Genomic DNA, 115,343 nt, shown 5'->3' with positions numbered 1-115,343 from the left:
CCCGCGTCCTGCACGTCCACGGAATACCGGCCACGGTCTACGAGGCGGAGCCTTCCCCGGCTGCGCGCTCGCAGGGCGGGATGCTCGACATCCACGACTACAACGGACAACTCGCCCTCGAAACAGCCGACTTGATGGACGAGTTCCGCGGCCTCATCCTGGAGGGCCGCCAGGCGATGCGGGTCCTCGACCCGGACGGGACCGTCCTGTTCGAGAAGGACGACGACGGTACGGGAGGACGCCCCGAGGTGCAGCGCGGCGAGCTGCGCCAGATCCTGCTCGACTCACTCCCGGCCGGCACCGTCCGGTGGGGGCACAAGGTCAGGAGCACCCGCACGCTCGGCGAGGGGCGCCACGAGGTGTCGTTCGCCGACGGCACTACGGTCGCCACGAACCTGCTCGTCGGCGCGGACGGCGCGTGGTCACGGGTACGGCCGCTGCTCTCCGCCGCCGCACCCGAGTACACCGGCAAGTCGGTCGTCGAGACCTACCTCTTCGACGCCGACACCCGGCACCCAGCCGCCGCGAAAACTGTCGGCGGCGGGTCGATGATCGCGCTCACGCCCGGCAGGGAGATCTTCGCTCACCGGGAAAGGGGCGACACCCTGCACGCCTACGTGGGGCTGTCCGAGCCGCAGGACTGGTTCGCCGCCATCGATTTCGCCGACGCCGCCGCGGCCACCGCACGCATCGCGCAGGAATTCGACGGCTGGGCGCCGGAGCTCACCGCGCTGATCACCGACGGCGACACCGCGCCGGTCCTGCGCCCCCTCTACGCCCTGCCGACCGGGCACCGGTGGGACCGGGTGCCGGGGGTGACCCTGCTCGGCGACGCCGCCCACCTCTCGGCCCCGAACGGCGAAGGCGCCAACCTGGCCATGCTCGACGGCGCCGAACTCGGCAAGGCCCTCGCCACACACCGCCACGACATCGAGGCCGCGGTCACCGAATACGAACAAGCCATGTTCCCCCGCAGCAACGAGGCCGCCATCTTTGAAGGCGCCGAGGCCCACGGGACCGACTCCGACAACAACACAGCCCACGACCTGATCGCCGCATTCACCCGGCACGAACGGTCCCAATAGGCCCCATCGTCCCATCCGCCATCGGCGCCGCGCTCGCCGGCGCCCGCTGCCGGGCGACAGCCCACTGGCTGCGGCGGGCGGCTATATCAACCTGCCGCCACCCGCGCACGCATTATCCGGAAATCGCGTGGGGTTGGCCGCCGGGCTTCCTACGATGCATCGCATCAAGCCATTCAGGGCCGAGGCGTCACGTCGTTGGGCCGAGCGGCCCTTGTCGTCGCCGAGTCGGCCCACAGAAGGAGGCTCCATGACGCCATATGACTTGACCGGGCGAACGGCGCTGGTGACAGGCGGTGCGCAGGGGCTGGGAGCCGGTATGGCCGAGGCGCTCGCCCGCGCCGGCGCGGCCGTCGTGATCGGCGATGTGCAGAAGGAGGCCGGCGGGGAGACCGCAAGGTCACTGCGGGAGTCCGGTGCCACAGTGGAGTTCGTCCCCCTCGATGTGGCCGAGGACGCGAGCTGGGAGTCGGCCGTCGGGCAGATCGTCACCGAGCTGGGTGGCCTGGACATCGTCGTCAACAACGCGGGTGTGCTGGCCTCGGGGCTGATCGCCGACTTCGAGCCGCAGGCTGTCAGCGAGATGCTGGAAGTGAATGTCCTCGGGGTCGCGCTCGGCATCAAGCATGCCTTCCGGGCCATGCGCCCCGGCGGCCCGGCCGGGGATGGCGGTGCGGTCGTCAATGTCTCGTCGGTGGCCGCGACGGTCCCCTTCCCCGGCATCGCCGGATACGCGGCGACCAAGGCCGGAGTCGACCGGCTGACCCGCGTGGCCGCGCTGGAGTCCGGCAAGCTCGGCTACGGCGTGCGGGTCAACTGCGTCTATCCGGGCCTGGTGCCCACCGCGATGGGTATCCAACTCGCGCGGGACATGGAGGAGCTGGGACTTTGGCCCAGCGCGGAGGCGGCCGTCGGTGAGGTCATCGGGCTCACCCCGCTCGGCCGGCTCGGTGAGGTCAACGACATGGCCGATGCGGTGGTCTTCCTCGCCTCCGACGCGGCCCGCTTCGTCACCGGCGCGGGTCTGCCGGTCGACGGTGGCATGGGTATGTAAAAAAAGGAACTTGTGCACGGTAAAGCGGCGTATGAGCGGCCGGCGCGGAATGGCGTTCGGTCGAGGGTCCGGGTCATTCCTTAAGATCCGGGCGATACATCGGCTGATCGAGCTGGAACGGCGATGAAGTCTCCCCGGGACTACTCCTGGTACTTTCCCGCAGCGGCAGGTGCGGGTGCCGCAGCCATTCTCGGCACGCTCGCACGTGAACCTTCCGACACCGTGATGGCCGGTGCCTGCATGGCACTGGTAGCGGCGTCCTCCGGTGTTTCAGCGATGAGACTCCGTCGCCAGGGGCGGGGCCTCAAGGCGCTGCGGGCGGTGGCGGAGACGGTCCAGCGGGAGATGCTGCGACCGCTGCCGGACCGGCTCGGGGAGCTGCGTACCGCGGTCCGCTACGAGACCGCGCAATCCGGGGCGCTGGTCGGTGGAGATGTCTACGACGCCGTCCATACGCCGTTCGGCGTGCGGCTGTTCATCGGTGACGCGATGGGCAAGGGCCTGTCGGCGGTGGGGACCGCCATGGATGCCCTCGGCGCCTTCCGTAACCTGGCCCAGCACGAGCGGCGATTGCCCGCGCTGGCACAGCGCATGGACTCGGTCCTCGCCGGCCGGGACGGCAGCGTGGACTTTGTCACCGCCTTGTTGATCGAGGTCCCCGACGGGAGTGACATCGCCGAGCTGGTCTGCTGCGGCCACCCGCCACCGCTGCTGATCCGCGCCGGCCGGGCCACCTTCGTGGACGTTCTGCCGCCGTCGCCACCGCTCGGCCTCTTCGGCCTCCAGGACGACTGGTGCCGGGCGGGCACCGTACCGCTGGCCGGCAACGACCGGCTGCTGCTCTACACGGACGGCGTCACCGAAGCCCGCGACGCCAAGGGGGACTTCTATCCACTCGCGGAGCGGGCGGCGGTGCTGAACGACGACGATCCCGAAACCTTCCTCGACGTCCTCACCGCCGACCTCATTCAGTACTCGATGGGCAAACTGCACGACGATGCCGCGCTTTTGCTGATCGACTTCGGAGAAGTTCGTGCACGTGCGCGCCAAGCGTGGGCGGAAAGTTGCCAAGCGCCTCGGAAGAGTGCCAGGAGGCCCATACGGTAGGGCCCACCAGGGGGCATGTCGGTGGCCGTGCCCATCCCTGAACAATGCGTCCATATCGCTGAGGTGAGGCGGCTGTGGCTGGCGTTCTGCCTACGGAAAAGCCCGGCTTCATCGGCCGTAGCCGTGAACTCGCCGCCCTGCGGCAGGCGTGGCAGCATTCCCGGTTGGTGACACTGACCGGGATCGGCGGTGTCGGGAAGACCCGCACCGCGCTGCGCGCCGCCGCCGAGAGCGCGGGCAATTTCCGCGATGGAGCCTGGTTCGTCGAACTCTCCGGTCTCCAGGACAGTGAGTTGCTGATGCACGCGGTCGCCAGGGTGCTGTGCCCCACCGACCACACGACCCGGTCCGTGGAGGAGGCGCTGGCCGATCACCTCAGTACCAAGCATCTGCTGCTCATCCTCGACACCTGCGAACACCTCGTAGATGCCTGTGCGGACCTCGCGGACCTGCTGCTGCGCGCCGCCCCCGGGCTGCACCTTCTCGTCACCAGCCGGCAGCCCCTCGGCATCCCCGGCGAACATGCCCTCCTCCTGGAACCGTTGCCCGTCACGAAAGACGCGGTCGCCCTGTTCGCACAGCGCGCCCTCGCCGCTCGTCCCGGCTTCACACTGGCCGGCCGCAACAGGGCGACCGTGGAGCGGATCTGCACGCGGCTCGACGGCATTCCGCTCGCTATCGAACTGGCGGCCGGGCGGCTGCGGACCGAGACCCTCGAGGACCTCCTCGACCGCTTGGACGACCGCTTCCAGCTCCTCGTCGACGAGGAGGCCATCACCGAGAAGGCCGCCGGCGATCCGGGCGGGCCGCTCCACATCGCCTTCCGCCACGACACGCTGCGCACGGCGATCGGCTGGAGCCATGAGCTGTGCCGGCCGCACGAACGGCTGCTGTGGGCCCGGCTCTCCGTATTCGTCGGCGACTTCTCCCGCGCGGCCGTCGAGCACGTATGCAGTGACGACATCCTGGAGAGGGCGGAGATCGGCGAGCTGCTCACCGGGCTCGCCGAGAAATCGCTCCTGGTCCGGGAGAGAGGACCGGACGGCGAGCGGTTCCGTCAGCTCGACACCGTACGTGCGTACGGCGCCGAGTGGCTGCGGCTCCTCGGCGAGGAGCTGCCCCGGCGCGCCCGCCACCTCGACTGGTGTCAGGCGTTCGCCGAGCGGGGTGAACGCGACTGGTTCGGCCCGGGTCAGGCCGCCGTCTTCCGCGCCACCCGGCGCGAGCACGCACAGCTCTTCGCCGCCCTCGACTTCGCGCTGTCCACTCCGGGCCAGGAGCAGGCCGGGCTGCGGCTCGCCGGGACACTCTGGTTCTACTGGGTAGGCTGCGGGCTGCTCGGCGACGGCCGCTACTGGCTCGACCGTGCCCGCGCCCTCGGGCCCGATCCCACCCACGAGCGGCTCAAGGTGCTCTGGGTGGGCGGCTATGTGGCCATCCTCCAGGGCGACTCGGAGGCGGCCACGGCCATGCTCACCGAGTGCCGTTCGCAGGCGCTGCGGACCGGCCACGACGCCGCGTACGCGTACGCCACCCACCGGCTCGGCTGTGCCGCACTGATTCGGGATGAACACCGCACGGCGCAGGCGCTTTTCGAGTCCTCACTCAGCTGCTACGCCGAACTCGACGAGCTGAACAGCAATGTGATGATGGCTCAGGTCGAACTGGCCATGGCCCTCGCCTTCCAGGGTGACCTGGAGACCGCCGTCGGCCTCTGCGCGGAGGCCCGCTCCCTCTGCGAGTCGCACGGCGAGCGCTGGGCCAAGGCATACGCCCTCTACGTCCTTTCCTACGCGGCCTGGACCGCAGGACGGTATGACGAGGCCGCGAAGCTGGCACAGGAGTGCCTGGTCATCAATTACGAGTTCCGCGACCTGGTCGGCGTGGTCCTGCCCATCGAACTCATCTCCCTGTTCCGCGCCTCCAGCGGGCACAGCTTCCCGGCCGCTCTGCTGCACGGCGCGGCCCGGCGTATCTGGCGGAAGGTCGGGCTGCCGCTTTTTGGCTCCGCGTACTTCAACGCCCCGCACGAAGCGGCCGTTGCCCTCGCCCGTAAGGCCCTGGGTGACGATCAGTACGCAGCGGCCGTGGAGTACGGCACCCGGCTCCCGCTGGGCGAGGCGGTCGCTTCGGCGCTGGCCGAGGTGGACCAGCTGCTCCGGAGATCCGAGCCGGAGATGCGGCTCCCGTGAGGCGACTTCCGGGAACTCCGTCATCGCTGGAACCGGCAACCTTCCCAGGCAACCTCGACGCCCGCTGCGGCAACTACAGCATGCAGTAGCACCCAGCGTTCGAAGACGAATGGGGAAACGAGCATGAGACCAGTCACAGTGCGACTCCGTGCGGCGACGGCCATGGTGGCCCTTGCGGCCGGGGCCGGTGTGGTGCTGTCGGTACCGGAGGCGTCGGCAGCGGCCGGTAGCGCCACCGGCTACGCGACCCAGAACGGCGGGACCACCGGCGGCGCGGGCGGGCAGACGGTACGGGCCACCACAGGGACCGCGATCCACACGGCCCTGTGCAACCGGGCCAGCAGCAGCACCCCGATCACCATCGAGGTCGAGGGCACCATCAATCACGGCAACACCACCAAGGTGTCGGGCGACAGCTGCAACACCGCCGCCGGCGTGATCGAGCTCAAGCAGATCAGCAACGTCACGATCGTCGGAGTCGGCAGCGGAGCCGTCTTCGACCAACTGGGCATCCACATCCGGGAATCCAGCAACATCATCATCCAGAACGTGACGGTCAAGAACGTCAAGAAATCGGGCTCCCCCACCTCCAACGGCGGGGACGCCATCGGCATGGAGAGCGACGTCCGCAACGTCTGGGTCGATCACACCACGCTGGAAGCATCGGGCGGCGAGTCGGAGGGGTACGACGGCCTCTTCGACATGAAGGACAACACCCAGTACGTGACCCTCTCCTACAGCATCCTGCGCAACTCCGGCCGTGGTGGTCTCATCGGGTCCAGCGAGAGCGACGTCTCCAACGGCCACGTCACCTTCCACCACAATCTGTACGAGAACATCGACTCACGGGCTCCCCTGCTACGGGGTGGCACGGCCCACATGTACAACAACCACTACGTGAGCCTCAACGAGTCCGGCATCAACTCCCGGGCGGGAGCGCGCGCCAAGGTGGACAACAACTACTTCGAGGACTCCAAGGACGTCCTGGGCACCTTCTACACCGACGCTGCCGGTTACTGGCAGGTCAGCGGCAACACCTTCGACAACGTCACCTGGTCCGGCCCCGGCGAGGACTACCGCCCCGCCGGCCCGAACCCGCAGTCCAACACCTCGGTCAGCATCCCCTACTCCTACAGCCTCGACGAGGCCGCCTGCGTGCCGGACATCGTGAGCCGGACCGCGGGAGCCGGTAAGGGACTGCAGGAGTCGAACGGCGACTGCTCGGCGTAGTCGCCGATCACGGCACCGCCCGAGACCGCACCGGAGAGTTCGAGACGTACGTACGCCGGACAGCGGCATGGTGCCACCGTCCGTACGGGCCCGACAGCCATCGGCCCCGTACGGACGGCCGCACAGCCCTGACCAGCGATTCCGCGGACACCGCCGCCTCCACCATTACCGAGGGGTAGGCACGTGGCTGCTCTTGCTATAAAGTCCGTCAACAAGCTGGCGCCGTTACCGCCGGTAATAGCAGCAATGGATGAGGCACTTCCCGGACTCACTCGAGGAGCCCCCGCATGGCCATCAGCATCCCGCGGCCGGAGACCCAGAACCGCACCCCCGAGACCACCGAGGACGGCATCGCGCGGCGGCTGCTCGATTCGTCCGCGCAGCTCTCGTACGACCCGCTCACCGAGGTCGACTGGGAGACCCCGCTCGACGAGGGTTTCCACGGCGCCAGCCCGGAGTGGAGCACCCTTTACGGGACGGCGTACTGGAACGAGCTGACCGACGCGCAGCGCAAGGCGCTGACGCGGCAGGAGGCCGCGTCGGTGGCCAGTACCGGCATCTGGTTCGAGATGATCCTGCAGCAGATGGTGCTGCGGGACATCTACGCCAAGGACCCCACGGACGACACCTTCCAGTGGGCGCTCACCGAGATCGCCGACGAGTGCCGCCACTCGATCATGTTCGCGCGCGGTGCGAAGAAGCTGCGGGCCCCGGCCTACCGCCCGCACCGGGCCGCGGTCGAACTCGGCCGGGTCTTCAAGACCGTTGCGTTCGGCGAGGCCGCGTACGCGGCGATCCTGGTCGCCGAGGAGGTCCTCGACGTCATGCAGCGCGACTGGATGCGCGACGAGCGCGTCGTGCCGTTCGTCCGCACCATCAACAACATCCATGTCGTCGAGGAATCGCGGCACATGAAGTTCGCCCGCGACGAGACGCGCAAGCGCCTCGCGCGCGCCGGACGCGTGCGCCGCCAGATCCACTCCCTCCTGATAGCCGTGGCGTCCTACGTCATCGTCACCAGCATGGTGAACCGGAAGGTCTACGCGAACGCCGGGCTGGACGAGGAGCGCGCCCTCCGCGAGGCGAAGGCCAACGAGCACCACAAGTCGATGATGCGCTCGAGCTGTTCGGGTCTGATGGAGTTCCTGACCTCGGTGGGGCTGCTCACCAAGCCCGCGCTGTACTTCTACAAGCGCGCCAACCTGATCTGACGACCGAACCCGACGACCGAACCCTGACAGACCTTCAGCCGAGCGGACGACATGGCCTTCGCGATCACCCAGACCTGTTGCACCGACGCCACCTGCGTGGCTGTCTGCCCGGTCAACTGCATTCATCCCACGCCCGACGAGCGGGCCTTCGGCAGTACGGAGATGCTGTACGTCGACCCGAAGGCGTGCATCGACTGCGGCGCCTGCGCCGACGCCTGCCCGGTGGACGCCATCATCCCGGTCGACAGCCTGACCGGCGGACAGCGGGAGTACGCCGACATCAACGCGGCCTACTTCGAGCAGTCGGAGGCGGGGGCTCCGGCGGCGCCGGAGGCAGGCGACCTCGGCCCCAACTTCCACGCTTGGGGCAAGCCCACCTTCGAACGCATCCTGCCCCCGGACTTCCGGCCGCTGCGGGTGGCGATCGTCGGCACGGGGCCGGCCGGCATGTACGCCGCCGAGGACCTGCTGCTGCACACCCGGAGCGAGGTGACGCTCGTCGACCGGCTGCCGGTCGCCGGCGGACTCGTCCGGTACGGAGTGGCGCCGGACCACCCGGCAACCAAGAAGATGGGCGACGCCTTCGCCCGTTTCTACACTCATCCGCGCGTGCGCATGCACCTCGGCCTCGAGGTGGGCGCAAACGTCACGGCCGAGGAACTCGCCGCACACCACGACGCGGTGATCTACGCCGTGGGCGCCGCCACGGACCGGCGGCTCGGCATACCCGGCGAGGACCGGACGGGCAGCATCTCCGCAACGACCTTCGTGGCCTGGTACAACGCGCATCCGGAGGTCGCACCGGACGCCGTCGACCTCTCGGCCGAGCGTGTGGTCGTGGTCGGCAACGGCAATGTCGCCCTCGATGTCGCCCGCATCCTGGTCTCCGACCCGGAGACACTGGCCGACACGGAGATCGCCCGCCACGCGCTGGAGGCGCTGCGCCGCAGCAAGGTGCGCGAGGTGGTCCTGCTGGGACGCCGCGGTCCGGAACACGCGGCGTACACCAGGTCCGAGCTGCTCGCCCTGAAGCACCTCCCCGAGGTGGACCTGCTCGTGGACGACCACGATCCGCGGATCGGCGCGACGATCGACGCCGCCGGGCCGAGCCCGACGGAGAAGGCGGGGATACTGCGGGGCGTGGCGCGCGAGGCCGTCGACTGGTCCGTGCCCCCGGGGGCGGCAGGACAGCGGCGTCGCATTGTGTTCCGTTTCCACTCCGCGCCCGTGGAAGTGTGCGGGGACGAAGACATCCGCTCGGTGCGTGTCACCGGTGGTGCCGGGGAGCTGGAGATCCCGGCCGGCATGGCGCTGCGGGCGATCGGCTACCGCGGAGTGCCCCTGGCGGGGTTGCCGTTCGACGAGGACACCGGGACCGTGCCGCACGAGGGCGGCCGGGTGACCGGCAGGCCCGGGACGTACGTCGTGGGCTGGATCAAACGCGGACCCTCGGGAGGCATCGGCGCGAACCGTACGTGCGCGGCCGAGACGGTCGGCACGCTGCTGGCCGACGCGGTGGCGGACGCACTGCCCGCGCCGACCGGCGGCCCGAAGGCATTCCACCGCCTGGCACGGCGCCGACGCCGCTGATCGTGGCTGATGCCGCCGGGACGCCGAAGCGGCCCGGCGGCGGCCTGCCGGCGCCTCCCGGCAGGCTACCGCGAAGGCCGGACCAGTCATTCGGCCCCAAAGTTTTCGTGTTCAACTTATTGACCGACTTGGGTCACGGCCATAGCTTTCGACGCGTCAATGCGCTTAGTGCGTTCAGTAGTTGTATCCGCGTCGATGCACGCTGAAAGGGCCGCCCATGGTCACCACTCGTTTGCGCCGCGCGTGTACCGCCCTGCTGGCGGGCGCGCTGCTTGCTCTCACCGCGCCGCAGGCAGGCGCCGCCACAACGCCGGCACCGGACACCGATACCACCGTGCGCACCCAGCAAGGCTGGGTGCGCGGTGAAGCCACCGAGGCCGGGCGCCAGTTCCTCGGGATTCCGTATGCCGCGCCGCCCGTCGGTGCGTTGCGCTGGCGGGCCCCGAAGCCCGTGGCTCCCTGGTCCGGAGTACGGGACGCCACCGCCTTCGGCCACCGTTGCGTCCAGGCCGCCGGCTGGGACCCCGGCTATGAAAAGCCGACCCACACCGAGGACTGTCTCAACCTCAACGTGTACTCCCCCGCCGCCGCCCGTTCCGGCCGGAAGCTGCCGGTCATGGTGTGGCTGCACGGCGGTGGACTCACCGGTGGCGCGGGGGCCGACGTCGTCCCCGACTCCTTCGCCGCGAAGGGCTCGATCGTCGCCGTCACCCTCAACTACCGCCTGGGAGCGATGGGTTTCCTCGCCACGCCGGGCCTGGACGAGGAGGCCGGGGACCGCACCTCCGGCAACTTCGGCATGCAGGACCAGCAGGCGGCCCTGCGTTGGGTGCGGGCCAACATCGCGCGGTTCGGCGGCGACCCGGACCAGGTGACCATCGCGGGCGAATCGGCCGGCGGCCGCTCCGTCTGCACCCACCTCGCCTCGCCCCCCGCACGCGGCCTGTTCCACCGCGCGATCATCCAGAGCGGCGCTTACGGCGACTGCGGCGCGCGGACACGCCGTGCCGCCGACGCCGATGGCACGTCCTTCGCCGCTTCCGTCGGCTGCAAGGACCCCGCGACGGCCACGGCCTGCCTGCGCCGCACGCCCGCGAAGGACATTCTCGCCGCTCAGCAGGGACACGACTGGGGGCCGGTGGCAGGCGGTTCCTTCCTGCCGGAACAGCCCGCCACCGCCTTCGCGAGCGGCGACTACGCGAAAGTACCGGTGATCAACGGCGCCAACCGTGACGAAGGCACCCTCTTCGCCTTCGGCAGCTACGACGCCCAGGGCACACCGCTCACCGCCGAGCAGTACCCGGGAGCTCTGCGGACTGCGTACGGCCCTGAAACCGGCGAAAAGGCCCTCGCCCGCTACCCGCTCGCCGACTACCCGACGCCGACGCTCGCCTACGCCGCCACCGTCGGCGACCAGCTAATGGCCTGTCCGGCGCTGCGTCTGAACAGCCGCCTCGGCGCGCGCACCCCGGTGTACGCGTACGAGTTCGCCGACCGGACCTCACCGCCCTTCGAGTCGCTGCGCAACCTCGACACCGACTTCCCCTTCGGCGCGACCCATGTCAACGAAGTGCAGTACCTGTTCCGGCACTTCGGGCACGATGCTCCGCTCAATGCGGAACAGCGGGTACTGGCAGGGCAGATGACCGCCTACTGGACGGCCTTCATCCGTACCGGGAACCCGCATGTCACCGGCCTGCCGGACCTTCCCGACCAACGCACCGAGCCGGGACGCGCCCTCTCCCTGCGCACCGCGTCGGCGGGCGGCAATGCGGTGACCACCACCCTCCACACCGACCATCTGTGCGACCTCTGGGACGCGAGCTGAGGACTCAGGGGCCGCCGGCCGCCGGAGCGGCTGCCGCTCCGGCGGCCGGCGGACGCGGGTCAGCAGCGCTTCGAGCTCGCCGCTTGGACGGAAACGGGGTCCCCGGCCTTGCGCAGCGAGCCGACGGCCGCCGTGCACTCCTTCACGGTGGCGGTGCCGTCCGACCAGAATTCCTGAGCGTTGGTGTTCGTCCAGGCGCGGGTGCCGAGAATCTCGTCCTGTGAGTAGCTGTAGACGGCTGTACTGGCATCGTAGTCACCGGCCGTTTCCCGGAAGGAATCCCAGACCCACAGATAACCGTAGTTCTGCTGGCACTTCGGGGAGTAGAACTGCTTCACCGAGGCGATCTTCACACCTTGCCGGACGAGGTATCCCGTTTCTCCGATCGCATAGGCGTCGGTGCACACACCGGCCGCCCGTGCCCGCGTACTGAGCGGATTTCCGGCGGCCGAGGGGGCGGTGGACTTGGCCACGGCCCGTTCCGACGGGGCGGGCGCCGGGCCGCTCCCCGCCATCGCGGAACCGGCCGGCACGAGCGCGAACACGCAGGTCAGCCCGATGAGGGCACGCTTGGAATTTCTCACGACAGAATGTCTCCTTGGATTCACACATGGGCACAGGAATTTCCGCCGCGGAACAAGATGATCCCATTCGGCGAAATTCTCCGATTACCCAAGGAGACCAGCGATCTCCGGAAAGGGTTGTGCGCCTTCCCGCCAGCGCTCACGAAATGCGCATAAACAGGAGGGCGAATTCCGGAAACGGCCGAATCAATCGCCGCCCTTCCGCTTCGGGGACGGCGCGGACGCGCCGGGGTCCAGCGGCGGGGCGGACACCCCGCAGTGGTAGGCGCACGGGGCGCGCTCCGGGGTGCGGGAGCGCACCGTGAACCAGGCGAGGGCCGCGCCGGCGATCAGCACTGCCGCGCAGAGGAGGAGGGACCGCCGGTAGGCAGCAGTAAACGCGGTGGGCGAGAGGTACGTTTCCGGGCCCATGCCGGCCAGCAGAGGCAGGGCCGCCACGGCGAGCAGACCGGCCGCGCGTGCCGCGGCGTTGTTGACGCCGCTGGCCAGTCCGGCACGGGCGACGTCGACGGAGGCCAGCACGGTGGCGGTGAGCGGCGCGACCAGGAGCGCCATGCCGCAGCCCAGGACCGTCATGGCGGGCAGCACGTCGGCGCGGTACGAGGCATGGGTGCCGGCCCGTGTCATCAGCAGCATCCCCGCGGCGCACAGCAGTGGGCCGACGACCAGCGGGATGCGCGGGCCGATGCGCTGGGCCAGTTCGCCGGAGCGGGCCGAGAGCAGCAGCATCAGCACGGTGGTGGGGAGCAGTGCGGTTCCGGCGGCGAGCGCCGAATAGCCCGCGGCCACCTGGAGGTACAGCACGGTGAGGAAGAAGAAGCCGCCGAAGGCCGCGTAGACGCAGACGGTCACCGCGTTGACCGCGGTGAACTGCCGCAGTGTGAAGAGCCACGGCGGCAGCATGGGATCGGGGTGGTGCCGCTCGACCCGGAGGAAGGCGACCGCGAGCAGTACGCCGGCGGCCGCGGTGAGCAGCACGTCGGGTGCCGCGCCCCGGCCGGGCGCGGCGATCAGGGCGTAGGTCACCGCGCCGAGCGCCAGCGCGCCCAGGGCGGCGCCCAGCACGTCGAAGCGGCCGTGCTTGGCGGGGTCCCGGGTTTCGGGCACGTGGCGCGCTGCGATCGGTACACAAGCCACCGCCAGCGGCACGTTCAGGAAGAACACCCAACGCCAGCCGGGGCCGTCCACCAGCCAGCCGCCGAGGAACGGGCCGGCCGCGGTGGCGACACCGCCCAGCCCGGACCACGCGCCGACCGCCCGGGACCGGTCGTCCGGATGGAAGACGGCCTGGATGAGGGCGAGCGAACCGGGGGTGAGCAGGGCGCCGCCGATGCCCTGGAGGGCCCGGGCGGCGAGGAGTACCGCGGCGTTGGGTGCCAGTGCGCACAGTAGCGAGGCCGCGGCGAACCACACCATGCCGATGAGGAAGATCCTGCGCCGGCCGTAGCGGTCGCCGAGGGCGCCGCCGAGCAGGAGCAGGGCGGCCAGGGTGAGCAGATAGGCGTTGACGGTCCACTGCAGGACGGCCAGCGGAGTGTTCAGATCGGTGCCGATACGGGGGAGGGCGACATTGACGACCGTACTGTCGAGCATCGCCATGCCCGAGCCGAGGACGGCGGTGAACAGGACCCAACGGCCCTGGGCGGTGGACATCCGTACGGTGCCAGGTGCTGCGAGGTTGCTCATACGCCGAGCATGCACCCACTACGGAACAGAACCACCCGAACAGCCGTGAAACGCTGAACACGCAGCACAACCGTGCCTCAATACCCGTATGCCATCGTTCTTCAAGAGGCGGCCGACGGGCCGGCGGTGTCTTGTGGCCGCCGCGGCCCTGGCCGGCGTGCTGCCGGCCGCGGGATGCGGCGGACCGGCCGGGCATGAGGGCCATGACGGTCACGACCGCCACAGCTCCTCTCCCCAGGCACGTACCGCGGCGGACCGCGCGCTCCCCGGGATGCCACCGGTGCTGAACCCCCACGACCTGTACGCAGCGGACCGGCCGAACAAGCTGTCTCCGGTGGTCAGGGACTTCCCGTCGCGGGTGTACGTGCCCAACACCGAGTCGGACACCGTCAGTGTGATCGACCCCAGGACGTACAAGGTGACAAGGACGATCCGCGTGGGGCGGCAGCCGCAGCACGTGGTGCCCTCCTGGGACCTGAAGACTCTGTGGGTCAACAACGACCTCGGCAACACCCTGACCGCCATCGACCCCGCCACCGGGAAGAAGGGCCGCACGGTCGACACGCACGACCCGTACAACCTCTACTTCACGCCGAATGGCAAGTACGCGGTGGTCATGGCCTCCAAGGATCGCCAGCTGGTCTTCCGGGATCCGCGGACGCTGAAGGTCCGCAAGGCCCTCTCCGTCGACTGCGCCGGGGTCAATCACGCGGATTTCTCACCCGACGGCCGGTACTTCATCGTCTCCTGCGAGTTCTCCGGTGAACTCCTCAAGGTCGACACGGCACGGATGGCGGTCATCGCCAAGCAGCGCCTGCCCCGGAAGGGCTCGATGCCGCAGGACGTGAAGATCTCGCCGGACGGCAGGACCTGGTACGTGGCGGACATGATGTCCGACGGCGTGTGGGTGCTCGACGGCGACCGGTTCACCGAGCCCAGGCTGCTGCACACGGGCGAGGGCGCCCATGGCCTCTATGTGAGCCGGGACTCGCGGAAGATGTACATCTCGAACCGTGAAGAGGGCTCGATCTCCCTGCTGGACTTCGACAGCGGCCGGCTCGTCGGCAAGTGGCACCTCCGCGGCGGCGGCAGCCCGGACATGGGCGGGGTGTCGGCCGACGGCAAGGTGCTGTGGCTCTCGGGACGCTACGACGCCGAGGTGTACGCCATCGACACCCGGAACGGGCGCACGCTGGCCAAGATTCCCGTGGGCCGCGGCCCGCACGGCCTCGCCGTCTATCCGCAACCAGGCCGCTACTCCCTCGGACACACCGGCATCTTCCGATGATGGCCGACCACCGCCCCTCAAATTTGCATCCAAAAGTCGCATTTAATAGGCTCCCGGCATGCGGCTGACCAAGTCCACCGACCTCGCGCTGCGGACAGTGATGTTCCTGGCCGTACGCGATGCCGCGTCGACGGCCCGCGATGTCGCGCAGGCGATGCAGGTGCCGCATTCGCATCTGGCCAAGGTCGCCGCGCGAATGCAACACCTCGGGGTCGTCGAAGGCCGCCGGGGACGGGGCGGCGGGCTCGCGCTCACCGCCGCGGGGCGGACGGCGTCGGTCGGATGGCTGGTCCGGGAGCTGGAGGGGGTCGGCGATGTGGTCGACTGCGAAGGCGACCCACCCTGCCCGCTCGCCGGGGCCTGCCGGCTGCGCAAGGCGCTCCGCGAGGCCCAGGAGGCGTTCTACGCCTCGCTGGACCCGCTGACCGTGGACGACCTCACCGCCTCACCGACCGGTCCGGTACTCCTCACACTGTCGAGGCCCTGAGCCGAGGCCCCGAGGCCAGCCCCTGAGCCACAGCGCCACCGCGCCACCAACAGCCCTCTCCCGCTTTTAAATACGCATCTAAGATTCAGATTCGGAGCCCAGTCATGCTCTCCCCCGCTTCGGCCGCCACCATCCGCGCCACCCTGCCCGCCGTCGGCGCGGCCATCGGCGACATCACCGAGCGGTTCTACGACCGGCTCTTCACCGCCCACCCCGAGCTGCTGCGGGACCTGTTCAACCGCGGCAACCAGGCAGCCGGGACCCAGCGGCAGGCCCTCGCGGGCGCCATCGCCGCCTTCGCCACCGCCCTCGTGGACCACCCCGAACAGCGCCCGGACGCCATGCTGGAGCGCATCGCGCACAAGCACGCCTCCCTCGGCGTCACCCCCGGCCAGTACGAGGTCGTGCACACCCACCTCTTCGCCGCCATCGCCGAGGTGCTGGGTGACGCGGTCACCGACGAGGTCGCCGCCGCGTGGGACGAGGTCTACTGGCTCCTGGCGAACGGCCTCATCGCCATCGAGACCCGGCTGTACGCCCAGCACGGCGTGCTGATGGGCGACACCTGGCGGCCGTGGGTGGTCGCGGAGCGCACCCAGGAGACCGCTGACGTCGTCACCTTCCGCCTCCGCCCGGCCGACGGCGGCCCGCTGCCGACCGCACGCGCCGGCCAGTACGTCTCGGTGCGCGTCCCGCTCCAGGACGGCGCCCGCCAGATCCGCCAGTACAGCCTCTCCGGCGCCCCCGGCAAGGAGACCCGCACCATCACCGTCAAGCGCGACGGCGAGGTCTCGGCCCACCTCCACGACCACGTGCGCGAGGGGGACCGGATCGAGGTGTCCGCTCCCTACGGCGATCTCGTACTGCCGGGCACCCGGACGCCGCTGCTCCTCGCGTCCGCCGGGATCGGCGTCACTCCGATGCTGGCCATGCTCGACCACCTCGCGGAGACCGAATACAACGCCCCCGTGACCGTCGTACACGGCGACCGCTCCCCCGCCGACCACGCCCTGCGCATCGAACAGCGCGCACTGGCCGGCAAGCTGCCGGACAGCGCGGTGCACTTCTGGTACGAGAACACCGAGGACGCGGAACAGGGCGACCGCACCGGCCTGGTGGACCTCGGCGACGTGCCCCTGCCGGACGGGGTCCAGGCCTACCTGTGCGGCCCGCTCCCCTTCATGCGGGCCGTCCGCACCCAGCTCCTGGAGCGCGGCATACCGGCCGCGGCGATTCACTACGAGGTCTTCGGCCCGGATCTGTGGCTGGCTACCGCCTGAGCCCGGCCCAGAGTGGTCACTCGAAGGCGGCGGCCGCCTCCCGCAGGGTTTGCGCCACTGTCTCCGGTGCGTCCGGCCCGGGCGCGCCGGGACGGTAGGTCACGGACCGGAGGCGGCCGTTGTAGCGGAAGGAACGGTGGCGTTCGTACAGCGGCCAGGAGACCGGCGATTTACGGTCGATACCGACGCTGATGCCCTGGAAGGGCGCCATGCCGATGAGCTGGTGCACACTGCCCGGCACCGGCCGCTCCGCGCCGTCCACGGTGAGGGTGAAGTGCCATCGCAGGCCCTGCTCCGCGGTGGCGGTGAGCAGGATGTCGCGGGTGCCGGGCGGTAGTGGCCCGGCATCCGTCTCGTGCAGCCGGCCGTACTCGTTGTAGGCGAAGCGCAGCCGGCCGTCCTCGACGTAGAGGCTGTAGCCGCCGCCCTGGTCACCGTGCGAGACGAGAACGCCCTGGTCGCCGTCGGCGTACGACTCCAGGCGGACCGCGATCCCGAAGGAGCGGAAGGCGATCAGCCGGGAGGAGCGGTAGCGCTCCAGCTCGGGGGTGCCGGGCAGCAACCGCAGCTCGCGGGTGTAGCGCTCATCGGCGGGGTGGCGGTGGGCGAGCGCGCCGCTGCCGTCGGGGAGCGGGAAGACGCCGTTGCGCCAGGCGGCCTGCTCCCACGCGGCCGCCAACTCCTTGATCACCTCCGGGCGTTGGTCCGCCAGGTCATGGATCTCGGTGGGATCGGTGCGAAGGTCGTACAGGGCCCACTCGGCGTCGTCATAGGGCGTGCCGGGGCGGTGCAGGGTGACGAGTTTGTGGCCGTCGCGGTAGTAGCTGCGGTTCCCGGTCATCTCGCAGTACTGCTCGGGGTGGGTGGAACCGGCGGCCGGGTCGGCGAGGACCGGGGCGAAGCTCGCTCCGTCCACCTCCTGCAGGGGCGTCCCGCGGCGCTCGTCCGGGCGCGGGGTCCCGGCGAGTTCGAGGAGGGTGGGGGTGATGTCGGTGACGTACTGGTACTGGGTGCGCAGCCCCCGTGCGAGGCGGCCTTCGCGGACGCCGCGCGGCCAGGACAGCACGAACGGTACGCGCACCCCGCCCGCGTAGGTGTGCCCCTTGTACAGGCGGAAGGGTGTGTTGGAGGCCATCCCCCAGCCGCGCGGGTAGTGCACGAGGCTGCGCGGGCCGCCGATGAGGTCCGGGTCGCGGTCGACGTCGGGTTCCCAGTCGCCGGGCAGCCGCGGGTGGTGCACGAAGCGGCTGAAGTAGGAGCGGGTGCCCTCCGCGCCGCCCTCGCCGGTACCGCCGTTGTCGGAGGTGAAGACGATGACGGTGTTGTCGAGTTCGCCGAGGGCTTCGAGGGTGGCGGTGAGGCGGCCGAGGTTCTGGTCGATGTTGTCGACCATCGCCGCGTACACCTCCATGTAACGGGCGTAGCGGCGCTGCTGGTCCGCCGTGAGCGAGTCCCAGGCGGGTACGTCGAGCCCGGCTTCGCTGTTGCGGTCGGGCAGGGCGGTGCCGGGCGGGAAGAGGCCGGCTGCGAGCTGGGCGGCGAAACGCTGGTCGCGCAGTGCGTCCCAGCCCTCGTCGTAGCGGCCGCGGTGGCGGGCGATGTCCTCCTCCTTGGCCTGGAGGGGGCCGTGCACGGCGTTGTGGGCGAGGTAGAGGAAGAAGGGTTTGTCGGGGTCGTGGGCGCGCAGCCCCTTGATCATGGAGAGGGCCTGATCGGTGAGGTCGTCGGTGTAGTAGTAGTCCTCGGGCAGCTCGTCGATGTCGAGTGGACTGTTGTCGCGCACGAGCTGATGCGGATGGAAGAGGCTGGTCAGCCCTTCCAGGACGCCGTAGTAGCGGTCGAATCCCTTCTGCAGCGGCCAGTTGGCGCGGTCGTCGGCGGCGTTGGAGGCCGAGTCGCGTACGAGGTGCCACTTGCCGACGGCGTAGGTGGCGTAGCCCTGGTCGTGCAGGAGTTCCGCGAGGGTGGGGACGTCCTCCGCGATCGTCATGCCGTAGCCGGGGAAGCCGGGGTCGGAGTTGGCGACGTGGGCGTAGCCGACGCGGTGCGGGTTGAGGCCGGTGAGGAGGGCGGCGCGGGCCGGGGAGCACAACGGCATGGTGTGGTAGTTGGAGAGCCGTACGCCCTGGTCGGCGAGGTGATCGAGGGTGGGCGTGGGAATCTCGGAGCCGAAGGGGCCGATGTCGCTGTATCCCATGTCGTCCACGAGCACCACGACGATGTTGGGGGCGCCGGCGGGAGCGGTGCGACGTACGGGCCAGGCGGGCTCGGATGCGGCGAAGGTGCGGGCGATGTGGCCGGGGAAGCCTTCGTAGGGGTCGCGGCGGATGGTCATGGTGTCTCCTGGGGGTGGGCGGTGTGCCGTCATGCGGGCACGGCGCTCGATGCGGGCCGTTCGTGCGGCGCGACGGGCACGGGCTCCGGGGCCGCCGCGAGCAGCGCCCGGGCGTAGGGATCGCGCGGGTTCTCGCAGACCTCGTCGGCGCTGCCGGTCTCCACGATCCGTCCGTTGTGCATCACGGCGATGCGATGGCTGACCTGCCGGACCACCGCGAGGTCGTGGGCGATGAAGACCAGCGCGAGCCCGAGGTCGCGCTGGAGGTCGCCGAGGAGGTTGACGATCCCCGCCTGCAGCGAGACATCCAGTGCGGAGACGGGTTCGTCGCAGATCAGCACGGTGGGTTCGGGTGCCAGGGCGCGGGCGATACCGATGCGCTGCCGCTGGCCGCCGGAGAACGCACGCGGGTGGCGGGCGGCCGCTGACGGGTCGAGTCCGACCTGCCGCAGCAGCTCGGCGACCCGCTGTTCCCGCGCCCTGCGGTCGCCGAGACCGAGGGAGATCAGCGGCTCGGCCACGATCTGCCCCACCGTCATCCGGGGGTTGAGGGACGCGTATGGATCCTGGAACACCATCTGGACGGCACGTCGTACCTCGCGCAGTGCGGCGCGCGAGGGGCGGGTGATGTCCTGGCCGTGCAGCCGCAGCGTGCCGCCGTCCGAGGGGTGCGCGTGGGCGAGGACCCTGGCCAGGGTCGATTTCCCCGAGCCGGACTCGCCGACGATGCCGAGGGTCTCCCCCGCCGCGAGGGTGAGGGACACTCCGTCCAGCGCGGTGAAGCCCTTCGTGCGCCCGGTGAGGCCACGCCCTCGGTACACCTTGCGGATGTTCTCGGCAGCCAGCACAGTACTGCCGGGCGCCGGCCGGTCGATGCGTTCAGGCGCCGCGGGGCCGGACAGTGGTTCCGTACGCGCGGCAGCCGGCGGGCAGGCGGCGCGCACGCCGTCGTCAAGGGTGACGAGCCGGGGCCGGGCGGCGCGGCAGCCGTCCTCGGCGAAGGCGCACCGCTCCGCGAAGGCGCAGCCCTCCGTCGGCCGCGCGGGATCGGGCGGACTGCCGGGAATGCCGGTCAGCCGGGTGCCCGAGGGCGCGGAGAGCCGCGGTACGGCGGCGAGCAGCCCCGCGGTGTAGGGGTGACGCGGCCGGGTGAGCACCCGGTCGGTGGGGCCGTCCTCGACAACGGAGCCGCCGTACATCACCAGGACGCGGGCGCAGGTGCGGGCCACCACGCCCATGTTGTGGGAGATGAGGACGAGTGCGGTGCCGGTGCGCCGGTTGAGGTCGGTGAGCAGGTTCAGGATCTGGTCCTGGACGGTGGCGTCGAGGGCCGTGGTGGGTTCGTCGGCGATCAGGACGTCCGGCTCGCCGGCGAGGGCCATGGCGATGAGGATGCGCTGCCGCTGGCCGCCGGAGAACCGGTGCGGGTGGTCGTCGAGGCGGCGCTCGGGGTCGGGGATGCCGACGAGGCCGAGGAGCTCGGCGGCGCGGGCCCGGCGCGCGGCCCGGTCGCCGTATCCATGGGCGCGTAGCACCTCGTCCAGGTGTCTGCCCGCGGTGAGCACCGGGTTCAGGGAGGTCATCGGGTCCTGGAAGATCATGCCGATGCGGGCACCGCGCACGGTACGCAGTCGGCGTTCATCGGCCGTCACCAGGTCCTCGCCGTCGAGGAGGACGGAGCCGCCGGTGACACGTCCGCTGCCGGGCAGCATCCGGGCCACCGCGAACGCGGTCGTCGACTTGCCGGAGCCGGATTCCCCGACGATGGCCAGGGTCTCACCGCGCCGCAGTGTGAACGACACGTCGCGCACGGCCTGTACCGGTCTGCCGTCGGACCCGGTGAACTCGACGGAGAGGTCGCGTACTTCGAGCAGTTCGGCATCGGTTCTCGCGGCCCGCTCACTGGCCAGGGTGCTGGACGGAGTGGTGGTCATCGGCGTATCTCCCGGTTCAGGGCATCGGCCACCAGCGAGAGGCCGAGGACGAGCGCGGTCACCGCGAGCAGCGGCCCCGCGGCGAACTGCGGAGCGTCGGCGAGGTAGGGCATGGACTGGTTCAGCACGCTACCGAGGGTGGGTTCCGGGGGTCGGACGCCGACGCCGAGGAAGCTCATCGCCCCCTCCAGGAAAACGGCGACGGTGAGCGAGAGGGCGAGCTGCACGACGAGCGGGTCGGCGGCGTTGGGCAGGATGTGGCGGACCAGCGCCCGGGACCTTGAGGTGCCGCCGACACGTGCTGCGACGACGTACTCGCGTTCCCGCTGGACGAGGATGCCACCGCGCAACTGCCGCCCGAAGACGGGGATTTCGGCGAGGGCGATCACCAGGATCACGGGCAGCCGCCCCGGACCGAGCACGGCGGTGACGGCGAGCGCGAGGATGAGGCCGGGGAAGGCGAGGATCAGGTCGAAGACGCGTTGCACCGCTGTGTCGGCGACCGGGTGGGCGGCCGCGAGCAGCGCGAAGAGGCAGCCGAGCAGGGCGCCGAGCGGTACGGCCAGGGCGATGACGCCCAGGTCGGTGCGGATGCCGTACAGCACCCGGCTCAGCAGGTCGCGGCCGAGGTCGTCGGTGCCGAGCGGATGGCCGTTGGTACCGGGCGCGGCGAGGCCCAGGCCGCTCTGCGCGGTGGGGTCGTGGCCGCTCAGCAGGGGTGCGAGGAGGCCGCCGAGGACGATCAGCGCGACGAGGGCGAGGCCGGTGAGGCCGCGCGGGGTGCGCAGCGCCGCCAGGTACGGGTGGCGGCGGGCCGGCGCCTTGCGGGCGGTGGGCGCGGCGCCCGGCGCGGCACCGGTGGTCGGTGTGAGGGCGGTCATGGCAGGTCACTCCCACCTGATCCGGGGATCGAGCCAGGCGTAGACGAGGTCGGTGAGCAGTTGGACGAGGACGAAGACGGTGACCAGGAGGAGAAGCAGGTCCTGGACGACCGGATAGTCGCGACGGACGAGGCCCTGTTCGGCGAGCTGGCCGAGTCCCGGCCAGGCGAAGATGGCTTCCACTAGGACGGCGCCGCCCAGGAGTTGGCCGATCTGCATGCCGAGGACGGTGACGACCGGCGGCAGTGCGTTGGGCAGTGCGTGCCGCCACAGCAGCCTGCGCGGCGGGACGCCGGCCGCGGTGGCGGTGCGGACGTACTCCTCGCCGAGGGTCCGCTCGATGCCGTCCTTGAGGTAGCGGCCGAGGACGGCGGCGCTGGGCAGGGCGAGGCACAGCGAGGGCAGCAGCAGGTACTGCACGGAGAGGTCGGGCGCTTCGAGCAGTGGCACCCGCCCGCCGGAGGGCAGGACGCGGACGGCCACCGAGAAGACGAGGACCAGCAGGACGCCGGTGACGAAGGGCGGCACGGACAGCGCACCGGTGGTGGCGACGCGGACGACGGTACGGACCCAACGACTGCGCGACGTCGCGCCGAGTACACCGAAGGCGGTACCGAGGAGGACGGTGAACAGCAGGGCGCCCAGGGTCAGTTCGACGGTGGCTCCCAGTCCGCCGGTGATGAGGTCGGCGGTGTCGCCGCCGATCACGTACGAGGGGCCGAGGTCGCCACTGACCAGTCCGCCGATCCAGGAGCCGTACTGGGCGACCAGGGGCTCGTTCAGCCCCAGCCGCTCGCGGATGGCCGCCACGGTCGCGGCGTCGGCGTCCGGCCCGGCGAGTGCGCTCGCGGGGTCGCCGGGTACCAGCCTCAGAATGCCGAAGATCAGGAAGGAGGCGAGAAGGAGGACGAGGAGAGCGGACGGCAGCCGCTTGAGGAGGTAGCTGCGCATGATCACACCAGGTAGGCGTCGTCGAGGTTCAGGTACAGGAATTTGTTGAGCGTGGCGCCGCGCAGCTTGCTGCTGGCGACCTGCACACTGCCCTGGACGACGAGGTCGATGATGAACGCCTCGTCGAGCAGGACGTCGGAGACGCGTTGTTCCAGGGCGTGCTGCCGTGCGGTGCCGGCTCCGGCGGCCGTCCACGCCTCCCGTACCACCTTCGTGTAGTGCTCCGAGCGGTACTTCGAGGTGTTCTTGGCCTCGTTGAAGGGGTACGCGCTGACGGCGAGGGTGGCGGGCTGCACCTGCGCGAAGCCGTGGTCCATGGTCCACAGGGCCGGCATGTCCTGGGAGATGAGCTTCTTCTGCGCGGTGGCCGGGTCGGTGGGCTGCAGTGTGACGCGGACGCCGGCCTGCTGGAGGTCGTACTGGACGGCCTCGGCGATGGCCGTGGACTCGGGCGAGTTGAGGTGGAGCAGAGGTGCCGTGAGCCGGCTGTGGCCCGCGGATTTCAGCAGTCGGCGTGCCTTGGCGGGGTCGTAGGTGTAGTGGGTGCGGTTGGCCTCGGTGTAGGCCGGGGACGACTTGGGCCAGGGTGCGGCGGAGGCCAGGCCGTAGCCGCCGAGGGACTGTTTCAGGATCCGCTCGCGGTCCACCGACCAGGCCAGCGCCTGCCGGACGGTCTTGTCGTCGAACGGCGCGATGGTGGTGTTGACACCGAGATAGCTGGCACCGGCGCCCGTGTCGTACGTGGTGACCACAAGGTCGGGGTTGTCTCTCACCGTGCGGATGCTCTTCCCGGGCACCTGGAAGGACAGCTGGGACTGGCCGGAGCGGAGGGACGAGATCAGGGCCTCGGCCTGCGGTATGACGCGCAGTTCCACCGCGTCGAGGTAGGGACGTCCGGGCCTGAAATACCTGTCGTTTCGGGTCAGACTCAGGCTGGAGCCGGGGCTCCACTTCTTCAGCCGGAAGGGCCCGGTGCCGTTGAGCGTCTTGCCGGTGACGGCCTGCGCGACGGTGTGCCGATCCGGGATGATCATGAACTCGAAGAGGTCGAAGAGGTTGGTCACCGGATGGGCCAGCTTCAGCACCAGCTCGTGGTCACCGCGCTTCTCGAAGCCGGTGATGGCGGCAGCCGTCGCCCTCAACTGGGCGGCGTGCTGCGGGTCCTGCAGATTCCGCACCGCGAAGATGACGTCGTCGGCGGTGAACCGGCGGCCGTCGTGGTACGTCACATCGTTCCTGAGCCGCAGGGTGATGCTGCGGCCGTCCTTCGCGTACGTCCACGAGGTGGCGAGTTCGGGGTGCGGCTTCAGTGCGTCGTCGAACCGGGTGAGGGTGTTGAACAGCAGCCGGTTCTGGAGGGGTTGGGAACTCTGGGAGAACAGCAGGCTCGGGGTGAAGTCGCTGTTGATGGCCACGCTGACGGTGCCGCCCCGGCGGGGACCGCTGTCGTCTTCGGCCCGGTAGCTCGACGCGGACACCGCCGAACGGCAGCCGGTCAGGACCGATCCGAGCAGCAGAGCGCCGACTCCGGTGGCACGCAGGGTGCTGCGCCGGGACGGATGGGGAGACGGGGAGAGGTATGGCTCGGTCATGGGGTCGGTCATGGGGCCTGCCTGACGACGGGATGGTGGTGTGGACGGCCGGTGCCCGGGAGAGTTCGGGAGAGTTCTTTTCGCTGCGGCAGCAATTAATGGCTGCGGGACTCACACCTGGCGGCTGAGGAACACGCAACGGCCTGACGCCCGCGTGCAAGCAGGCGGGACGGCCTCAAGGCATGGTGAAAGAGAAGGGTGAATCAGCTACGGACAGCACAGACCGCGCTGGCCTGTCGACAGAGGTCGACGTGCCTGCGGGCGATGAGGCGCATGTCCGGATTCACGCGAGCAATATGACAGCGAGTCCCACGACCGGTCAACCGACGTCCATTGCCGATGCACCGTCAGTTGTTGCGCCCGTATGTACCTCGTATGTCGACCGCGCCCCGATAGCCCGCAGCGGCCGCCTGAACAGGGGATTCAGCACGACGGTGCCGGCCGCGACCGGCAGTACCTCGCGTCCGGCATGTGGACTCACGATGCGTTCCGGGTCGTCGCACACATGCGACAGATCGACCGCCGCGCCCCGGATCTCTGCCAAGTACCCCGGATCCCGGCCACTGGAGATTTCGGTGATCACTACGAGGTCGGGGTTGAGCACATCGAGCAGGAGCGCGGCGGCCCGCCCCACGGCTCTGGCCCGCTCGCGCAGCAGCCGGTCGGCCCGCACGTCCCCGGCCGCCGCGGCCTCCACCAGCAGCGCGGCATCCGGCTCCGGAATGATGCCGCGGCGCACCGCCGTACGCGCGGTCGCGGTGTCGGAAGCCGTCGCCCCGAGGCACCCGACGCGCCCGCAGTCGCAGGCCACCGTCGAGTCGGGCACCGGCAGATGGGCCACGTCACCGGCGCCCGCACGCGGCCCGCGGTGCACCACACCCGCGATCCCGACCGCGGCGTCGACGACGTTGCCGATGAAGAGATGCACCAGACTGCGGCGGGCCGCCGGCCTGCCGAACAGGATCTCCGACTGGGCGATGGCGCGAGCGTGATTGTCGACCGCGACCGGCAGGCCCAGCCGTGCGGCGAGGGCGCTGCCGAGCGGGCGGCTCCGCCAGCCCAGCAGATCGTGCCGGACCACGGTGCCCTCGCGCGGCTCGATCCAACCGCCCATCGCCGCACCCACCCCGAGCAGCGGCCGCCCAGGCGCGGCCGTCGCGACGAACTCCCGTAGTCCGCCCAGTACATGCTCTTGCAGATGCTCGGCGGCGATGCCCTCGTGGGGGAACACCTCCTTGGCCAGCACCGTGCCCCGCAGGTCCACGATGCCGAACGTCGAGGCGGGCACGCCGATGTGGACCCCCGCCGCGACCGGTCCGCCGTCGGCGGTGTGCAGATCGACGGGGACCTGGGGGCGGCCCACACCGCCGCCTTCGGCGCGGCCCGGCACCTCGCGCACCAGGCCGAGCCGGGCAAGGTCGGTGCACTGCCGGGAGACGGCCGCGGGACTCAGCCCGGACAGTCGGGCAATGCCGCTGCGCGCCACGGGGCCGTGATCGAGCACCGTCCTCAGCACGGCGGCGGTGTTGGCCTCGCGGCGTCCATCGCCCGCCATGCGCGGACCGGGGTGGGAGAGTGCCATCGGTCGGCCTTCCTGGTTCTCGTATGTGGTTCTCACATTGCCGTGGTGTGAAATCACTCCGCCGGGGCGACGGCGGTGCCCGAGCGGCTCCTCGCTCCCCGCGCCGCCTCGACACTGCGGCCGTCATCGCAGGTCAGAGCCGGTTTCACTGTCGTGCGCGTACCGCGCAACGGCCCTGGCGCAGAGGCCGATTGAACCATCCACGAGTGTCGTACGGGGAGCCCGCGACCGCTTGACGCCTCTCAACCGACGCTGCAACGCTCCCGTTCACTCCTTCCGGCCGCAACCGCCGCGTCCACTACGCGGCATCTCCGCGCCGCAATTACTTCCGCTCCGAGTCGAACCTCCACGTCCACCTCCCGAAGGGACACCCGTCATGACCTCCACCACGACAGCGCCCGCACAGCTCACCGTCGAGAAGGTCGGCGGCCGTCTCGGCGCCGTCCTCTCCGGAGTACGCCTCGGCGGCGACCTCGCGCCCGAGACGGTTGCCGCCATCCGCGCCGCCCTGCTGGAACACAAGGTCGTCTTCTTCCGCGACCAGCACCACCTGGACGAGGAGAGCCACGAACAGTTCGCCACGCTCCTCGGCACCCCGGTGGCACATCCAACCGTCCCCTCCGCCGACGGCCGCTACGCCCTGCCGATCGACTCCGACTACGGCGGCCGGGCCAATCAGTGGCACACCGACGTCACCTTCGTCCCCGCCTACCCGGCCTTCTCCATCCTCCGTGCCGTCGTCATCCCGCCCTACGGCGGCAACACCCTGTGGGCCAACACCGCCACTGCGTACAGCAACCTCCCCGCACCGCTGCGCACCCTCGCCGACAGCCTCCGTGCCGAGCACACCAACGACTACGACTACGCGGCGCTGCGCCCCAACGCCGCGCCCGAGCAGCTGGTCCACTACCGGGAGGTCTTCACCGCCACGAAGTTCCGCACCGAGCACCCGGTGGTCCGAGTGCACCCGGAGACCGGTGAACGCGTCCTGCTGCTCGGTAACTTCGCCCAGCGCATCACCGGCCTCACCGGAGCGGACTCCCGCGCCCTGGTGAACCTCTTCCAGTCCCACATCGAGCGGCCGGAGAACACCGTGCGCTGGCAGTGGCAGGTCGGCGACGTGGCGATCTGGGACAACCGCGCCACCCAGCACTACGGCGTGGACGACTCCGACGACCATGTGCGCAAGCTGCGCCGGGTGACGATCGACGGCGACGTCCCGGTGGGCGTGGACGGCCGGCCCTCCGTGCTGCTGTCCCCGGAATCCGTACCGGCGCCCGCCTTCGGCCCGGCCTCCGGCGCCTCGGCCACCGCCTCCGCCTCCGCCTCCGCCTCCGCCTCCGCCTCCGCAGTGGAGTCGTAACCCTAGGATGGGGCGGTAGCAAGGTTGCCGAGTCGTGGGGTGGAGCTGTGGGCAAGAAGGGGGCGTCTTCCGGCCCGTCGATGGACAGCGAGCTCACCGCGAAGACACTCGAGCGTGCCGCTCTCGACCTGCTCGAACGCGATGGTGTGCTCGGCGGGTTGAATCTGCGCGAGGTGGCCGACCGGGCCGGGGTCAACCGCGGGCTGGTGTACCACTACTTCGGCTCCCGCCGGGACCTGCTGCGCTCGGCGCTGCGCCGGAACGTCCGGGAACGCATCGCCGCCATCCGGCTCCAGGACCGCCCGGAACGTTTCGGTTCCCGCGTCCGGCACGCGTTGAAGGGCAGCGTCCGGTACGCGTCGGCCTTCCGGCTGGCGGTCCTCCTGCTCCTCGACGGCGACAGCCAGCTCCGGCTGATGCCCGACCTGCCGCGTACGCAAGAACTCCTGCGGCAGGATCAGGAAGCAGGGCTGATCGACCGCGATGTCGATCTGGTCGCGCTGCACACCGCCCTGACCTCCCTCTCGACGGGCTATGTCCTGGCACGCTCGCGCCTGGCGAAGGAGTTCGGGGTGGGCGTCCGCGAGCTCGATGAGCGGTTCATCGGGCTCGCGGAGCGGCTCTGCAGCGCGGTGGACGGTCCGTCGAAGGACACCGACGAGCCGGCCGAGGACAGCGGAAAGGGCTGACAGGGCTGACAGGGTCGGCTCCGAGCCTGCCTCGGCGGACGCGCGTATTCGCAGGTCATCGCACCAATTGACGCGTACTGCGCGCCTGTTGGCGCTTAGCGTTTCGCTAAAAAGCCGGCGCCCACCCCGTTGACGGAACGCTAAAGGGCGGGTTTCATCGGTGACGCCCGGGCATACCACGCGGTATGCCCGGCTCCCTTCAGCGTCCAGGAGGCCAGACGATGACGGCTCCGCAGGTTGTCGGACGATCCGGTGCGAGCGATACGGGCGAGACCACGCGGCGCACCATGCGCGGCTGGGCGGTCACCGCGATGGTGGTCGCGCTGATGGTGATCAACTTTGCGGACAAGGCGGTACTGGGGCTCGCCGCCGCCCCGATCATGAAGGAGTTCGGCCTCACCGCCGGCGAGTACGGCGCCATTGCCAGCAGCTTCTACCTGCTGTTCAGTCTCTCGGCGGTGATCGTCGGGTTCGTTTCCAACCGGGTGCGGACGACGTGGATCCTCGCGGCGCTCGCCGTGTTGTGGTCGCTGACCGCACTGCCCGTACTGCTGGCCGCCAGCGTCCCCGCGCTGTACTTCAGCCGCATCGCACTGGGGGCGGCGGAGGGGCCGACCGCGCCGATGGCCGTGCACGCGGTACAGAAGTGGTTCCCCGAGCGCTCCCGGTCGGTGCCGACGGCGCTGACCAACATGGGCGGCGCGCTCGGCCTGGCGATCGCCGCTCCGACGCTGGTGTACTTCATCACGCACCACGGCTGGCGGTCGGCGTTCGCCGCCCTCGCGGTCGCCGGGCTCGCGTGGGTCGTGTTGTGGGCGTTCATCGGCCGCGAGGGCCCGTTGGACACTTACGACGCGGGGCTGCACGGCGCGGAGAGAGCGGGCGTTGAGAACACGGGCGCACGCGTCGAGCCGCACGTCTCGTACCGCCGGCTGTTCTTCAACGGCACCTGGCTCGGCACGCTCGCCGCGGGGATCGGCGCCTACTGGGCACTGGCGCTCAACGTGGCATGGCTTCCGGCGTACCTGGAGACCTCGCTCGGATACACCGCGGCCGGTGCCGGCCGGCTCGTGGTCATTCCGCACGTCGTCAGCGCGGCAGTGCTGCTGATCATCCCCTGGCTCTCGGGCCGCTGGATGCGCGGCGGAGCGACCGGCCGCGTCGCCCGGGGTGTCACCGGCGGCCTGGTGGTGATCGTCGCCGGGGTGTGTCTGTTCGCGCTGCCCTATGCGGGCGGCGGCCTGGCCGTGCTCCTGATGACGCTCGCGTTCGGGCTGCCCAGTGCGGTGTTCCCGTTGAACTTCCTCATCGGGGCGCAGGTCGTACCCGTCCGGCGGCGGGGTGCGGTGCTGGCCACCGGTACCGCACTGGTGACCCTGGCGGGCGTTGTCGCCCCTGCCGTCACCGGCTGGATCATCGACGCGGCGCCGTCGCCGGGCTCGGGTTTCCAGGGGGCCTTCGCCGTGTGCGCCGGGCTGATGATCGTCGGCGGACTCATCGGCGTGCTGACCGTCAACCCTGAGCGCGAAGCGCGCCGCTTCCGGCTGACGTCGGGCTGACGCCGAGCCGACCGGCTGATTCCCGTACCGCATCACGTAGGTGCTCGATTTCCGAGTCACGGAGGTGCTCGATGTCCGATCCGCTCGACGCTCTCTTCTTTCCCCGCAGAATCGGTGTGATCGGGTTGTCAGCGCGCCCCGGCACATGGGGCCGCCGCGTCGTCGAACTGCTGCGGGCAGGAGGTTACGAAGGCGAGGTCCACGCCGTCGAGCCGCGGGACCCCGATCCGGGGCTGCCCGTCATCGACGACCTCTTGGCCGCGGGGCACCTCCTGGACCTGCTGGTCATCGCCGTGCCGGCCGCATCCGCCATCGACGTGGTCGAGCGGGCCCGGCGTGGTGGGGTGGGAGCGGTGGTGCTGTTCTCGGCCGGATTCGCCGAGGACGGCCCGGAAGGGCGCGGCCGACAGGAACAGCTGCGGGCCGCAGCGGGCGACATGCCACTGCTCGGCCCGAACTGCCTCGGTGTGATCAGCAAGCCCGCCGCGGCCGCGGTCACCGCGTCCGCGTACGTGGCACGCCCCGCACCACCGCCGGGACCGCTGGCCATAGTCACCCAGAGCGGTGCGATGGGATTCGTACTGGCCGGTCTCCTCAACCAACGCGGCGCCGCGTTCTCCTACTACGCGAGCGTGGGCAACGAGGCGTGCCTGCAACTCACCGATGTCGGCCGCTACCTGCTGGAACGTCCCGACGTGCACGTCCTCGGCCTGTACGTGGAACAGGTCCGGGACCCCGCGGCGCTGGCCCGGCTCGGCCGTCGGGCAGCGGCGCTCGGCAAGCGCGTCGTGGTCCTGAAGTCCGGTGTGAGCGAGGCCGGTGGCCGAGCCACCCTCTCGCACACCGCGGCCGTCGCGGGCGACCACCTGCTGTTCAGCGCGCTGTGCCGGGACTCCGGGATCGTCGTGGCCGAGGACGACGAGTCGTTCGCCGACCTGATGACCGCGATGCAACGCCCGATCGCACTGCCCCCACGCCCTCGGTTCGCCGTGTTGTCGATGTCCGGTGGCGCCGGGGCGGTGATCGCCGACCGGCTGGCGGCGCTCGGTGCCGAGGTACCGGAGCTGGGGCCGCGCACGCGGGCTGCCGTGGCGGCGTTGGAACTGTCGGGGGTGGCCGCGATCGACAACCCGATCGACCTGGGCGGGCAGTTCTACCGGAACACGGACGCGTTCGGCGAACTGCTCACAACGCTGGACCGGGACGCGTCGCTGGACGGAATCATCTGCTACTTCACCTTCGGCGACCAGTTCCCGGAGGTGTACCACCGGCTCGCCGACGCGCTCGCCGGCCTGCAGACCCCCGGCTGGCTGATCTGGGCCTGTCCCCCTGACGGCGCGCTGGCCGACACCCCCGCCGGTGTGACCTGTCCCAGCATCGCAAGCCTGATGCGCGCGCTCCCCGGCCTCGTACGCGCACCCGCCCCCGAGCCCCTCGACGAGGACACAACAGCGGTCGTGAAGGCAGCGGCGGCGAGGGCTGCCGCCCGCCTGCCGCGCGAGCCCGGTGTGGTGACCGAGGTACTCGCGAGCCGGCTCCTCGGCGAGCTCGGAGTGCCGTACGTGGCGACGTCGACGTACGTGGAGTCGGTCGCCACGACGCCGTACGACAACGGGCCGTTCGTCGTCAAGATCGACTCGCCGGACGCCCCGCACCGCGCCCGGCTCGGCCTCGTACGCCTGGGAGTCTCGGGCGCCGACGTCCCCAAGGTGGCCTCCGCGCTGGTGGACAGGGCCGGTGAGCTGGGCCTGCGCGGAGTACAGGCAGTGGTGCAGCCGCAGCTCTCCCACTGCGGGGAACTGTCCGTGGGTGCCGTCCGCGACCCGCACTACGGGCCGGCGCTCGTCGTCGGACCGGGCGGCGCTCGCGCGGAAGACGCGGGAGCGGCACGGCACGCCATCCCACTCCCCGCGGCACCCGGCGCAGTACAACACGTGGCCGCGACGCTGGCCGCCCAGTACCCAGGTCTCGATCACACCGCACTCGCCGAGACCCTGTCGCTGCTCGCCGAGTTCCTGACGCAAGCGCCCACCGTGGCCGAACTCGACATCAACCCCCTGCTCGTCCGCACCGACGGAGCCACGATCGCCGTCGACTCACTCATTGTGCTGTCCAAGGAGATCAGGCCATGAGCACTCTCGGAACCGGAACTGGAACCGGAATCGTCAAGCGTGCCACGGACACCTTCGCCATCGGCGTCGAGGCTTATGTGTGGGGCTATCCGCTGGTCCTGATGGAACGCACCAGGAAGCTGCTCACGCACAAGAGCCACCGTGGCAGTGCCCCTCTCAACACTCTTCGCCACCGTGCCAAATTGGCCACGCCTCGCGACCGCGAGATCGTAAAGCCGAACAATGACACGCTCTACTCCATCGCCTGGCTCCACCTGGCGCGCGGTCCGCTGATCCTGGACGTCCCCGACGTCAACGGGCGTTATTACAGCTTCCAGTTCCTGGACGCCTACACCAACACTTGGGCATATGTGGGCCGCCGCACAACGGGCACCGAAGCGAGCCGCCACCTCATCGTCGGCCCCCAATGGCGCGGGGAAAGTCCCGGCGGTATTCCGGTCCTGAAGTCCCCGACCAACACCGTCTGGCTGCTCGGACGCACGATCGTCGACGGGGAACGCGACCTCAAGGCCGCATCGGAACTCATCACTCAGTACCGGCTCACACCGGCCGAAGAGAGCGAACGCGGTGCGGAATGGTCGACGGGGCCACTGCTCTCCCCGCACGACATCGGCGCCGCAGGCATCTCGTTCTTCGATGAGCTGAGTGCCGCGCTCGAAATCAATCCCCCGCCCGCGTCGGAAAGCGCCCTCCTGGACACCTTCGCTTCCCTCGGTATAGGACCGGGGCGCCGTCCCTCCCAGGAAATACCCGAGGGCGTGGCCAGGCTGGCCCTTGAGCAGGCGGTCCAGTTCGGGGATCGTCTCCTGAAGACCAGGGGATCGACGAGGGGTGCGAAGAAGGACGAAAAGGGGGCCGGATGGTCCTACGATCTCGACCTCGGCAGTTACGGGCAGAACTATCTCCTCCGCGCGATCATCGCCCAGCACGGCCTCGGCGCGCTCACCGCGGAGGAAGCCGTCTATGCCAGTACTCGGCTGGACGCAGCCGGCCATCGGCTCACCGGCGAAAACGCCTACCTGCTGCATTTCGACGCCGACCGGCTGCCGCCCGTGGACGCTTTCTGGTCTCTCACGGCCTACGACGAGGACAATTTCCTGGTCGAGAACGATATCAATCGGTACGCCCTCGGTGACCGGACACCCGGGCTCACCTACAACAACGACGGGTCACTCGACATTTTCGTCCAGCACGGGGAACCCGACGACGGTCCCTCGAACTGGCTGCCCGCACCGCCCGGGAAGTTCGAACTGACCCTGCGGTTCTACCAACCGCGCGAAGAGATGCTCCAAGGGAAATACCATCTGCCGCCCATCCAGCGCCGCTGAAGGAGCTTCCGCCATGCTGGCCACAAACGACGAGACCAACCCCCTTCTCGGCCTCAGGGAAGTGCAGGTGATCGCCCCCGGCGTCTACACCATCGGATTGCAGGGCAACAGCCTCGCCCTGGAGACCGGACAAGGACTGCTGATCGTGGACTCCGGGCCGGCGCCCCGCCTCGTTCGCCCGGTACTCGACCGGCTGCGGGCGCACACCGACAAACCGGTCCGCTGGATCGTCTACAGCCATGGCCACCTCGGATACAACTACGGGGTGCCCGGATTTCTCGAGGTCGCCGAGGAACGCGGGGAGGCACGCCCCACGGTGATCGCCCACGAGAATGTCGTGCGCCGTTACCGCCGTTACCTGGAGACCGCGGGCCTGCAGAACCACATCAACGCACGCCAGTTCCGCCGGCCCATCGAGGACTTCCCGTCCGTACCCCCGCTGACCTTTCCCGATCAGACCTACGCCGAGTCGCTCACCCTGGACAGTACGGGCCGCGCGGTCCGGCTGTTGTGGGCGCCGTCGGAGACCGACGATGTGACCGCGGTGTGGCTGCCGCAGGAGCGGATACTGTACGCCAGCGCAGCGGTGATCAACGGCATTCCCAACATCGGTACGCCGATGCGTACCATGCGCGACACCGTGCGCTGGGCGGACACCCTCGACCGGCTCGCCGCGCTCGACCCGGCGATCGTGATCCCCGAGTTCGGTCCGGTCCTCCACGAGGGCGCGGCCGAGCAACTGACCGCGACCGCCGCCGCGTTGCGCTGGCTGCGCCGTGCGGTCGTCGAACGGCTCAATCGGGGCATGGACGTCGATGACGTCGTGCACGACATCGATTACCCGGCCGAGCTGTTCGACGTGCCGTGGATGCGCGAGAACTACGGGCATCGCGAATTCATCGTGCGCGACATCGTGCGGTCGGAAACCGGGTGGTGGGACGGCAACCCCACCACCCTGCATCCCAGTCGGCCGGCCGTCGCCGCCGCCGCGCGCGCCGCCGCCATCACCGACAAGCAGGCGGTACTCGACCACGCGACCCGGCTCCGTGCCGCCGGCCGGGTGCAGGAGGCGCTGCACGTCATCGATCTGCTGGCGTTGGCGCCCGGCGACGACCCCCATGTCGCACAGGCCCGCAAGCTCAAGGCCGACCTGTGCGCACTGCGCAAGAAGGACGCCCCCAGCTACGTCTCCCGTAGCTGCTATGGGACGACCCAATGAAAACAGTCACGCGGGGCGGGGTTCAGAGCAGTTCGAGGATGGTGGCGTTGGCCATGCCGCCGCCCTCGCACATGGACTGCAGGCCGTAGCGGATGCCGTTGTCCTTCATGTGGTGGACGAGGGTGGTCATCAGGCGGGCACCGGAGCCGCCGAGCGGGTGGCCGAGGGCGATGGCACCGCCGTTGGGGTTCAGCCGGTCGTAGTCCGCGCCGGTCTGGCGCTGCCAGCCCAGCGACACGGAGGCGAACGCCTCGTTGATCTCGAAGGTCCCGATGTCGGCCAGGGTGAGGCCGGCCCGCTCCAGTACCTTGTGGGTGGCCGGGATCGGGCCCTTGAGCATGGTGATCGGGTCGGCGCCGGTGACCGTACCGGTGTGGAAGCGGGCGATCGGCGTCCAGCCGTTGCGTTCGGCGATCTGCCGGGTCGTCACCAGCAGCGCTGCCGCGCCGTCGGAGATCTGCGAGGCATTGCCCGCGGAGATGACACCGTTCTCCTTGAACGGGGTCACAAGGCCCCCCAGCTTCTCCAGGGTGCCACCGCGGCGCACGCCCTCGTCGGTGTCGAAGACGCGCTCGTTGCCATCCGTGTCGGTGACCGTGACGGGCGCGATCTGGCCCTTGAAGCGGCCCTCGTCGATCGCGCGGGCGGCCTTGGCGTGCGAGTCCAGTGCGTGCTGGTCCAGCTCCTCGCGGCGCAGCCCGAACTCCTCGGCGATCATCTCCGCGCCGACGCCCTGGTTGAAGGGGAAGTTGTCGTACCGCTCGGCGACCAGCGGGCCGAACGCCTTGCCGAACTGGCCACCCGCACGCGAGGAGCCCATCGGTACCCGGGACATCGACTCGACGCCGCCCGCAATGGCGATGTCGTACTGGCCGGCGATGACGCCCGCGGCGGCCTGGTGCACGGCCTGCTGCGAGGAGCCGCACTGGCGGTCGATGGTCAGGCCCGGTACGTGCTCGGGCCAGCCGGCGGCGAGCACCGAGTACCGCCCGATGCAGCCGGCCTGCTCGCCGACCTGGGAGACGCAGCCCCAGATCACATCGTCGACGGTGGCCGGGTCCAGGCCGTTGCGCTCGGCCAGCGCCTTGAGGACGTGCGCCGACAGGTCGGTGGGGTGGATGCCGGACAGCGCACCGCCCGGCTTGCCCTTGCCGACGGGTGTGCGTACGGCGTCGACGATGACTGCGTCACGCATGAAGGGGTCCTTTCGGGGGTGTGTCGTCACAGACCGAGCGACTTGGCGATGATGGTCTTCATGACCTCGTTGGTGCCGCCGAAGATGCGCGAGACACGGGTGTCGGCGTAGAGGCGAGCGATCGGGTACTCGGTGATGTAGCCGTAACCACCGTGCAGCTGGAGGCACTTGTCGATGACCCGGCCCGCCGCCTCGGTGCAGTACAGCTTCGCCTTGGCGGCATCGGCGACGGTCAGCTCCCCGGCGTCGTGCAGCTCCAGGGCCCGGTCGGCGAAGAGCTGCGCCGCCTCGACCTCGGTCGCGCACTCCGCCAGTACGAACTTGGTGTTCTGGAAGTGCGCGACGGGCTTGCCGAAGACGGTGCGGTCCTTGACGTACCCGGTCGCGAAACGCAACGCGGCGGCAGCCGAGGCGGCAGCGCCCAGCGCGATGGACAGCCGCTCCTGCGGGAGGTTGTGGGAGAGGTAGGAGAAGCCCTTGCCCTCCTCGCCGAGGAGGTTCGCCACCGGCACCTTGACGTCGGTGAAGGACAGTTCGGCGGTGTCGGACGCCTTCAGCCCGATCTTCTGCAGCTTGCGGCCGACCGCGAAGCCCTCGGAGGCGGTCTCCACGCACAGGATGGACAGGCCCGCGCGGCGGTCCTCGGGGTCGTAGGGGGTGGTGCGCGCCACGACCAGGATGAGGTCGGCCAGCGCACCGCCGGTGATGAAGGTCTTGGCGCCGTTGAGGATGTAGTGCCGGCCGTCCGCGGAGAGCTGCGCCTTGGTCTGGATGTTGGCCAGGTCGGAGCCGGTGCCGGGCTCGGTCATGGCGATCGCCGTCATGATGTCGCCGCTCGCGAAGCCGGGCAGCCAGCGCTGCTTCTGCTCCTCGGTGGCGTACTTCATGAGGTAGGGCAGGATCAGGTTGGCGTGGACCGAGTAGTTGCCGAAGGAGACGCCGGCCCGGGCCGTCTCCTCCATGGTGACCGCGGCGAACTTGAAGCTGCTCTCGCCGGCGCCGCCGTACTCCTCCGGTACCTGGATGCCGAGCACGCCCAGCTCACCGAGCTTGCGGTAGAAGTCCCGCGGCGGGTGGCCCTGTTCCTCCCACTCGTGGTGGACGGGCGCGACCTCCTTCTCGATGAAGTCCCGCAGCGTCTGGCGGTAAGCCTCGTGGTCCTCGTTGAACACCGAAAGGCGCACAGCAACCCCTTTGTTCCGCGGTCTCTCGCACGGGTGGTCTCTCGAAACGGGTCTCTCGAACGATCGTTAAGTCATGAAGTTATACCTGCACCCCACACGTGTCCATAGCCGCAGCGCTCCCCACCTCAGGCGTAGCGGGGGTTGGCCACGGCGAGCCGGTCGGTGACCTCCGCCCGTACGGCGGCCAGCACGGCCGGATCGGCGGCGTCGAGCTCGCCGGAGCGGATCGCGGCGGCGAGCGCCGCCCGGTCGCGGAGGGCGAGCGCGTCGAGCCGCTCGCGGTGCCGCCGGGCCTGGTCCGGGCCGAGCCACAGCTCCCGCTCGACGCCGTCGAGGACGTTCGCCGCGACCCGGGCGAGGAAACCGGTACGCGCGTCGGTGGCAAGCATGACCTCCTCGCGGAGGAACTCGGCCACGGCGGCGACCAGTTCGGGCGCGCTGGGCCGTCCGTGCAGATCCGCCCACGGCGTCCGCTCGCCGACCGCACCGGCGTCGTCCGGGTCCGGCGGGACCCCGAGCGCGAGCAGCAGATCGTGCTCCTGCTCGCAGACCCGCCGCCCCACCGCGGCCAGTTCCACCGACCGGGTCTCGCCGGACAGATGCCACCCGGCCATCGTCCGGCACCCGACCGCCCAGCGCGCCGTGCCGTAGATCTGCCACCAGCGCACGGCCTCGGGGTCGGGGCGGTGACCGGCGACCTCGGCGTATCCGTCGAGCAGTTGCGCCACGGTCCCGAAGCCGCCGGCCGGCAGCGCCGAACCGAAGCGCCAGCACTTCACACAGAGCCAGCCGAGGTCCTCGCGCGGGTCGCCGCGGTGCACGACCTCCCAGTCCAGGACGGCCCGCAGCCCACCCGGATCGATGATCAGGTTCCCGGTACGGAAGTCACCGTGCACCACCGCGTCCGGCACCGCGTCGGGGCGGTGCTCGACCAGCCAACGCAACGCGATCTCCACGGCCGGGAGCGGCTCACCGACCGCGTCGCAGCTCTCCCGCAACCGCTCCAGCGGGTCGAACGACTCCAGACTCGGCACGGTGTCCACATCGATCGCGTGGATCCGGGCCAGTGCGCGGCCCAGCTCGGCGGCCATGCCCTCGCGGGCCTTGGCGTACTCGGGTTCGCGCAGCAGCCTGCGGGCGATCGTCTCGCCGTCGACATGGGCGGTGATCAGGTACGGAGCGCCGACGGTCGCCGGGTCGGTACCGGAATCGAGCATCGGCGGTACGGGCACCCCGGCGTGTGCGGCCGCCCCGATCGCGGCGGCTTCGCGCGCCATGCCGTCGGGACGTCCCGCGCCCGGCGGATCGCGGCGCAGGATCAGCCGCCGCGGCTCGCCCCCTGCCGGTACGGCGGTGAACGACCAGGTCTCGCGGCTGGCCCCGCCGGTGAGCCGGTGCAGCCCGTCGATGGTGACGCGCGTACCGAGTACGGCGGTGAGCCTGGCGGCGAGCTGCCGGGAGAGGGTATCCGTCATCCCCTCCCCTTCCGCGGCCCCGCGAACCCGAACAGATACCCGGCCACCTTCCGCATCTGGACCTCCTCCGAACCCTCGGTGATCCGGTAGCGGCGGTGGTGGCGGTAGATGTGCTCGAAGGGGGTGTGCCGGGTGTAGCCGAGCCCGCCGTGCACCTGCATGGCGCGGTCGGCTGCCTCGCAGACGAAGCGGTTGGCGCGGTAGTTGCACATCGAGACCTTGTCGCTGATCTGCAGGTGCGGTACCCGGTCCAGCTCCCACGCCGTCTTGCGGATCAGCCCGCGCAGCATCTCCGCCTCGGTGTGCAGTTCCACCAGCGGCCATTGGATCGCCTGCCGGGTGGCCAGCGGAGCGCCGAACGTCACCCGTTCCCGTGCGTGGGCGACGCTGCGGTCGATGCAGTACTGACCGGCGCCGACGCCGGAAGCGGCCTGCCGGATGCGGTTCTCGTGCACAAAGGTCTGGGCGACCGCGAGGCCCTCCCCGACCTCGCCGAAGACCGCGGATCCCGGCACCCGTACGTCCCGCAGCGTCACCTCGGCGTGGTCTGTGGGCATGTTGAACGTCCACCAGTGGAAGTCCACCGAGAAGCCGGGCGCGTCGGTGGGGACGAAGAAGGCGGTGATGCCGTGGGCGTCGCCGTCCTTGCCACTGGTGCGGGCGAACATCACGTCGTGGGTGGCGGAGTGCAGCCCCGAGTTGAACCGCTTGGCGCCGTTGATGGTCCAGTCTCCCCCGGGGCCCTGGACCGCGGTGGTCTCCATCCAGGTGGCGTCGGAGCCGTGCTCGGGCTCGGTCAGCCCGAAGCCGATCCGCCGCTGCCCGGTGAGCATCGGCTGGAGGTACTCCTCCCGCTGCTCGGGCGTGCCGAACGCGAGGAGCATGTGCGCGAACGGGAAGTTGCCGACCACGGAGGCCTCGTTCTGCAGGTCGTTGTGGAGGCCGAGGCCCTTGCGCGCCAGGTGCTCGCGGATGACTGCCATGTCGAGGTTGGTACCGTCCTGGCCGCCGGCCTCCTTGGGCAGTGCGTACCGCAGCCAGCCCGCGGCGTCGGCGCGGCGGCGCATCTCGGCCAGCAGCTCTTCCCACTCGCGCCGGGGGACGCCGCCGTTCTCGAAGTCGGTACGGGACCATTCCCGGCGGTGGTCGAAGAAGCGCTCATTGTCGTCCTGGGCCTGCAGGGGCACGATCTCGCGCGCGATGAACGCGTCGAGTTCCGTGAGTTTCCGGGTCAGTTCGGTGGGCAGTTCATAGTCCATGAGCCCTCCTTAACGATCGTTCGGCTAGCATGGCAGCGTCCTCAACGCCGAGGGAAGAGGGAGGAAGCGGATGGCAAGCACGTCCGACACGTCCGAGCGGGTGACCGTCACGCTGGCCGACGGAATCGCCGATGTCCGGCTGAACCGGCCCGAGAAACGCAACGCGCTCGATCCGGCGATGTTCGAGGCGCTCGTGACGACCGGCGAGCGGCTGAAGAGCGAGCCCGGTGTGCGGGTGGTGGTGCTGTCGGGCGAGGGCCCGGACTTCTGCGCCGGTCTGGACTTCACCTCGTTCCGGGCGATGCGGGACGGGCAGCGGCTCTCCGCCCTCGCGCAGCTCCCGCCGTCGGACGGGCCGGCGCAGGCCGCCGGGCAGCGTGCGGCGTATGTGTGGGCCGAGCTACCCGTACCGGTGATCGCCGCGCTGCGCGGCAACGCGCTCGGCGGTGGCCTGCAGATCGCGCTCGGCGCCGACATCCGGATCGTGGCGCCGGACGCCAGGCTCAGTGTGTTCGAGGTGGCGTGGGGGCTGGTACCGGATATGACGGGTACTCAGCTGCTGCCGGAGCTCGTCGGCCGGGACGTGGCGAAGGAGCTGACCCTGACCGCCCGGATCGTCGGCGGCGAAGAGGCCGCCCGCATCGGCCTCGCCACCCGCACCGCGCCCGACCCACTGGCCGACGCGCTCGCGCTGGCCGGGCAGATCGCCCAGCACAGCCCGCACGCGGTCCGCGCGGCGAAACGACTGCTCGACCTGGGCGGCCGCACGGATCTCGGCACTGGTTTCGCCGAGGAGCAGAAGGAGATCGGCGCGCTGATCGGGAGCGCCAACCAGGCGGAGGCGGTGGCGGCTCGCTTCGAGAAGCGGGCGCCGCGCTTCACGGACGTCTGAGCCGAGCCCTCACGGGGGCGGGCGCGGGTCAGGGGCGCGGGGAACTGCGCGCTCAGCCGACGCGGCGCGGCACCTGCCCGAGCTCGGGAGCGTCCCCGAGCTCGGGGCGTGGCCTCCGGGCCCGGGGTGGGCCCACCCCCCGGCGACCGGCCGCGGCACCGTCGTGGCCGCTCGCGCAGTTCCCCGCGCCCCTGATGGGGCGCGTGACGCACCCTCATTCGTGGACGTCAACCGTCTCCGTCCCATACCGCTCCCGCAGCCGGAATTTCTGTATCTTTCCGCTCGCGTTGCGCGGCATGGCGTTCACGAAGACCACCGAGGTCGGCTTCTTGTACGAGGCGAGTCTGGAGCGGCAGTGGTCGATGAGCTCCTTCTCGGCCGGTGGGTTCGCGGGGTCGGCCGGGACGACCACCGCGCGCGGTGTCTGTACCCACTTGGGGTGATCGACGCCGATCACCGCGACCTCGGCGACGCCGGGGTGCGCGTCGATGGCGGCTTCGACCTCCGCACAGTAGATGTTCTCCCCGCCCGAGATGATCATGTCCTTCTTGCGGTCGACGACATAGATGAAGCCCTCCTCGTCCATCCGGCACAGGTCGCCGGAGTGGAACCAGCCGCCCGCGAACGCGGCCGCGGTCTCCGCCGGTTTGTTCCAGTACCCGAGCATCGTCGTCGGCCCGCGGTAGACGATCTCGCCGACCTCCCCGACCGGGACATCGCGCATCTCCTCGTCGACGATTCGCACCTCGATGCCCGGCAGCGGGGTGCCGACCGAGCCCATCTTCCGCACGGCGTCCTCGGCGCGCAGCATCGTCGTGGTCGGGCTCATCTCCGTCTGCCCGAACGCACTGTAGGCGGGCGCCGCCGGGAAACACTCCTGCAGCGACTCCAGTACGGACGGTGGTGCGACCGACGCGCCCCACAGCAGCGTGCGCAGCGCCAGGTCGCGGTCCTTGAGCCCGGGTACTGCGCAGACCGCCTGCCACTGGCTCGGTACGAGGAAGCAGCTGGTGATCCGCTCCTTCTCCAGCAGGTCGACGAAGGCCGCCGGATCGAACGCCGTCGACGCGTCGATGACCAGCCGGCCGCCGTCGAGCAGCCCGCGCAGGGTCACGCCCAGCCCGGCGATGTGGAACATCGGCACCCCGAGCAGCGAGACATCGGGCTCGCGCCGGACACCGCCGGTCGCCGAGAGCACCGTGAAGGCGGCCATGACCAGGTTAAGGTGGGTGAGCACTGCGCCCTTGGGGCGGCCGGTGGTGCCGGAGGTGTACATGAGGAACGCCGGATCGTTCTCGGGTACGTCGATACCGGGGTCCTGCGGCGGGGCGGCGGCGAGTACGGCCTCGTACGGCTCGGCGTCCGGACCGTACGCGGCCGGGTCCCCGGTGACGAGCACGGCGCTCGGCCCCTCGACATCGCGCGCCGCCTCCGAGCAGGTGGCGGCCAGCCGCTCGTCGGCCAGCAGCGCGGTGGCGCCGCAGTCGGCGAGGATGTACGCGATCTCGGCGGCGACCAGCCGGAAGTTCACCGGTACCGCGATCGCCCCGAGCCGGACCGCGGCCAGATAGCTCTCGGCGGCCTCGATCCGGTTGTGCATGACGACCGCGACGCGGCTGCCGCGCTCGACCCCGCGGGCGCTGAGCGCGTTCGCCAGCCGGCTGACCCGCTCGTCCAGCTCCGTGAAGGTGAGTGCGCGCGTGCCGTGCTGCATCGCTACGCGGTCGGGGACCTTCCTTGCGCAGCGGGCCAGTTGGGACCCGTACGACATCCGTCGGGCGGCGGACACGGCGTCGTTGTCGTGTGCCTGCATTCGGCCTCCCTCTCCCTCGCCGTCTCCGGTGAGGTGCGGTTCCGAGTCACTCCGAGACGCGCTTCTCCTGTGGGGTGCGGCGCTGCCGGTACAGCTGCTCCTGGGTGAGGCTGGCCCGCAGGACGCCGTCGGCGCTGCTGACCGTGCCGGTGTACCAGCCGCGCCCGCCACCCGTCGTATGCGGTACGAGGTCGAGCAGCACCCAGTCGTCGAGCCGTACCGGGCGGTGGAACCACACCGCGTGGTCCAGGCTGCTCATCGGGGTCCAGCTCTCGTCCCGCAGCGGCGCGAGGCCGCTGAGGACGTCGGAGAGATAGGTCAGCGCGGCGGTGTGCAGCAGCGGGTCGTCCCCGAGGTCCGCGGTGCAGCGCGCCCAGAACCGGGTCGGCCAGGACGCCTCGGGGTAGGGCTGCTGCGGCTGGCGGGCCTCGAAGGAGGCCAGCCGCGGCATCGTCCCGGTCGGCAGCGTGTCCGGCGGGGGCGCGTCCGGTACCGGCGTCGCCTGGAGGTCCCGGCCCGCCTCGGTGATGTGGAAGGACGTGGACATGCTGAAGATGACCTCGCCGTCCTGCAGGGCGACCACCCGGCGCGCGGAGTACGAGCGGCCGTCCCGGTCCCGTTCGACGCGGAACACGGTCGGACGGCCGGAGTCCCCGGCGCGCAGGAAGTAGCCGTGCATCGAGTGCGGTGCCCGGTCCGGGCCGACGGTGCGGCCCGCCGCCATCAGCGCCTGCGCGGCGACCTGCCCGCCGAAGAGCGCGAACGGCTCGTCGAAGACGACGTTCCCGCGGTACAGGTCGCGATCCACGGTCTCCAGATCGAGCAGCTCCGGGAGCGAGACACCCGCGGGCGCGGGCGGCGGCAGCGGCTGGGTGAACTCGGCCTTGATCACGCTCAGCGCCTCTCAGCTAAACGGTCGTTCGACTCGTACGACAGAGGTGCACTCTTCCAATCGGACCGCGGCGATGTCAACGAGTCGGGTACCAACGAGCGGTCCCGTCCCCGGCCCCGGCGGCCTCGGATACTTCGCCCCTCGCCTCCAGCAGCTTCAGATGCGCCAGCGTCTCCCCCAGCGCGAACCGCCGCTGCTGCACGCCGAAGGCGGTCCAGGGCCGCGACCACTTCAACCGGGCCGCCAGCTCCCACCCGGTGGCGCCGGACGCCGCCCGCACCGCGGCGAGCGTCTCCGCCAGCCGCTCGGTGTGGTGCCTCGCCATCTGGGCCAGCCGCTCGTCCAGTCGGCGGAAGCGGTACTCGTGCGCCGGGAGCACCTCCTCGACGTCGAACCGCTCCAGCCGCTCCAGCGAGAGCAGGAAGTCGGCCAGCGGGTCGCCGGGGCTCTGGGTGTACACGCCGACCGCCGGGGTGATCCGGGGCAGCACATGGTCGCCGGAGAACAGCAGCCGCCGGTCGGGCTCGTAGAAGCAGGAGTGGCCGGGGCTGTGCCCCGGGGTCCACACCACTCGCAGGTCCAGCCCCGGCAGCTCGATCCGCTCGCCGTCCTGCAACAGCACGTCCGGGCGGGCGGCCCGGAACAGCAGGTCGCTGTTCATGCCGTCCACCGTGGCGGCGGCCTCGGCGTCGGGCACCCCGTGCACGGTCAGGTACTGCAGGAGGCTGCTGTGCCACTTGTCCCGGGTTTCGGCATCCGCGCCCATGAGGGTCGCGTCCAGGGCATGCAGGGCGACATACGCGCCCGACGCCTCGCGCACCCGGCCGGCCAGGCCGAGGTGGTCGGGGTGGCTGTGGGTGACGAGGACGGCCTTGACGTTCTCGACGGTGGTCCCCAGCCCGGCCAGGCCGTCGTTGAGGGCCTGCCAGGAGACCTCGGCGTCCCATCCGGCGTCGATGAGCACGACACCGTCGCCGGCTTCGAGCGCGTACACCAGGACGTAGCGCAGCGGGTTGTCCGGGATGGGTACGGGAATGGACCACAGCCCCTCGCGTACCCGCTCGACCGGCGGCAGGACACGGTCCTGCCACGCCTGCCACTGCACGGTGCCGCTGATCTCAAGTGCCACGGCTGTCCTTTCCGTTGACACCGCCATAGGGCTGTGGTTGCCTGTGGGCGGCAGTTGCCGAACGATCGTTAAGTTAGCAGAGGCAGTCCGCCGCAGGGAAGGAAATGGGGTTCTCTCATGCGCACCGATGGTGTTTCCGCTCTTGTCACCGGTGGGGCCTCCGGCCTCGGCCTGGCCACGGCAAAGAAACTGCTGGCCTCGGGCGCCCATGTGGTGCTGCTCGACCTGCCGACCTCCGACGGCGAGGCGGTGGCCAAGGAGCTGGGCGAGCGGGCCGTGTTCGTCGCCGGTGACGTCAGCAACGAGGCGGACGTACTGCGCGCGGTGGAGGCCGCGTCGAGGCCGGCGCCGCTGCGGGTGACCGTCAACTGCGCCGGTATCGGCGGATCGGCCCGTACGGTCGGCAAGGAAGGCCCGTTCGACCTGGAGCGGTTCACCAAGGTGGTCACGGTCAATCTGATCGGCACCTTCAACGTGATCCGGCTGGCCGCGGCGAAGATGGTCGGCAACGAGCCGCTGGACGGCGACCGGGGCGTCATCGTCAACACCGCGTCGGTGGCCGCGTTCGACGGCCAGATCGGCCAGGCCGCGTACTCCGCTTCCAAGGGCGGTGTCGTCGGCATGACCCTGCCGATCGCCCGCGACCTGGCGAACCGTCAGGTCCGCGTGACGACGATCGCGCCGGGCCTGTTCGACACCCCGCTGCTCGGCCGTGCCCCGCAGGAGCTGCGCGACTCGCTGGGCAAGCAGGTGCCGCACCCGTCGCGCCTCGGCACCCCGGACGAGTACGCCTCGCTGGTCGCGCACATCGTCGACAACCCGATGCTCAACGGCGAGGTCATCCGCCTCGACGGGGCCATCCGGATGGCCCCCAAGTAAGAGCCCGCATCGTCCAGACCGGCCCCGAAGAAAGCGCCCCGCACCGGCCGTTCGCGGCCGCCGACCCCGTACGGAGCCACCGATGACCGATGCGGTCCATACCGAATTCTCCGACGGCATCGCCGTCATCACGATCAACCGCCCCGAGGCCCGCAACGCCGTCAATCTCAGCGTCGCCGAGGGTGTCGCCGCCGCGATCGACGAGCTGGACGCCCGCGACGACCTGGCCGTCGGCATCCTCACCGGCGCCGGCGGCACCTTCTGCGCCGGGATGGACCTCAAGGCGTTCCTCAAGGGCGAGCGTCCCAGCATCGAGGGGCGCGGCTTCGCCGGCCTCACCGACGCGCCGCCCCGTAAGCCCCTGATCGCGGCGGTCGAGGGGTACGCGCTGGCCGGCGGCTGTGAACTGGCCCTCGCCTGCGACCTGATCGTGGCCGCCGACAACGCGCAGTTCGGCCTGCCCGAGGTCAAGCGTGGTCTGGTCGCCGCGGCCGGCGGACTGCTGCGGCTGCCGCAGCGCCTGCCGTACCAGATCGCCATGGAACTGGCCCTGACCGGCGCCTTCCTCGACGCCCACCGGGCCCACGGCTACGGCCTGGTCAACCGGCTCGCCGAGCCCGGCGGCGCGCTGGACGGCGCCCGCGACCTCGCCGCCGCCATCGCGGCCAACGGCCCGCTCGCGGTCCGGGTCAGCAAGGAGGTCGTCGTGGGCTCCACCGTCTGGCCGGCCGCCGAGGCCAAGGAGCGCCAGAAGGCCCTGGTGGAGCCGGTCTTCGTCTCCGAGGACGCCAAGGAGGGCCCGCGCGCCTTCGCCGAGAAGCGCGCCCCGCGCTGGACCGGCCGCTGATGTCCGCAGCGCAAGACGCGCAGGATGCGCGAGACTCGCCGGACCCGGCCGGCGGGCCGCTCGCCGGGGTCCGGATCATCGAGCTCGGCGGCATCGGCCCGGGCCCGTTCGCCGGGATGGTGCTCACCGGACTCGGTGCCGAGGTGATTCGGATCGAGCGGCCCGGCGCGCGCGTCAGCGCCGCCGACACGGTCCTGCTGCGCGGCCGGCGCTCGGTGACCGTCGACCTCAAGGCCCCCGAGGGTGCCGCGGCCGTACTACGCCTGGCCGACTCCGCCGACGCCCTGATCGAGGGGTTCCGGCCGGGCGTCGCCGAGCGGCTGGGGCTGGGCCCGGAGGAGTGTCTGGCCCGTAACCCGCGTCTGGTGTACGGGCGGATGACCGGCTGGGGCCAGGACGGTCCGCTCTCCCAGTCCCCCGGTCACGACATCAACTACATCGGGCTCACCGGAGTACTGCACGCGATCGGCCCGGCCGGCAGCGACCCAGTACCCCCGCTCAACCTGATCGGCGACTTCGGCGGCGGCGGGATGCTGCTGGCGCTCGGCGTGGTCAGCGCGCTGCTGCACGCCCGCGCCACCGGCAGTGGCCAGGTGGTGGACGCGGCCATGACCGACGGCAGCGCCCTGCTGCTCGCCATGACCCATGGGTTCCTCGCCCACGGGATGTGGCAGGAGGAACGCGGCGTCAACGTCTTCAGCGGCTGCGCGCCGTTCTACACCACCTACCGCTGCGCGGACGGCAACCACATCGCGGTCGGCGCGATCGAGCCGCAGTTCTACGCCGATCTGGTACGCGGACTGGGCCTGGCGGACGACCCCGAGTGCGGCACGCAGCGCGCGCAGGAGAGCTGGCCCGTCGTACGGCAGCGGTTCGCCGGAATCTTCGCGACCCGCACCCGGGACGAGTGGGCCGTGCACTTCGCCGGTACCCAGGCGTGTGTCACGCCCGTCCTCTCCCTGACCGAGGCCGCGGCGCACCCGCACAACGCGGCCCGCGGCACGTTCCTCGACGGGGACGGTCCACTGCGCCCCGCCCCGGCGCCCCGGTTCTCCGCCACCCCGGCAACCGCCCCCGGCGCCGCGCCCAAGGCGGGCGAGGACACCCGGAGTGTGCTGGCCGGTGCGGGCCTGACGGTTGCTCAGCTCGACAGACTGACCGAGCGAGGAGTCATCGCATGACCCGTACCGCCCTGGACTACCCGTCCGTCGACGCCGGTGCCGTCCTCGCCGGTGCCGCGCACCACTACCCGCAGCGCGTCGCGGTGCGCGACGGCGAGCGGACCCTCACCTTCGCCGGACTCCACGACCACGCGCTGCGCTTCGCCCGGGGCCTGCGCGAGTACGGCATCGGGCCCGGTGACACCGTACTGCTGCTGCTCCCCAACACCCTGTGGTTCCCGGTCGCCTACTGGGGCACGCTGTACGCCGGTGCGGTGGTCAGCCCCGCCAACCCCGCGCAGCCCGCCGCGGCGCTCGCCACCCAGATCGAGGACTCCGGGGCCCGCGCGGTGATCGTCCCCGGCCCCGAAGCGACCGCGCCCGCACCGTCGGGCGGGACCGTCATGGCCGCCGAGGCCCTGTTGCAGTACGGCATCGCGGAACGCGTCCCGCGCCGCCCGGACGATCTGGCGCACCTCTCGTACACGGGCGGGACGACGGGCCGTTCCAAGGCGGTGCGGGTGTTGCACCGCAATCTGGTCGCCAATGTCACGCAGGTGAGCTGGGTCCGTGCGGCCTCCCGTACGGTGCTCGTCGACGGGGTGCTCGGCGCCGAGCAGGACAAGGAACGGGCCACGCCCTGGCACCGGCCGCCCGGTACCGGGGTCACGCTCGCGGTGGCACCGCTCTTCCACGCACTGGGGCTGGCGAGCATGGTCGCCAACACCCTGGTCGGTACGACCACCGTCCTCTCCTCCCGCTTCGATCCCGAACGCTTCCTCGACGATGTGGACGCGCACCAGGTCACCCTGCTCAACGGCTCCCCCACGATGTACCGGGCGCTGCTGGCCTCGTCGGCGGCCGCCGGGCGGCGGATGGAGTCCGTATCCGTCGTCAACTCCGGTGCCGCGCCCATCGATCCGGATACCTGGCGGCGCCTGGCCGAGCTGTTCCCCAACGCCCGGATCACCGAGGGGTACGGCCTCACCGAGGCAACGGTGGCGCTCGTGCTGCACCCACTGGACAGCGATGCGGGCATCCCGCCCGGCTCCGTCGGCCTCCCCCTGCCGGACACCGAACTGTCGATCCGTGATCTCACCGACTTGGAGCGTGAACTGCCGGCCGGCGAGACCGGTGAAGTATGGGCGCGTGGACCGCAGATCACCGACGGCTACCACGGCCGGCCCGACCTGACGGCCGATCAGTTCCGCGACGGCTGGCTGCGCACCGGCGATACCGGCCACCTGGACGACCGGGGCCACCTCTTCCTTTCCGGCCGCGCGAAGGACATGCTGATCTACAAGGGCTACAACGTGTACCCCTTGCATCTGGAGGACATCCTCGCCGGTCATCCCGCGGTCGCCGCCGCGTCGGTGATCGGTGTGCCGCATCAGGAAGCGGGCGAGATCCCCGCCGCCTATGTGGTGCTGCGCGACGGCGCCGCGGCCACCGCCGAGGAGCTGATGGCGTACGTGGCCGAGCGGGTCGCCCCGTACCAACGGGTGCGCGAACTGCACTTCGTCCCGGCCCTCCCCGTTTCCGCGGCAGGCAAGATCCTCAAGAACGAGCTGCGCGCCCGGCACGCGCAAGCGGCAGGCCCGGCGGCCCAGGACACCCGGAGGCAGGCATGAGAATCGGCATGATGCTGAGCTACAGCGGCGGTTTCAAGGAGACCGTCGAGGTGCTCGGCGACTACGAGAAGGCCGGACTGGACATCGTCTTCGTCCCGGAGGCGTACTCCTACGACGCGATCAGCCAGCTCGGCTTCATCGCCGCGCGCACCGAGCGCCTGGAGATCGCCTCCGGCATCCTCCAGATCTACACCCGGACGCCCAGCCTGACCGCGATGACCGCGGCCGGCCTGGACTATGTCTCCGACGGCCGGTTCACGCTCGGGATCGGCGCCTCGGGGCCGCAGGTGATCGAGGGGTTCCACGGCCTGCCGTACGACGCTCCGCTGGCGCGCACCCGGGAGATCGTCGACATCTGCCGGCAGGTCTGGCGCCGCGAGAAGGTCGTCCACGAAGGCAAGCACTACCAGATTCCCCTCCCGGCCGAGCGGGGTACTGGGCTGGGCAAGCCGCTCAAGCTCATCAACCATCCGGTGCGTGACCGGGTCCCGGTCATCCTCGCCGCGATCGGGCCGAAGAACGTGGCGCTGACCGCGGAGATCGCCGAGGGCTGGCTGCCCATCTTCTTCCACCCGGAGAAGGCGGGCGAGGTCTGGGGGCCGTCGCTGGCCGAGGGCGCTGCCCGGCGGGACCCGGCGCTCGGGCCACTGGACATCGTGGCGCAGGCACCGCTGGCCATCGGCGAGGACGTCGACGACCTGATCGACCTGGCCCGGCCCCAACTCGCGCTCTACATCGGCGGGATGGGTGCGCGCGGCAAGAACTTCTACAACAACCTCGCGCGCCGTTACGGCTACGAGGCCGAGGCGACCAAGATCCAGGATCTCTATCTGGCCGGCCGCAAGGAGGAGGCCGCGGCCGCGGTACCCGCCGATCTGCTGCGGGACATCTCGCTGATCGGCCCCGCCTCCTACATCGCCGAACGCCTCGCCGCCTACCGGGCCGCCGGTGTCACCACCCTCAAGGTCAACCCGGTATCGCCCGATCCGGCGCGCCGCCTGGCCGACCTGGAACGGCTCAAGGCCATGGCTTAGGGCGTGTCCGATGGGTCGCCGTGGAAAAAGGAGCGGCGTCTGGTGCGTGCGATCGCAAGGCGGAGGAGGGAGTCGACGCGGAGCGTCGGCGACTGACGACAACGCCGCGAGCGTGCGTGCCAGGCGTCGCGACGCCGCGGAGACCCATCGGACACGCCCTAACCACCGGCTCCCACCACTTCCTCCACCGTCGTAAGAAAGGCTGGGCCTGACGCCATGAGCGACGACGAGCCCGTACTGCTGACCGACCGCGCCGGTGGCGTCCTGACGCTGACCCTGAACCGTCCGCGCCGCAAGAACGCCATCAACGACGAGCTATGGAACGCGCTGGGCGAGGCGCTGACCGCGGCGGGCAACGATCCGGACGTGCGCGCGGTCGTGCTGGCCGGGGCCGGCGGGGCGTTCTGCGCCGGGGCCGACCTCGCCGGCCGGCGCGCCGAAGCGCATCCGCTGTCCCGGATGCACCGGATCAACGAGATCGCGCTACGGCTGCACGAGCTGCCCGTACCGACCGTGGCCCAGGTCGACGGCGTGGCGGTCGGAGCGGGCTGGAACCTCGCTCTGGGCTGCGACTTCGTGGTCGCCACCCCGCAGTCCCGGTTCTCGCAGATCTTCGCGCGCCGCGGTCTGTCGCTGGACTTCGGCGGCTCCTGGCTGCTGCCCAAGCTGGTGGGGCTGCAGCAGGCCAAACGGCTGGCGCTGCTGGCCGAGATGATCGAAGCGGACGAAGCGCACCGGCTGGGCCTGGTGACCTGGCTGGTCGAGCCGGACGAGCTGGACAAGTTCGTCACCGATCTCGGCGAGCGGCTGGCCGCCGGGCCGCCGGTGGCGCTGGCGCAGAACAAGGCGCTGCTCAATGAGGGGGCCGACCGGACGATGCGGGACGCGCTGGCGAGCGAGGCACGCGCGCAGACGGTCAACTTCGCGACCGCGGACGCGCCGGCGGCCATCGCGGCCTTCAACGAGAAGCGGGAACCGGAGTTCACGGGAGAGTGGGCCGTCAAATGACCGACAACACCCAGATCGATTACAGGCAGATCAGCTACACCGTCACCGACAACATCGCCACGATCACACTGAACCGCCCGGAGCGGCTCAACGCGTTCACCACCACGATGGCCGCCGAGCTGATCGCCGCACTGGACGCCACCGACACCGATGACGCCGTACGTGCGGTGGTACTCACCGGTGCCGGGCGGGGCTTCTGCGCGGGCGCCGATCTGCAGGGCGGGGCCGCGACCTTCGACCACCGCGACCCCCAACGGGCCGCCGAGCGCGCCGACTTCGGTACGGTCGGCGGGGCGCCGCGCGACGGCGGCGGCTGCGTGTCACTGCGGATCGCGGCCTCGCTCAAGCCGGTGATCGTGGCCTTCAACGGGCCAGCGGTCGGCGTCGGGGCCACGATGACACTCCCGGCGGACATCCGCATCGCCTCGGAATCGGCCCGGTTCGGGTTCGTCTTCGCCCGCCGCGGGATCGTGCCGGAGGCCGCGTCCAGCTGGTTCCTGCCCCGGATCGTCGGGATCTCGCAGGCGATGGAGTGGGTGGCCACCGGTCGGGTCTTCGACGCGTCGGAGGCGCTCTCCGGCCGGCTCGTCTCGCGGGTCGTACCGGATGCCGAGCTGCTGCCGACCGCGTACGGGATCGCCGCCGAGATCGCGGAGAACACCTCCGCCGTGTCGGTCGCGCTCGCCCGGCAACTGCTGTGGTCGATGCTCGGCGCCTCGACGCCGTGGGAGGCGCACCGGCTGGACTCGCGGGCGATGAACCGGCTCGGGCAGGGCCCGGACGCGGCCGAGGGCGTCACCTCGTTCCTGGAGAAGCGGCCGCCGAAGTTCCCCGCGCGCATCGCCGACCACCTCGACGTCGTACCGCCGTGGCCCACCCGCCCCGAGGAGATGTCGTGAGTCGCGACTGCTGAGGGCCCGTCAGGCGGGGTGGCGCGGGCGGCGCCCCGCCGGGCGGTACTCCACGAGCACGAGCGCCAGCTCCACATAACGCTCGGCCAGTTCGTCCACGCTCAGCTCGCCGCCCTCGCGGTACCACTGCGCGATCGCGTTGCACATCGCGATCACCCCGCGCCGCGCGTCGTCGGGGTGCGGGGTGCGGAAGACTCCCTGGTCCACCCCGTCCTCGACGATCTGCTGGAACATCCGGGAGCCGTCGAACTGGCGGCGCTGGAAGTCCTCCAGCTGTGCCTCGGACATGCTGCGCCACTCGGTGAGCGTCAGGCTGCTCTCCAGTCGGTACTCCGCGCGGTACCGCACGGTGGCCCGCACCAGGGCGGCCAGCCGCTCGCCCGGGTCGTCCCCGGCCGCCTCCAACTCCTTGCGGCAGGATTCGAAGTACGCCTGGCCGCTGTCGTTCACCAGCGCGTGCAGCAGCTCCTGCTTGCCGGTGTAGTAGTGGTACATCGCCGACAGGCTCACACCGGCTCGCCGGGCGATGTCCCGGATCGACGCGGCGGCGTACCCGCGCTCCGCGAACTCGTGCCGGGCGGCCTCCAGAATGGCCTGCTGGCCTGCACCTCGCACCGGTGCCCTCCTTACGCCTGAACGAACGTCGGTCAGTCTACGCGTCTCCGCCCCGCCGGAGGTCTCCCCGCCGCGGGGCTTGCCACCCTCCGCCGCACCCGCCATTCTCGTACCTGAACGATCGTTCATTCATCGGTTTCCTGGCAAGGGAGAGGGAGGGGAATGAAGGACATGAACCAACGGCCGGTCCGCATCGCGAACTTCTCCGGATACTACGGCGACCGTTACAGCGCCTTCGACGAGGCCATGGCCGGTGACCCGGTGGATGTGCTGATGGGCGACTACCTCGCCGAGATCACCCTGGCGTCGATGTCGCCCCTGTACACGAAGGACCCGTCGAAGGGTTACATCACCTACTTCCTCCGCCAGATCCGCCCGCACCTCGCTGCCCTCGCCGAGCGCGGCCTGAAGGTCGTGACCAACGCCGGCGCTTTCAACCCGGAGGCGCTGGCGCACGCCCTGCGCGAGGCCATCGCGGAGGCGGGTGTGCCGCTCCGGGTGGCCCATGTCGAGGGCGACAACCTTCAGCCCAGGCTGGGGGAACTCCGGGCTGCTGGGCACGAGTTCGAGAATCTGGATACCGGTGAGCCGCTGTCCGCCTGGGACGCCGAGCCGATCAGCGCCCATGCGTACCTCGGCGGCCGAGGCATCGCCACAGCGCTGCGGGAGGGCGCCGACATCGTGGTCTGTGGCCGGGTCACCGACGCCTCGCTGACGGCCGGCCCGGCGGCCTGGTGGCACGAGTGGGGCACCGAGGACTGGGACCGGCTGGCCGGGGCCGTGGTCGCCGGGCACATCATCGAGTGCGGGCCGCACGCCGTGGGCGGCAACTTCTCCGGCTTCACCGAGATCCCCGGCGCGCACCGGCCGGGCTTCCCGATCGCCGAGGTCGCGGCCGACGGCAGCAGTGTGATCACCAAGCACGGGCGCGATCCCGGCGCGGTCACCGTGGACACCGTCACCGCCCAGCTCGTGTACGAGATCCAGGGGCCGCGCTACCTCAACCCCGATGTGACCGTCCACCTGGACACCGTTCGGCTAAGCCAGGAGGGCCCCGACCGGGTGCGGGTCTCCGGTACGGCCGGTTCTCCGCCGCCGCCCACCACCAAGGTCGCGCTCTTCGCCCCGATCGGCCACCAGATCGTGATGACGGTGTATCTGACCGGGCTGGACATCGAGGAGAAGTTCGAGCTGCTGCGTACCCAGATCCGGGACCAGGTGGCCGGGCCCGGCGTGGACGAGCTGGACGTCAGCATGATCGGTACCCTCGCGGCCGATCCGCAGAGCCAGTGGGAGGCGACCGTACCGGTCCGCATCATGGCCACCGCCCGGGAGCGGGAACCACTGGAGTACCCCAATTTCGCCGGGCGGATCGGCGGTCTGTTCCTGTGCAGCGTCCCGGGCTTCTACTACGACACCGGTGCTCAGCGCGTCACCGGGCCACAGCCGCGCATCGAGTACTGGCCCGGGCTGCTGCCCATGGCGGCCGTCGAGCACCAGGTCGTGCTGGCGGACGGGCGTCGCCTCGCAGTCGCGCCGCCCGCCGTCACCCAGGAGCCGGCGGAGCAGCCGGTGCACGCGGAGCCCGCTCCGTATCCGCGGACCCGTACCGAGCGTGCCCCGCTGGGCCGGATCGCCCACGCCCGGAGCGGCGACAAGGGCGGCAACAGCAATGTCGGCATCTGGACGGCCGATCCGGAGGCGTGGCCGTGGCTGCGGTCGGCGCTGAGCACCGACGAGCTGCGGCGGATGGTGCCCGAGGCGAAGGAGCTGGAGATCGTCCGCCATGAGTTCCCGCATCTGCACGCGGTCCACTTCGTACTGCGCGGCCTGCTCGGCACCGGCGGCTCCAGCAACCTCCGCGCCGACCAGGTGGGCAAGGCCGTGGGCGAGTACCTCCGCACCCGGGTCACGGACATCCCGGTCGAGCTGCTGGCACGGCGCGGGGCGGCGCGGGGCCGCCCCTGACGGTGCATCAGAGAAGGCCGAGTTCCCGTACCGCCTCGTAGGCGATCTCGCCCTGGTGGACCCCCTGTTGTGCCCGGAGTTCGTCCGCATAGCCGTCGTCGGCCATCACCCCCGCCAGGTACCGTGCGCGCACCCCGGCGCCGATGCACGCCGAGCGCCAGCGGGCGAAGGCGACGTAGTACGGGATGTCGGAGACCTCGCGGCCGGAGAGGCGTGCGTAACGGTCGAGGAGCTCGGCGCGGGTGGGGAAGCCCGGTGCCGCGCTGGGGCCCGGGGTGGTCGGCGGGACCTTGTCCCCCGGTTCCTCCCAGGTGGAGAGGAGCCAGCCCAGGTCGGCGAGCGGGTCGCCCAGGGTGGCCAGCTCCCAGTCGAAGACGGCGAGTACGGTGCCGTCCGCCGCGAAGGACAGGTTGCCCGGCCGGTAGTCGCCGTGCACGATCCCGCCGCGCTGCGCGGGTACGTGCGCGAGGAGCGCGTCGTGCACCTCGTCGAGCAGGGCCAGATCGGGCGCACCGGACTGGTGGACCTGCCGTTGCCACCGGCGCAGCTGCCGCTCGACATAGCCGTCGCGCCGCGCGATGCCGCCGAGGCCGACGTCGTCGGGGTCGAGGCGGTGCAGCGCGGCCAGTACCTCGACGAGCTCTTCGCCCGCCCGCCGGCGGACCTGCGGCGACCAGGTCGTTACGGCCTCCTGGTCGGCCGGCACCGCTCCGTCGATGAAGGCCATGACATAGAACTCGGCTCCGGTGACCGCCGGGTCGTCGCAGTACGCGAGGGGCTGCGGCACGGGCATGCCGGCCGGGGCGAGTGCGGTGAGGAACCGCCACTCCCGGCTCATGTCGTGGGCGGTGCCGAGCACCCCGCCCGTCGGCGGGCGCCGCAGGGCGCGTACGGCCCCCGCGCCATCGGTGACACGGTAGGTGAGATTGGAGCGGCCGCCGGAGACCGGCGAGAAGGTGAACGGCGGGGCGGCGCCCGGCACATGGGTCGCCAGCCACCGGCTCACCGCGACCGGGTCGATCCCCGCCGGCTCGGCCGAACTCACACGCCACCTCCGGGAGCCTTCGCGTACCGCGCCTTGAGTTTGCCCTTGACCAGCTTGCCAGTAGGTGTGCGGGGCAGCTCGTCGACGAAGTCGACACTGCGCGGCGCCTTGTAGTGCGCGATGCGGGACCGTACGTAGTCGATCAGTCTCCGCTCCAGTTCCGGACCGGGACGGGCGTCCGGCGACGGCTGGACGACCGCCTTGACCGCCTCCCCCATCTCCTCGTCCGGCACGCCGATCACCGCGACGTCCGCGATGTCGGGATGGAGCGCGAGCGTGGCCTCCACCTCCTGCGGGTAGATGTTCACCCCGCCCGAGATGATCATGAATGCCTTGCGGTCGGTGAGGAACAGATAGCCGTCCTCGTCGACATGGCCGATGTCGCCCGTGGTGGCCCAGCCCGGGTGGTCCGGGTGGTGCGCGTCCCTGGTCTTCTCCGGGTCGCCCAGGTACTCGAACTGCCGCTCCTCGCGCGCGAAGTAGATGGTTCCGGTCCGGCCGGCGGGCAGCAGCCGGCCCTCGTCGTCGCAGACGCGCACCTCGCCCAGCAGGGCCCGCCCCACCGAGCCCGGTTTGGTCAGCCACTCCTCGGACTTGATGAGCGTCATGCCGACGCCCTCGGTCGAGGCGTAGTACTCGTACAGGACCGGCCCCCACCAGTCGATCATCGCGCGCTTGACGTCCGGCGGGCACGGCGCGGCGGCGTGTACCGCCACCCGATGACGGGACAAGTCGTACGCGGTGCGGGCCTTCTCCGGCAGCCGCAGCATCCGGAGGAACATGGTCGGCACCCACTGGCTGTGCGTCACGCCGTAGCGCTCGATCGCCCGGAGCGCGCCCTCGGCGTCGAAGCGCTCCATCATCACGACGGTGCCGCCGAGCGCGTGCACTGACGCGCCCCACCGGAGTGGGGCCGCGTGGTACACCGGCGCCGGGGACAGATAGACCGTCTCCCGGTCGAAGCCGTACACCGCCTGCAGGATCTCGACGAGTGTGTCACCGGGCTCCCCCACCTCGCGGTCCGGGAGTTCGGGGCGGATGCCCTTGGGCCGGCCGGTGGTGCCCGAGGAGTAGAGCAGATCGGCGCCCCTGGGCTGGTCGGTGGGCGGCCGGAGCGACGCGGCGGCCAGCTCGGCCCCGTAGTCCTCGTACCCCTCGACCGGGCCGCCGTAGGCCAGCCGGACGCGGACCGCGGGCGTCTCGTCCCGCAGCGCCGCCGCCAGGCCGGCCAGTGCGTGCGACACCACGAGCGCGGCGGCCGCGGAGTCATTCACGATGTAGGCGACTTCGGACGCGCTGAGGTGGTTGTTGACGAGGGTGATGTACAGACCGGAGCGGGCCGCCGCCCAGTACACCTCGTACGCGTGGATCGAGTTGTCGGTGAGCAGGGCGACCACATCGCCGCGGCGCAGGCCCGCCGCGCGCAGCACATGGGCCAGCCGGATGGAACGTTCGTCCAGCTCCGCGTAGGTCAGCCGGTCGCCGGACGCGGCCATGATGACGGCGGGGCGGTGCGGGTCTCGTGCGGCATGGGCACCTGGGTACATGGAATCCCCATCCCTTCCCGGTCGTTCAGCGGAGGCCCTTCGGGGCCGGGGTCCGGTCCGTTCCGCGCAGGCGGGCCGCGTCCCGTTCGGGGTTGACGCCGAGGAGCGCCGCGAGTCCACCCACGAGCACCATGGCCCCGAAGATCTGGAAGGCCCGTCCGTAGCCGACGGCGGGGTTGGCGGCCTGGTCGACGATCCAGCCCGTGAGGTACGGGCCGTAGACGCCGCCGAGGGACATCAGGGCCATGAAGATGCCGAGCGTACTGGCGAGTTGGCGCGGCGGAACGATCTCCGCCAGGCCGGCGTTGAACAGCGGGAAGATGCTGGCGCCGAACGCGTAGCCGATCGAGACGACCGCCACCGCGGCGGCCGGTGTGCCGATGCTCGGCAGCAGCGCCATCGTGGCGCCGCACACGATCAGAGCCACCGAGGGGACGATGCCCCGCAGGACGCGCGAGGTGGCGCCGCGCCCGATCAGCCGGTCGCCGATCCAGGACAGCCCGAACATGACCACGATCGACGCGATGCTGGGGAAGCCGAACATGGTGCCGGCCTGCACGCGGCTGTAGCCCAGGCCCATTTCGAAGTACGACGGCAGCCAGGTCAGCACCACGGTCACCAGGGCGTACATCGACATCACCGCGAGCGCGGCCCCGAGGAACGTGGGCGACAGGAGCACCTTGGCCCACGGGACGGCGGGCTCGTCGGCGGCCCCGGTCGCCTTGGCGGCCTTGTCCTCACCGTACGGACCGGGCGTCCAGGTCGGGAGCCAGATGACCAGCCAGACCAGGCCCGCGGCGGCGAGGACCACGAAGGCGGTGCGCCACCCATAAGCGGCGACCACGACCGCCAGTGCGGGGGCGACCGCGATCTTGGCGATCGAGGCGCACGCCGTGATGCAGGCCGAGGGAAGGCCGCGCTTCTCGCGCGGGTGCCAGGAGTAGAGCGCCGTGTGGATGATCGGGCCCGACGGCCCTTCCAGGAAGCCGAGCAGCATCCGGCTCAGCAGCAGGACGGTGAAGGTGGCGGAGACGACCAGCGGGAGCATGGCGATCGACCAGCCGACCGCGAGCAGCGCGAGCGACCACTTCAGGGCCGTCCAGCGGTTGAGCAGGCCCGCGACCAGATTGCCGACGGTGAAGGTCAGGAAGAACGAGCTGCCGATCAGACCGATCTGCGAGGAGTTGAGGTGCAGCTCCTCGGCGAGCGGCTGGGCCACCAGGCCGAACACGGCCTTGTCGGCCCAGTTCACGATGTACAGCAGCATCAGGAGGCCGGTGAAACCCCAGGCCTTGGCCCGGGACTCCCCGGCGGACGGGGCCGGGGCGGCGCGGGTACCGGGCACTTCGGTTGTCGGCACGGGTGTCTCCTTCGGAGAAGGGATACGCCTCGTCGGCGGGAAGTCCGCGGCACCGGTGGGGACGGTCTGACGAGAAAACCAGACGAACGATCGCTAAGGTAATCGGCGAGTCAGGGCCTGTCCACGCTCCGGACACGATGCGTCGAGGAAGTGGCCGTGCCGGTGCCCAGTCGGGCCGCGTCGCGGTCGGGGCGGACGACCAGCATGGAGGCCAGCCCGCCGAGGATCACCAGCCCACCGGCCAGATCGAAGGCGAGGCCGTATCCGGCCGCCTTGGTGGCGGCGTTGTCGATCAGCATGCCGGTCACGATGGGAGCGACGACCCCGGCGACCGTGACGATCGCGTACCAGATGCCGAGCGCCGCACCCCGCTGCCGCGCGGGGACCGTGTCGGCGACGGCGGCCTGCGACAGCGGCGTCTGGGCGTTGCCGACGCCGAAGGCCAGCGCGATGAGCGGCAGCGCCAGCGCGGGCGACCCGACCCGGGTCATCAGGAGCGTGCACACCCCGGCGAGCAGGGCCAGACCGCCGCCCAACACTCCCTGGGCGAGGTGCCGGGACACACCGCGTTTGACCAGCCATTGCGAGAAACCGCCGCCCAGCAGCATGAACGCGATGCTGGCGTAGGCGGGCACACTCGCCACGAAGCCGACCGAGCCGTGGCCGAATCCGGCGACCTCCCCCAGGTACAGCGGCAGGAAGGCGATGCCGATGCCCAGGCCCCAGTAGACCGTGAACCCCGAGAAGACGGTGCCGAGCCAGGTACCGGTGCACAGCAGACGCCAGTAGGGCTGCCGCGGCTCGGCGGCCGGCACCGCATCGGCCTGCTGATCGGGCATGGTTTCCGGGCGGGCTTGTTGGTCGGGTGTAGCCGCGGGGCGGGCCGCGTACGGTCCGTCGCCGCCGACGATCAGCCAGGCGGCCACCCAGACCAGGCCGATGGCACCGAGGATGCCGAACGCCGCTCGCCAGCCGTAGGCCCCGATCGCCGCGTTGAGCAGCGGCGCGCCGACGATGACGCCGAGTCCGGAGCCGATGGTCATCAGGGCCGCGGTCAGTCCGCGGTTCTTCTCCGGCACCCAGCTGAAGGCGACATGGGTGGCGAGCGGGAACCCGGGCCCTTCGCCGGCGCCGAGCAGGATGCGGGTCGCGAGCAGCACCGTCACACCGGCGGCAGGGAGGAGGATCGGCAGTTGGGCGAGTGACCAGACCACCGCGAGGCCGGCCAGCAGCCACTTGCCGGAGATCCGGTTGCCGAGAAAGCCGAAGACGATCGCGGAGATGCTGAACAGGAGGTAGAAGGAGCTGGCGATGGAGCCGTACTGGGTTGCGGACAGGCCCAGTTCCTTCATCATCGGGCCCGCCGCCAGACCGATGATCGCCTTGTCGGCGAAGTTGATGGCCAGGAAGAGCATGAGCAGGAAGATCGCCCATCGGCTTCTGGCAAGGGTCGGTTGCATCGAACCTCCGGCGCACGGATCGGTGGTCGGCTTGTCGGCCTGGGGGCGCCGCTGATGTGGCCCGGGACGCTAGAGGCAGCAACAGGGGCCGTCAAGGTGTGAGACCCCTCGACACGAAATTAACGACCGCTTAGTATCCGAGGCCGAGCCACCAGGACACGAGAGAGAGGCCGACCATGAACGGCGCGCAGTCGCTGATCCGCACTCTCGTCCGGGCCGGCGTGGACGTGTGCTTCGCCAACCCCGGTACCTCGGAAATGCACTTCGTCGCCGCGCTCGACGCCGTGCCCGAGATGCGCGGCGTGCTCGGCCTGTTCGAGGGTGTGGTCACCGGAGCGGCCGACGGCTACGCACGGATCGCCGACAAACCGGCGGCCACCCTGCTGCACCTGGGCCCCGGCCTCGGCAACGGGCTGGCCAATCTCCACAACGGCCGCCGCGCCCACACCCCGATCGTGAACGTGGTGGGTGATCATGCGACGTACCACAAGAAGTACGACGCGCCGCTGGAGTCGGACATCGAGCCGGTGGCCGGGTCGGTGAGCGGCTGGGTGCGGCGGTGCGATCGAGTCGCGGACGTCGGAGCCGACGCGGCGGCGACGGTTGCGGCGTCGATGGAACCGCCGGGCCAGGTCGCGACCCTCATCCTGCCCGCCGACGCCTCGTGGGGCGAGGGCGGCGAGGTGGCCGAACCACTGCCCGTACGTACTCCCGCGGCTCCCGACGCCCAAGCGGTGTCGGCCATCGCCGACGTGCTGCGCAGCGGCGAACCCGTCGCGCTGCTGATCGGCGGCCGGGCGTGCCGGGCGGCCGGGCTCCGCGCGACGAGCCGGATCGCGCACGCCACCGGTGCGCGGGCGTTCGTGGAGACCTTTCCCGCGCGGCTGGAGCGGGGCGCGGGCCTGCCCGCCATCGAGCGGCTCGGTTACTTCGCCGAGCAGGCCGCCAAGCAACTGGACGGCGTCACGCATCTGATCGTCGCCGGGACCGGCTCCCCCGTGTCGTTTTTCGCGTACCCGGGCCGGCCGAGCGACCTGGTGCCCGAGGGAGCCCGTGTGCACACTCTCGCCGGCCAGGGCGAGGACGCGGTCGCCGCGCTGGAGGCGCTGGCCGAGCAGGTGGCCGCCGACACCGCACCGACGGTGGCGGAAGCTGCCCGGCCGGCACTGCCGAGCGGCCCCCTCACGAGGAAGAACTGGGCCGGTGTCGTCGGTGCGCTGCTGCCGGAAGACGCGATCATCGCCGATGAGGCCAACACCTCGGGAGCGTCCCTGCCGCAGGCCACGGCGGGCGCGCCCCGGCACGATGTACTGACCCTGACGGGCGGCGCGATCGGCCAGGGTCTGCCGGTCGCCACCGGAGCGGCCATCGCGGCACCGGACCGCCCGGTGATCAGCCTGGAGGCCGACGGCAGCGCGATGTACACCATTTCGGCGCTGTGGACGCAGGCCCGCGAGAATCTCGACGTCACCACGGTGATCCTCAACAACAACGCGTACGCTGTACTCCGCCTGGAAATGCAACGCGTCGGCGCCGACCTGTCGGGCCCGGCCGCAAAGACACTCCTCGACCTCTCCTCCCCCGCACTGGACTTCGTCCAGCTCGCCGAAGGCATGGGCGTCCCGGCCTCCCGCGCAACCACCTGCGAAGAACTCGCCGACCAACTCCGCCGCGCCCTGGCGGAACCGGGACCGCATCTGATCGAGGCGATGGTTCCGGCGGCGCTGTAGCCCCACCGGCCCCGCACTCGGGCTACTTTGTTTCCTGCCACAGTGCGGACGGACGGGCGGGAGGCTGGACACAGGGTGCGTTACTACCTCTATTTGTCCGATGCGAAGTTGGACATGCTCTTCGAGCAGATTCCGCAGAAGCTCCTCCCCCGGCTGGTGACGGAGGCCAAGGTCGATCTCAAGGTCATCAGCTTTTCGGTACAGCGGGCGCAGAGCGAGATGTCGCGCTACGACCGGCTGGAGGTCGTCGAGGCGTATCTGGAGCGCGAGTACGACGTGGGTTGGATGACGGAGCCGGCCTTCTGGTTCCGTGGCGAGTCGGGGCTGCGGGTCTCGGGAGCCGATGGCGCCGGGGGGCCGGTGCTCCTGACGGGGACGGACAGCGACCCGGTGGTGGTGCTGATCGGGTCGGCGCATCATGTGATGGGCGGTGAGCAACCGTCGCCCGAGCTGGGCCGGGTGGGGCACTCGTGGCTGCCGTCGCTCCACAGGCTGCTGCAGAACGCCCGGCCCGGCCCGCGGTCCATGGACACCGGGTCGCTGGATGACCGGGGAACCCTGCGCGACTCCCTGGCCTTCGCCCAGCAGGCGACCGGGCCTGCCATGTGGTGCGAATTCCTGGCCCGGCAGCTGATGAGGGGCACGGTCACCGACGAGGAGGGGCGGAACAGAGAAGTAGTGATCGGCACGCCGCTGTATGTGGCGATGTGCGACGAGATCCAGGGGCCCTGATGCGTAAGCCGCGGAAGACGGGGGTCGCCCAGCTGCGGCTGGCGGGCGATGCCGAGGGCCTGGCCCGCATTGCGCAGCACGGAGATGACCTCGCAGCGGCGCAGGCCACCGCGCTGCTCGCCGACATCGGCGGTCAGTACGCCAGGGATGTACTGCTGCGCTGTGTGCAGCGGCATGACGCGCGCCTCCGCGCCGAAGAGTACGACGACAAGCGGCTCGAGCCGCTGCTGGAGGCCGTGCGGGGGCTGGGGCGACTGGGGGAACAGCGCGCGGTTCCGCTGCTGTGCCGGCTGCTGGACGACGGGACGAAGGAGCTCGGGTATCTGGCCTACCGCCTCGAAGTCGCCGTGCTGCAGGCGTTGGTGGGCCTCGGGGCTCCGGAAGGCACGGAGTTGCTGCTGGAGCAGTTGGCCGGGACACCGGAATCGACGCACGTCCGTTTGATGCGTGAGGTCAAGGACCCGGAGGCGGTCGTACCGCTGCTGGCTGTGCTCTGGAATGTGCTGCCCGGATACGCCGTCGAGGCGGTAGAGGCTCTCGGGTCCTTCCGCGATGCGCGCGCGGCGCCGGCTCTGCTGTATCTGGCCGACCCCAAGACGCCCTCGCCACGGCTCCGCAAAGCGGCGCTCCGGGCGCTCACGGAGCTGCCCGACACTCACTGGGACACCCCCCGGCGGTATCGGGACGGCTCGCACAAGCTGTGGTCCCTCCTGCAAGACAGCGACGGAGAAACCGCCCTGCTGGCCGCCTCGTTGCTGGCCCGCACCGAGGACGGCCGGCAGACCCTGACCGCCGTACTCCGCTATCCGCACGGCGGACATGGCAGGTCGGTGCGGGCGTCCTACCCTTCCGAGACCGCCTGCATCGCCGTCTGCAACGTCGTACGCGACAACCCCGGCCTCTTCCGCGAGGCCGGTCCCACCCAGGAGTTGACCCGGCTGCTCGCCGGGACAGCGCCACGTACAGTGCGCCGGGCCGCGGCCACGGCCCTGGGGGCGTTGGGTGGCAGGGCGGCGGTCGATTTCCTGGTGAGCGGGCTGGCCGACGAGCGGATCGCCGATGCCGTGGCCGAGGCGATCGCCCGGCTTCCGGAGCCACCCACGCAACGGCTCCTGGCGCTGCTCGCCGAGGGCAGCGACAGCGATCCTGCCGAGCGCAGGAGTGCCGCCGTCGCGCTGGGGATCATGCGGTGCGCGGATGCCGCCCCGCTGCTTCTGGCCGCCCTGGATCCGGCGGGCCGGTCGTCGCTGCGGGCCGCGGCCGTGGATGCGTTGGGGAGCTTGCAGCACCGGCCCGCGGCCCAGCCATTGGAGGCGCTCGTCAGGGACGAGGCGGAGCCGCGCAGCCTCCAGGCCCGCGCCGTACGGGCGTTGGGACTGATCGCCGCGCCGGACTCGCTGCCGGTCCTGCTGGCGGCCACCCACTCCCCCTCCGAGGCGGTGCGCATGCGGGCAGCGGAGGCGCTCGGCCACTTCCCCGTGGCCGAGGCGGTCACTCGGCTCGGCGCCATGGCCGGGGAAGAGAGTACCGGCAGTACGGACATCGCGCGGGCCGCGATCGAGTCCCTGGGCCGGGTCGGAAACCCGGCCATTGCCACGCTGTCGGCGCTGGTGGGGCGCGCGGGCGAGTGGCCGATGCCCATGCAGCGGGCGCTGGTCACCGCCCTCGCCGGATGCCCGGGCTCCGAAGCGGTCACTGCCCTCGGACGCCTGGCCGACCGGCCCTTCGCCGAGGACATCCGGTACATCGCGGCGAGGGCGCTGGGCGACCGACGGGACCCGAAGTGCGTGGCGCCACTGATCCGGTACCTGGACACCATCCAGTACTACGGGAAGGGCATCGCGCTGCGCGGACTGGCGCGGATCGCGACGGAAGAGGCCGTCGCCCGCGTCGTCGCGCACTACGAGGACCAACTCCCTGGCGCGCACAGCGATTACCGCGATGCGGCCCGTGCAGCGCTCGCCGTCATCGCGGCGTCAGATGTCCAGTGACTCCGTAGCCTGCAGCACCGCCCGGCGGAAGGCTTCGTCGCCGGCCGCCTGGTCCGCTTCGGCCGACCGCCGGGCCCATTCCTCCGCGGCCACACGCAGGGCACCGTTGAGCATCACGGCCTTCAGCCGCGGCACCAGGCCGTCGGGATCGGCGCCGGTGCGGGCGGCGATGACCTCCGTGAAGACGCGCTCGGCGTCGTGGTGGACCCTGAGCCAGACGGCACGCAGCCCCGGCTCGTCGGGCAGCAGGCGGATCAGCCGCAGCAGCGCCGAGGAGACGTCCGCCCGCTCCGCGGCCGAGGGCACGCCCGCCTGAAGTCCCTCCCACAGCGGGCGGCCGGCGGGCAGTTCGCGCAGCCGCCGGGCCGCGGTCTCCAGCCCCACGGACAGCAAGGGACGTACGCACTCCTCCTTGGACGGGAAGTACCGCCACAGGGTGCGGGGCGAGATGCCGGCCGCGCGGGCGATCTCCTCGCCCGACGTCGCCGCCACACCGTGCTCGGCGAACAGCCGTACCGCCTCGTGCGCGATCGCCAGCCGCGTCTCCGCCTTGCGCCGCTCGGTCAGCGGCGGCCGGCCGGACGGACGGGGCCCGTCCGCCCGCTCCGCATCCCGCGTTCCAGGCTGCTCCACCGTGATGTCCATTCCGCCGTCCAAAGCCGCTGATCAGTGGCTCCACCCTAACCAGCACCCTCGGACACCGGGCGGAGCCCGCACGGCGACCCACTGCCGCGACCACTTTTTGCCTCTCAATGCCATCATGACAGTGAGTGCCAAAAACTGTTACGGTCGAGAGACGCGGAACGCGGTACGCATTCCGCGTCCATGGCGTACGCGCAGACGTGTCGTACGGAGAGAGGGGAGCGCCGCGTGAGCAGCACCGGCCTTCAAGGGCGCAGCGTCGTCGTCACCGGAGCGGGCTCGGGGATCGGCAGGGCCGCGGCCCTGGCCTTCGCCCGCGAGGGAGCGCGAGTACTGGTGGCGGATCTGGATCGGGACGGCGCCGAAGCGGTCGTCGCGGCGATCGCCGCCGAAGGGGGCACGGCTCGCGCGGTCGTCGGGGATCTCGGCGAACAGCCGGTGGTGGACCGGGTCGTGGAGACGGCCGTGGCGGAATTCGGCGGCCTGGACGTCCTGGTGAACAACGCCGGCATCATGGACCGGTTCTCGGCCGCCGCGGACACCGATGACGACGAGTGGGAGCGCGTCCTGCGGGTCAACCTGACGGCGCCCTTCCTGCTGACCCGCGCCGCGCTGCCGCACATGCTGGCGGCCGGGCGCGGAGCGATCGTCTTCACCGCCTCCGAGGCCGCGCTGCGCGGCAGTGCGGCCGGTACCGCCTACACCGCTTCCAAGCACGGAGTCGTGGGTCTGGTGAAGTCCCTGGCGGTGATGTACCGGGCCAAGGGCATCCGCGCCAACGCCATAGCGCCCGGCGGCACGGCCACCTCCATACGGGTCGACGCCCGGGCGGACACGCACGGGCCGGCGGTCCTCGGCGGCCACGCCGGGAACATGGGCCGGATCGCGGCCGCCGAGGAGCAGGCCGCCGCCATCGTCTTCCTGGCCTCGGACGCCGCCGTCAATGTCAACGGCGCGGTGCTGCCGGTCGATGACGGCTGGTCCGCCGTCTGACGACGCTGATCGCAGGAACACAACGTCACCCCACCCCCCGGAAAGGCCAGAGAGTGTCGCCAACGGACAAGCCCTCGGTGTATGACTCCGAAACGCTGGGTCCCGAAACGTTGGGTTTTGACCCGGACGCCCTGCGTGCGCGGTACCGTGCCGAGCGCGACCGCCGGATCCGCCCCGACGGCAGCAAGCAGTACCAGCGCACCACCGGTGAATTCGGCTACTACGTCGACGACCCGTACGTGGAGCCGGGTTTCACCCGGGAGCCGCTGAACGACCGGGTGGAGGCCCTGGTCATCGGTGGTGGGTTCGGCGGGCTGCTCGCGGCCGCCCGGCTGCGCCAGGCCGGCCTGACGGACATCCGCATCACGGACAAGGCCGGGGATTTTGGCGGCACTTGGTACTGGAACCGCTACCCGGGCATTCACTGCGACATCGAGTCCTACGTCTATCTGCCGCTGCTCGAGGAGCTCGGCTACGTACCGCGCTGGAAGTACGCGCCGGGCGAGGAGATCCGGCAGCACGCGCGGGCGATCGGGCACCACTTCGACCTCTACCGTGACGCGTGTTTCCAGACGGAGGTCACGGACCTGCGCTGGGACGAGGGCGCCCTCGAATGGGTGGTGCGCACCGACCGCGGCGACCTGATGAGGGCACGCTATGTGGTGGTCTCCAGCGGCCCGTTCAGCCGGCCGAAGCTGCCCGGCATCCCGGGCATCGAGAGCTTCCGGGGACACACCTTCCACACCAGCCGCTGGGACTACGGCTACACGGGCGGCGACGCGAACGGGAACCTCCGGGGGCTCGCGGACAAGCGTGTCGGCCTGATCGGCACCGGTGCGACCGCCATCCAGTGCGTCCCGCACCTGGGGCACGATGCCCAGCACCTCTACGTCTTCCAGCGCACGCCGTCCTCGGTGGACGTGCGCGGCAACCGGCCCACGGACCCCGAGTGGGCGAAGTCCCTGACCCCGGGCTGGCACCGGCGGCGCCGGGACAACTTCCTCGCGCATGTCACCGGTGGCAGCGCGGAGGAGGACCTGGTCCGCGACGGGTGGACCACCAGCGCCCGGCTGCTGCAGAGCCTGCTGCCCGGCAAGGCCGACGCCGGGCTGTCGCCCGAGGACCGGTGGGCGATGGCGGAGCTCGCCGACTTCCGGAAGATGAACGAGATCCGGGCCCGGGTGGACGGCATCGTCGAGGACCCGGCCACGGCGGAGGCGCTCAAGCCGTGGTACCGCTACATGTGCAAGCGCCCCGCGTTCAGCGACACGTATCTCCAGACCTTCAACCGGCCCAATGTGACGCTCGTCGACACCGAGGGCCGCGGCGTCGAGCGCATCACCGAGAACGCGGTCGTGCTCGGCGGCACTGCGTACGAGGTCGACTGCATCGTCTTCGCCACCGGCTTCGACATCGGCGTCGCACCGGCCGAACGGCTCGGGCTCCCGGTACGCGGCCGTGACGGTGTCACCCTGGCCGACGCGTGGCAGGACGGGCCGCAGACCCTCCATGGGTTCTACAGCCCCGGCTTCCCCAACTTCTTCCAGCTCGGATCGGTGCAGAACGCCGTCTCCGTCAACTACGTCCACGTCCTCGACGAGCAGGCCACGCACATCGCCGAGGTCGTCGCCGAGGCACGCAAGCGACAGGCCCGTTACGTCGAACCGAGTGCCGAGGCGGTGGCCGCGTGGGTCGCCACCATCCGCGGGACGGCACCCGACGCCGGCAGGTTCCTGGCCGAGTGCACCCCCAGCTACTACAACAACGAGGGCAAGCCCAGCGGGCGCAGCGAGTCGTACGGCGGCGGGCCGGTCGAGTTCTACGGCATGCTGCGGCGCTGGCGTGCCGAGACCGGCATGCGCGACGTCATCGTCGAGTGACGCCGTCCGGGCGACGAGGACCCGGCGGTTCCCGAAGGCACGCGAAAAACCAAGGAGTGTGAATGCGACCCAGCCGGTACGACGAAACCGGCCGTCTGCGGCCCGGCAGCAGCGACCGCCGGCATGTGACGAGGCTGAACCCGCCCAACCGGCTGTGGGGTTCGAACGGCGTCTCCTTCGGGCCGGACGGCCGGCTGTACGTGGCGCAGTTCCTCGCGGGGCAGATCAGCGCCGTGGACCCGGCGTCCGGAGACGTCGAGGTGGTGGTACCGCTCGACGGCCCGGTGGAGGCCCCCGACGACCTGGCCTTCGGCGCCGACGGTTCGATGTACATCGCGGACCTGACGCCGGGCAGGGTGTGGCGCCGCAGCCCCGAAGGCGAGTACTCCCTGGTCACCGACGCGGTTACGGTGCCCAACGGCATTACCTGCGTCGGCGACCGGCTCTTCGTCAACGAGATGCGGCCCAACGGCCGGCTGCTGGAACTGTTCCCGGACGGGGGCGAGCCGTTGGTGCTGACCGACGGGCTGGCGTTGGGCAACGCGATGCAGCTCGGCCCGGACGGCCTGTTGTATTACCCGCACATGATCGGCAATCAGGTCTGGCGGATCTCCCCCGACGGCGGAGCGCCGGAACTGGTCGCCGAGGAGGTGGACGACCCGGTCGCGGTCCGGTTCGACCTCGGCGGTGTCCTGGTGGTCCTCTCCCGCGGTCCGGCAGGCATCGTCACCCGCATCGACCTGGCCACCGGGGCACGGACGGTCACCGCCAGCGGCCTGGCGGGCCTGGACAACGCGGCGTTCGACGCGGAGAACCGGATGTTCGTCTCCAGTTACGCGGGCGGCGGCATCACCGAGATGCACACCGACGGCCGTACCCGCGCGCTCGTCCCCCGCGGGTTCAACGGCCCGTTCGGCGTGACGGCCGGGCGCGGGGGCGCGGTGTACGCCGCCGACCACTTCCGCCTGGCCCGCCTCGACGACCGCGACGGCGCGCGGGAGAGCGACGCGCTGACCGTGGACCTACTGCACTTCGCCCGCGGCGTCACCGCGGACGCTGCCGGTGACGTCCTCCACGTCACCACCGGTCTGGGCGAGGTCCGCACCTGGGAACCGGCGGGGAAGACCTCCCGGGTACGGGCGAGTGGCCTGGACGACCCGACCGGCATCACCGTCACGCCGGACGGCTGCCTCGTGGTGGCCGAGACCGGTGCCGGGCGCGTCCTGCGGATCGACGCGGCGGACACCGTCACCGTCCTCGCCGACGGGCTCGACCATCCCGTGGACGTGGCCCTCGACGCCGAACAGCGGTGTTACGTCAGCGACGACCGGCTCGGCGCCGTCCTGCGCCTGGGCGAGGACGGCGAGCCGGTCACCGTCGCGGACGGCCTCGGCGCACCCCAGGGCCTGGTCGTCGTGGGCGACGAGCTCTTCACGGTCGAAACCGCCCACCGGCGGCTCAGCTCGGTCTCCCTCACCACCGGAGCCGTCACCACGGAGGCCGACGGCCTCCCGGTCGGCCTGCCGCCCGGCATCACCCGCACCGAACCGGCCCCGGTACCCGGCGTCCCCCACCGCCCCCGCCACTTCGCCGGCCTCGCCCTCGCGCCCGACGGCGCCCTCCTCCTCTCGGCCAACGGCGAGGGCACGGTACTGCGCCTGTCCCACGAAAGGACGTCATGACCGCAACACCGTCCCCGGCCGGGCATCGGTCGGCCGGGATACCCGAATTCCCGATGCCGCGCGCGGCGCAGTGCCCGTTCGATCCCCCGCCCGCCCTGCGGGAGAAACAACAGGAGGGCCCGCTCACCCGAGTACGCCTGTGGGACGGCAGCACGCACTGGCTGGTGACCCGGTACGCCGAACAGCGGGCGCTGCTGGCCGACCCCCGCGTCAGCGCCGACATCACCCGGCCGGGGTACCCGAGCCCGGCCGCGAGCCGGAGCAACACCATCGGCTTCATCCTCATGGACGACCCCGAACACGCCCGGCAGCGCCGGATGGTGACCGCACCCTTCACGATCAAGCGGGTGGAGGCGCTGCGGCCGGCAGTGCAGAAGATCGTGGACGACCTCATCGACGAGCTGCTCGCCGGCCCCAAGCCGGTGGATCTGGTCGAGGCGTTCGCCCTGCCGGTGCCGTCCCTGGTCATCTGCGCGCTGCTCGGTGTCCCCTACGCCGACCACGCCTTCTTCCAGGAGAACAGCAAGACGATCATCAACCGCGACGCCACGGTCGAGCAGCGCACCGCGGCGCACGGCCGGCTGTCCGCGTACCTGGACGGCCTGGTGGCCGAGAAGCTGGCCCGCCCCGCCGACGACCTGCTCTCCCGACTCGCCGAGCGCGTCGGCGCGGGCGAGCTGACCCGGCTCGAAGCGGCCCGGATGGGGGTACTGCTGCTGATCGCCGGACACGAGACGACCGCGAACATGATCGCGCTCGGCACGCTCGCGCTGCTCGAACACCCCGGCCAGCTCGCCGCACTGCGCGAGAGCGACGATCCGAAGCTCGTCGCCGGTGCGGTCGAGGAACTGCTGCGCTACCTGCACATCACCCACAGCGGACGCCGCCGGGTGGCCACGGACGACATCGAGATCGCCGGACAGGTCGTCCGGGCCGGTGAGGGCCTCATCCTGGCGAACGACATCGGCAACCGCGACCCGGCGGCCTTCCCCGACCCCGACCGCCTCGACATCCACCGCGACGCCCGCCACCACGTGGCCTTCGGCTTCGGCGTGCACCAGTGCCTGGGCCAGTCCCTGGCACGGATGGAGCTGCAGGTCGTCTACGGCACCCTCTACCGGCGCATCCCCACACTGCGCCTCGCGGCCGCCCTGGACGACATCCCGTTCAAACACGACGGCTCGGTGTACGGCGTGTACGAACTCCCCGTCACGTGGTGATCAGTCATCTGGTGATGCCACACCTGCCCTCCTCGCCCACTCCCCACTCCGGAGGAATCCGACCCATGAACGTGCACCTCGACCAGGACAAGTGCGTCGCATCCGGCCAGTGCGTCATGGCGGCACCCGACGTATTCGACCAGCGTGACGAAGACGGTATCGCCGTGCTTCTGACCTCCGCGCCCTCCACCGAGGACGCGGAGGGCGTGCGGCACGCGGCAACGGTCTGCCCCGCCCTCGCCATCCACCTCACGGAAGCCACGGCGGAGGACTGAGGTCAGCCACGGAAGGTCATTCGGCCTTCGGCAGGTGGCCGAGGAAGTCCAGCAGTGCCGCGTTGACCTCTTCGGGGCGTTCCTGCTGGGTCCAGTGGCCGCAACCGGGGAGCGTCACACTGCGGTGCAGCTTCGGTGCGATCGCATCGAGGGAGTCGATGACCCGGTCGATGCCATGCAGCGAGGTGACCATGTCGCGGTCGCCGACGACGTACAGCGCCGGGACGTCGATGCCGCGGCCGCGGAAGGCGGCCAGGAGCTCATTGTTGCGCTCGATGTTGCGGTACCAGTTGAGGGGGCCGGTGAAGGCCCGGTCCCCGTGCCGCGCGTAGTCGTCGGCGAAGGCGTCGATGTCCTCGGGGGTGAGCCAGGCGGGCAGCTCCGGGTCCGGTCCACCACCGAGCAGCGAGGCGCCTTCGGGCACGATCCAGGGGCGCGGCCGGGTGTTCGCCGGGTTGTCGCCCGAACCGTTGAACAGCATCCGGCGGAAGGTCGAGGGGAGGTCCCGGCCCAACTCGGCGTCGGCGACGCCGGGTTGCTGGAAGTAGTTCTGGTAGTAACGGTCACCGTACTGCTGCCGGGTGACCGACGGCGGGGCCATGCCGCCGGGCAGTACCGGCGGGACGCTGAGCCCGGCGACGGCCCGTACGACGTCCGGGCGGAGCATGGCCGTCGTCCAGGCGACCGGCGCGCCCCAGTCGTGGCCGACGACCACGGCCTGCTCCTCACCGAGCGCGTGGATCAGGGCGATCACATCGCCGGTGAGGTGCAGCAGGCTGTACGCGTCGGCATCGGCGGGCTGCTCACTGCGGGCGTAGCCGCGCTGGTCGGGCGCCACGACTCGGTACCCGGCCGCGGCCAGCGGCCCGAACTGGTGCCGCCAGGAGTACCAGCTCTCCGGAAAACCGTGCAGCAGGACGACGAGGGGGCCCTCGCCCTGCTCGGCGATGTGCAGGGCGACCCCGTTGACCTCGATGGAGCTGTGCTTGATCCCGGTATGTTCGGCAGCCACGGCTTCTCCTGACGTTGCGTCTGGACAGTACTCACGTCATCCGGGTCGATTCCGGATGACGTGAGTAAAACATCCGCCCAGGTCAGGAATGCGTTGGGGTCCCCTGCACGGCACCCGCCCGACGCGCGTCCATGCAACTCTCCAGGTGATCGATGAGGTCATCGGCCGGCCCGAGATCCGTGCTGCGGTCGGTGATCACGGTACGGCCGTCGTGCGCCAGCCGGTACTCGAAGCGGTCGCGGGAGCCCTCGTCGACGCTGCGGGACGGAAGAGCGGCGAAGTCAACGGCATCCAGCAGCGAGCCGAGCTTCTCGCGCTCGGCTCCCGACAGATCCCGGCCCGCATGGCGGCCCTTGCCGTCGACGAGGATCACCGACCCGCCGGGGCCTACCTCGATACCGCGCTGCACCCCCGCGATGCCACCACTGACATGGAGACTCACCTCGCGGGAAGCCGCAACGGACTCCCCACACCCGACCAACAACAGCCCGCCCACGAGAAGGGCGAGAAACCGTCCAATACGCGTTGCCATGCTTCCGCTCCCCTGGCTCGGGCTGCCGTCACTTTACTGATGAGACGGCCTTACCGGTGCGACCCGCGCCGCGAGCCGGATCAGGCGGCGTGCCAACGGTTACGGCCGTCGGAGCCGGGGCCGCACACCATGGGCGTGCCCGCCGTGGTGACACCGGTCGCGCCGGCCGGGGCACAGAAGGAGCCGGGGTGGACGGTGAGCCCACCGCCACCGGTACTGCCGCCGGTACTGCCGCCGGTCGAAGACGACCCGCCAGTGCTGGACCCACCGATACTGCTGGTCCCACCGGTACTGCTGGACGAGCCTCCCGACGAGCTGCTGCCGCTGCCGCCACCCCCGCTGGTCGTGTTGCGGTCGTCGGTCGAGTCACGGTAGTTCGGACGGCCGTCGTGGTCCTTGTCGCCGAGGTACGAGCCGTCCGTGGCACAGCCGGCCTTCGGATGGGCCAGTTCGAGCGTGGCGTCGGCGGTGATGTCCTCGCCTTCCGCGGGGTCCTGCGTGCACACCCGCCAGGAGTCGTACGCGCCGTCCGGCAGGTCGTCGTTGACGTAGTGCGCCTTCGCCTTGATCGCGTCCTCGTCGACTCCGATGCCCGTCAGGGTCACCACGGCGACCTGCCACGTCTTGCCGCGCAGCTCGGGCATCTCGGGCCAGGGGATCTCTGCGCCGTCCTTCTTGGGGCAGGTCTCACTGTCCTTGACCGCGGCGAAGTCGATCAGCCGGCGACTGTCATCGTGATCGGCCTGCTGGAAGCACACGAGCCAACCCGACCGCGCGACGATCGCCCGGTCTTCGGCGGAGGCGTCGTGGTGACTGACGGTGTAGCCGGCAGCGCGGGCCTTGCCCTCCGCCTCGTCGAGTTGTACGCCGATGTAGTCCGGCGCTTTCCGTTCCGGCGTCCTGCTCGGGGACGCCTTCGGGCTCGCCGTGCGCGACTCGGTCGCGACCTGCTGCGGTTTGCCCTTCCCCGTGTCGTCGAGCTGGCCGCCCAGGCCCGCGCCGATCGCCAGCAGGATGAATGCCCCGAAGCTGGCGCCCAGCCTGGCGAACCAGCGCCACGGCGGCAGGACCCACAGCAGCACGATGACGACGATCAGCGCGAGGAATCCGAGGGGGAAATATAAGGCGCCGATGAGGGCGACCAGAACGATCATGCCCAGCGCGGCGGGAGTGGTCTTCCACCACGGCCGTGCCGGAAGCGTTGGCCGGGTCGGAGGACTGTACGGGTTCACGTGGTGACTTTCCTTGTCTGGCAGCAAAAGCTGGGGCCCACGCTCGCCATGTGGGAGGGCGGGCTTCTTCCACCGATGAGTAGAAGTCACCCGATATTACCGGCTCTTACGGAATCAGTGGAAGTACAGAAGACATAACGAGAAGGCGGCTTCTGACACCACGGCATTCATGCAGCTCTCCAATCGCCCGCCTTCCGAGAGCGCTCTCACGCGTGTATTGACAGGGACGCGTCAGCGGCGATTCACTTCGCGGAGGCAGTAGGTCCGGACCAATCGAGGCGGGTCATATGTCTCTTCGCAAGTCCTGCAATGTGTCGTCACGGGAGCGTCGGCGTGCCCTCCGGGGCATCGCCCTGGCCACCGCGGCAGTCACTGCCGCGCTGAGCTGGGCTCCCGGCTCCGCCGCCGCGGCTCCCCCACCGGATGCGCCCACCGCGGCGATACGCGCCGTGACCTTCGAGGACACCTTCGACGGCCCGGCCGGGGCAGCGGTCGACGGTGGTAAGTGGCAGACCGAGACCGGCGACAACGTCAACAACCACGAGCGGCAGTACTACACGGCAGGCAATGCCAACGCCGCGCTGAACGGCCAGGGCCAGCTGGTCATCACCGCACGCCGCGAGAACCCGGGCAACTACCAGTGCTGGTACGGGCGTTGTGAGTACACCTCGGCGCGGCTGAACACCGCGGGCCGCTTCGCCTCGACCTACGGCCACGTCGAGGCGCGGATGAAGGTGCCGCGCGGCCAGGGCATGTGGCCGGCGTTCTGGATGCTCGGTGACGACATCGGCCAGGTCGGCTGGCCGAACAGCGGCGAGATCGACATCATGGAGAACGTCGGCTTCGAGCCGGGTACGGTGCACGGCACGCTCCACGGCCCCGGTTACTCGGGCAGCGGCGGCATCGGCGCGGCGTACTCCCTCCCGAACGGGCAGGCATTCGCCGACGACTTCCACACCTTCGCCATCGACTGGGCGCCGGACTCCATCACCTGGTCCGTGGACGGCACCGTCTACCAGCGCCGCACACCCGCCGATCTCGGCGGCAAGGCATGGGTGTTCAACAAGCCCTTCTTCCTCATCCTCAACCTGGCCGTCGGCGGCTACTGGCCCGGTGACCCCGACGGCTCGACGTCCTTCCCGCAACAACTCGTCGTCGACCACGTCCGCGTCTCCACCTCCAACACGGCCGGGAACGCCGCCTAAGGTACGCACATGGATCTCACGGCGATCACACTCGACTGCTCCGACCCCTTGGCGCTGGCCGCGTTCTACCAGCAGGCCACCGGGCTCGAGTTGCACGAAAAATCCCACGGCGAGTTCGCGGGGCTCCGCGGCAGGGACGGGCTCCTCATCGGTTTCCAGCGGGTCGATGGCTACCGGGCTCCGCGCTGGCCCGACCAGGCCGCCGTGCCACAGCAGATCCACCTCGACTTCGCCGTCGATGACCTCGACGAGGCCGAGGCCCTGCTGCTGGAACTGGGTGCGGTCAAGCCGGAGTACCAACCGGGCGGCGACAGATGGCGGGTCCTCGCCGACCCGGCCGGGCATCCCTTCTGCCTGACGAGAAGGAACAAAGGGGCCTGAGCGCCTGAGCACCCCGTCGAGTCAAGCGCTCATTCGTCGCTGAGGTCCACATCGTGGCTGATCACTCCGTTGCCGGTCACGGTCAGTGAGGCGGCGGTCGGTGGGTAGCCGCCGGCTATCAGGGTGTACTCGCCGGGGTGCAGGTCCTTGAAGGCGTAGTTGCCGTCGTTGGCGGTGGTTGCGGTGGCTGTGACATTGCCTGCCGCGTCGATCAGTGTGACCCGTGCGCCGGCCAGCGGGCCGTGGTCCGCGCCGGTTCTGATCGTGCCTTGGATATGGGTACTGGCAGCCGGGGCGGCGGCGTCGGAGAGATGGATGTCGTGGGCGAGCGGGCCGTCGCCGATGAGCACGGTGGATGCCTGCGGCCGGTGCCCGTCGGCGGCGGCGATCAGTACATAGCTGCCTGCGGCGGGCACCGCCATGTCGTATCCACCGTCCGGTCCCACCGGCATCCGCCCCAACTGCCGTCCCTGCGGGGAGATCAGGGTGACGACGGCGGTACGCGCCGCGACGCCATCGGCGTCCCGCACCAAGCCGTGCACCCGGCTTCCAGCGGTGCCGGTTTCCGCGGCCGCCTCCTGCAGGGAATTCGCCGTCTTCAGCGGCACTTCCCTGATGCAGAGCGCCAGCAGGAATGCCATGAAGGCGAACGGGGCGGCGTAAAGGAAGACATCGGCGATGCCGTGGCCGTAGCTGCTTTCGACGACACCGCGAATGGTGGGCGGGAGCGTCTTCAGGTCGGGGATGTTGCCCCCGCCGTGCGCGTGCGGCATCGGAATGCCGAGAGAGGTGAAGCCGTCCTTCATGTACTGGCTGATCCGCGTGCTGAGCGCGGCTCCGAGTGCGGAGACGCCGATGGCGCCGCCGAGGGTACGGAAGAACGTGACGAGCGAGCCGGCCGCGCCCAGATCCTTCGGGGCGACCTGGTTCTGTACCGCGAGTACCAGGTTCTGCTGCATCAGGCCGATGCCGATGCCGAGCACGGTCATGTAGACGACGACCTGCCAGTACGGGGTGTCGTACCGCATCAGGCCCAGCGTGGCCGCGCCGCCGGTGAGGGAGAGCCCGCCGCCGACGAGGAATATCTTCCAGCGCCCGGTGCGGGTGATGATCCGGCCCGAGCCCATCGAGGCGACCAGCAGCCCCGCCACCATCGGGATGGTCGAGACGCCCGACATGGTCGGGGTCTGGCCGCGGGACAGCTGGAAGTACTGGCTGAGGAAGACGGTGCCGGCGAACATGGCGACGCCGACGAAGATGCTCGCGAGGGAGGTAAGTGCGATGGTGGCGTTGCGGAACAACCGCAGCGGGATGATCGGTTCGCTCGCGCGGGTCTCGACGAAGAGGAAGACCAGACCGAGGAAGACGGCTCCGGGCACCATCACACCGGTCTGCCAGGACAGCCAGTCGTACGCGTCGCCGGCCAGCGTGACCCACACCATCAGCAGGCAGACCGCGGCGGTGACGAAGAAGGCGCCCAGCCAGTCGGCCTTCACCTGGCGCTTGACCACCGGCAGATGAATGGTCTTCTGGAGCACGACCAGCGCGATCACGGCGAAGGGCACCACCGCGTAGAAACACCAACGCCAGCCGAGCCACGAGGTGTCCGTGATGAGACCGCCGATCAGCGGGCCGGACACGGTACCGACGGCGTACGTCGCGCCGAGGTAGCCGCTGTACCGGCCGCGCTCACGCGGCGACACCATGGCCGCCATGATCACCTGTGACAGCGCGGACAGCCCGCCCGCGCCGATGCCCTGCACCACGCGGCAGGCGATCAGCATCCCGGCGTTCTGCGAGAAGCCGGCGACGATCGACGCGACGATGTAGAGCAGCAGCGCGAACTGGACCAGGAGCTTCTTGCTCACCAGGTCCGACATCTTGCCCCACAGCGGGGTGGTCGCCGTGACCGACAGCAGTGCGGCTGTGACGACCCAGGTGTACGCGCTCTGTCCGCCGCCGATGTCGGCGAGGATGGTCGGCAGCGCCGAGGAGACGATGGTGGAGGACAGCACCGCGACGAACATCCCGAGCATGAGCCCGGACAGCGCCTCCATGATCTGCCGGTGGGACATGGCAGCGGCGTGCGCGCCCTGTCCCCCGGGCCGGGATCCGCCGGACCGCGCGTCTGCAGATGCCGTTGTCGTCCTCATGGCCTTCCTCTTGCCGCCCCCGTACTAGTTGGAGAGCGCAACCATATTTCACTTGGTTGCTGCATTCAACTGAGAGTGAGGGGAGCGGCGAGGAAAGGCACTGCCTCGGTGATCAGCGGCCTCCCCCGTACCGGCCCCGGGCGATCCGCGTCCCCAGCATCCCGAACAGTGCGTCGGCCGCCAGGGCGAGCGCCGCCACCCAGAGGGCCGCGGCGATCACGCCGGAGAGGCCGTACGAGACCTGGTTGAGGATGATGTCGCCGAGGCCGCCGCCGCCCGCGACCGCTGCCAGCGTCGCGCTGGAGATGACGTACACGGCGGCGATGCGGATGCCGGTGAAGAGGACGGGGAGGGCGAGCGGCAGCTCGATGCGGGTGAGGATCTGGCGCTCGGTGAGGCCCATGCCGCGCGCTGCGCGTACGACGTCGCGGTCGATCTGCTCCACCGACAGGTACGCGTGTGTCAGGGCGGGCGGTACGGCCATGACGACGAGGGCCGTCATGACGTTGACGAAACCGATGCCGAGGAGACCCAGGAAGATGGCGATGAGGGCGAGGGAGGGCAGGGCGCGGCCGATGTTGGAGACGCTGACGGTGAGGAACGAGCCGCGCCCGCGATGGCCGAGCCACACACCCAGCGGCAGGGCGAGGACGAGAGCGAGCGCGACGGCGGCCGCGGACAGCAGCAGGTGGTCGATCGTACGGTCCAGCAACAGCCCGAAGTGGCCGGCCATGAAGGCGAAGCAGTCGAGGAAGGTGTGCATCAGGCGCTCCTCCGCATCGTGGCCCATGGGGTGAGCAGCCGCCCGGCCAGTACGATCAGCCCGTCGGCGGCGAGGGCCAGCGCGACGGCGAGCAGGCCGGCGCCGATGAACTGGGTGTTGAACGGCGACTGCAGGCCCTGGATGATCGGCGAGCCCAGCCCCTGGTCGATGATGAACGCGGCGATCTCGACCACGCTGATCGTCGTCACCGTGGCGACCCGCAGGCCACTGACGATCGCGGGCAGGGCGAGGGGCAGTTCGATGCGTACGAGGATCTCGCGCCGGGTCAGCCCCATGCCGAGGCCCGCCCTGCGGACCGCCTCCGGCACCTCGGCGAGCCCGGCCAGCGTCGACTTGAAGAGCACCATCAGGGTGTACGCGACCAGTGCGATCTCGGCGGTCAGCACGGAGAGGCCGGTGACCGGGACGAGGAGGGTGAAGAGGGCGAGCGGCGGGATCGTGTACAGGAACGAGGCCAGGCCGCCGAGCGGGCGCACCAGCCACCGCCGGAAGTGTGCGAGCAGCGCCAGCGCGAAGGCGAGGGCGAAGCCGATGCCGACCGCGATGACGGTGAGCCGGACGTGCTGGGCGAGCGCCGGCCAGAAGACGCTCGACCAGTTCGCGGCGAACCAGTCCGCGCAGAACAGCCCGTTGTCGCGGACGCAGGGGCTGACCGTGCCGAAGTCCGGGATCACCGGGCCTGTGGCCATGGGCGTCATGCCGCCTCCCGGATGAGATCGACGGTGACCGTACCGACCGGGTGTCCGTCCGCGTCGGTGACCGGCAGCCGGTCGGCGCCCGCTGCGAGCAGGGCGGAGAGGGCAGTACGCAGCGAGTCGTCGGCTCGCAGGGCCGTACCGTTCGCCCCGCCCGCATACGGCTCCAGCGTCAGGTCGGACAGCCGGCGCAGGGTGAGCGCCTTCAGGCCGCGGTCCGTGCCGACGAAGCGGGCCACGTAGTCGTCGGCGGGCGCGTGCAGGATGCGCTCGGGGGTGTCGTACTGGAGCAGTTTGCCGCCCTCGGCGAGGACGGCGATGCGGTCGCCCATGCGGACCGCCTCGTCGATGTCGTGGCTGACGAACAGTGTGGTCTTGCGAACCTGTGCGTGCAGGCGCAGGAACTCGTCCTGCATGTGTTCGCGGGTGACCGGGTCCAGGGCGCCGAACGGCTCGTCCATCAGCATGATCGGCGGGTCGGCGGCCAGCGCCCGCGCGATGCCGACCCGCTGCTGCTGGCCGCCGGAGAGCTGCGCCGGATAGCGGTCGCCATACTCGCCGTGCGGCAGCCCGACGAGTTCCAGCAGTTCGCGTACCCGGTCCTCGATGCGCGGCTTGGGCCAGCCGAGCACTTGCGGGACGGTCGCTATGTTCTGCGCGATGGTGAGATGCGGGAAGAGACCGGCCTGCTGGATGACGTAGCCGATGCCGCGGCGCAGTGCGATGACGTCCTGCTCGCGGATGCTCGTACCGTCGATGCGGATGTCGCCGCCGGTCAGCTCGGTCAGCCGGTTGACGAGGGTCAGGGCTGTGGTCTTACCGCAGCCGGAGGAGCCGAGCAGGACGCAGATCTCGCCCGCCGGGACGGTCAGGGAGAGCGCGTCGAGCGCGGGCCGGACGGAGCCGGGGTAGGTCTTGGTGGCCTCGTCGAAGACGATGTCGGCGGCGCTGTTCATCGTGGGATCCTCTCCGTCACTTGAGACCGTCACTTGAGGCCATTGGCGCGCAGGAAGCGGTCGGCGACCTTCGCCGGGCTGAGGCGCAGGATCGCGGCCGCTTCGTTGAGCGCCTGCATCGCTTCCTCGGTGAGCAGCGCGTCGACCTCGTCCAGCGGGTCGGTCAGCCGGCTGCCGTGCTCCTCGACGAGCGGGCGGCGGACGACCGGCGCGACGTTCTGGAAGCCGAAGACGTGCTGGTCGTCGTCGAGGATCGTGAAGTCGTAGCGGCGGAGCTGCGGGTCGGTGGTGAAGACGTCGGCGGCGTCCACGTCGCCGTTCTTCAGCGCCGGGTACTGCAGGCCGATGTTGAGCGGCCGCACCTTCATCTCGCGCAGCCCGTACGCCTTGACGATCGCGTCGAAGCCGAGCGGGCCGGTGATGTTGTCCGGGTACTCGGCGTACGAGATCTTCCCCAGCCGCTTCAGGTCGCCGACCGTCTTGAGGCCGTGCTTGCGGGCGTCCGCCGTCCGTACGGCGACGGCGTTGCGATTCTGGAACGGTGTGGCGCGCAGCAGTGTGAGTCCGCGGCCCTCCTCGTACTCCTTGGCGGCGCGGAAGGTGCCTGCGGCGGTCGTCGGCATGTGCTCCGGCTGGGCGAAGGTCTGCAGGATGACGCCCGTGTACTCGGGATACAGGTCGATCTGACGGGCGCGGATCGCCCGGTCGATGATGTCGGCGCTGCCGATGTTGGATTTCAGCACGACCTGGAAGCCGCGTGCGGTGAGCGCCTGGGCGTACAGCTCACCCATCACCCAGGATTCGGTGAACTGTTTGGAGCCGACCGTGATGACGGGGCCGGTGCCCGCCGCCGAGCGGGTGGCCGTGGCGACGCCGGCGGCGGCCACGGCGGCGAACGATCCGGTGAGGAGCGTGCGTCTGCGCATGCTCACACCCCCCGGCGCGGTATCACACAGTCCTTGGTGCGGTGGTACACGCGCTCTTCCCCTTCGTACGCGGTGACGGTGTTGCTGACGGCGAAGGACGTGGCGTCCGCGGTCATCCGGCTGTACGTGACGACCCTGGTGCGCCAGTCGCCGCGCCCCACCTCCTCGGTGCGCTCGCACTCGACGAGCGCGGAGTGCGGGTCGCCCTCGGTGAGGGTGAACCGGTCGAGGGAGTGTGTGCGCCGCCACCCGCCGTCGGCGAGGTCGTGGAACTCCCCGTCGTCGATGGTCAGGGTGACGACGGTGGTACCGGACACCGGGTCGTGCTCGATGCGTCGCGAGGAGGTACCGGGCGACTGGCGCAGCGGCGCCGGGAGGTCGGGTTGCGGCGGCCCGTACGGACGCAGCTTGGCGTCCTCGGCGCGCTCCGGGCGTACGGGGAGCCGTAGTTCGGCCCGGCCGTCGCCTTCCAGGGTGACGGTGACGGGCTCGGGTGACGGCCAGGCCATGGGCCAGTACGCGGCGGAGACGGCGACCCGGATGCGGTGGCCCGGCGCGAAGGCGTGCGCGGTGGCGAGCAGTGGCACGGTCACGTCGTACGCCCGTCCGGGTTCCAGCGGGAGCGGCGTCTCGTGGCCCTCCCGGTGGGTGAGGTTGAGGAGGCCGCGGGTGATCAGCCGCGAACTTCCGTCGGGGGCCACATCGGTGAGGCGTACGGCGAGCTGGGCGGCGGGCCGGTCGGCGGACACCCGCAGGGCGACGGTCGGCACGCCGAGGATCTCGGTGCGTACGTCCAGTGGCGCGGTGGTGAAGGTGTGCGAGAGCCCGTCGTCGGCGCCCTGCGGGCCGAACTGCCCCGCCGCGTCGCCGAACTGCAGCCAGCTGCCGCCCGTGAGCCCGATGACACGGGTGCTGTCCAGCCGCGCGGGCAGCCCTTCGGTGAGTGGCAGTGCACGCTCCTCGATACGGGCCGAGGGCCACTCGTCCTCGGCGACCCAGCGGCCGGGCCGCCGCTCGCGGTCGGTGCCGGGCGCCGCCCAGTCGGGCATCCATGCGCGGAGCGCCGGATCGTCGCCGACGCCGGTGTCCCGGCCGCGCAGCCACTGGTCGAACCAGCGCACCACTTCGGCGTGGAAGTCGATGGCGGGGCCGGGCTCCGCCTGGTGCGGGTAGGTGTGCGCCCAGGGGCCGATCAGCCCGCGCACCGGCGCGTCAAGTCCTTCGAGGAGCCGCAGTACGGCCCCGCAGTACGGGTCGTACCAGCCGCCCACCGCCAGCACCGGCGCCTGGATCGCGGTGTGGTCCTCGCACACGGAGCCGTGCCGCCAGTACGCGTCGCGGGTCTGGTGGGCGAGCCACTCCTCGACATACGCGGGCGTCTTCTCCAGCCGCTCCCGCCACTGCTCGCGCCAGCCCTCCCCCACCACGGCCGGGTCGGCGGGGCGGGCGTTGTAGGCGAGCATCGTCGACGCCCAGGGCAGCATCTCGGAGGCGAGCAGCGAACCGCCCGTGTAGTGCACGTCGTCGGCGTACCGGTCGTCCGTCGAGCAGACGGTGACGACGGCCTTGAGCGCGGGCGGGCGGAGCGCCGCGATCTGCAGGCCGTTGAAACCGCCCCAGGACTTGCCGATCATGCCGACACTGCCGTCGCACCAGGGCTGCCGGGCCAGCCAGTCGATGACCTCGACGCCGTCCGTGAGCTCCTGCTCCGCGTACTCGTCGAGCATCAGCCCGTCGGAGTCGCCGCTGCCGCGCAGGTCGACGCGTACGGCGGCGTAACCGGCCTGCGCGAAGCGGGCGTGCAGGCTGTTGTCGCGCGCGGCGGTCGCGTCGTTCTTGCGGTACGGGATGTACTCCAGGACGGCCGGTACGGGGTCGGCTTCGGCGCCTCCGGGCAGCCAGACGCGCGCGGCGAGGCGGGTGCCGTCGGCGAGCGGGATCCACTGATGCCTGACAACGCGAACCGGTGAGGTCGCCAAGGGGACTCCTGGGTCTGCGGGTTGCTGCACACACCCCTACTGAATATCCATGCAGTAGGGGTGGCGCGACTCTAGCGGCCCGTCACCTCCGTAGGAACCCTCCGGACGATCTCCGGTCACGCGGATCCCGGTTCGGGGGCAGCCGTGCGCAGTGAAGCGGCCAGCACGACGGTGGTGCCGCGGTCCCCGGGACCGGGATGCACTTCGATGCGGCTGGTGAGCGCCTCGGCGATCAGCAGACCGTGACCGCGGCCGTTCGCGGCCTTCTGCCGGGCGCCCGGCAGGCGCGGCTCCGGGGCGAGGGATTCCGGGGCGGGTACCATGGCGGTGGGGCCGGGGCCCGCGTCCACGACCTCGCACCGCACCTCGCCGTCCGCCGCGCCCACGGTCAGCCGTCCCGCACCTCCGCCGTGCAGCACCGCGTTGGCCATGGCCTCCAGCACCGCCTGCGCGAGGGCGTCCCGCACCGGCCCGGGCAGTCCGGTGCGGCGCAGCGTCGCGGTGAGTGTGATCCGCGCCAGGGGCAGGTCGGGGCCGGTGAAGTCCAGTTCCAGCAGCCGGTCCGCGCTCATGCCACGTCCTCCGCTTCCGCCGTCTCCCCCGTGTCCGCCGCGCGAAGCTCCAACTGCGGTACGTCGGCGGAGCCGAGGCCGCGCAGGGCCGTCTCCAGCATCGGGCCGCAGTGGACGACGGCCGTGTCCTCCCGCGGCAGCCCGGCGACGAGGTCGAGCAGCTGCCAGGCGCAGTGCGCCTCCATGTACGCCAGGTCGGTCAGGTCCAGTTCGTACCGGACGGGGATATTGCCCGGCCGTGGGAACAGCGCCGCGCGCAGCGCCCTGGTGAACTCCTCGCGCGAGCCCAGCTCCGCCGAGCCGGCGAACCGCGCGCCGCCGCCCGGGGCCCGGGTCACCTCCAGTGCCCCCAGGGACTCCATGACCTGGAGCGGATGGACCCTGCGCGCCGAGGCCACCAGATCGTCGCCGCACTGCTGCCGGTCGTACCAGCAGAGCGCGGTGAGGTACTCGTCGGCGAACAGCTCCGCCAGGGACGTCTCATAGTCGACCACCTCGTCGTCGGCCACCCCGGCGCGCGGCGCCCAGGCCATGTCGCCGGCGCCGCGCAGCCGCGGATAGCCGGCCTCCCGGGCCCGCTCGGCCTCGGCGGCGAAGCTCCGGACCTGGCGCTCCTTGGAGAAGCGGCCGTCCGGGAGGTAGGCGGGGGTGTTGCGGCCGAGCACGAACTGCCCGCTGCGCAGCGCCGCTTCCGTGTGTCCGGTACCGCCGTCCAGGCACGCGACGGCGTCGTCGTCGTTCAGGTCGCTCGGGTCGAGCAGGAGCAGCACCTTCTCGCCGCGGGCCAGTCCGGTGCGAGTGAACGCGGCCAGCACCTGCCAGCGGTTCGCCCTGTCGGTGACGTCCATGCACGAGTGGTCGCCCGGTTGCAGCCGCTCCACGGGAATGATCCGGCCGGTCGTGCCGTGGTGTTCAGTCATCGGGCAGCCTCCTCTTTCGTCGGCATGGCGCGTGCCGGCCGGGACATCCTTCGCCCCGCTCGCTCCGGACATTAGAGAGAAGGCGCCTGCGGCACTCTTCGAAGCCCGCTCAATTCCCTCTTTTGGCTATGGCATTGACAGCTGCTGCACTGCTTGTGACCGGAGTCGATTGCCGAGCATCCACAACAGGAGGGACGTCCGGCGACATGTAGGCATACTCGCGCGTACAGGCGGCCGTTCGGTGCACAGTAGGGCCGACCGGAAGGACACCGATGCTCATGCACGTCTGCGCGCCCGCCGAACTCACTTCGCCCACCGCCTATCTCAGTGCCACGATCGCCGCCGATGCCGAGGCGCTGGCCCAGACCCGGCGGGCCGTCCGCGGCTGGCTGGCCGCGAGCGGGCTGGACGAGGCGGCCGACAGCGCCGTACTCCTGATGAACGAACTGGCCACGAACGTGCAGCAGCACGCTCCCGGGCCGGCGAGACTGCGGCTGTTCCTGCGTCCGGGGATGCTGCGCTGCGAAGTCCTGGACACCCACCGGACCCTCCCCGTGCTGGTGAACGCGGGCGCCGACGCGGAGCGGGGGCGCGGCTTGCACCTCGTGGACACGCTGGCCCTGTGCTGGGGCAGCGTCCCCGCGGGCCGCGGCAAGGCGGTCTGGTTCGAACTGCCGTTGCCGCGTGCCGCGCGGGAGACGGCCGCCCAGTGACCGACTAGCGGCCGGCCTCAGCCAGTACCTGGGCCCGCAGCCGTACGTCGTGCAGGGAGCGGCCGATCTCGGCGGTGTACGTGCCGGGGATCAGCCGCCAGTCGTACGCCTGCTCGTCCCAGATCTCGGCGGCGCGGCGGGGGACGGCGATGCGTACCTCGGCCGTGTCGCCGGGAGCCGCCGCGACGGTGGCGAAGCCCGCGAGGCGGCGTGCCGGGCGGTCGGCGGTGTCGGCTTCCGGGGTGGCGAGGTAGACCTGGACCACCTCGCGGCCGGGGCGCTCGCCGGTGTTGCGTACGCGCACGGTGAGCGTGCCCAGTGCGTCGCCGTCCGCGGTGGGCGCGTAGGTGGCCGTCTCGTACTCCCAGTCGGTGTAGCCGAGGCCGTGCCCGAAGCAGTACGCGGGCTCGGTGGCGGCCCGCTGCCAGGCGCGGTAACCGATGAAGACGCCTTCCTCGTAAGGGAGTTCACCTTCGGTGGGGGTGACGCGGGTGACGGGCGCCTCGGCCAGCCGGCCGGGCCAGGTGGTGGGCAGCCGCCCGCCCGGCTCCTCGGCGCCGAGGAGGACGTCCGCGAGAGCCGCGCCGGCCTCCTGGCCGGGGAACCAGCTCAGCAGTACCGCGGCCACGTCATTCCGCCACGGCAGCTCCACGGGGGAACCGGAGTTGACGATCACAACGGTACGGGGGTTGACCGCGGCGACCCGCCGGACCAGCTCGTCCTGGCGGCCGGGGAGCCCGAGATGCGTGCGGTCAAAACCCTCGCTCTCCACCCGCTCGGTGGTGGCGACCACGACGACCGCGGTGTGCGCCTCGCGCGCAGCGGCCACGGCCTCCTCGATGAGCTCCTCGGCGTCGCGCCGGGGCTCGCGGTGGACGAGGGCGAAGCCGACGGCCTGGATCGGCGCGTCCGACATGTCGGGGACGGTGTGGTGGAGGGCGACCTCGACCGGCTCGCCCGCGGTGAGTTCCACCTGGCCGCGCTCCACGGGCGCGCCGAAGAACGCCTCGAACGGGTCGTCGTGGTCGGGGGCCTCGACGCCGTCGTGCAGCACGCAGTCCCCGACGGTGAGCCGGAAACCACCGATGCCCTTGGTGCCGAAGCAGTGCGCGCCGCTCTCGCGCGGGGTGAAGGTGCCGGTGATCTCGACGGTGTGCAGCTCCTCGTGGGTGACGCCCGCGGGCAGGTCGTCGCCGTGCCACTGGACCGCGCCGCTGGGCAGCGGGGCCTCCCCCAGTACCCGCCCGTCCCGGTCCCGGCAGACCGCCCGCAGCGTGAATCCCTGGCCCGCGGCGGCGAGTTCGTCACTCGGGTCGGCGCCGACGCAGTACGTGAGGTCCCCTTCGGGGAGCGCGGCGCGCAGGCCGTCGAGCGGGGAGACGATGTGGTCGGGGAAGACCTGGGCCGAACCACCGCCGAGGACGCGGGCGTCGCGGGCCGCGGCGCCGATGAGGGCGACGGTGCCGGCCCGCGCGGGCCCGAGGGGCAGGGTGCCGTTCTCGTTGCGTACGAGGACGAAGGCACGGCGGGCGATCTCGCGGGCCAGCGCCGCGCCGTCGATCGTGGCCGGGAGGTCGGCGGGGGCGACGGCGGGCGGCGCGCCGTCGAGGGCGCCGACGCGGGCGGCGAGCCGCAGGACGTTGCGTACCGCGTCGTCGACGAGGGCTTCCTCGACCTGACCCGCGCGGACGGCGGCGGCGAGCGCCGGGCCGTACACGGTCTTCGGGCCGGGCATGGCCACGTCGAGGCCGCCCTCGATCGCGCTCTTGGTGGACCGGGCGGCCATCCAGTCGGAGACGATGAAGCCGTCGAAGCCCCATTCGCCGCGCAGCACCTCGTTCTGGAGGTAGCGGTGCTCGGTCATGGTGGCGCCGTTGACGGAGTTGTAGGCGGCCATGATGCCCCAGGGGTGGGCGTTCTTGACGATGGTCTCGAACGGTGCGAGGTACAGCTCGCGCAGCGGCCGCGGGGCGACGGTGTTGTTGACGGTGAAGCGCTCGGTCTCGGCGTCGTTGGCGACGAAGTGCTTGACCGTGGTACCGACGCCGCCCTCCTGCACGCCGGTGACGTATCCGGTGCCGATCGCGCCGGTGAGGTGCGGGTCCTCCGAGTAGCACTCGAAGTGGCGGCCGCCGAGCGGGGAGCGGTGCAGGTTGACGGTCGGGGCGAGGAGGACGTGTACGCCCTTGCGGCGGGCCTCCTGGGCGAGCAAGTGCCCGGCGCGGCGCGCCAGTTCGGGGTCCCAGGTCGCGGCGAGCGCGGTGGGGCTGGGCAGGGCGACGGACGGGTCGTCCGCGGTCCAGCGCACGCCACGCACGCCGATGGGGCCGTCGGACATGACCAGGGACCGCAGGCCGATCTCCGGGAGCGCGGGCAGCGCCCACATGCTGCGGCCGGCCAGCAGCCGGGTCTTGGCGTCGAGGTCCAGTTTGCCGAGCGCGTCCTCGATGGTCGCGTCGTACGTGTTGTGTGTGTTGCCTGTCGACGAAGGCGTCATGCGGGGCTCCTTGGTGCGAGGGGATGGCGTGACGGGTAGGGGCCGGCTCATCGCGCGCCCTTGATGCGGGTGACGAGCACCGAACCGACGAGCGCGGCGGCCGCGGCCACGCCGAACAGCAGCGGGTAGTTCCCTCCCCCGCCGATCGCCAGGAGGAAGGGCGCGATCATCGGCATCAGGGACTGCGGCAGCGCGTTGGCGATGTTGATGACGCCGAGGTCCTTGGCGGCGTTGTCCGGGTCGGGCAGCACGTGGGTGATCAGCGCCATGTCGACGGCGTAGAAGAGCCCGCCGCCGACGCTCATGACGAACTGGGCGACGATGATCCAGGTGAGGTCCGGAGCGAAGGCCAGCAGTGCGAGGCCGGCGGCTACGACAAGCCCGGAGGAGATGACGAAGGGCTTGCGGCGGCCGAAGTGGTCGGAGAGCCGGCCGCCGGCCGCTGCCGTGACGGACTGGACGGCGTAGCCCGCGGCGACCAGTACGGCCACGGTGCTCGCCGTGGCGGTGGCGCTCACGCCCATCCGGAAGGGCAGGTAGTAGGCCAGGTAGGTCATCGGTGCGACTGATCCGAACATGACAAGGAACTTGGTGAGCCAGGCCCAGCCGAAGTCCGGGCTGCGGCGTGGGTCGAAGACGAAGCTGCCGAGGAACTCCTTGACGGAGAAGGGCTCGGGCGCATCGGCGGGCGCGCGGTCGTCCAGCTTGTACACGAACCAGCCGACCAGTACGACGGTCAGGACGGCCGGCAGCAGGAACATCACCCGCGCGTCGGAGCTGAGCGCGGCGATGCCCGAACCGGCCAGTACGGCGGCGGTGAGGCCGGTGCCGATGGCGCCGGAGGCGCTGCCGCGGGCGGCCGCGGGCACCTGGTCGGGGATGGTCGCCATGAGGGCCGCGTACACGGCGTTGAAGGAGGTCTGGACGAGGGCCCAGCCGATGACGAGGGCGGGCACGGCGGGGATGAAGGCGATCACCGTCAGGCCCAGCAGGCCGCCGAGAAGACCGCCGACGAGCCAGGGACGGCGCCGCCCGAAGCGGGAGCGGGTGCGGTCCGAGAGCCTGCCGAAGAGCGGGTTCGCGATCACCGCCAGCACGGCGCCGACGCCGAGCACGAGGCCCAGTACCGATTCCTTGTTGCGGGGCGCGACGTCCGCGACGCGCAGCGCCATGGTGACGATCACGGGCGTCAGCAGGGCGCTGTAGAGGCCGAAGTTGGCGAGGCCCAGCCGGAGTACGAAGCCCCGCGGGGCTCTTTCCGCGTCCGGGTCGGTGCTCGCGGGCTCGGCAGACGTGGTGGCCGAAGTTGAAGCGGGGACAGCTGCCTGATCCACTGCCGTACCTCCTCATTGAGGTGAAAAAGCGGCTCGGACAGGGAGGAATCACGCCATCGAGTGGCGGGCTCCCTGCGGTTCGCAGCATCGTGTCCCAGCCACTTGTGAAGCGGTAGGCTTCGTAATCTCTTCGTTACTTGCAAGGGGCCGGACCGTTTCGTGGATTAGGCTCGGGCCCGTGGCAGCGAATGATCGATCCGTGGCGAAGGAACGGGAAGCGCGGCGGGGGCGGGCCGTCCGCGGCGAGGACCGCCGCGCGGAGATCCTCCGGGCGGCGCTGGAGGTGATCGCCGAGCGGGGTTACCGGGGCGCGTCGCTGAACGCGGTCGCCGAGCGGGTCGGCATTACCCAGCAGGGCCTGCTGCACCACTTCCCGACCAAGGAGGCGCTGCTCGTCGCCGTCCTGGAGGCGCGGGACGCGTGGGACACCGGCGGCGGCTCCCCGCGGCACGGCGAGCCCTGGCCGCTGGACCTGTACACCTCACTGATCGAGTACAACGCCATGCGCCCGGGCATCGTGCAGACCTTCTCGGCGCTGCTCGGCGAGAGCGTGACCGGGGAGGACCACCCGGCGCGCGAGTTCTTCGCCCACCGCTACGCCACCGTCCGCGAGTCGGTGGCCGCCTCGCTGCGCGCCGAGTTCGGCGACCGGCTCCCCGGCGGCCGTACGCCGGAGGAGGCGGCACCGCTGCTGATCGCGGTGATGGACGGGATGCAGTTCCAGTGGCTGCTGGACCCCACGGCCGTGGACATGCCGGCCGCCTTCCGCACCCTGCTCCAGCTCCTGGGCCGGACCGAGCCCGCGGACTGAGCTTCAGCGGCGGCCCAGCGTGCTCTCCCGCTCCACCAGCCGGAACTCCGCGACCAGCTCCCGTCCCGCGGGTGGCTCCGCGCGGTTCTCCAGCGTGCGCAGCAGTGACTCGACGGCCAGCCGGGCGATGGACCGCTTGTCCGGGGAGATCGTGGTCAGGCTGACGGCCCCGAACCGGCCCTCGGCGATGTCGTCGAAGCCGACCACCGCCACGTCCCACGGCACCCGCAGCCCCCGCTCGTGCAGCACCCGCATCGCGCCGATCGCCACCAGGTCGTTGTACGCGAACACCGCGTCGGGCCGCACGCCGGCGTCCAGCATCCGCGCCATCGCCTCGGCCCCGTCGCCCCGGTCCCAGCCGCCGGTCGGGCCGATCAGGCTGTCCGGCGCGGGCACGCCCGCCTCCGCCAGCTCCTCCCGCCAGCCCGCAAGCCGCAGATGCGCGGGGCGGTTCGCCGAGTCGGTACGCGCTCCCAGGTAGGCGATGCGGGTGCGGCCGCGACCGAGCAGATGGCGGACGGCCGTGCGCGCGGCCGCGACGTTGTCGATCGCGATGTGGTCGTACGGCAGGTCGTACTCGCGCTCGCCGAGCAGCACCAGTGGGACGTCGTCCTCGCGGCCACGCAGGTCCTCGACCTCCAGCTCCAGCGGGCTGAGGATCAGGCCGTCGATGATGCCGGCCCGGAAACCCTGGCTGACCAGCACCTCCCGCTCGCGGTCGCCGCCGGTGTGGTCGAGCAGCACGGTCAGGTCGTGCTCGGCGGCGACGTCGATCACGGCGCCCGCGAGCTCCGCGAAGTACGGGTTGCCGAGCTCGGGAACGGCGAGCGCGAGGATGCCCGTGCGCCCTTTGCGCAGGTGACGTGCCGTCATGTTCGGCCGGTAGCCCAGCTCGTCGATGGCGGCCTGGACCCGGGCCCGCATCCCCGGGGTGACGTGCTGGTAGTTGTTCACCACGTTCGAGACGGTCTTGATCGAGACACCAGCACGTTCCGCGACGTCCTTCAGGCTCACTCGCAAAGGGATCTCCTCGGTATCGACGGTGCGCGCAACACTCCCCCGTCCGTCTCGGGTAACTCTCCCCCACCCGGCTTGTGTTGCACGCCTGGACAGGATCGGAGAGCCGTGCTGTCATGCCAACTGCCGCTCCTTCCAACGTTGTACAGACTGCTGCAACGAGTCGCCACCCTTCCTCGACAAGGAGGATTTGTGCGCACCAATCGGTTCAGAGATCGGTTCAGAGACAGACTCACCCTGCTGCTCGCGGCCACGCTGGGCGCCGCCGGACTCGCCGCCGCGCCGTCCGCCACCGCGGCCGACGAGCCGCGGTCCGACGCCGTCCACGGCCTCAAGGGCGAGTACTACACCCAGTCGGCACCCGGGGCCTTCGACTTCCACGCGCTGAAGTCCACCGGAGTCGACCCCGACCTCGACTTCGACAACCTCGAACCCCGGCTCGGCTACGCCACCGGGCAGAAGGACGACGTCAGCGTCCGCTGGACCGGGAAGATCATCCCCGCGAAGACCGGTCCGACAACGTTTTCCCTCTCCGCCGACAACGGCTTCCGCCTGTGGATCGACGGCAGGATGGCCATCGACCACTGGGTGGACGACTGGGACAAGGAGCAGACGTCCCGGCCGGTCGAGCTGACCGCGGGCAAGGCGTACGACATCAAGGTCGAGTACTTCGAGCACTTCGGCGGGTCCAATCTGCATCTGCGCTGGACCCCGCCCGGCGGGAGCAAGGCCGCCGTCCCGCAGTCGGCGTTCCGGCTGCCCGACGGCTTCGACTACGACGGCGCGACCGCCGCCACCGTCCTCGGCGACGGCCGCACGCTCAAGCTGGACTTCCCGCAGCGGCTCGCCGCACCGCCGGCCGGCCTGACGGACCACCTCGACGCGGTCATCGGCGGCAGCACCTGGCCGCTGGGCGCGGCGAAGGCGGACCCGGCCGACCCCAAGGCGCTGCTCGTCGGGCTCAAGGAGCCGGTCGTCGGCAACAAGGCCGGCAACGCGCGCGGTGACGTCGAGGTCCGCTACGACGGCGAGGCGGGGCTGGCCCGCGCGGACGGCGAGCGGATCGGCAAGTTCTGGTCCAGCGGTGCGAACCGGTCCACGTACGAGCTGCGCACCAAGTGGGCCGATGAGGTGAGCGAGAAGAACGCGCACCCCGAGTATCCGCGCCCGCAGCTCACGCGCGACGCCTGGCGCAACCTCAACGGCTCCTGGCAGTTCGCCGCCGCCGAGTCCGGCGAGCGGCCGCCCTTCGGCAAGAAGCTGGGCGAGAAGATCCTGGTGCCTTACCCGGTCGAGTCGCAGCTCTCGGGCATCGAGCGGCACGAGGACCGGATGTGGTACCGCCGTACGTTCACGGTCCCGCAGGACTGGAAGGTGGGCAGCGGCAAGCGGCTCCGGCTGAACTTCGGCGCCGTCGACTGGCAGGCCGAGGTGTACGTCAACGGCACCAAGGTGGCCGCGCACAAGGGCGGTTACGACAAGTTCAGCGCCGACATCACCGACGCGCTCGAGCCCGGCAAGAGCCAGGAGCTGATCGTCGGCGTCTACGACCCGACCGACGCGAAGGACGGCGAGAACCCGCCGGTCGGCAAGCAGCGCCTGGACCCGAGCGGCATCTGGTACACCCCCTCGTCCGGCATCTGGCAGACGGTGTGGATGGAGCCGGTCGCCGCCGACCATGCCGACTCGCTGAAGATCACCCCGAAGGTCGCGGACGGCACGGTCGCGGTCGAGGCGCGGGGTGTGCGGGACGGTGTGCCGGTCACGGCCACCGCGTACGACGGCAAGCGCCCGGTGGCGACGGTGACCGGCTCGACCGGCGAGCCGCTGACGCTGCGGATCAAGGACCCGCACCTGTGGTCCCCCGACGACCCGTTCCTGTACGGCCTGAAGGTACGCGTCGGCAGCGACCGCGTCGGCAGCTACTTCGGGATGCGCTCCATCGCGGTGGAGAAGATCGACGGCACGCCGCGCACCGTGCTCAACGGCAAGCCGGTCTTCCTGATGGCCACGCTCGATCAGGGCTTCTGGCCGGACGGGCTGCACACGGCGCCGACGGACGAGGCGCTGGCGTACGACCTGAAGCTGCACAAGCAGCTGGGCTACAACTCCGTACGCAAGCACATCAAGGTCGAGCCCGACCGCTGGTTCTACTGGGCGGACAAGCTCGGCCTGCTTGTCTGGCAGGACATGCCGTCCATGACGGCGGGCACCGACCCGAACGCCGCGTCCCGCGCCCAGTACGAGCGGGAGATGAAGACGATGATCGACCAGCACGACAGCCACCCCTCGGTGATCATGTGGGTCACCTTCAACGAGGGCTGGGGCCAGTACGACGAGGGCCGGATCGCCGACCAGGCCAAGTCCTGGGACCCGACGCGGCTGATCAACGGCCAGTCGGGCCTCAACCTCGGACGGGACGGTGGCACCGGCGACATCATGGACGAGCACGGCTACCCGAGCCCGGCCCTGCCCCCACACCCCGACGGCGAACGGGCCCTGGTCAGCGGCGAGTACGGCGGCCTCGGACTCGGCGTGCCCGGACACGCGTGGTCGGTGCAGCAGTCGTACATCGATGTAGACCCGGCGACGTACACGGACGACTACCTCACCAAGCTCGACGAGGTGCGCCAACTGGCCTGCCGGGGCAGCAACGGCGCCGTCTACACGCAGATCTCGGACGTCGAGGGCGAGCTGAACGGCCTGGTGACGTACGACCGCAAGGTGGTCAAGCCGGACGTGCAGCGGCTCAAGGCCGCCCATGAGGCGCTGATCCACGACGCCTCACAGGCGACCCCCGCGGGCTGCCGCTAGAAAGCGGACGCTCGGGCCTTCGTCCGGAGCCTGGGTGCCGGGGAGGTGCAGCAGGCAGGCCAGGCTCACGGCACACAGGCAGATCACATAGGCGCCGGTCGCCCAGGGGAGGCCGGCGCCGGAGAGGCCGGACAGCCAGCTGTTGATCAAGGGGGTGAGGGCGCCGCCGAGGACGGCGCCCAGGTTGTAGGAGAGCGCGGTTCCCGTCGTACGAATGCGGGCTTCGAACAGTTCGGGGATATAAGCCCCTTGGACCCCGAGCGTGATGATCAGGGCGAGCAGTGCGACGGTGGTGGCCACGGTGAACGTGAGGAGACTGCCGGTCTGCAGGAGCGCCAGGTACGGGAACATCCAGGCGGCCATGGCGGCGCATCCGATGATGCTGAGCCTGCGGCGTCCGTAACGGTCACCGCACACCGCGGCGACGGGCGTGGCCACCGCCATCACCGTCATCGCGACCATGACGCACAGCAGTGTCCCGGTGGGGTCGAGGCCCACGGTCCGCGTGGCGTGGGAGATCGCCCACGTCGTCGCCGTGTAGTGCACGGCGTAGGAACAGGCGACCGCCCCGGCGACGAGCAGGACCCGGCCACCGTGCCGCCTGAGCACAAGGCGGACGGGAGAACGGGCCAGGGCGTCCTCCGCGACGAGCACCCGGAACGCGGGGGACTCGATGAGCGAGGACCGGAGCAGGTACCCGGCGAGCGTCAGCAGGCCCGCACACCAGAAGGGCACCCGCCAGCCCCAGGACCGGAACTGCTCTGCGCTCAGCACCGCGGAGAGCGCCAGCATTCCGCCGTTGGCCAGCAGGAAACCGAGGGCCGGGCCGATCTGCGGTAGGGAGGCCCACAGCCCGCGCCGCTTCGCCGGCGCGTGTTCGGTGGCGAGGACGACGGCCCCCGTCCACTCCCCGCCGATTCCGATGCCCTGCAAGAGGCGCAGCGCCACGAGACACACCGGCGCCGCCAACCCCAGCTCCTGGTAGCCGGGCAGCAGCCCCACTCCGAGGGTGGCGCCGCCCGTGGTCAGCACGGTGCCCAGCAGCATCGCGCGGCGTCCCAGCCGGTCGCCGATGCGTCCGAACACGGCCGACCCCAAAGGGCGGGCCAGGAACCCGGTGGCGAAGGTGGCCATGGCCGCCAGGGTCCCCGCCGCGGGCGCGAAGTGGGGGAAGAACACCGGGCCGAGGACGAGCGCGGCCGCGATGGCGTACAGGGTGAAGTCGTAGAACTCGATGACGGTGCCGATCAGGCCGGCCACGGTGACCCGGTTGAGGGCGGCCGTTCCGCGTTCCGGCCCGCGCCGGCCGTTCTTGCCGACGGACATCATGGTCCCTCCTGCGACCACAGACGGACCTTTTCGTCCAGCTCCAGGGCGGCGGCGAGCCGTCGGCTCCGATAGGGGGCGAGTTCCTGGCTCATCGTCGCCACGACGCACCGCACCCGGGCCGACCGCACCCCGTCCATCAGCCGGAGCGCCTCGGTCCAGGTGGTGCATGCCTGCTCCACCAGTCCCTGGCGGCACTGCATGGTCCCGGCGTGCGCGAGGCTGAGGGCGGCGATGCGCCGGTAGTCGGTCCCCGACCGGCTCCACACCGCCCTGCTGAAGTGCTGTTCGGCGATGTCGTACGCGCCCATGTACTGGGCCGTCTTGGCCATATGGGTGCCCACACAGGCGCGCGCCGATCCCCACAGGGCGGCCCAGTACGGCATTTCCCGCTCGTCGGCACCGTCCACGAGCCGGGCCGCGCGGGCGGCTTCCGCGACCGCTTCGCGCCGTCTGCCCTCCATCGCCAGCGCGCGGGCCCTGGTGGCGACGTACAGCGCCTCCGTGGCCGGGTCCGTGCGCCCCTTGATCCGCCGCAGCGCCGCGTCGACGAGCGCCAGCGCGTGTTCGGCCCGGCCCGTCTCCATGCCGTGGTGTGCCAGGACCCGCAGCACGAACGCTCCGTGCAGGTCGTTGTCCGCTTCCTGGGTGAGCCGTAACGCCTGCAGGTAGTACCGCTGCGCCAGCCCCTGCTCGCCGGCGTCGTACGCCTTCCAGCCGGAGAGGTAGGCGACGCACGCGGCGGCCGAGAGGATCTGCCGCTTCTGTTCCCCGGTGCGGAACCGGGCCCGGCACAGCGCGGCCACGTCACTGGTCAGGTACTGCACCAGCGCCGACCGGCCGTGCTGTCCGCCGTGGCGCTCGTCGACGGCGGTGAACAGCTCCGTCAGCTCCCGCACGGCGCGCACCTCCGGCTCCCCCGCTGTCCCGGCCCGGCGCACCACTGAAGCGCGCGCCGCCTCCTGTGCGTCGAGGTCCAGCGCGAGGGACGAGACCGCGACGCTGTACGGCGTGGCACGCGCTTCGGGGCGGCGATCGATGTCGGCGCGGCCCAGTGCGGTCAGGATGTCGAGCGGATCGCGGTCGACGTGCAGTCCGAACGAGGTGTCGGCGGACCCGCTCCCCGGTGGACGAAACCCCAACTGGGTGGGGGTCACGGGCCGCTGGAGCCGGCGCGCCAGTGCCTCGGCGATCAGGCCGGCCGTGCTGTCCGCCGGCCGCGTGCCGGCGACCCAGTGCGCCACGGCGGAGGAGTTGGTACGTACCGTGACGCCGCTCTCCGCGGCAACCGTGCGCACCTCCCGCGCCAACTCCGCGTAACTGCAACCGGCTTCACGAATAGCCAGGTCCAAGGACTCGTTCCTCGTGCGCACCATGTCTCCGAGGGGTTTAAGCGGTCTAAGCGGCTTCCCGACAAGAGGAGGCTATGCACCCCGGGCGAGGGCGGGTTGAGTAGCTGACCGAACATCGCTCTCACGGGTGAGGAGCCCTTGACATGCTTGAGCACGCCCCCGCTGTACGGCGTGACGCGGAAGATCGCCGCTCGGTGGAACGCGAGCTGGAATTCGAACTTCTCCTCGCGCCCCGGTGCGTGGTCCGCTCCCCGATGGCGGTCCCCGCCCGGCTGCTCTACCTCGCGCGCGACCCGTTCGCGGTCCGCTTCTCCTTCCACATCGACACTCCCCGCCCCGTCGACTGGACCTTTGCCCGCAGCCTTCTCATCGACGGCCTCTTCCGCCCCAGCGGGGCAGGCGACGTGCGGATCTGGCCGTCCCGTACCGATGAGGACCGCGCCATCGTCTGCCTGTCCCTCACCGCGCCGGACGGCCTCACCGTGCTGTACGCACCGGCTCTGCCGGTCTCGGCGTGGCTGGAGCGCACCATCAGCATGGTGCCGCCCGGAGACGAGCGGACGGAGTTCCCCGTGGCACCGCTCGTCTCCGGGCCGTTGCGCGCGCCGTAACGGGCCGAAGTCGCCCGCTAGGGCGCGCGGCGGCCGGCGGTCGCGCGGCGGATGCCGTACACGGCCGCGCCTGCGGCCAGTACCGCCGTGCCCGCCAGGACTGAGGTCACCGGCAGGGCGAAGGCCAGGGCCAGGCAGCCGGCGAGGCCGACCGCCGGGACGACGCGCGGCGGCCGTCCCTCGGCGGCGGTGAGGGTCCACGCCGCGGCGTTGGCCACGGCGTAGTACGCCAGTACCGCGAAGGAGGAGAAGCCGATCGCACCGCGCAGGTCGGCCGTCGCGGCGAGGACCGCCACCACCGCGCCGACCGCGAGTTCGGCGCGGTGCGGCACCTTGAACCGCGGGTGGACGGCGGCCAGGGCGTGCGGCAGATGGCGGTCCCGGGCCATGGCCAGGGTGGTACGCGACACTCCGAGGATCAGCGCCAGCAGCGAGCCGAGCGCGGCCACCGCCGCGCCGACGCGGACCACCGGCGCGAGCCAGTCGGCGCCGGCGGCCCGCGCGGCGTCCGACAAGGGCGCCGCGGCACCGGCCAGCCGCTCCGGGCCGAGCACCATGAGGACGGCGACGGCGACCAGGGCGTAGACCACGAGCGTGATCCCGAGCGCGACCGGGACGGCCCGGGGGATGGTCCGCTCGGGCTCGCGGACCTCCTCGCCGAGCGTGGCGATGCGCGCGTACCCGGCGAAGGCGAAGAACAGCAGGCCCGCCGCCTGGAGCACCCCGCCGGCGGTGAGGTCGGCGCCGAGCGCCGGCCGGGCGGCGTCCGCCTCGCCGGAGGCGAACACCGCGGAAACCACGGCGGCGAGCACCGCCAGGACGACGGCGACCACCGCGCGGGTGAGCCGGGCCGACTTCTGCACCCCGGCGTAGTTCACGGCGGTCAGTGCCACCACCGCGGCGACCGCGACCGCGTGCGCGTGCTCCGGCCAGAGGTACGCGCCCGCGGTGAGGGCCATGGCGGCGCAGGAGGCGGTCTTGCCGACCACGAAGCCCCAGCCGGCGAGGTAGCCCCAGAAGTCGCCGAGCCGTTCGCGGCCGTACACATACGTGCCGCCGGAGGCCGGATAGCGGGCGGCCAGCCGCGCCGAGGAGGTCGCGTTGCAGTACGCCACCACCGCGGCCAGCGCCAGGCCGAGCAGCAGCCCGGAACCGGCAGCGGCGGCCGCGGGGGCCAGGGTGGCGAAGATGCCGGCGCCGAGCATCGCCCCGAGGCCGATCAGCACGGCATCGGTCGTGCCCAGGCGTCGCTGCAGTGCGGGCGGGGCACCGCTTTCGGCCGTCGGCTTCTCCATGGTCTCCCTCCTCGGCGAGCGCGGCGGCCAGCATACGGAATCCCCGGCCGTGGCTCAGACCAGCGCTGCCGCCACCAGTTCGGCGGCCTTCGCGACCAGCGCGTCGTCCGAGGGGCCTTCGGGCGCGTGCGTGGTGGTCAGGACGGAGAGCAGGACCGGGGAACGGCCGGGGGGCCAGGCGACGCCCACGTCGTTGGCGACGCCGTACTCGCTTCCGCCGCCGGTCTTGTCCGCCGTGATCCAGCCGTCGGGCAGGCCGGCGCGGAAGCGCTTGGTGTTGGTCGTGTTCGCGATCAGCCAGTCCTTCAGCCGCTTCCGGTCCTCGGCGGCGAGGGCGCGGCCGACGACGAGGCGGCCGTAGGTCGTGCCGATGGCGCGGGGCGTGGTCGTATCGGTCGTGCGCCACGGTTCCGCCGAGTTCAGCTGGGGTTCCCACCGGTCGAGCCGGGTCTCGTCGTCCCCGAGCGAGCGGCAGAAGCGGGTGATGGCCGTGGGGCCGCCCAGCTCGCGGAGGAGGAGGTTGGCGGCGCCGTTGTCGCTGTGGCTGACGGCCGCGGCGCACAGTTCGGTGACGGTCATGCCGTGGGCGACGTTCCGGGGCTCGCTGCTGATCGGGGCGTAGCCGGCGTCCGTGACGTACTTCTTGGTGTAGTGGATGCGCTTGGCCAGGAACTCGCCGTCGTGGTCGAGGTCGCGCAGAACGGCAGCGGCGGCGAGGCCCTTGAACACCGAGCACATCGGGAAGCGCTCGTCCGCGCGGTACCGCACCGTGCGGCCGGTGGCCAGGTCGCGGGCGAACACCCCCAGCCGCGCGGCATGCTCCCGCTCGAGTCGCTTCAGCTGCCCGGAGAGTCCCTTGCCGTGCGGTACTTCGGCGGTTGCCGTGCCGCACGCGGGGAGCGTGGCGGCCAGCGCGGTGCCCGCGCCGAGGGCCAGAACCGTGCGTCGGGAAGGACGTACTTGTGTCATGGCCCAGAGTGAAACGCGGCTCTCGCTGCCATGTCGAATATGCTCTCGACTCTTGATCGATTCGCAGGAGATATCGCCGCACGCCACAGGAGTGGAATGCTGACGGAACGGCACTTGGAAATCTTCGTGGCGCTGGCGGAGGAGGAGCACTTCGGGGCCGCAGCGCAGCGGGTGGGGATCACCCAGCCGCCCCTGTCGCAGGGGCTGCGGCGGCTGGAGGCGCTGCTCGGGGTGCGGCTGTTCGACCGCACCCGGGGCGTCGTCCTGACCGACGAGGGGGCGCTGCTGCTGCCGCACGCGCGCAGGGCGCTCGCCGCGCTCGGGGAGCTGCGGGAGATCGGCGCCCGGGAGCACGCCGACGGCCGCAGGCTCCGGCTCGGCCTGGCGCCGGAGGTACCGGCGGGCCTCGCGGCGGCCGTGGCGGCGGCGCCGGTACGCGCGGGGGAACAGAACCGCATAAGCGTGCTGACGGCACCGACCGCCACGCTGCTCTCCGACGTCGCGGCGGGCCGGCTCGACCTCGCCGTGATCCGGCATCCGGCGGTGCTGCACGGCCTGGCGGCCGGGCGGGTGGTGCTGTTCCCGAGCTGGGTGCTCTCCCCCGCCGCCCCGCACGGCCGGGCCCCGGCCGGTGGGCTGCCCGTCGCCGTGCGGCCCCGCGAGGAGGCGCCCGCGGCCCACGACCTGTTCGTCGACACACTGGCCAGCCGCGGGCGGCGGGTGGAGACCGTCGTGGTGTCCGACGAGCGCGCCGGGCTCGCGCTCGTCGCGGCGGGACAGGCGGTACTGGTCACCGCCGACGCGACGCTGACCGCCGACGGCGTGGAGCGCAGACCGGCGACCGATCCGGCGCTGCCGCTGCGGCTGCGGGTGGTGTGGGACCCGCGGCGGCCGGAAGCGGCGGACACCGCGGACACCGCCCAACTGCTGGTGGACACCCTCGAACGGCAGGCGGCGACATGAGCGGGACGAGGCGGGGAAGCGGCGTGGAGCGCACGATCCGCGAGATGTTCGCCGACGCGGGCGTGCGCGGCTGGCTGCATGTGGCGGAGCTGGACCGGCCCTCCGCGCAGGTGACCATCGACCCGGACGAGGCGGTGCCCATGGGGTCCGTCTACAAGGTGCCGCTGATGGTGGCCTTCTGCCGGCTGGCGGACGCCGGAGAGCTCGACCCGCGCGAGCGGCTGACCCTGGAGCCGCCGGACCGGGTCGCCGGTCCCACCGGCATCTCGATCCTGCGGGACGCCGTCACGATGTCGCTGCGCGACCTGGTGGTCATGATGATGAGCGTCTCCGACAACACGGCGGCCGACGCGCTGCTCCGCACGGTCGGCACCGCAGCGGTCGACGAGGTCTGCCGCGACCTCGATATGCCGGACACCCGTATCCACGGCGGCGTCGCGGGCACCTGGGACCGGCTGCTCACGGAGACCGGCACGGACTCGCTGCCGGCCGCGATGGCGCGGCTGACCAGCAACGACGACACCGTGCCCGAGGTCGTCTACAACCCCTTGTCGAAGGCCGCCTCCACACCCGCCGACATGGCGCGGCTGCTGCGGGCGATCTGGACCGGGCGAGCCGCATCCCCCGAGCGCTGCGCGTTCATGCGCGAGGTCATGGGCCGCCAGCCGTGGCGCCACCGGCTGGCGTCCGGTTTCCCGTACGACGACGTGACCGTGTCGGGCAAGACGGGCACGTTCGGCTCGATGCGGCACGAGGCGGGGGTGGTCGAACTGCCCGACGGCAGTACATACACCGCCGTGGTCTTCACCCAAGCGGCGCGCGCCGACAGCGTGTTGCCCCGGGCCGACGCGGTGATCGGCGCGGCGGCCCGTACCGCGGTGGAGGAGCTGCGGGGGAACGCGGGCACGTGACCGGGCCCGCGTTCCCCGTCCCGGGCGCGGCTCTCAGTCCCGTACCGTGATCCGTTCCGCCTTGGGCGGGTCGAGCGGGTGCTCGGGCGAGCTGTGGTTCAGCAGGTGGTCGACGAGGGAGGCGGTGTCGGTCGTGCCGCTGTCTCGGTCGGTGCCGTCCTTCAGGACGCGGAAGCCGTCGCCGCCGTCGGAGAGGAACTCATTGACCGTGACGCGGTAGTTGTCGCCGTCGCGCACGGGCTGCCCGGCGACGCGGACGCTGTCGGCGAGGAGCCGGTCGGCGCCGCTGCGGCTCAGGTCCACCGAGTAGCGCAGGGCGGCGGACGGCTGGAGGAAGCGCGGGGACGTCTCGTTGCCGCCGGAGAAGCCCTGCCGCAGTGCGGTGACGAGCTGCTTGCCGGTGAGGGTCATGGTCACCAGCGGGGTCTCGAACGGCGCGGCGCGGAACGCCTCGGCGTAGGTCACCACGCCGTCCCCCTCCTTCCCCGCCGCCTTGTACGTGATGTCGGCACGGATCGCGCCGGGCTGTACGAGGGCGAGCTGCGCGCGGTCGCCGCGGGTGGCCTCGGCCTGCGCGTCGGCGATCACGTCGCCGAGCGGGCGCTCGGGAGCCGTGGAACCGCGGCCCGGCAGGTCGCCCGTGATGTAGCCGACCGGCTTGTTCTCCAGGTCGGCGGAGCGCTCCCGCCACGTGGCGATGAGCCGGGCCATGTCGGGGTCCTGGGGCGTGGCGGTGTCCACGGGCCGGTTGACGGCGTGGACGGAGTCGCGGTCCACGTCCTTCGTCCGCGGGTCGAGGCCGAAGCGTACGTCGGTGAAGGTGCGGCCGAAGGAGGCCGCCTGCGTCACGATGCGCGGCCGCCCCGCGGGGTCGGGGACGCTGCACACGTACGGCTCGTGGGAGTGACCGCTGATGATGAGGTCGACCTCGGGCGCGGCCTTCCGGGCGATGTCCTTGATCGGCTCCTGCAGCCCGGCGGCCGGTCCCTGTGCGTCGCAGTCCTCGTTGTACGGCTTGACGCCGTTGTGCGCGCCGCCCTCGTGGATGAGGACGGCCTGGGCCTTGACGCCGAGCCGGTCCAGTTCGTGCGCGTAGCGGGCGATGGTCGCCGTCTCGTCGTGGAACTCCACGTCCTTGATCCGGGACGCGGAGATCGAGTCCGGCGCGTGCCGGGTGATCAGGCCGATGAAGCCGATGCGCTCGCCCCCGGGCAGCGTCTTGATCCAGTACGGGGGCAGCAGCGGCTTCTCGCTGCCCTTGCGGGTGACGTTGGCGGCGAGGTACGGGAAGGCGGTCCCGTCGTACGGCTTCGCCGGCACCGCGCAGCCGTCCTCAGGGTGGCAGCCGCCCTTGACGATGCGCAGCAGTTCGTCGGGCCCCTCGTCGAACTCGTGGTTGCCCACGGAGGCGACGTCGAGGCCGAGCTGCTCCATGGCGTCCACGGTCGGCTCGTCGTGGAAGTTCGCCGACAGCAGCGGGCTGCCGCCGATGATGTCACCGGCCCCGACGGTCAGGCTGTTCGGCTGCCCCTCCTTGGCCCGCTTCACCAGGGTCGCCAGCTGGGCCACGCCGCCGGCCTGGGACTGCTCCAGGTCGCCGGTCTCCGTACGCCGGGTGACGGCGCCGGCGGGGCCGTCGACCGGTTCGAGGTTGCCGTGCAGGTCGTTGAGCGCGAGGAACTGAACGGGCACGGTGCCGTCGGCGGGAGCGCGCTCTCCCGGTGCGGAAGCGGCGGGTCCGCCCGCGGCGGCGGCGAGGGAGATGGCCAGAAGGGCGACCAGGCCCAGGACGAGCGGATTGCGCCGCGCCCGGGCCGAACGGTCCGAATAAATCGACATATTGACGAGATTAGGGATCTCCGCCCGCCCCGTGGAGATCCCCGATCACGGCTTCACCCAAAGGAGTTGCAAGCCCGCCGGTGGGGTGGGTGGTCGTTCATGGTGCTGTCTCCTCTTCCGCGGTCGTCTCCTCTTCCGCAGTCGCCAGTCGCCCCAGCAAGGAACGGAGTTCGTCGAGCGCTGCCCCGGTGCTTGCCGCGTCGTCGAAGGTCAGTTGGTGCAATACCAGGCCGTCCAGCGCCGCGAAGACGAGGCGGGCGAGGGCGGGGCTCGGGTCGTGGGGGAGCATGCGGGAGAGTTCTCGTGCGGAGGCGTCGAAGTAGGCGTCGTACAGGCCGCGTACCTGGGGCAGCAGGTCCGGGCGGCGGCGCGCTTCGAGCAGCAGCTCGTACTGGAACGCCTGGAGGTCGGGCCCGGTCTCGACCATCGCGGAGACGCCGGCCGCGAAGTCCTCGGGCCTGCCGGTGCCCGGCTCCAGCAGGCTGCTGCTCAGGCTCTGCCGCACGACGTACCCCAGCGCCTCCTCGATGAGCGCGTCGCGGGACCCGAAGTGGTGCACGACCAGGCCGTGGGTGACGCCGGCCTCCTCGGCGACCGCCCGGTAGGTCAGCTTGCGCAGGCCGCCCCGCGCCACGACCCGTACCGCCGCGTTGAGCAGGGCGTCGCGACCCTCGCCGTACCCCACCTCCCGGTGGCCGCGGCGGCCGCGTGCCTGCTTGGCTGCTTCCGTCATGCCGGCCAGCCTATCCACAGGTCACGCGGCCCCGGGCGGCCCGCCGAGCCGTCCATCAGCCCCGCTTCGGCGGGCGGATGCCGCGGAACTCCCAGTCGCCGCCGAGCGCGGTGGAGCGGACCTCCTCGGACTCGGTGGGCTGGGCGCCGACGTCGCCGCGGATCGCGGCCGGGCCGGTCACGATGTGGTTGGTGAGCCGGCCCAGGCCCTCGGCCTCGACCTCGACGACGTCGCCGGGCTGTACGGGCCGGGAGTTGGCGGGCGTACCGGAGAGCAGGACGTCGCCGGGGTACAGGGTGATGGTGCGGGCGATGTCGGCGACGAGGTAGTGCATGTCCCACTCCATCTCGTCGGTGGAGCCGTCCTGGACGAGCTCGCCGTTGACGTAGGTGCGGAGGTACTTGCCGCGGAAGTCCCAGTCGGTGACGAGGCCGGGGCCGAGCGGGCAGAGGGTGTCGGAGCCCTTGACGCGGAGCATGGAGCCGGCGTCGGTGTCGCGGAAGTCGTGCAGGCCGTAGTCGTTGGCGACGGTGTAGCCCGCGATGTACTCCCCCGCCTCGGCCTGGGAGATGTTGCGCGCGGTCTTCCCGATGACGATGGCGACCTCGCCCTCGTAGTTCAGCCACTTGCAGCCCTCGGGGCGGACGATCGCGCCCTGGTGGGAGTTGAGGGCGGAGGTCGGCTTGTGGAAGTAGGTGGGGGTCGCGGGCAGCTTGATCTGGAACTCAGCGACCCGGCTGCGGTGGTTGAGGTGGACCGCGATGACCTTGGAGGGGACGACGGGCGGCAGGTGCCGGGCGTCGTCGATCTTGACGCGGCGGCCGTCACCGGCCACCAGCTCCTCGCCCTCGCGGACGGTCTCGACGACGGCGCCGTCGAGGAGGATACGGCGGTACTCAGGCATGGGTGGTCTCCTTGGAGGGGCGGGGCGCGGTCCAGCCGTCCGCGGGACGGTCGAACCACAGATGGACCTGGCCGGTGCCGACGGAGTTCTCGTACTCCCCGTACTGGCGCCCGCGGGCGGTGCAGGCCGCCTCGCCCAGCGCGCCGGCCAGCATCAGGTAGTGGAAGAACTTCGCCTCCGGCTTGTACTTCCAGAAGTCCGGCATGGTGCGCAGCACCTCGTCGTGGCGGCCGTCCTTGAACCAGGCGATGCGCTGCTCGTCGGCGGCGCGCGCCTCGGGGGTGAAGATGTGGACGGGGTCGCTGGCCTCGTGGTCGCGGAGCTGCCGCAGCGGCCAGAAGGTGTGCGAGAGGGCGCCGGAGGCGATCACCAGGACCTTGCGGCCCTCGGTGGCGGCGATGCCGTCGGCGAGGGCGCGGCCGAGGCGCAGATGGTCCTCCATGTCGCCGGTCTGGCAGACGCCGATGGAGATCCACTTCTTGTCGGGGAGGCCCTCGCCGAGGTGCTTCCAGAGGTTGATCGTGGCGTAGTAGACCGGCAGGTACTCGTCGTCGATCGGGGTGATCCAGGTGCCGTGTTTGTCGGCGAACTGGGCGATGTTGGCGGCGAGTTCGGGGTCGCCGGGGTAGTCGTACGGCATCCGGCACATGCCGCGCGGCAGCTCTTCGGAGGTGAAGAGACCGGCCCGGCGCTGCTGGGCGGAGACGACGAATTCGACGGTGGTGGCCCAGTGCGAGTCCAGGACGACGACGGTGTCGTAGTCGGCGGTCTCGAAGACGTCCTTACGGAGCTGCCGCAGGCCGGTGACGAGGGTGATCTCCTTGCCCTCGTTCAGCTCCCGCCGGGTCTCCTCCGGCAGCACGATGGTGGGGACGTGGGCGAGCAGCCCGGCGCCGACGATCTCACCCATGGTCGCGCCAGCCCTTCGGCGAGGTGACGGTGTTCTTGAGGTCGCAGTAGAAGTCGAAGCTCCAGGTGCCGCCCTCGCGGCCGACGCCGGACTCGCGGGAGCCGCCGAAGGGGGCCTGGAGGTCGCGGACGAAGAAGCAGTTGACCCAGACGGTGCCGGCGACCAACTGTCCGGTGACGCGCTCGGCACGCTCCTGGTCGCCGGTGGCGACGGTCGCGGCGAGGCCGAAGCGGGTGTCGTTGGCGAGCCGGACCGCTTCCTCCTCGGTCTCGAAGGTCTGCAGGGTGAGGACCGGGCCGAAGACCTCCTCCTGGACGATCTCGGAGTCCTGGGCGACGTCGGTGAGGAGGGTGGGCGCGTAGTACTGACCGTCCTTGCGGTGTCCGCCGATCACCGCACGCGCCCCGGCGGCGAGCGCCCGCTGCACGAAGCCGTCGATCTTCTCCAGCTGGCGGGGGTGGATGTTGGGCCCGATGTCGGTGGCCTCGTCGCGCGGATCGCCCTGCCGCAGCCCGGCGGCCTTCGCGACAAAGCGGCGGGTGAACTCCTCGGCCACCGAGGACTCGACGAGGAGGCGGGTCGCGGCCAGGCAGACCTGCCCGGCGTTGTCGTACTGCTCCACCGCCAGGTCGACGGCGAGGTCCAGCTCGGCGTCGGCGAAGACCAGCAGCGGGGACTTGCCGCCAAGCTCGAAACTGGCCGGTACGAGGTGGGCGGCAGCGGCGGCCGCGATGGTCTTCGCGGTGGGGACCGAACCGGTGAAGCTGATGCGGCGCACGTCGGGGTGGGAGACCAGGGCGCTGCCCGCCTCGGCACCGTAACCCTGGACAACGTTGAAAACGCCGGCGGGCAGGCCCGCTTCGTGCGCGATGTCGGCGAGGAGGGAGGCGGTGAGCGGGGTCCACTCGGCGGGCTTGAGGATCACCGTGTTGCCGGCGGCGAGCGCCGGGGCGATCTTCCAGCTCGCGAGCATCAGCGGCGCGTTCCACGGCGTGATCAGTACGCAGGGGCCCGCCGGGTCCCAGGAGACGTGGTTGGTGTGGCCGCGAGTCTCGAAGTCTTCGTGCTCCAGCTTCAGGAGCCAGTCGGCGAAGAAGCGGAAGTTGTGGGCGACGCGGGGCATCACGCCGCGGCGGTGCGAGCGCAGCAGCGCGCCGTTGTCGGTGGTCTCGACGATCGCCAGGTCCTCGATGCGCTTCTCGACGCCGTCGGCGATGGCGTGCAGGATGCGGGCGCGTTCGGCGCGCGGGGTGGCGGCCCAGCCGGGGAACGCCTCCTTCGCGGCGGCGACGGCCACTTCGGCCTCCGTCGCGGTGCCGCGGGCGATCTCGCCCAGGGCCGCGCCGTCGACCGGCGAGACATCGGTGAAGGTGGCGGCGGAGGCGACGCGGGTGCCGCCGATCCAGTGCCGGGTGTCGACGGCGACGCCGGCGACGGTGGTGCGGTGTGCGGTCATGTCCGGTCTCCCGAAGGGTGGTTGTAGTGCATTACTCGGCGGCGGAGGTGCCGGACTCCAGGAGCGTGCCGCCGTTCCAGACGACGCCGACCTGGCGGTAGTACGCGGCGATCGGCTCGCGGATCTCCAGCCGGGCCAGCTCCTCGGTGGGCGCCTCGAACAGCTCCAGTTCGGCGTCGCCGCGCCAGGCGGGGCCGGCCTCGAACGACGCGGCGCCGCTCTCGATCAGCTCGTCCAGGGCGAGGCCCTTGCCGGGCTCGATGGCCGGGAGCCAGCGGTGGTGGGCCATCGGGTGGCCGTTGACGAAGCCGTTGCTCTCCGACTCCTCGCGCAGCGTCACGACGGCCTGCGCGAGGCGCCGGTCCGCTGCGGCGAGCGTGGCGCCGAAGCGGGCGCCCGCTTCGATGCGCGGCGCCGGGCCGTAGGGGTGCGGACGGGTCTGGTGGATCGAGCCGAGCTTCTTCGGGTAGCCCTGGTGCAGCCCGCGGGCGATCGCAAAGTCCTTGTCGACCCAGATGTACACGCAACGGGAGTACGTACGGCCCTTGTAGGAGCAGCGGACGACCGCGAAGGCTTCCTTGTACTGGGCGCGTACGGGATCGAGCAGTTCTTCCCCCGAGGCGGCGCAGGACTGCCAGTCGGCCCAGATGAGGGCGACGGCGCCGGGGTCCTCCTCGGCGAGTCCGAGCGGTTCGGGCAGCAGCTCGCGGACGCGCGCGGGGTCGGTGCGGTACTCGACGGTGAGGAGGTCGCCGGAGTAGTGCCAGGGGGGCGAGGGGATGAGCGAGGCGGAACCGGTCGCCGTCTTGGGGTGGAAGTAACCGCGGACGCTGGCCATGGTGGTCGGGCTCCTTCAGGCGTGCTGGGTGCTGGGGGCCGGCTGCTGGAGCAGTTCGGCGCGGTATCGGGCGGCTCCGGAGGCGGCGGCCGGGCCGCCGAGGGCGAGGACGCCGACCAGCCGACCGTCGGCGTGGTAGCCCACGACGACGTCACCGGTGGGGTCGCCGTCCGGGTCGCCGGCCAGGACGCGGATGTCGTCCAGGCCGAGGGACGGGGCGCCGAAGGACTGCAGCCGGAAGTCGTGCTGGTCGCTCCAGAAGGTGGGGAGCGGCGCGAAGGGGGCGGGGTCGGGCTCGGCACCGGCGAGGTGGGCGGCGAGGGTCCTGGCCGCGCGCTTGGCGGTGTCGCCGGGGATCGACCAGTGCTCGACGCGGCGCGGGACGTTGTCGTAGCGGGCGTTGGGGAAGCGGGCGACGTCTCCTACGGCGACCGCGTACGGCAGGTCGCCGGCCCGGAGCAGTGCGTCGGTGCGTACGCCGTCGGTCAGGTCCAGGCCGTTGCCGGCCAGCCATTCGGTGTTGGCCACCGAGCCGACCGCCTCGACCACGACGTCGGCGGGGAGCACCCTGCCGTCCCCGAGTACGACGCCGGTGACGTGCTCGTCGCCCTCGAATGCGGTGACGCCGGTACCGAGCGCGAAGCGTACGCCGCGTTCCTCGTGCCGGCGGAGCAGCAGTCGGGCGGGCAGTTCGCCGAGGGGGCGCAGCATCGGCAGGGGTTCGGGGTCGACGACGGTGACCTCGGCGGCGCCGAGGCCGACGGCGGTGGCGGCGACCTCGCAGCCGATGAAGCCGGCGCCGACCACGACGACCCGGGCGCCGGGCCGGGTCAGCGCGGCGCGCAGGCCCTGGGCGTCGGCGAGGGTGCGGACGGTGTGCCGGCCGGTGGCAGGGCCGGGGCAGCGCAGCCGCCGGGGCCGCGTGCCGGTGGCGATCACCAGGCCGTCGAAGGCCAGTTGCTCGCCGTCCGCCAGCTCCACGGTCCGCTCGGCGAGCCGGGCGGCGGTGATCCGAGTGCCGAGGCGCCATGCCACGTCGGCGACGCTGGCGCGGGGCCGGAAAGCGAGGGAGTCGAAGGGGGCTTTGCCCGCGAGGACTTCCTTGGAGAGCGGCGGGCGGTTGTACGGCATGTGCGGCTCGTCGCCGATCAGGGTGAGCGGGCCGGTGAAGCCGGCGGCGCGCAGCTGCTCGGCGGCGCGCAGGCCGGCCATGGCGGCGCCGGCCACCACGATGCGGGCGGCCATCGGTCAGTCCTCGATCCGGATGGCCTGCAGCGGGCAGACGTCGGCGGCTTCCTCGACGTCCTCGCGCAGTGCGTCGTCGGGGTCGCTGACGTAGCCGAGGTGCCCGTCCGCGTCGAGGTGGAAGACGTCGGGGGCTGCGAAGACGCACTGGCCGTGGTCCTGGCACTTGTTCATGTCGACGACGACCTTCATGGCCGGCCTCCTGGTGGTGGAACAGTGGTGAACCGATAAGTCGTTTGGCATCAAACAACATAGGAAGGCCGCGGCTCCTGGTCAACACCTATCCGCATGGATAAATTTTTGCCGCCCGCCTCTTGCGGGGCCCGCAGACGTTCCCTACCGTTTGGCGTCAAATGACTGGCAGGGCCTCACTCAGCGCGGCCCCGGTCCTTCCCCGCCACCGTTCCCGCCCCTCCGAGGAGACACTGGTGAGCGCTCCCGATTTCCCCGCGATCCAACAGCACATGGACCGACTCGCCGCCGACGGCATCGACGTCATCCGCGTCGCCTATCCCGATCTCATCGGCACCGACCGCGCCCGCGACGTCCTGTTGGAACACCTGCCCTCGGCCTGCGACCACGGCCTCGCCTTCTGCCGGGCCGTCTACCACACCAGCCCGCAGGGCGATGTCGTCGAGGTCGCGGGCGGCCTGGACGCCGGCCTGCCCGACATCGCCGTCCGCCCGGACCTGTCCACGCTGACCCCACTGCCCTGGGAGCCGGGCGTCGCCTGGTGCCTCGGCGACGTACTCGACCCCGCCACCGGCTCGCCCGCCCCGGAATCCCCCCGCGACCTGCTCCGCCACGTGCTCGCCCAGTGCACCGAGGAGGGGCTGGCCCCGGTGGTCGGCCCCGAGCTGGAGTACTTCCTGTGCGACCCGGACCCCGGCTCGCCCTCGGGCTGGAAGCGGTACGGCGAGGCCCCCGGCAATGTCTACACCGCGGGCCGCCGCGGCGACCCGGACGGCCATCTGCTGCGCACTTTGCGGCAGTTGCGCGACCTCGGCGTCGGCGCCAGCATGGGCAACCACGAGTTCAGCCCGGGCCAGTTCGAGATCAATCTGACCCACTCCCCCGCGCTCGACGCCGCCGACCGGGCCTTCCGCTTCAAGGCCGCCGTCAAGGAACTCGCCCGCACCGAAGGCCGCTTGGCCACCTTCATGGCCAAGCCCTTCAGCGACGAGGGCGGTTCGGGCTTCCACGCCCATGTCTCCTGCCTGGACGGCGAAGGCCGCAACACCTTCGACGACCCCGGCGCGCCACACGGGCTCTCCGCAACGGCCCGGCACGCGATCGCCGGCGTCCTCGCCCACGCCCCCGCGCTGACCGCACTCCTCAACCCCACGGTCAACTCCTACAAGCGGTTCGGGCCCGACACCCTCGCCCCCTGGCTGATCGACTGGGGCCTGGACAACCGCAGCGCCATGGTCCGCATCCCGCCCGAGCGCGGGGCGGGCGCCCGCTTCGAACTGCGTCTCGCCGACGCCAGCGCCAACCCGTACCTCCTGCTCGCGGGCACCCTCGCGGCCGCGCTGCTCGGCGTGCGCGCCGGCCAAGAGCCACCCGCGCCCCTGGAGGGCTACGGCTACGACACCACCAAGGCCGCGACCCTGCCGATGACACTGCCCGCGGCGCTCGACGCCTTCGAGGCCGACACCGCGCTCACCGCGGTCCTCGGCAAGGGTTTCGCCGCGGCCTTCCTCGCCTACAAACGCGACGAGGTCGCCCGCTTCCAGCAGTACGTCACGGACTGGGAGTTCACCGAGTACGCGTACCACCTCTGACCCACGCGCCCACCCGCACCCGCACCGCACCCGCAAGGAGCCACCGATGACCAGCACCCTGCCCGACGTCCACGAGCCGCTCCCCCTGGACGAGGTGAACCTCGCCGACCTGGACAACTTCACCGACGGCATCACCCCGTGGCGGATGTTCCACACCCTGCGCCACCACGACCCGGTCCACTGGCAGCCGGAGGAGGCGCCCAACTCCGGCTTCTGGTCGGTCACCCGGCACGCGGACATCGCCCGCGTCGACCGGGACGCGGAGACCTTCACCTCGACCAAGTTCGTCAATCTCGAAGAGGTCGACGAGGACCAGATCAAGAGGCGCGCCTCGATGCTGGAGCTGGACGGCGTCCGGCACCGCGCGATGCGCAGCCTGCTGCAGCGCCAGTTCGGCGCGAGCGTCATCAACCAGTACGCCGACTTCCTGCGCGGGCTGACCGCGAAGACGCTGGACGCCGCGCTCACCAAGCGCAGCTTCGACTTCGTGCGCGAGGTCTCCGCCGACTTCCCCATCAACGTCCTCGCCCGGCTGCTGGACGTGCCGCCGGAGGACAACCAGCAGCTCATCGACTGGGGCAACCGCATCATCGGCCACACCGACCCCGACTACGCCGATGTGCTGCTGGAGAGCGAGGAGAGCGAGCAGTACCGCGATCTGCCGTTCCGCTCCCCCGCCTCCCTGGAGGTCTTCGAGTACGGGCGCGAGCTGGCCCGGCAGCGGCGCGGCGGCGACGGCACCGACCTGGTCTCCCGGCTGGTCAACCAGACCCCGCGGGACGGCGTCCCGCTCTCCGCCCAGGACTTCGACAACTACTTCCTGCTGCTCGTCGTCGCGGGCAACGAGACCACCCGGCACTCCATCACGCACGCGATGCTCGCGCTGATCAACAACCCGGACCAGCTCGACCGGCTGCGCAAGGACCCCTCGCTCATCCCCACGGCGGTCGAGGAGTTCCTGCGCTGGGCCTCGCCCGTGTACCACTTCCGCCGCACCGCCACCCGCGACGTCGAGCTCGGCGGCAAGCGCATCAAGGAAGGCGACAAGGTCGTCATGTGGTACGCCTCCGGCAACCGCGACGAGCAGGTCTTCGGCAACCCCTACGACTTCGACGTGGCCCGCGAGAACAACGACCACGTCACCTTCGGCAAGGGCAGCCCGCACCTATGCTTGGGCAACCTCCTCGCCCGCACCGAGATGCGCATCATGTTCGAGGAGCTGATCCCGCGGATCGCCGACATCCGCGTCACCGGCGAAGTCCCCCGTGTCCGCTCCAACTTCGTCAACGGCATCAAGAAGCTGCCGGTCGAGGTCACCCTCGCCTGAACGTCATCCTGAATCCCATACGGCCGAGCAGCCGGTCACGCAGCACGAGGGTGTGGAACAGCACCGCGCACGCGTGCGTCAGGAAGGCCGCGAAGAGCAGGTACGCCAGTACCGTGTGCGCCTGCCGCAGCATCGCGTACAGGGCCGGGTCGGACGGCAGGAGGCCCGGCAGGCGCAGCGGCCCGTACAGCACAATGGGGTACCCGGCCGCCGACAGCATGCCCCAGCCGATCAGCGGCAGCGTGAACATCAGGGCGTAGAGCAGATACTCCGAGCCCTTCGCCGCCACGCGTTCCCACCGGCCCATGGCCGGCGGGAGGGTCGGCGGCCGGTGCCGGAGCCGGTTCACGAACCGCACCACGGTGAAGACGAGGATCAGCATCCCGAGTGGCCGGTGGACGTCCTGCAGCGCGTCGTAGGCGGTCGGGGAGGCCACCATGGCGGCGCCGATGAACAGCATGGCGACGACCATCACCGCCATCCCCCAGTGCAGTACGCGGGCGAGGACGCCGAACTTCTCCGTTCCGCTCATCACTGCCCCTTCTGTGTCTGCTGCGCCTTTGCCACATCGACCGGGCTCGATGTCTTCGGCTCGCCCGCTCTGCGGGTGAACGACTGGGAGTAGACCGCCGAACGGGCGCTGAGCAGCGGGTCGTCCGACGCCGCTATCCCGTCCGGGAGGATCAGCGGATCGAAGTTGACGTCCCGGGCGTTGCCGGCCGCCTCGGTCTGTACGGAGTCGATCGTCAGCGTCCCGGCGTCGATCGTGCGGCGGTCGCCGGGCCACGGCGCGGTGGCGTCGTCCGTGGGGTCGCCAGGTCTGCCGACCGTCAGCAGCAGGCGCCAACGCAGGGGATTCTGCGCGACCTTGGCGATCAGCGCGTCGAAGAGGTGGTCGCGGCCCGGCGGCGGTGCGTTGGTATCGGCGGGGCGGACCGGCCCGGCCGGCTTCAGCGCCCAGCGCACGGGGACGGTGTCGCCCGCTTCATTGGTGCAGCGGAAGGCGTTCAGGGCGTTGTAGGTGCTGTCGTCGAAGCCGGACGTGGGCGGGTGCCGCTTGACGACGGCCATCGCCTTGGCGGTCTCGGGGTGCTCGGCGAGAAAGGCGGCCATCTTCTCCGGGTCCGGCTTGCCCGTTCCCGGCAGTGGTTGGGCCGCGAGCATCCGCGCATAGAAGCCCTGCGGAGTGCGGTCCAGGAAGACCGGGAGGTTGATCATCGCGGTGCGCCACTGCTCGCCGTCCGGCAGTGGGAAGAGCAGCCCGAGCCCTCGGACGGTGGGAGCGGCATCGGGCGCGTCCGGCAGCCCGCCCGACAGGGAGAACCGGCCGGTCACGGGGGTGCGCCCGGGCACGAACACGGTGGCCCTGGACACCGCCGCACCCGCTCCGTTGGCGGTGAAGTACCCGGAGGCGCTCACGCCCTTCGCGTGGTTGCGCCGGAACCCGGCGTGCTTCCCGTAGACCTGCTCGAAGCGGTCCGCGAACCGGGCCGGTGTCAGCCGGTCGGCGGGGAACCGGCCGCCGGCGTAGGCGAGTCCGCCGATGCCCGCCGTGCCGACGCCGCCGATCGCCGCGAGCCCTAGCAGGGCGCTCCGGCGGCTGAGTTCCGGGCGGTGCGGTGTCACCGGCGGCGGTGTGGCGCCCTCGCTCATGACGCACCGTCAGTGGCCGGGGCGATCACCACGGCGTGCCACACTCCCTTGACGCCGTCGCCGGCGGTCTTGCCGGGGGCGGTGTCCTTGGCGAAGCGGTACAGCGCGTGGCCGTCGTACGTGGCCTGGGTGGCGCCGTCGGGCCGCTTCAGCGTGCCCGTGTCCTCGGGGAGGCCGGCGCCGCCCTGCGGGGTCCCGGTCACCGGCGGCCAGAGCGCGGCGCACTTCCCGGTGCAGGCCGAGGTCTTCGCGGTGTCCTTGTCGAAGGTGTACAGCGTGTAGCCGCGGCCGTCGGTCAGCACCTTGCCCAGCTCGGTCGTCCGGGTGGCCAGCTCGGCGTCCTGCTTCCCGCCCTCGGCCGGGACCGTCGCCGAGGGCTTGGCCGAGGAGCCCGTCTTCGCCTCGTCGCCGCCCGCTTCCCCACCGCCCCCGCACGCCGCCAGCAGCAGCGCGGCGCCGACGCCCACCGCGAGGCCGAGCCCGGCCCGCGCGGCTCCCCGGCGACCGCCCGTCCGCCGGCTCCCCTGCTCGCCCGTCGTCTCGCCCGTCATCTCACCCATTGACGTACTCCGTCCGTGTCGCGCCGTGTCCTGTCGTGTCGTGCTGGTGCGCACGACGACGGGGGATACGGGGCGCGGGCGGCAGGTGTTTTCCCCAGGGCGGGTGAGCCATGTCACAGCCCTCGCGGCGGCCGGGGCGGCCGGGGTGGCTACGCCGCGGGCAGCGGCGGCCAGGTGGGGCGGTGCTCGGCGGGGAGGGAGGCGAGGGCCTGGCTGACGGTGGCGTGCTGCGGGAAGAGCTTGTCGCTGCCGGTGTGGCGCAGCAGGTCGGAGAGGCGGCGGCCGGCGCACGCGAGCAGCAGGGCGCCCTCCCGGCGGCGCAGCAGCCAGTGGAGGGCGAGCAGACAGTTCAGGCCACGGGAGTCGCAGAACGTGAGCGCGGCCACGTCCAGGACGAGATAGCGGTACCCGTCGGCGAGAACGACACCGGTGGAGGAGAGAAACCCCTCCTCCGACGCATGGTCGAGCTCGCCGCGCACCCGAAGCACGGCGCATGCGTCGCACTTCGTGAGAACGGTGACGGCCAGCCGCCCGGTGCCCGTGGACATCGCTCGCTCCTCCGATCACCTGTCGCACGGACATCCACGGAAGGCTCCACGGACATTCCCCGGTGGTGGCCGCTTGTCGGCCCCACACTGTGAACTACAGGCATGTGATACAAGACGAGTGTCCCACATGAGCGGATACATGCCGGAAATTGGCCGGCCGACGCACGGTGACAATACGATCGCGCTGCACCCGGACGGGTGAACCTCGGGTGCGAGCGTCCCTCGGCGCCAGGGAGCCCAGGGCCGACGGGGAGCGTCAAGACCACGCACCCGAGCGCTTGTGCCCGGGGCAACGTGGGGTGGACGCTGACGACGTCGTCGCATGGCCGATGCACCGACCCACCGGACCGGGTGGGCGATGGCGGCCCAGGAGCGGCACGGTACGGCTCAGAGGGGGCGCTGCGACATGGTGGAGAGCACCGTCAAGGGCTTGGTCGACGTTCTTGCGCAGGGCCGCGAGGCGGACTTCGCGGCGCAGTGGGCCGGGGAGGCGGCAGCCGCGCTGGGCCTGGACGGGCTGGCCGCTTCCCTGCTCGTCGGGGAACCGGAGCTGATCTGGTTCAGCGAGGAGGTCAGCGCGCGGCTGGAGGACCTGCAGTTCACCCTGGGCGAGGGCCCCAGCCTGGAAGCCGCGCGGGCGGGCGCGATCTGCCTGGTGGCCGATGTGTCGTCGACGCCGGCGGCGCGCTGGGCGGGCTTCCTGCCCGCCGTCACACAGCTCGGCGTCCAGGCGGTCTTCGCCTTTCCGTTACGGCTGGGGTCCATGAAGGTGGGCGCCCTGACCGGCCATCGCCGCCGGCCGGGAATGATGAGCGGGGAGAGCATCGACCACGCGCTGACACTCTGCGACGCGCTGACCGACTTCCTCCTCCGCATGCGGCTCCCCCCGCCGGCCCCCGAAGACCCGGCACGCACACCACCGGGCACCGCCGGCCTGGTACACCTCCACCGCG

General features: G+C 71.1%; 96 protein-coding genes and 1 pseudogene (2 of these 97 running past the window's edge). 45 read left to right on the top strand and 52 right to left on the bottom strand.

Annotated elements, in window-relative coordinates; translation table 11 throughout:
* From IF04_RS0113695 to IF04_RS0113660, 8 genes and pseudogenes are all read left to right on the top strand, one after another.
* Window positions 1–1,085 carry the 3' portion of an FAD-dependent oxidoreductase gene (locus IF04_RS0113695; protein ID WP_030255612.1) on the top strand. 52 nt of this gene lie to the left of the window's left edge, so 1,085 of the gene's 1,137 nt are visible here — the last part of the coding sequence; the start codon falls outside the window, past its left edge; the stop codon is at window positions 1,083–1,085.
* A 247-nt stretch (window positions 1,086–1,332) separates the two neighbouring features.
* A complete protein-coding gene (locus tag IF04_RS0113690) occupies window positions 1,333–2,136 on the top strand; it encodes an SDR family NAD(P)-dependent oxidoreductase (RefSeq protein WP_030255609.1) in 804 nt (267 codons plus the stop codon).
* A gap of 276 nt (window positions 2,137–2,412) precedes the next feature.
* Entirely contained in the window at window positions 2,413–3,243 is an 831-nt protein-coding gene (locus tag IF04_RS0113685; RefSeq protein ID WP_051831217.1) for a PP2C family protein-serine/threonine phosphatase, read from the top strand.
* A gap of 74 nt (window positions 3,244–3,317) precedes the next feature.
* Complete coding sequence (locus tag IF04_RS0113680) at window positions 3,318–5,435, top strand: ATP-binding protein (RefSeq protein ID WP_051831216.1); 2,118 nt, start codon at window positions 3,318–3,320, stop codon at window positions 5,433–5,435.
* Window positions 5,436–5,558: 123 nt separating this feature from the next.
* Window positions 5,559–6,659, top strand: a pseudogene (locus IF04_RS0113675) (pectate lyase family protein); the annotation flags it as partial.
* Between the two features lie 293 nt (window positions 6,660–6,952).
* Entirely contained in the window at window positions 6,953–7,876 is a 924-nt protein-coding gene (locus IF04_RS0113670; protein WP_030255599.1) for an AurF N-oxygenase family protein, read from the top strand.
* Window positions 7,877–7,927: 51 nt separating this feature from the next.
* Entirely contained in the window at window positions 7,928–9,466 is a 1,539-nt protein-coding gene (locus IF04_RS0113665; RefSeq protein WP_030255597.1) for an FAD-dependent oxidoreductase, read from the top strand.
* 217 nt (window positions 9,467–9,683) lie between these two features.
* Window positions 9,684–11,294, top strand: a complete 1,611-nt coding sequence (locus IF04_RS0113660) for a carboxylesterase/lipase family protein (RefSeq protein ID WP_051831215.1) — start codon at window positions 9,684–9,686, stop codon at window positions 11,292–11,294.
* Window positions 11,295–11,353: 59 nt separating this feature from the next.
* Here the strand turns inward: IF04_RS0113660 and IF04_RS0113655 are convergent, their stop codons facing one another.
* Window positions 11,354–11,878: a hypothetical protein gene (locus IF04_RS0113655; RefSeq protein ID WP_030255593.1), complete on the bottom strand. Its 525-nt coding sequence runs from the start codon at window positions 11,876–11,878 to the stop codon at window positions 11,354–11,356.
* 186 nt (window positions 11,879–12,064) lie between these two features.
* The gene (locus IF04_RS0113650; protein WP_030255590.1) at window positions 12,065–13,564 is read right to left on the bottom strand and encodes an MFS transporter; all 1,500 of its coding nucleotides are present in this window, start codon (window positions 13,562–13,564) and stop codon (window positions 12,065–12,067) included.
* An 88-nt stretch (window positions 13,565–13,652) separates the two neighbouring features.
* Here IF04_RS0113650 and IF04_RS0113645 point away from each other — a divergent pair, with 88 nt between their 5' ends.
* The 3 genes from IF04_RS0113645 (at window position 13,653) to IF04_RS0113635 (ending at window position 16,619) form a co-directional block, all read left to right on the top strand.
* On the top strand, window positions 13,653–14,852 hold the full coding sequence (locus IF04_RS0113645; RefSeq protein ID WP_051831214.1) for a YncE family protein: 1,200 nt from the start codon (window positions 13,653–13,655) through the stop codon (window positions 14,850–14,852).
* Between the two features lie 58 nt (window positions 14,853–14,910).
* A complete protein-coding gene (locus IF04_RS0113640) occupies window positions 14,911–15,339 on the top strand; it encodes an RrF2 family transcriptional regulator (RefSeq protein WP_030255583.1) in 429 nt (142 codons plus the stop codon).
* A gap of 104 nt (window positions 15,340–15,443) precedes the next feature.
* Window positions 15,444–16,619 (top strand): globin domain-containing protein, encoded by a 1,176-nt coding sequence (locus IF04_RS0113635; RefSeq protein ID WP_030255579.1) that lies wholly within the window; start codon window positions 15,444–15,446, stop codon window positions 16,617–16,619.
* 16 nt (window positions 16,620–16,635) lie between these two features.
* Here the strand turns inward: IF04_RS0113635 and IF04_RS0113630 are convergent, their stop codons facing one another.
* The 7 genes from IF04_RS0113630 to IF04_RS0113605 form a co-directional block, all read right to left on the bottom strand.
* Window positions 16,636–18,954, bottom strand: coding sequence for an arylsulfatase (locus tag IF04_RS0113630; protein ID WP_030255574.1), 2,319 nt, complete (start codon window positions 18,952–18,954; stop codon window positions 16,636–16,638).
* Between the two features lie 29 nt (window positions 18,955–18,983).
* Entirely contained in the window at window positions 18,984–20,888 is a 1,905-nt protein-coding gene (locus IF04_RS0113625) for an ABC transporter ATP-binding protein (protein ID WP_030255571.1), read from the bottom strand.
* Entirely contained in the window at window positions 20,885–21,769 is an 885-nt protein-coding gene (locus tag IF04_RS0113620; protein WP_030255568.1) for an ABC transporter permease, read from the bottom strand. Before IF04_RS0113620 ends, IF04_RS0113625 begins: the two co-directional genes overlap by 4 nt.
* A gap of 6 nt (window positions 21,770–21,775) precedes the next feature.
* Window positions 21,776–22,720: an ABC transporter permease gene (locus tag IF04_RS0113615; RefSeq protein WP_030255565.1), complete on the bottom strand. Its 945-nt coding sequence runs from the start codon at window positions 22,718–22,720 to the stop codon at window positions 21,776–21,778.
* A gap of 2 nt (window positions 22,721–22,722) precedes the next feature.
* Window positions 22,723–24,312, bottom strand: coding sequence for an ABC transporter substrate-binding protein (locus IF04_RS0113610; RefSeq protein ID WP_030255563.1), 1,590 nt, complete (start codon window positions 24,310–24,312; stop codon window positions 22,723–22,725).
* 203 nt (window positions 24,313–24,515) lie between these two features.
* Window positions 24,516–24,587 carry a putative leader peptide gene (locus IF04_RS40240; RefSeq protein WP_342668129.1) on the bottom strand — a complete coding sequence of 24 codons (72 nt, stop codon included), beginning with the start codon at window positions 24,585–24,587 and terminating at the stop codon, window positions 24,516–24,518.
* 44 nt (window positions 24,588–24,631) lie between these two features.
* Window positions 24,632–25,894 carry an ROK family transcriptional regulator gene (locus IF04_RS0113605; protein WP_051831213.1) on the bottom strand — a complete coding sequence of 421 codons (1,263 nt, stop codon included), beginning with the start codon at window positions 25,892–25,894 and terminating at the stop codon, window positions 24,632–24,634.
* A gap of 376 nt (window positions 25,895–26,270) precedes the next feature.
* On the opposite strand from IF04_RS0113605, the gene IF04_RS0113600 reads away from it, so the two are divergent.
* From IF04_RS0113600 to IF04_RS0113575, 6 genes are all read left to right on the top strand, one after another.
* Entirely contained in the window at window positions 26,271–27,257 is a 987-nt protein-coding gene (locus tag IF04_RS0113600; RefSeq protein ID WP_030255556.1) for a TauD/TfdA dioxygenase family protein, read from the top strand.
* Window positions 27,258–27,304: 47 nt separating this feature from the next.
* Window positions 27,305–27,946, top strand: a complete 642-nt coding sequence (locus tag IF04_RS36585) for a TetR/AcrR family transcriptional regulator (RefSeq protein ID WP_157847647.1) — start codon at window positions 27,305–27,307, stop codon at window positions 27,944–27,946.
* Between the two features lie 221 nt (window positions 27,947–28,167).
* Window positions 28,168–29,505, top strand: a complete 1,338-nt coding sequence (locus IF04_RS0113590; protein WP_030255548.1) for an MFS transporter — start codon at window positions 28,168–28,170, stop codon at window positions 29,503–29,505.
* A 71-nt stretch (window positions 29,506–29,576) separates the two neighbouring features.
* A complete protein-coding gene (locus IF04_RS0113585) occupies window positions 29,577–31,637 on the top strand; it encodes an acetate--CoA ligase family protein (RefSeq protein WP_030255545.1) in 2,061 nt (686 codons plus the stop codon).
* Window positions 31,634–32,965 carry a DUF1254 domain-containing protein gene (locus IF04_RS0113580; RefSeq protein ID WP_051831212.1) on the top strand — a complete coding sequence of 444 codons (1,332 nt, stop codon included), beginning with the start codon at window positions 31,634–31,636 and terminating at the stop codon, window positions 32,963–32,965. The genes IF04_RS0113585 and IF04_RS0113580 overlap by 4 nt, the downstream gene beginning before the upstream one ends.
* Window positions 32,966–32,978: 13 nt before the next feature.
* A complete protein-coding gene (locus IF04_RS0113575; protein ID WP_030255539.1) occupies window positions 32,979–34,184 on the top strand; it encodes an alkyl sulfatase dimerization domain-containing protein in 1,206 nt (401 codons plus the stop codon).
* 22 nt (window positions 34,185–34,206) lie between these two features.
* On the opposite strand, the gene IF04_RS0113570 is transcribed toward IF04_RS0113575, so the two are convergent.
* From IF04_RS0113570 to IF04_RS0113555, 4 genes are all read right to left on the bottom strand, one after another.
* Window positions 34,207–35,379, bottom strand: coding sequence for a thiolase family protein (locus IF04_RS0113570; RefSeq protein WP_030255537.1), 1,173 nt, complete (start codon window positions 35,377–35,379; stop codon window positions 34,207–34,209).
* Between the two features lie 26 nt (window positions 35,380–35,405).
* Window positions 35,406–36,563 (bottom strand): acyl-CoA dehydrogenase family protein, encoded by a 1,158-nt coding sequence (locus IF04_RS0113565; RefSeq protein ID WP_030255534.1) that lies wholly within the window; start codon window positions 36,561–36,563, stop codon window positions 35,406–35,408.
* 125 nt (window positions 36,564–36,688) lie between these two features.
* Window positions 36,689–38,038 carry a phosphotransferase family protein gene (locus tag IF04_RS0113560; RefSeq protein ID WP_030255530.1) on the bottom strand — a complete coding sequence of 450 codons (1,350 nt, stop codon included), beginning with the start codon at window positions 38,036–38,038 and terminating at the stop codon, window positions 36,689–36,691.
* Window positions 38,035–39,297, bottom strand: coding sequence for an acyl-CoA dehydrogenase family protein (locus tag IF04_RS0113555; protein WP_030255527.1), 1,263 nt, complete (start codon window positions 39,295–39,297; stop codon window positions 38,035–38,037). The genes IF04_RS0113560 and IF04_RS0113555 overlap by 4 nt, the downstream gene beginning before the upstream one ends.
* Window positions 39,298–39,367: 70 nt before the next feature.
* Between IF04_RS0113555 and IF04_RS0113550 the strand changes: the two genes are divergently transcribed.
* Window positions 39,368–40,189, top strand: coding sequence for a crotonase/enoyl-CoA hydratase family protein (locus IF04_RS0113550; protein WP_030255524.1), 822 nt, complete (start codon window positions 39,368–39,370; stop codon window positions 40,187–40,189).
* A gap of 214 nt (window positions 40,190–40,403) precedes the next feature.
* Here the strand turns inward: IF04_RS0113550 and IF04_RS0113545 are convergent, their stop codons facing one another.
* The 3 genes from IF04_RS0113545 to IF04_RS0113535 form a co-directional block, all read right to left on the bottom strand.
* Entirely contained in the window at window positions 40,404–42,002 is a 1,599-nt protein-coding gene (locus IF04_RS0113545; RefSeq protein ID WP_051831211.1) for a long-chain-fatty-acid--CoA ligase, read from the bottom strand.
* A 46-nt stretch (window positions 42,003–42,048) separates the two neighbouring features.
* The gene (locus tag IF04_RS0113540) at window positions 42,049–42,894 is read right to left on the bottom strand and encodes an acyl-CoA thioesterase (RefSeq protein WP_245654391.1); all 846 of its coding nucleotides are present in this window, start codon (window positions 42,892–42,894) and stop codon (window positions 42,049–42,051) included.
* A gap of 76 nt (window positions 42,895–42,970) precedes the next feature.
* Window positions 42,971–44,023, bottom strand: coding sequence for an MBL fold metallo-hydrolase (locus IF04_RS0113535; RefSeq protein ID WP_211259802.1), 1,053 nt, complete (start codon window positions 44,021–44,023; stop codon window positions 42,971–42,973).
* A 117-nt stretch (window positions 44,024–44,140) separates the two neighbouring features.
* On the opposite strand from IF04_RS0113535, the gene IF04_RS0113530 reads away from it, so the two are divergent.
* The 7 genes from IF04_RS0113530 to IF04_RS0113500 all read left to right on the top strand — a co-directional run bounded on the left by IF04_RS0113530 (window position 44,141) and on the right by IF04_RS0113500 (window position 51,481).
* Complete coding sequence (locus IF04_RS0113530) at window positions 44,141–44,902, top strand: 3-hydroxyacyl-CoA dehydrogenase (RefSeq protein WP_030255511.1); 762 nt, start codon at window positions 44,141–44,143, stop codon at window positions 44,900–44,902.
* Window positions 44,903–44,984: 82 nt separating this feature from the next.
* The gene (locus IF04_RS0113525) at window positions 44,985–45,749 is read left to right on the top strand and encodes a crotonase/enoyl-CoA hydratase family protein (RefSeq protein WP_030255508.1); all 765 of its coding nucleotides are present in this window, start codon (window positions 44,985–44,987) and stop codon (window positions 45,747–45,749) included.
* The gene (locus tag IF04_RS0113520; RefSeq protein WP_030255506.1) at window positions 45,749–46,930 is read left to right on the top strand and encodes a CaiB/BaiF CoA transferase family protein; all 1,182 of its coding nucleotides are present in this window, start codon (window positions 45,749–45,751) and stop codon (window positions 46,928–46,930) included. Before IF04_RS0113525 ends, IF04_RS0113520 begins: the two co-directional genes overlap by 1 nt.
* Window positions 46,927–48,540: a class I adenylate-forming enzyme family protein gene (locus IF04_RS0113515; RefSeq protein WP_030255502.1), complete on the top strand. Its 1,614-nt coding sequence runs from the start codon at window positions 46,927–46,929 to the stop codon at window positions 48,538–48,540. The genes IF04_RS0113520 and IF04_RS0113515 overlap by 4 nt, the downstream gene beginning before the upstream one ends.
* A complete protein-coding gene (locus IF04_RS0113510) occupies window positions 48,537–49,574 on the top strand; it encodes an LLM class F420-dependent oxidoreductase (RefSeq protein WP_030255499.1) in 1,038 nt (345 codons plus the stop codon). Before IF04_RS0113515 ends, IF04_RS0113510 begins: the two co-directional genes overlap by 4 nt.
* A 216-nt stretch (window positions 49,575–49,790) precedes the next feature.
* On the top strand, window positions 49,791–50,582 hold the full coding sequence (locus IF04_RS0113505; protein ID WP_030255490.1) for an enoyl-CoA hydratase/isomerase family protein: 792 nt from the start codon (window positions 49,791–49,793) through the stop codon (window positions 50,580–50,582).
* Complete coding sequence (locus tag IF04_RS0113500) at window positions 50,579–51,481, top strand: crotonase/enoyl-CoA hydratase family protein (RefSeq protein WP_030255486.1); 903 nt, start codon at window positions 50,579–50,581, stop codon at window positions 51,479–51,481. Before IF04_RS0113505 ends, IF04_RS0113500 begins: the two co-directional genes overlap by 4 nt.
* A gap of 21 nt (window positions 51,482–51,502) precedes the next feature.
* On the opposite strand, the gene IF04_RS0113495 is transcribed toward IF04_RS0113500, so the two are convergent.
* Window positions 51,503–52,108: a TetR/AcrR family transcriptional regulator gene (locus IF04_RS0113495; RefSeq protein WP_037959291.1), complete on the bottom strand. Its 606-nt coding sequence runs from the start codon at window positions 52,106–52,108 to the stop codon at window positions 51,503–51,505.
* A gap of 171 nt (window positions 52,109–52,279) precedes the next feature.
* On the opposite strand from IF04_RS0113495, the gene IF04_RS0113490 reads away from it, so the two are divergent.
* Window positions 52,280–54,076: an acyclic terpene utilization AtuA family protein gene (locus IF04_RS0113490; protein WP_030255479.1), complete on the top strand. Its 1,797-nt coding sequence runs from the start codon at window positions 52,280–52,282 to the stop codon at window positions 54,074–54,076.
* 7 nt (window positions 54,077–54,083) lie between these two features.
* Here IF04_RS0113490 and IF04_RS0113485 read toward each other — a convergent pair whose 3' ends face one another.
* The 4 genes from IF04_RS0113485 to IF04_RS0113470 form a co-directional block, all read right to left on the bottom strand.
* Complete coding sequence (locus IF04_RS0113485) at window positions 54,084–55,121, bottom strand: phosphotransferase family protein (RefSeq protein WP_030255476.1); 1,038 nt, start codon at window positions 55,119–55,121, stop codon at window positions 54,084–54,086.
* Window positions 55,118–56,668, bottom strand: a complete 1,551-nt coding sequence (locus IF04_RS0113480; protein WP_030255473.1) for an acyl-CoA synthetase — start codon at window positions 56,666–56,668, stop codon at window positions 55,118–55,120. The genes IF04_RS0113485 and IF04_RS0113480 overlap by 4 nt, the downstream gene beginning before the upstream one ends.
* Window positions 56,669–56,693: 25 nt before the next feature.
* A complete protein-coding gene (locus IF04_RS0113475) occupies window positions 56,694–58,028 on the bottom strand; it encodes an MFS transporter (RefSeq protein ID WP_211259801.1) in 1,335 nt (444 codons plus the stop codon).
* Between the two features lie 110 nt (window positions 58,029–58,138).
* Window positions 58,139–59,488: an MFS transporter gene (locus tag IF04_RS0113470; RefSeq protein WP_030255467.1), complete on the bottom strand. Its 1,350-nt coding sequence runs from the start codon at window positions 59,486–59,488 to the stop codon at window positions 58,139–58,141.
* A 176-nt stretch (window positions 59,489–59,664) separates the two neighbouring features.
* Between IF04_RS0113470 and IF04_RS0113465 the strand changes: the two genes are divergently transcribed.
* From IF04_RS0113465 to IF04_RS0113455, 3 genes are read left to right on the top strand one after another with little or no spacing between them, the layout of a single operon-like run.
* Window positions 59,665–61,218 carry an acetolactate synthase large subunit gene (locus IF04_RS0113465; RefSeq protein WP_030255463.1) on the top strand — a complete coding sequence of 518 codons (1,554 nt, stop codon included), beginning with the start codon at window positions 59,665–59,667 and terminating at the stop codon, window positions 61,216–61,218.
* A 42-nt stretch (window positions 61,219–61,260) separates the two neighbouring features.
* Window positions 61,261–61,950 carry a DUF7019 family protein gene (locus IF04_RS0113460; protein WP_342668126.1) on the top strand — a complete coding sequence of 230 codons (690 nt, stop codon included), beginning with the start codon at window positions 61,261–61,263 and terminating at the stop codon, window positions 61,948–61,950.
* On the top strand, window positions 61,950–63,941 hold the full coding sequence (locus IF04_RS0113455) for a HEAT repeat domain-containing protein (RefSeq protein ID WP_051831209.1): 1,992 nt from the start codon (window positions 61,950–61,952) through the stop codon (window positions 63,939–63,941). Before IF04_RS0113460 ends, IF04_RS0113455 begins: the two co-directional genes overlap by 1 nt.
* On the opposite strand, the gene IF04_RS0113450 is transcribed toward IF04_RS0113455, so the two are convergent.
* Window positions 63,927–64,586 (bottom strand): TetR/AcrR family transcriptional regulator, encoded by a 660-nt coding sequence (locus tag IF04_RS0113450; protein WP_078600263.1) that lies wholly within the window; start codon window positions 64,584–64,586, stop codon window positions 63,927–63,929. The two genes, IF04_RS0113455 and IF04_RS0113450, sit on opposite strands and share 15 nt — an antisense overlap.
* Window positions 64,587–64,811: 225 nt before the next feature.
* Between IF04_RS0113450 and IF04_RS0113445 the strand changes: the two genes are divergently transcribed.
* The 5 genes from IF04_RS0113445 (at window position 64,812) to IF04_RS0113425 (ending at window position 70,633) form a co-directional block, all read left to right on the top strand.
* Window positions 64,812–65,576, top strand: coding sequence for an SDR family NAD(P)-dependent oxidoreductase (locus tag IF04_RS0113445; protein ID WP_030255456.1), 765 nt, complete (start codon window positions 64,812–64,814; stop codon window positions 65,574–65,576).
* 77 nt (window positions 65,577–65,653) lie between these two features.
* Window positions 65,654–67,456 carry a flavin-containing monooxygenase gene (locus tag IF04_RS0113440; protein WP_030255453.1) on the top strand — a complete coding sequence of 601 codons (1,803 nt, stop codon included), beginning with the start codon at window positions 65,654–65,656 and terminating at the stop codon, window positions 67,454–67,456.
* A gap of 62 nt (window positions 67,457–67,518) precedes the next feature.
* Window positions 67,519–69,138, top strand: coding sequence for a hypothetical protein (locus IF04_RS0113435; RefSeq protein ID WP_030255450.1), 1,620 nt, complete (start codon window positions 67,519–67,521; stop codon window positions 69,136–69,138).
* On the top strand, window positions 69,135–70,358 hold the full coding sequence (locus IF04_RS0113430) for a cytochrome P450 (RefSeq protein WP_030255447.1): 1,224 nt from the start codon (window positions 69,135–69,137) through the stop codon (window positions 70,356–70,358). The genes IF04_RS0113435 and IF04_RS0113430 overlap by 4 nt, the downstream gene beginning before the upstream one ends.
* 65 nt (window positions 70,359–70,423) lie before the next feature.
* Window positions 70,424–70,633 carry a ferredoxin gene (locus IF04_RS0113425; RefSeq protein ID WP_030255444.1) on the top strand — a complete coding sequence of 70 codons (210 nt, stop codon included), beginning with the start codon at window positions 70,424–70,426 and terminating at the stop codon, window positions 70,631–70,633.
* A gap of 16 nt (window positions 70,634–70,649) precedes the next feature.
* On the opposite strand, the gene IF04_RS0113420 is transcribed toward IF04_RS0113425, so the two are convergent.
* The 3 genes from IF04_RS0113420 to IF04_RS0113410 form a co-directional block, all read right to left on the bottom strand.
* Complete coding sequence (locus IF04_RS0113420; RefSeq protein ID WP_211259800.1) at window positions 70,650–71,645, bottom strand: alpha/beta fold hydrolase; 996 nt, start codon at window positions 71,643–71,645, stop codon at window positions 70,650–70,652.
* 82 nt (window positions 71,646–71,727) lie between these two features.
* Complete coding sequence (locus IF04_RS0113415) at window positions 71,728–72,177, bottom strand: hypothetical protein (RefSeq protein ID WP_051831207.1); 450 nt, start codon at window positions 72,175–72,177, stop codon at window positions 71,728–71,730.
* A gap of 80 nt (window positions 72,178–72,257) precedes the next feature.
* The gene (locus IF04_RS0113410; RefSeq protein WP_030255434.1) at window positions 72,258–73,409 is read right to left on the bottom strand and encodes a hypothetical protein; all 1,152 of its coding nucleotides are present in this window, start codon (window positions 73,407–73,409) and stop codon (window positions 72,258–72,260) included.
* Between the two features lie 287 nt (window positions 73,410–73,696).
* On the opposite strand from IF04_RS0113410, the gene IF04_RS0113405 reads away from it, so the two are divergent.
* Both IF04_RS0113405 and IF04_RS0113400 read left to right on the top strand, forming a co-directional pair.
* Entirely contained in the window at window positions 73,697–74,614 is a 918-nt protein-coding gene (locus IF04_RS0113405; protein ID WP_030255431.1) for a glycoside hydrolase family 16 protein, read from the top strand.
* A gap of 9 nt (window positions 74,615–74,623) precedes the next feature.
* Entirely contained in the window at window positions 74,624–74,995 is a 372-nt protein-coding gene (locus tag IF04_RS0113400) for a VOC family protein (RefSeq protein ID WP_030255428.1), read from the top strand.
* Between the two features lie 29 nt (window positions 74,996–75,024).
* Here the strand turns inward: IF04_RS0113400 and IF04_RS0113395 are convergent, their stop codons facing one another.
* The 8 genes from IF04_RS0113395 to IF04_RS0113360 form a co-directional block, all read right to left on the bottom strand.
* Entirely contained in the window at window positions 75,025–77,070 is a 2,046-nt protein-coding gene (locus IF04_RS0113395; protein ID WP_245654389.1) for an MFS transporter, read from the bottom strand.
* Window positions 77,071–77,260: 190 nt separating this feature from the next.
* Window positions 77,261–77,911 (bottom strand): ABC transporter permease, encoded by a 651-nt coding sequence (locus tag IF04_RS0113390; RefSeq protein ID WP_063829476.1) that lies wholly within the window; start codon window positions 77,909–77,911, stop codon window positions 77,261–77,263.
* Window positions 77,911–78,630 (bottom strand): ABC transporter permease, encoded by a 720-nt coding sequence (locus IF04_RS0113385; RefSeq protein WP_030255415.1) that lies wholly within the window; start codon window positions 78,628–78,630, stop codon window positions 77,911–77,913. The genes IF04_RS0113390 and IF04_RS0113385 overlap by 1 nt, the downstream gene beginning before the upstream one ends.
* Complete coding sequence (locus IF04_RS0113380; RefSeq protein WP_030255412.1) at window positions 78,627–79,583, bottom strand: ABC transporter ATP-binding protein; 957 nt, start codon at window positions 79,581–79,583, stop codon at window positions 78,627–78,629. Before IF04_RS0113380 ends, IF04_RS0113385 begins: the two co-directional genes overlap by 4 nt.
* Before the next feature lie 29 nt (window positions 79,584–79,612).
* Complete coding sequence (locus IF04_RS0113375; RefSeq protein WP_030255409.1) at window positions 79,613–80,509, bottom strand: ABC transporter substrate-binding protein; 897 nt, start codon at window positions 80,507–80,509, stop codon at window positions 79,613–79,615.
* 2 nt (window positions 80,510–80,511) lie between these two features.
* Complete coding sequence (locus tag IF04_RS0113370; RefSeq protein WP_030255406.1) at window positions 80,512–82,488, bottom strand: CocE/NonD family hydrolase; 1,977 nt, start codon at window positions 82,486–82,488, stop codon at window positions 80,512–80,514.
* A 116-nt stretch (window positions 82,489–82,604) separates the two neighbouring features.
* A complete protein-coding gene (locus tag IF04_RS0113365) occupies window positions 82,605–83,060 on the bottom strand; it encodes an ATP-binding protein (RefSeq protein ID WP_051831205.1) in 456 nt (151 codons plus the stop codon).
* Window positions 83,057–83,980: an MEDS domain-containing protein gene (locus IF04_RS0113360; RefSeq protein ID WP_037959279.1), complete on the bottom strand. Its 924-nt coding sequence runs from the start codon at window positions 83,978–83,980 to the stop codon at window positions 83,057–83,059. Before IF04_RS0113360 ends, IF04_RS0113365 begins: the two co-directional genes overlap by 4 nt.
* A gap of 272 nt (window positions 83,981–84,252) precedes the next feature.
* On the opposite strand from IF04_RS0113360, the gene IF04_RS0113355 reads away from it, so the two are divergent.
* Window positions 84,253–84,693 (top strand): ATP-binding protein, encoded by a 441-nt coding sequence (locus tag IF04_RS0113355; protein WP_245654388.1) that lies wholly within the window; start codon window positions 84,253–84,255, stop codon window positions 84,691–84,693.
* Window positions 84,694–84,697: 4 nt separating this feature from the next.
* On the opposite strand, the gene IF04_RS0113350 is transcribed toward IF04_RS0113355, so the two are convergent.
* Complete coding sequence (locus IF04_RS0113350; protein ID WP_030255394.1) at window positions 84,698–87,190, bottom strand: beta-glucosidase; 2,493 nt, start codon at window positions 87,188–87,190, stop codon at window positions 84,698–84,700.
* Between the two features lie 47 nt (window positions 87,191–87,237).
* Window positions 87,238–88,524 (bottom strand): MFS transporter, encoded by a 1,287-nt coding sequence (locus tag IF04_RS0113345; RefSeq protein ID WP_030255391.1) that lies wholly within the window; start codon window positions 88,522–88,524, stop codon window positions 87,238–87,240.
* A gap of 178 nt (window positions 88,525–88,702) precedes the next feature.
* Here IF04_RS0113345 and IF04_RS0113340 point away from each other — a divergent pair, with 178 nt between their 5' ends.
* The gene (locus IF04_RS0113340; protein WP_078600257.1) at window positions 88,703–89,335 is read left to right on the top strand and encodes a TetR/AcrR family transcriptional regulator; all 633 of its coding nucleotides are present in this window, start codon (window positions 88,703–88,705) and stop codon (window positions 89,333–89,335) included.
* A gap of 3 nt (window positions 89,336–89,338) precedes the next feature.
* Here the strand turns inward: IF04_RS0113340 and IF04_RS0113335 are convergent, their stop codons facing one another.
* Window positions 89,339–90,355, bottom strand: coding sequence for a LacI family DNA-binding transcriptional regulator (locus tag IF04_RS0113335; protein WP_030255385.1), 1,017 nt, complete (start codon window positions 90,353–90,355; stop codon window positions 89,339–89,341).
* 189 nt (window positions 90,356–90,544) lie between these two features.
* Between IF04_RS0113335 and IF04_RS0113330 the strand changes: the two genes are divergently transcribed.
* A complete protein-coding gene (locus IF04_RS0113330; protein WP_030255383.1) occupies window positions 90,545–93,166 on the top strand; it encodes a glycoside hydrolase family 2 in 2,622 nt (873 codons plus the stop codon).
* Here IF04_RS0113330 and IF04_RS0113325 read toward each other — a convergent pair.
* Together IF04_RS0113325 and IF04_RS0113320 are read right to left on the bottom strand one after the other, a co-directional pair.
* Entirely contained in the window at window positions 93,137–94,495 is a 1,359-nt protein-coding gene (locus tag IF04_RS0113325; protein WP_245654387.1) for an MFS transporter, read from the bottom strand. The genes IF04_RS0113330 and IF04_RS0113325 overlap by 30 nt on opposite strands.
* The gene (locus IF04_RS0113320; protein ID WP_157847646.1) at window positions 94,492–95,844 is read right to left on the bottom strand and encodes an NsdA family TPR-like regulatory protein; all 1,353 of its coding nucleotides are present in this window, start codon (window positions 95,842–95,844) and stop codon (window positions 94,492–94,494) included. Before IF04_RS0113320 ends, IF04_RS0113325 begins: the two co-directional genes overlap by 4 nt.
* Before the next feature lie 143 nt (window positions 95,845–95,987).
* Between IF04_RS0113320 and IF04_RS0113315 the strand changes: the two genes are divergently transcribed.
* Window positions 95,988–96,455: an SsgA family sporulation/cell division regulator gene (locus IF04_RS0113315; protein WP_051831201.1), complete on the top strand. Its 468-nt coding sequence runs from the start codon at window positions 95,988–95,990 to the stop codon at window positions 96,453–96,455.
* 17 nt (window positions 96,456–96,472) lie between these two features.
* Here IF04_RS0113315 and IF04_RS0113310 read toward each other — a convergent pair whose 3' ends face one another.
* Together IF04_RS0113310 and bla are read right to left on the bottom strand one after the other, a co-directional pair.
* Window positions 96,473–97,750 carry an APC family permease gene (locus tag IF04_RS0113310; RefSeq protein WP_030255369.1) on the bottom strand — a complete coding sequence of 426 codons (1,278 nt, stop codon included), beginning with the start codon at window positions 97,748–97,750 and terminating at the stop codon, window positions 96,473–96,475.
* Between the two features lie 54 nt (window positions 97,751–97,804).
* Window positions 97,805–98,719, bottom strand: coding sequence for a class A beta-lactamase (gene bla, locus IF04_RS0113305; RefSeq protein WP_030255366.1), 915 nt, complete (start codon window positions 98,717–98,719; stop codon window positions 97,805–97,807).
* A gap of 96 nt (window positions 98,720–98,815) precedes the next feature.
* Here bla and IF04_RS0113300 point away from each other — a divergent pair, with 96 nt between their 5' ends.
* Together IF04_RS0113300 and IF04_RS0113295 are read left to right on the top strand one after the other, a co-directional pair.
* Entirely contained in the window at window positions 98,816–99,682 is an 867-nt protein-coding gene (locus IF04_RS0113300) for a LysR family transcriptional regulator (RefSeq protein WP_030255363.1), read from the top strand.
* Between the two features lie 23 nt (window positions 99,683–99,705).
* Window positions 99,706–100,593, top strand: a complete 888-nt coding sequence (locus tag IF04_RS0113295; protein WP_425428410.1) for a serine hydrolase — start codon at window positions 99,706–99,708, stop codon at window positions 100,591–100,593.
* Between the two features lie 33 nt (window positions 100,594–100,626).
* Here IF04_RS0113295 and IF04_RS0113290 read toward each other — a convergent pair whose 3' ends face one another.
* The 8 genes from IF04_RS0113290 to IF04_RS0113255 form a co-directional block, all read right to left on the bottom strand.
* Complete coding sequence (locus IF04_RS0113290) at window positions 100,627–102,432, bottom strand: bifunctional metallophosphatase/5'-nucleotidase (RefSeq protein WP_030255358.1); 1,806 nt, start codon at window positions 102,430–102,432, stop codon at window positions 100,627–100,629.
* Between the two features lie 97 nt (window positions 102,433–102,529).
* The gene (locus IF04_RS0113285) at window positions 102,530–103,165 is read right to left on the bottom strand and encodes a TetR/AcrR family transcriptional regulator (protein WP_037959272.1); all 636 of its coding nucleotides are present in this window, start codon (window positions 103,163–103,165) and stop codon (window positions 102,530–102,532) included.
* 55 nt (window positions 103,166–103,220) lie between these two features.
* Window positions 103,221–104,069 (bottom strand): fumarylacetoacetate hydrolase family protein, encoded by an 849-nt coding sequence (locus IF04_RS0113280; RefSeq protein ID WP_030255352.1) that lies wholly within the window; start codon window positions 104,067–104,069, stop codon window positions 103,221–103,223.
* Window positions 104,062–104,979: a 3,4-dihydroxyphenylacetate 2,3-dioxygenase gene (locus IF04_RS0113275; protein ID WP_030255349.1), complete on the bottom strand. Its 918-nt coding sequence runs from the start codon at window positions 104,977–104,979 to the stop codon at window positions 104,062–104,064. The genes IF04_RS0113280 and IF04_RS0113275 overlap by 8 nt, the downstream gene beginning before the upstream one ends.
* A complete protein-coding gene (locus IF04_RS0113270) occupies window positions 104,972–106,435 on the bottom strand; it encodes an aldehyde dehydrogenase (protein ID WP_030255346.1) in 1,464 nt (487 codons plus the stop codon). The genes IF04_RS0113275 and IF04_RS0113270 overlap by 8 nt, the downstream gene beginning before the upstream one ends.
* Before the next feature lie 31 nt (window positions 106,436–106,466).
* Window positions 106,467–107,273 (bottom strand): acetoacetate decarboxylase family protein, encoded by an 807-nt coding sequence (locus tag IF04_RS0113265; RefSeq protein WP_030255343.1) that lies wholly within the window; start codon window positions 107,271–107,273, stop codon window positions 106,467–106,469.
* 15 nt (window positions 107,274–107,288) lie between these two features.
* Window positions 107,289–108,518, bottom strand: a complete 1,230-nt coding sequence (locus IF04_RS0113260; protein WP_030255340.1) for an NAD(P)/FAD-dependent oxidoreductase — start codon at window positions 108,516–108,518, stop codon at window positions 107,289–107,291.
* Between the two features lie 3 nt (window positions 108,519–108,521).
* Window positions 108,522–108,710 (bottom strand): ferredoxin, encoded by a 189-nt coding sequence (locus tag IF04_RS0113255; protein ID WP_030255337.1) that lies wholly within the window; start codon window positions 108,708–108,710, stop codon window positions 108,522–108,524.
* Window positions 108,711–108,982: 272 nt separating this feature from the next.
* On the opposite strand from IF04_RS0113255, the gene IF04_RS0113250 reads away from it, so the two are divergent.
* Both IF04_RS0113250 and IF04_RS0113245 read left to right on the top strand, forming a co-directional pair.
* Window positions 108,983–110,302, top strand: coding sequence for a glutamine synthetase family protein (locus IF04_RS0113250; RefSeq protein ID WP_425428413.1), 1,320 nt, complete (start codon window positions 108,983–108,985; stop codon window positions 110,300–110,302).
* 46 nt (window positions 110,303–110,348) lie between these two features.
* Window positions 110,349–111,629 carry a cytochrome P450 gene (locus tag IF04_RS0113245; RefSeq protein WP_030255331.1) on the top strand — a complete coding sequence of 427 codons (1,281 nt, stop codon included), beginning with the start codon at window positions 110,349–110,351 and terminating at the stop codon, window positions 111,627–111,629.
* Here the strand turns inward: IF04_RS0113245 and IF04_RS0113240 are convergent.
* The 4 genes from IF04_RS0113240 to IF04_RS0113225 form a co-directional block, all read right to left on the bottom strand.
* The gene (locus tag IF04_RS0113240) at window positions 111,616–112,161 is read right to left on the bottom strand and encodes a cytochrome b (protein WP_106975587.1); all 546 of its coding nucleotides are present in this window, start codon (window positions 112,159–112,161) and stop codon (window positions 111,616–111,618) included. The genes IF04_RS0113245 and IF04_RS0113240 overlap by 14 nt on opposite strands.
* Window positions 112,161–113,282: a catalase family peroxidase gene (locus tag IF04_RS0113235; RefSeq protein ID WP_030255326.1), complete on the bottom strand. Its 1,122-nt coding sequence runs from the start codon at window positions 113,280–113,282 to the stop codon at window positions 112,161–112,163. Before IF04_RS0113235 ends, IF04_RS0113240 begins: the two co-directional genes overlap by 1 nt.
* Entirely contained in the window at window positions 113,279–113,842 is a 564-nt protein-coding gene (locus IF04_RS0113230) for a COG4315 family predicted lipoprotein (protein WP_211259799.1), read from the bottom strand. Before IF04_RS0113230 ends, IF04_RS0113235 begins: the two co-directional genes overlap by 4 nt.
* Before the next feature lie 149 nt (window positions 113,843–113,991).
* Complete coding sequence (locus IF04_RS0113225) at window positions 113,992–114,390, bottom strand: STAS domain-containing protein (protein ID WP_030255321.1); 399 nt, start codon at window positions 114,388–114,390, stop codon at window positions 113,992–113,994.
* A gap of 406 nt (window positions 114,391–114,796) precedes the next feature.
* Here IF04_RS0113225 and IF04_RS0113220 point away from each other — a divergent pair, with 406 nt between their 5' ends.
* A protein-coding gene (locus IF04_RS0113220) for an ANTAR domain-containing protein (protein WP_030255318.1) crosses the window boundary here: on the top strand, window positions 114,797–115,343 show its 5' portion. The gene runs 182 nt beyond the window's last position; the window shows 547 of its 729 coding nt (coding positions 1–547); it begins with the start codon at window positions 114,797–114,799; its stop codon lies beyond the right edge, outside the window.

Origin of the sequence: Streptomyces violens (genome assembly GCF_000717745.1) — a bacterium.
Lineage (GTDB): Bacteria > Actinomycetota > Actinomycetes > Streptomycetales > Streptomycetaceae > Streptomyces > Streptomyces violens.
The sequence above is the reverse complement of the archived record's forward strand: the minus strand, read 5'-3'. Positions and strand labels throughout refer to the sequence as shown.

Excerpts from the sequence above, each read along its gene's own strand:
- IF04_RS0113480 (WP_030255473.1), bottom strand. The coding sequence starts at position 56,668 with ATGTACCCAGGTGCCCATGCCGCACGAGACCCGCACCGCCCCGCCGTC.
- IF04_RS0113250 (WP_425428413.1), top strand. The coding sequence starts at position 108,983 with ATGGACCGACTCGCCGCCGACGGCATCGACGTCATCCGCGTCGCCTAT.
- IF04_RS0113635 (WP_030255579.1), top strand. The coding sequence starts at position 15,444 with ATGCTCTCCCCCGCTTCGGCCGCCACCATCCGCGCCACCCTGCCCGCC.
- IF04_RS0113645 (WP_051831214.1), top strand. The coding sequence starts at position 13,653 with ATGCCATCGTTCTTCAAGAGGCGGCCGACGGGCCGGCGGTGTCTTGTG.
- IF04_RS0113615 (WP_030255565.1), bottom strand. The coding sequence starts at position 22,720 with ATGCGCAGCTACCTCCTCAAGCGGCTGCCGTCCGCTCTCCTCGTCCTC.
- IF04_RS0113270 (WP_030255346.1), bottom strand. The coding sequence starts at position 106,435 with ATGACCGCACACCGCACCACCGTCGCCGGCGTCGCCGTCGACACCCGG.
- IF04_RS0113285 (WP_037959272.1), bottom strand. The coding sequence starts at position 103,165 with ATGACGGAAGCAGCCAAGCAGGCACGCGGCCGCCGCGGCCACCGGGAG.
- IF04_RS0113235 (WP_030255326.1), bottom strand. The coding sequence starts at position 113,282 with ATGAGCGAGGGCGCCACACCGCCGCCGGTGACACCGCACCGCCCGGAA.
- IF04_RS0113545 (WP_051831211.1), bottom strand. The coding sequence starts at position 42,002 with ATGCAGGCACACGACAACGACGCCGTGTCCGCCGCCCGACGGATGTCG.
- IF04_RS0113490 (WP_030255479.1), top strand. The coding sequence starts at position 52,280 with ATGAACCAACGGCCGGTCCGCATCGCGAACTTCTCCGGATACTACGGC.
- IF04_RS0113500 (WP_030255486.1), top strand. The coding sequence starts at position 50,579 with ATGACCGACAACACCCAGATCGATTACAGGCAGATCAGCTACACCGTC.
- IF04_RS0113390 (WP_063829476.1), bottom strand. The coding sequence starts at position 77,911 with ATGCACACCTTCCTCGACTGCTTCGCCTTCATGGCCGGCCACTTCGGG.
- IF04_RS0113350 (WP_030255394.1), bottom strand. The coding sequence starts at position 87,190 with ATGACGCCTTCGTCGACAGGCAACACACACAACACGTACGACGCGACC.
- IF04_RS0113605 (WP_051831213.1), bottom strand. The coding sequence starts at position 25,894 with ATGGCACTCTCCCACCCCGGTCCGCGCATGGCGGGCGATGGACGCCGC.
- IF04_RS0113300 (WP_030255363.1), top strand. The coding sequence starts at position 98,816 with ATGCTGACGGAACGGCACTTGGAAATCTTCGTGGCGCTGGCGGAGGAG.
- IF04_RS0113380 (WP_030255412.1), bottom strand. The coding sequence starts at position 79,583 with ATGAACAGCGCCGCCGACATCGTCTTCGACGAGGCCACCAAGACCTAC.
- IF04_RS0113515 (WP_030255502.1), top strand. The coding sequence starts at position 46,927 with ATGACCCGTACCGCCCTGGACTACCCGTCCGTCGACGCCGGTGCCGTC.
- IF04_RS0113315 (WP_051831201.1), top strand. The coding sequence starts at position 95,988 with ATGCTTGAGCACGCCCCCGCTGTACGGCGTGACGCGGAAGATCGCCGC.
- IF04_RS0113585 (WP_030255545.1), top strand. The coding sequence starts at position 29,577 with ATGTCCGATCCGCTCGACGCTCTCTTCTTTCCCCGCAGAATCGGTGTG.
- IF04_RS0113355 (WP_245654388.1), top strand. The coding sequence starts at position 84,253 with ATGCTCATGCACGTCTGCGCGCCCGCCGAACTCACTTCGCCCACCGCC.
- IF04_RS0113255 (WP_030255337.1), bottom strand. The coding sequence starts at position 108,710 with ATGAAGGTCGTCGTCGACATGAACAAGTGCCAGGACCACGGCCAGTGC.
- IF04_RS0113230 (WP_211259799.1), bottom strand. The coding sequence starts at position 113,842 with ATGGGTGAGATGACGGGCGAGACGACGGGCGAGCAGGGGAGCCGGCGG.
- IF04_RS0113425 (WP_030255444.1), top strand. The coding sequence starts at position 70,424 with ATGAACGTGCACCTCGACCAGGACAAGTGCGTCGCATCCGGCCAGTGC.
- IF04_RS0113360 (WP_037959279.1), bottom strand. The coding sequence starts at position 83,980 with ATGACTGAACACCACGGCACGACCGGCCGGATCATTCCCGTGGAGCGG.
- IF04_RS0113415 (WP_051831207.1), bottom strand. The coding sequence starts at position 72,177 with ATGGCAACGCGTATTGGACGGTTTCTCGCCCTTCTCGTGGGCGGGCTG.
- IF04_RS0113590 (WP_030255548.1), top strand. The coding sequence starts at position 28,168 with ATGACGGCTCCGCAGGTTGTCGGACGATCCGGTGCGAGCGATACGGGC.
- IF04_RS0113375 (WP_030255409.1), bottom strand. The coding sequence starts at position 80,509 with ATGCGCAGACGCACGCTCCTCACCGGATCGTTCGCCGCCGTGGCCGCC.
- IF04_RS0113430 (WP_030255447.1), top strand. The coding sequence starts at position 69,135 with ATGACCGCAACACCGTCCCCGGCCGGGCATCGGTCGGCCGGGATACCC.
- IF04_RS0113225 (WP_030255321.1), bottom strand. The coding sequence starts at position 114,390 with ATGTCCACGGGCACCGGGCGGCTGGCCGTCACCGTTCTCACGAAGTGC.
- IF04_RS0113455 (WP_051831209.1), top strand. The coding sequence starts at position 61,950 with ATGCGTAAGCCGCGGAAGACGGGGGTCGCCCAGCTGCGGCTGGCGGGC.
- IF04_RS0113685 (WP_051831217.1), top strand. The coding sequence starts at position 2,413 with ATGAGACTCCGTCGCCAGGGGCGGGGCCTCAAGGCGCTGCGGGCGGTG.
- IF04_RS0113610 (WP_030255563.1), bottom strand. The coding sequence starts at position 24,312 with ATGACCGAGCCATACCTCTCCCCGTCTCCCCATCCGTCCCGGCGCAGC.
- IF04_RS0113660 (WP_051831215.1), top strand. The coding sequence starts at position 9,684 with ATGGTCACCACTCGTTTGCGCCGCGCGTGTACCGCCCTGCTGGCGGGC.
- bla (WP_030255366.1), bottom strand. The coding sequence starts at position 98,719 with ATGACACAAGTACGTCCTTCCCGACGCACGGTTCTGGCCCTCGGCGCG.
- IF04_RS0113470 (WP_030255467.1), bottom strand. The coding sequence starts at position 59,488 with ATGCAACCGACCCTTGCCAGAAGCCGATGGGCGATCTTCCTGCTCATG.
- IF04_RS0113280 (WP_030255352.1), bottom strand. The coding sequence starts at position 104,069 with ATGCCTGAGTACCGCCGTATCCTCCTCGACGGCGCCGTCGTCGAGACC.
- IF04_RS0113365 (WP_051831205.1), bottom strand. The coding sequence starts at position 83,060 with ATGAGCGCGGACCGGCTGCTGGAACTGGACTTCACCGGCCCCGACCTG.
- IF04_RS0113465 (WP_030255463.1), top strand. The coding sequence starts at position 59,665 with ATGAACGGCGCGCAGTCGCTGATCCGCACTCTCGTCCGGGCCGGCGTG.
- IF04_RS0113450 (WP_078600263.1), bottom strand. The coding sequence starts at position 64,586 with ATGGACATCACGGTGGAGCAGCCTGGAACGCGGGATGCGGAGCGGGCG.
- IF04_RS0113290 (WP_030255358.1), bottom strand. The coding sequence starts at position 102,432 with ATGTCGATTTATTCGGACCGTTCGGCCCGGGCGCGGCGCAATCCGCTC.
- IF04_RS0113245 (WP_030255331.1), top strand. The coding sequence starts at position 110,349 with ATGACCAGCACCCTGCCCGACGTCCACGAGCCGCTCCCCCTGGACGAG.
- IF04_RS0113530 (WP_030255511.1), top strand. The coding sequence starts at position 44,141 with ATGCGCACCGATGGTGTTTCCGCTCTTGTCACCGGTGGGGCCTCCGGC.
- IF04_RS0113275 (WP_030255349.1), bottom strand. The coding sequence starts at position 104,979 with ATGGGTGAGATCGTCGGCGCCGGGCTGCTCGCCCACGTCCCCACCATC.
- IF04_RS0113325 (WP_245654387.1), bottom strand. The coding sequence starts at position 94,495 with ATGATGTCCGTCGGCAAGAACGGCCGGCGCGGGCCGGAACGCGGAACG.
- IF04_RS0113580 (WP_051831212.1), top strand. The coding sequence starts at position 31,634 with ATGAGCACTCTCGGAACCGGAACTGGAACCGGAATCGTCAAGCGTGCC.
- IF04_RS0113405 (WP_030255431.1), top strand. The coding sequence starts at position 73,697 with ATGTCTCTTCGCAAGTCCTGCAATGTGTCGTCACGGGAGCGTCGGCGT.
- IF04_RS0113640 (WP_030255583.1), top strand. The coding sequence starts at position 14,911 with ATGCGGCTGACCAAGTCCACCGACCTCGCGCTGCGGACAGTGATGTTC.
- IF04_RS0113690 (WP_030255609.1), top strand. The coding sequence starts at position 1,333 with ATGACGCCATATGACTTGACCGGGCGAACGGCGCTGGTGACAGGCGGT.
- IF04_RS0113670 (WP_030255599.1), top strand. The coding sequence starts at position 6,953 with ATGGCCATCAGCATCCCGCGGCCGGAGACCCAGAACCGCACCCCCGAG.
- IF04_RS0113550 (WP_030255524.1), top strand. The coding sequence starts at position 39,368 with ATGGCAAGCACGTCCGACACGTCCGAGCGGGTGACCGTCACGCTGGCC.
- IF04_RS0113240 (WP_106975587.1), bottom strand. The coding sequence starts at position 112,161 with ATGAGCGGAACGGAGAAGTTCGGCGTCCTCGCCCGCGTACTGCACTGG.
- IF04_RS0113310 (WP_030255369.1), bottom strand. The coding sequence starts at position 97,750 with ATGGAGAAGCCGACGGCCGAAAGCGGTGCCCCGCCCGCACTGCAGCGA.
- IF04_RS0113625 (WP_030255571.1), bottom strand. The coding sequence starts at position 20,888 with ATGACCACCACTCCGTCCAGCACCCTGGCCAGTGAGCGGGCCGCGAGA.
- IF04_RS0113570 (WP_030255537.1), bottom strand. The coding sequence starts at position 35,379 with ATGCGTGACGCAGTCATCGTCGACGCCGTACGCACACCCGTCGGCAAG.
- IF04_RS0113650 (WP_030255590.1), bottom strand. The coding sequence starts at position 13,564 with ATGAGCAACCTCGCAGCACCTGGCACCGTACGGATGTCCACCGCCCAG.
- IF04_RS0113435 (WP_030255450.1), top strand. The coding sequence starts at position 67,519 with ATGCGACCCAGCCGGTACGACGAAACCGGCCGTCTGCGGCCCGGCAGC.
- IF04_RS0113575 (WP_030255539.1), top strand. The coding sequence starts at position 32,979 with ATGCTGGCCACAAACGACGAGACCAACCCCCTTCTCGGCCTCAGGGAA.
- IF04_RS0113620 (WP_030255568.1), bottom strand. The coding sequence starts at position 21,769 with ATGACCGCCCTCACACCGACCACCGGTGCCGCGCCGGGCGCCGCGCCC.
- IF04_RS0113665 (WP_030255597.1), top strand. The coding sequence starts at position 7,928 with ATGGCCTTCGCGATCACCCAGACCTGTTGCACCGACGCCACCTGCGTG.
- IF04_RS0113400 (WP_030255428.1), top strand. The coding sequence starts at position 74,624 with ATGGATCTCACGGCGATCACACTCGACTGCTCCGACCCCTTGGCGCTG.
- IF04_RS0113600 (WP_030255556.1), top strand. The coding sequence starts at position 26,271 with ATGACCTCCACCACGACAGCGCCCGCACAGCTCACCGTCGAGAAGGTC.
- IF04_RS0113395 (WP_245654389.1), bottom strand. The coding sequence starts at position 77,070 with ATGTCCCACCGGCAGATCATGGAGGCGCTGTCCGGGCTCATGCTCGGG.
- IF04_RS0113560 (WP_030255530.1), bottom strand. The coding sequence starts at position 38,038 with ATGACGGATACCCTCTCCCGGCAGCTCGCCGCCAGGCTCACCGCCGTA.
- IF04_RS0113510 (WP_030255499.1), top strand. The coding sequence starts at position 48,537 with ATGAGAATCGGCATGATGCTGAGCTACAGCGGCGGTTTCAAGGAGACC.
- IF04_RS0113260 (WP_030255340.1), bottom strand. The coding sequence starts at position 108,518 with ATGGCCGCCCGCATCGTGGTGGCCGGCGCCGCCATGGCCGGCCTGCGC.
- IF04_RS0113630 (WP_030255574.1), bottom strand. The coding sequence starts at position 18,954 with ATGACCATCCGCCGCGACCCCTACGAAGGCTTCCCCGGCCACATCGCC.
- IF04_RS0113505 (WP_030255490.1), top strand. The coding sequence starts at position 49,791 with ATGAGCGACGACGAGCCCGTACTGCTGACCGACCGCGCCGGTGGCGTC.
- IF04_RS0113520 (WP_030255506.1), top strand. The coding sequence starts at position 45,749 with ATGTCCGCAGCGCAAGACGCGCAGGATGCGCGAGACTCGCCGGACCCG.
- IF04_RS0113555 (WP_030255527.1), bottom strand. The coding sequence starts at position 39,297 with ATGGACTATGAACTGCCCACCGAACTGACCCGGAAACTCACGGAACTC.
- IF04_RS0113525 (WP_030255508.1), top strand. The coding sequence starts at position 44,985 with ATGACCGATGCGGTCCATACCGAATTCTCCGACGGCATCGCCGTCATC.
- IF04_RS0113265 (WP_030255343.1), bottom strand. The coding sequence starts at position 107,273 with ATGGCCAGCGTCCGCGGTTACTTCCACCCCAAGACGGCGACCGGTTCC.
- IF04_RS0113385 (WP_030255415.1), bottom strand. The coding sequence starts at position 78,630 with ATGACGCCCATGGCCACAGGCCCGGTGATCCCGGACTTCGGCACGGTC.